The organism is Pseudoalteromonas sp. CnMc7-15 (genome assembly GCF_022347925.1).
Lineage (GTDB): Bacteria > Pseudomonadota > Gammaproteobacteria > Enterobacterales > Alteromonadaceae > Pseudoalteromonas > Pseudoalteromonas ruthenica.
The window spans coordinates 286,766-402,108 of the sequence record NZ_JAKRFT010000005.1 but is presented as its reverse complement, the minus strand read 5'-3'; the positions used below and the strand labels follow the sequence as shown (position 1 = coordinate 402,108).

Sequence of the window (115,343 nt, the reverse complement as noted above, 5' to 3'; positions counted from 1 at the left end):
TAAAAACCAGATGCGGGAAAACGTGGTAAACGCGTGAAGTCGTTGTCTGGGCCTACGGCCCCTGAATGTTGTCCTATGCCAACATAACCCATGTCTTGCACCAGTTTTTGTAAGGCTCGGTCAAATTCGCCATAAGGGTAAGCTAAATACTTTAAGCTGTAACCCAACTCTTCCTCTATACGTTTTTCTGAATACTGTAAATCCGCGCGGATACGCTCTTGCCATTGGGCGTCACTCTCGCCATCTAAGCGGTGGTGCAGATAGTCATGCTGAGCGCTATGATTAGCGATAAGGGCACCTTGCTGACTGAGTGTCTTGAGCTGCTCCCAGGTCATGACATGGCTGCGCTGCTCATCAATAAGTTTGGGGTTAACAAATATGGTATAGGGGTAGCCGAACTCGTTAAGAATAGGCGCTGCTTGCTCAATATTGTTGTCGTAACCATCATCAAAGGTAATGGCCACGGTTTTATCATTATAGCTTTCGCCCTGTTTGAGTCCTTCAATCAGAGTGTCTAACGCAATGACTTCAAAATCATTTTTTTTAAGGTACTGCATATGAGCACGAAATGTACTGGCATCAACACTGGTGACCTTAGGCAAGGTTTTACTTACGTGATGATACTGTAGAATAACGGCAGCTTGAGCCGATGCGCACGCCAGTGCAAAGAAAGAGAAAATTACTACATGGGACACTTTTTTAAACATAATACCCACCATAAAAGCTTATTGATGCTTGCTGGGCCTATGATTCTATCGAATATCACCGTGCCATTACTAGGCTTGGTTGATACGGCGGTCATAGGTCACCTCGGGAGTGCCCATTATTTAGCAGGTATAGCCCTAGGTGCAACGGTTATTTCCATGTTGTTTTGGCTGGCGGGCTTTTTGCGCATGAGTACCACCGGGCTTATTGCTACGGCTTATGGCGAACAGAACAAGCGCCAGCTTGTGGCCTCGCTACAGAAAAGTATCATGTTAGCGCTGCTGGTGGCGCTACTACTCATTGTTTGCCAGCATCCTTTAGCCTGGTTAATGGCACAACTCTCCGATGCCTCGGCGCAAACAATTGAGCAAGCCAATCATTACTTTTATATTCGTATTTACAGTGCCCCCGCAGCACTGAGTAACTTGGTGTTGTTGGGTTGGATGCTCGGTGTACAGTATGGTCGTGGCCCTTTCCTGCTGGTGTTATTAACCAATGTGGTCAATATAGCACTCGATCTTTACTTCGTATTGGGCCTCGAAATGGGAGTCAAAGGTGCGGCCTTAGCATCCGTGATGGCTGATTACTGTGCTCTCGGGTTTGCACTGTGGTTAGTGAGCCGTTTATTTAAACGCCATCAGTTGCAATGGCACTGGTATTTATCCCCTAAACTACTACAATTAGGCGCCTTGCTGCGTCTCAATGGCGATATTTTCTTTCGTTCGCTGATGCTGCAGCTGTGCTTTAGCTTTATGACTTTTTACGGGGCGCGTCTTGGTGATGTGGTGTTGGCGGCGAACGCGGTGTTAATGAATTTCTTACTGCTAATCAGTTTTGCTATGGATGGTATTGCTTATGCAGCGGAGGCCAAAGTGGGGCAGGCTAAAGGAGCCAAAGATGAGCAACGTGTGCGTATGTGGGTGCGTATCAGTATGCAATGGGGCTTAGTTTTTGCGTTGCTATATGCACTTATCTTCCTACTCGGTGGTGCGCAAATTATTCGTCTGCTGACCGATGTGCCCGCAGTTAACGACATGGCAATTACTTATTTACCTTGGCTTATCGCCATGCCACTTATCGCTATGGGCTGTTTTCTATTCGATGGTGTTTTTGTGGGGCTAATGCGGGCCAAGGATATGCGCAATACCATGATCTTCTCAGCAGCTGTGGGCTTCTTTGGTGTTTTTGCCCTGACTCAAGGTCTAGGTAATCACGCGCTGTGGGCGGCGATGACGGCCTTTATGGGCTTGCGCGGGATTACTTTGGCGCTACGTTATCATCGTCTGGCCAAGTCACATCAGTTGCTGATATAACCTGCGAAAAGCGATTAGCAAAAATTCCCAGATAGCCCCAAAAGGCAAAAAATAGGGCAACGGCGAGTAGAATAAGGCCAGGGACTTGTAACAGTGGTACATAAAAGTAGCCTGCCGCAATGAGGCCCATGGCGATGGCAAATAAGCCTAAACCGATAAAAAATCGCCTGAGGCTTAGCTTGGGCTCGCTGCCCAAGCTATATACTAGGCGTTTAAACTTAGTAGTATGAGTGTTCGCCACGGCTATGCTCGGTGATATCACGCACGCCAGAGATTTCGCTAAATTTAGCGACCATTTCCTTCTCGATACCCTCTTTGAGGGTCACATCAATCATTGAACAACCATTACAGCCGCCGCCGAATTGTAAAATGGCAATGCCATCAGCGGTAATTTCTACTAGCTGTACTTGACCGCCGTGATTCGCAAGCTGTGGGTTCACATCAGTTTGCAACATGTGCTCTACACGCTCCTCTAATGAGGCATCGTCAGACAACTTACGTGCTTTAGCATTAGGTGCTTTGAGAGTGAGTTGTGTGCCCATTTGGTCGGTAACAAAGTCGATTTCGGCATCTTCCAAAAAGGGTGCACTCTCACTGTCGACAACAGCATCGAAGCCATTGAAGTTCAGACGAATGTCACCTTCCTCAACGGCATCGGCAGGGCAGTAAGACACCCCGCACTCAGCTTGTGATGTGCCAGGATTGACAACAAATACACGGATGTTGGTGCCTTCGGCTTGCTCACTAAGCAATTTGGCAAAGTGGCTTTGAGCAGATTCTGAAATTGTGATCATAGTAACAACGCTATACTTGACTATTTTACTCGGTTACTGCGTATCATACTCTGCTCATCGCGTTGTCGCCAGTGTTGACCGTAAAAAGTTGGCTTAATTTTAATCGGGTGGTAGCGTGAGGACTATGGTCCTCTAACAGCAATAAATTCCATGCGTCGAATACTTTTTCTAGTGGTGCTTTTATTTGCATCTTCACTGAGTGCTAAGCCGCTCGACTACTACTTTAACAATGATATTCAGTTCGATCCTAATGTCCCTACACCTCAGTCGGTGCTCGGGTATGAAGTCGGTGAATGGCATGTACGCCACGATCAACTGGTTTACTATATGCGTGCTTTGGCCGATGCCAGCGAACGTGTCAATATTGAAACCATCGGTTACACCCATGAGCAGCGACCATTGCTGATGTTAACGTTTGCTGCACCACAACGCCTAGCCGATATCGAGCAAGTTCGCGCACAACACTTAGCGCGCTTAGAGGGTGAGCCAAGCACGAACGATGACCCAGCTGTGGTTTACATGGGTTATAGTGTTCATGGTAATGAATCTTCAGGCAGTAATGCGGCGTTATTAGTGGCGTATTACTTGGCCGCAGCACAAGATCAGCGTGTTGAGAAGCTACTCAATGACACTGTGGTGCTGTTGGACCCGTCGCTGAACCCAGATGGCTTGGCACGTTTTGCAAACTGGGCAAACTCAAACCGAGCCATGACACCCAGTGCCGACCCTCACACACGCGAACACGATGAAAACTGGCCGAGCAGTCGCACTAACCATTATTGGTTTGACTTAAATCGCGACTGGTTACTACTGCAACACCCTGAGTCTCGGGCACGTATTGCTCAGTTCCATAAGTGGCAGCCCAATGTGCTGACCGACTTTCATGAGATGGGGCCAAACAGCACTTATTTCTTTCAGCCAGGCATACCATCACGGAAAAACCCGCTAACACCCAATGGTAATGTTGATCTAACCAAAGCCATCGCGAAACATCATGCTCGCATCCTTGATAGTGAAGAGCGCTTATATTTTACTGAAGAAGCATTTGATGATTTTTATGTTGGTAAAGGTTCCACTTACCCAGATGTGAATGGCAGCATCGGTATTCTCTTTGAGCAGGCGAGTAGCCGAGGCCATGTCCAAGACACTGTTAATGGTCAAATGGACTTTGCTTTCACCATAAAAAACCAGCTCCTCACTAGCTTCTCTACTTTTGACGCGGTGCTTGAAAACCGTCAGCAGCTACTTGATTATCAGCAGGACTTTTACCAACAAGTAGGTAAGCTTGCAGATAAAGACAAGCTGAAAGGTTATGTGGTGAGTGCACCTAAGGATGCTACCCGTTTAGATTATTTCTTAGAGTTACTCGCGCAGCATCAAATTAAGGCTTATGCACTCGAAGAACAAACCACTGTTGATAAGCACACTTTTGCTGCGGCTAATAGCTACTTTGTGCCGCTGGCGCAACGCCAATACCGACTGATTAAGTCAATTTTCTCTGAGCAGCAAAGTTTTAACGACAATACCTTTTATGACGTATCTGCTTGGACACTTGCCCATGCCTTTAACCTTGAGTTTGCGCCATTAAGCAGTACTTGGGGGCTGGAGCTTGCAGAGCAGCCATGGCAGCAGGGTGCGCAGCCATCAGCGCAAGAACTAACAAGACACTACGCGTATGCCTTTGAGTGGTTCGACTATGATGCACCTAAATTATTAAGCTACTTGCTGCGTGAGGGAGTCAACGCTCGGGTTGCCTTAGCACCACTGAGTGCAAAAAGTGGTAACGCGACAAAACAGTTTGCGGCGGGATCTATTGTTATTCCAGCAGGCATACAACAACACGAACATTGGCTAGATATTTTAAATGAGGCGCAACAACGCTTTGCTATACCTATCGTTGCCTTGGATTCAGGATTAACCAGTAAAGGCGTTGATTTAGGTTCGCGGCAGCTTGCTCCTGTGCACTTACCAAAAGTCTTGCTGGTGGGCGGTAAGCAAACCAGCCAGTACGAGGTGGGCGAGCTGTGGTATTACTTAGATCGCCATGTGGGTATCACGCCAAGCATTATTGAGTTGGACAACCTAAGTGGTGTGAATCTAGATAATTACACCCACATCGTGCTCGCCAATGGTCGCTACTCGGCAATGAGTAAAGCGCAAAAAGTGGCACTACAAAAATGGGTTAAACGCGGTGGTGTTATCTGGGGCCAAAAAGGTGGAGCTAAGTTCTTGGTTGACCAACAAATACTAAAAGCCAGTTATGTATCGCGTAAAGATATGGCCGCAGTATTCGCAACCGAAGGTCTCAAATATGGTGACCAAGATATGCTTGCCGGTAAGCAGCGTATCGCCGGGGCTATTTTTAATACGGAAGTCGATTTAACGCACCCGCTGAGCTACTCGTTAACTCGTAAGCAGCTGCCAGTATTCAAAAACAGCACCTTTTTGCTGGAGCAATCCAGTGCTCCATTTGTTAACGTAGCGAAATACACCGAGAAGCCATTATTAGCTGGGTTTACCCATGATAATAACGTAACGCAAATCGCTAATGCAGGAGCCATTGTTGCGCACTCATATGGGCAAGGTACGGTGGTCGCGATGACAGACAATCCGGTTTTCCGAGGTTTCTGGTATGGCACTAGCCGTATCTTTAGTAATGCCTTATTCTTCGGTGAGCATATTCACGCTCGCGGTGAATAATCCAAAGAGCCGGCTTTAGCCGGCTCTTTTTACTTTGCGGTTAGGCACACAACCCAGGCCGATACCTCTTTTGCCCCAGCCTCTTTTAACTTACGAGCAGCATTGTCTACGGTAGCGCCTGTGGTCATGACATCATCAACGATGGCAATGTGCATACCCTGAACACGCATTCTAACGTTAAAGGCGTTAGCTAAGTTTTTGCGTCGCGAACGCGCTCCCAGCTTAGCTTGTTGCTTTGTGCTCAATGGTCTGGCAAGAGCATTGGCGACAAATAAACCTTGTGGCACCGCCTGCTGCCAAAGCAGCACACATTGATTGAAGCCGCGCCAAACAAGCCGGGGATGAGCTAAAGGGATAGGCACGATACTATCAGGCCATTGCCAATTATCAGCATGGCTAAGAGTATATAAATGCTGCTGTAAAAGCTGTGACACGGCGACCTGGTAGTGCAGCTGATGGGCGTACTTGTATTGCTTTAGCCAAGTACTCACGGGTGGCCGATACCACTGCAAAGCCACTAAGTGATCAACATAGCGCAATGGAAACAGTCGTTGAATATCGGCACGAACTAATAAGTCGGGCTCAGAGAAGGTGCTAAATGTCGCGCAACAGTGTTGACATAACTGTGCACCTATCGGCAGAGACTGTGAACAAAGCTTGCAGTACTGCGGAAATAGCCAACTGCGCAGGTGTGATAGAGCATCCATTGCATAACCTTTAAATCCCGTTATTATTGCTACATTGCATGCTTGGGCTCTCTGCCCAGGCAATCCGTTTTAATAGTGGGTGTGGTCGTTAGAAAATGCAAAAACAATTGGTGTTACTGCACGGTTGGGGAATGAATAATAAGGTATGGGAGCTTATTCGCCCAGAACTCAACTTTTTATTTGATGGCGAGGTACGTGCGTTGGACTTGCCAGGATATGGTGAGAGTCAGCAGTTACACACTTATGATTTACCGACCATGAGTGCGGTGCTTGCAGATCAACTGCAGGACAACAGCGTTATCGTGGGGTGGTCTTTAGGTGGGTTGGTGGCGCTTTACCTTGCCTATTTTTACCCGCATAAGGTCAGCAAAGTTATCCTTGTGGCATCCACTCCATTTTTTGCCCAACAAGCCGACTGGCCGGGTATAAAAGCACAGGTTCTAGAAGATTTTAGCTCGCAACTGCTGAACAACAGCGCAAAAACCATCGAACGCTTTTTGGCTATTCAAGCAATGGGTAGTGATACCGCCCGTGCCGATACAAAGCAATTAAAAGCGTTACTTAAGCAAGCACCACCGCCTCAGGCTGAGGCATTGCGCCAAGGCCTGGATATTTTACAACACCATGACTTACGCCACGAGTTTGCTCATATTAAGCAACCAGTGGGTGCTATTTTTGGTCGTTTGGATGCCTTGGTTCCCTACAAAACTATTGCACAAATGCAGGCGTTGCGTAGCGATTTAGATATCGCCGTGCTTGATAAGGCCTCTCATGCGCCTTTCATATCACATAAAGATGAATTTTTAGCTACTTTAAAATCAATGCTTTGACCTAAAACCAGCGAGACATAGCCGAAACACCTTTATTTCGTCTACTTTTTGCGCAATAATAACTATAAGTGTAATTGTAATGTAGGTGGGAAAGTTATGCCTGTAGGAGCTATTTTTAATGCTGGTGTAGAAGGCTTTAATCGCGCTCAACAAGATGTTGAGCAAGCGACCGCTAACATTAATCGCGCCACTATTGAGCGCCAAGACCAACAGCAAACTCAACAGGGTCGTCAACTTCAAGGTGCCAATGCTGATGAAGCGGTAACGGCTCCGGTGTCACAGGCTCCGCGCGTGGATGAGGAGCTGGTGAATCTTAAAGTAGCTGAATTCAACGCTAAAGCTAACACTGAGTCAATTCGTACTGCCGATGAAGTGTTAGGAACAATTATCGATATTCGTGCATAGACATGAACATAGTCACGCCAACGCCAACTATTAATTTTAATACCGCAAACGTTTACACCGAGAGTGTAAGGCGTGACAACCAGCTGCGCGAAGTGATCCCCGAGCCTAAGCAGCCAGCACAGAGTGCAACCGATAATAAAGCTGCATCAGACGCAGACAAGGCACGTAACCCCGGTCAGAGTAAAGACGCGCAAAGCAGCGAAAAAGAAACAGTTGCCCAGCAGAAAACGATTAACGAGCGCGACAGTGAGGGGTCTGAGGAGCAATCTAGCGAGCAGCAGCAACAGCAGCGCGAGCAGGAACAGCAACAAATCCAAGAGCTTGCAGAACGTGACCGTGAAGTTCGAACCCACGAACAAGCCCATGCATCGGTAGGAGGTCAATATGCCGGCTCACCGAGCTATGACTATCAACGTGGTCCAGATGGCAAAAATTACGCGGTGGGTGGGGAAGTACAAATAGATGTGGGTGAAGTACCGGGCGACCCACAAGCAACCATCGAGAAGATGCAGCAGGTACGCTCAGCGGCGTTGGCGCCAGCAGAGCCCTCCGGTGCTGATCGAGCCATAGCGAATGAAGCAACGCAAAAGCTGGCCCGGGCTCAGGCTGAGTTGGCTGGGCAACAGCTCAACACCTCTGAAGAGGACGAAACGCCAACACCGCCAGCATTCGCAACCAACGAGCCTACTCGTCGTTTTGAGCGTGACCAAGAGGTTGAGTCAAGAGCCCTGCGTATTGCCGATTTTTATCAGCAAGTCAGTGCGCCGCAAGAGCGCAAGCAATCGGCTTTTATGGCGCAGGTTTAGCGCTACTTTTCCCCTTACTCTTCACCCCTATACTAAACACATTTCCTATTTCTGCCTGAAATGGTTTATTTAAAAGCAACGGCACCATCATAGCGACTGCTGATGCGTTAGTGAGGGCAAAAAAAACGCAGCGGTTGCTGCGTTTTCTATCTTAAAAAAGCTTACTTCTTAAGTTTGGCAAAGGCCTCAGCGAATGCATTGCCCATAGCGGCGTTATTCGCTTCTTTAGGTTTGCGCGGTGCGCCTTTACCTTTGTTTGTAGCGCCTTGAGGCTTTCTCGTTTGTTTGCGCTCCGCTTTCGCCGCACCAGCAGCCGGTAGCTCATCGTTTAAGCGCATGGTGAAGCTGATGCGCTTACGCGACACATCCACTTCCATTACTTTTACTTTAACAATATCACCGGCTTTGACCACTTCGCGTGGATCGCTAATAAACTTGTCGGTTAACGCAGAAATATGAACTAAACCATCTTGATGGACGCCAACATCAACAAAGGCGCCAAAGTTGGCGACATTGGAAACGACTCCCTCAAGCACCATGCCCGGCTTTAAATCGGCTATGGTATCAACACCGGCTTTAAAGGCCGCAGTCTTAAACTCAGGGCGTGGGTCGCGGCCCGGTTTGTGTAGTTCTGCAATAATATCGGTGACCGTAGGCAGGCCAAACTTATCATCGATATATTCTTGTGGATTGACGTCCTTCAATGCTTCTGCATTGGCTATCAGGGCATCAATGGGCTTACCCGTTTTTGCGCAAATGGCCTTTACGACAGGGTAGGCTTCTGGGTGCACAGCTGAAGCGTCCAGAGCATCTTTACCACCGACAATACGCAAGAATCCGGCACTTTGTTCGAAGGCTTTAGGACCTAGGCGCTCTACTTTTTTCAGCTCAGAGCGACTTGCAAAGGCACCATGCTGATCACGGTATTGAACGATGTTCTGCGCCAAGGTTTTATTCAGTCCGGAAACTCTAGTTAATAGAGGCGCAGATGCGGTATTTACGTCAACACCCACGGCATTTACACAGTCTTCTACAACTGAAGTCAGGGTTTGCCCAAGCTGACTTTGTGATACATCGTGCTGGTATTGGCCAACACCGATAGATTTTGGTTCAATTTTTACCAGCTCTGCTAGCGGGTCTTGCAAGCGGCGGGCAATAGAAACCGCGCCACGTAATGAGACATCTAAATCCGGAAACTCTTGGGCTGCAAACTCAGACGCAGAATACACCGAGGCGCCCGCTTCACTGACCATCACTTTATTCAGTTTGAGCTCTGGTTGTGCCTTGATCAGTTCGGCGATGAGTTTATCGCTCTCGCGGCTGGCAGTGCCATTACCAATAGCAATTAACTCGACTTTATGTTGACGACACAGTTGCTCAATCGTGCGTAGCGATTTATCCCATTGATTTTGTGGGGCATGTGGGAAGATGGTGGCGGTCGCTAATACTTTGCCGGTACTATCGACAACGGCCATTTTACATCCGGTACGCAAGCCAGGATCAAGGCCTAAAGTGACTTTCGCACCTGCTGGCGCAGCCATTAATAAGTCTTTTAGGTTCTTGGCAAACACATCTATGGCACCGGTTTCTGCATGCTCACGCATCGCCGCTAAAAACTCATTCTCTAGATGCAGTGATAGCTTCACTTTCCATGTCCACTGCGCCACTTGGGCGAGCCAGGTACTGGCTGCTTTGCCTTCCAGCGGCAAATTGAAGTGCTCGGCTATCATCGACACACATAAAGCATGGCCATCAGCGCTCTCGGCGTCTGGGTTAATGCTCAGTGCCAGCACGCCCTCGTTGCGCGCACGAAGCATGGCTAAAGCGCGATGAGAGGGAACACTCGCCACGCCTTCACTGTGTTCAAAGTAATCTTGGTATTTAGTTCCTGACTGCTCTTGGCCAGCAATAACCTTACTTTCAATATGACCATGTTGCTTAATATGTGCACGCAACTTGGCAAGCAGCTTGGCATCTTCGGCAAAGCGCTCCATCAGAATAGCGCGGGCACCATCTAATGCTGCCTTATTATCTGCGACTCCTTTATCGGCATCGACATATTCTGAAGCTTGGCTTTGTGGGTCAAGATCAGGGTTCTCGAATAAGGCATCGGCCAAGGGCGCCAGACCCGCTTCGATAGCAATTTGCCCTTTTGTGCGGCGCTTGGGCTTGTAGGGAAGGTAGAGGTCTTCAAGCTCTGTTTTAGTCGTTGCTGCGGCGATGTCAGCTTGCAGTTCGCCAGTGAGCTTATCTTGCTCTGCAATGGTTTTAGTAATGAATTGACGGCGCTCTTCGAGCTCACGCAGGTAACCTAATCGCTGCTCTAGGGTGCGTAATTGAGTATCGTCTAATCCACCAGTAACTTCTTTTCGGTAACGCGCGATAAACGGTACTGTTGCCCCTTCATCAAGCAACTTGGTTGCTGCGATCACCTGTTGCTCTTGCGCTTGCAACTCTTGCGCAAGCAAAGTTGTGAGATTGCCCATTGAAAACCTTTACACTTGTCGCCCTAATACGGGCACATTAATCATAATTGCATTGGATAATATCACAGCCAACAGTGAACAGAAGGGCAAATTTCGCCGTCCCTGGCGAGGTGTTTCACTTTGCAAAACTTTGTTAATGCGGATGCTCGACGCTGGCTACAACCTCTTGAAAAGATTGTGCGACAGGAGTGATATCTAATGCGATACCTAACTTTCTGGCAATAGCACGGGCGCAGAAAACTCCAGTTACTTGCTCTTTGTCAGTCACTAATAAATAAAAACTGCCACGGTGTTCCATAGTGCTGAGTACATTACCCAAGGTGGTATTACGTGCGGCAAGCATACTGATACAGGGCAGGGTATGCAGCGAACGCATCATGTCATGAACCAGCAGCTCACTGGGGTTGATGCCCATTTGTGCGGCTTGGGTCGTGACTCGCGCGCTCTGTAATTCGACGCTAGAAGTAACGCCTAGCACGTTATTCTGTTCATCGACCACTAACAGTGCGTTGGTGGGAGTAGCGCTGGCAAGTTTTCGTGCAGCGTTCAAAGGGGTGTTAGCCAAAATGCGAACAGGCGCTTGGGCTGTAAAATCTTGCAGTAATGTCATGGCATTACTGTTGGTGTTTAACGCCTCTGGTACAACTTGGGGAGCAGTAAATTGGCTCGCACTTGTTACATAATGAGTACGTAAGGTTTTAAAATCAGTCATGATCTTCTCCAAATAATTGTTAATAAAAAACAGCTTATTTAAAGAAAATGGGAGGCGCTCGTTGTTGTGGGCGTAAGTTACATAGTGCACCTTTACCTAGCTCGGCGTGAGCCGCTCTAAGTGCTAAGGATTGGTATGTATTTGCTGAAAGTGAAGCAGCGGTAAAGTCAAAATCTTTCTCGCTGTCTTTATCTTGAGCTGGGCTTGAGGTAGCTTCTAACTCGAGGGCGACACTCGGCTGATCAGTAACGCTACAAAATTGCGTGTGAGCATTGGCAACTCCCCAGCTGTTAAGCACAAGTAGGCTGAGTACCAATAATATTATGTGTTTTACACTGTATTTGTGCATCACTATACTCGCCTAAAAATACCGCTACATTTAACTATGTAATGCAGACTGTGAATTAAAACTGAACAAAAAGCAATGAAAACGAAATTAATTACACGCCGTGGATACCAGCAGTTGCAACGAGAGTTAGACCGCTTATGGCGCACCGAGCGCCCAGAAGTAACGAAGAAAGTCGCTTGGGCGGCGAGCTTAGGTGATCGCTCGGAAAATGCCGATTATCAGTATAATAAAAAGCGTCTGAGGGAAATAGACAGGCGCGTGCGCTATTTGCGTAAGCGCTTAGAAGACCTTCAAGTTGTTGATTACAGCCCTCAGCAAGAAGGAAAAGTATTTTTTGGCGCCTATGTCGAAGTGGAAGATGAACAAGGCGAAGTGTTACGCTTTCAAATTGTCGGTCCAGATGAAATTTACGATAGCAAAACTGTCATCTCAATTGATGCACCAATGGCGCGAGCGTTGTTAAAAAAGCAGGTTGATGATGAGGCCTGGGTATCTACCCCTACAGGGCGCAAACTTTGGTACATCAATGACATTCACTATCGCAGTGACGATAGTTAGGCCGACAACAAATGTAACAATCTAATTGGTGTTGTACATTTCCCCTGCCCGCTATTTCGAATATAGTTAATGGAGGAAAAACAACGAAAAGAAAAATAATGGGACAGGAAACAACAAAAATCCTCGTTGTCGATGATGACATGCGCTTACGCAGCCTTTTGGAGCGCTATCTAGTTGAGCAAGGGTTTATCGTACGCAGCGCCGCCAATGCCGAACAAATGGATAAGCTTTTAGAACGAGAAAACTTTCATTTGATGGTTTTAGATTTAATGTTGCCCGGCGAAGATGGCCTTTCAATTTGTCGTCGTTTGCGACAAAAAGAAAATGAAATTCCTATCGTGATGTTGACCGCTAAGGGTGACGAGGTTGATCGTATTATTGGCCTCGAATTAGGTGCTGACGATTACATTCCTAAACCGTTTAACCCACGCGAACTATTGGCTCGAGTGAAGGCTATTTTGCGTCGTCGCGCTAAAGAAGTGCCGGGTGCGCCTTCATCAGAAGAAAACTTAGTTAAGTTTGGTGACTTTGCGCTAAATCTGGCAACGCGAGAAATGACTCAAGGGGATGAGGTTATTTCACTGACCAGTGGTGAGTTCGCGGTGCTGAAAGCCCTCGTTTCACACCCACGTGAACCACTGAGCCGCGATAAGCTTATGAACTTGGCCAGGGGCCGTGATTATAGCGCTTTGGAGCGCAGTATCGATGTGCAAGTATCACGTCTAAGACGGATGATTGAAGCCGATGCCGCGAACCCTCGTTATATCCAAACAGTATGGGGACTGGGCTATGTATTTGTGCCCGACGGCAACAAGTAAATGAGCTTATTTCCCAAAAGCGCATTTGGGCAAACGGTATTTTTAGTTGGTGCTTTGCTACTTATAAACCAAGTGGTGTCCTATGTTGCGGTGAGCTTCTATGTGGTCAAGCCGACCATCGAGCAAGTGAATATCATGCTCGCAAAGCAGGTGAAAACTGTATTCATTGGTGTCGATGATGGCGTCGAAGTCAGTGATGAAGTGTCGAAACGCTTCTTAGAAGAAACAGGAATCGAGTTACTCACCCAGCGCGAGGCTTACATTAACGGGCTAGGGCAAGCTCGTGAATATTCAATGCTCTCCAACATTATGTCGGAACAGCTTAATGGCTCGGCCCGTGTGCGTATTAGTCAAACTAATCCATTGGTGTATTGGATAGAACCGCCGCAGGCTCCAGGATACTGGGTGCGGGTGCCATTATCTGGCTTCACCGAAGCCAATATTGAGTTTTTAACCTTTTACCTAACCAGTATAGGCTTTCTCAGTGTGCTGGGAGGGTGGTTATTTGCGCGGCACCTAAACCGCCCACTCAAAGCACTCCAAGAAGCGGCGATGAAGGTGAGTAAAGGCGACTTTAGCACCGTTGTTGATGAGCAAGGTTCGACTGAAATGGTTGAGGTAACGCGAGCCTTCAATCAGATGTCGCGTAGCATTGCTGCGCTAGAGCAAGATCGGCGCTTGTTAATGGCTGGGGTATCACATGACTTGCGAACGCCGTTGACCCGTATTCGCCTAGCCACTGAAATGATGTCTGATGATGAGGACTATCTGCGCGAAGGTATTATTCACGATATAGAAGATATGAACGCAATCATTGATCAGTTCATTGAATATCTACGCCACCATGACAAAGGGGATAACCAACCTGAAGATCTCAACGCTTTGGTTGAAGAGGTGGTCCATGCTGAGCAACAGCATGGCCGAGATATCACACTCACTTTGAACCCCAGCCTTCCCAATGTGCCGATAAGTTGTGTGGCAATCAAGCGTGTACTCACCAATATGATAGAGAATGCCTTGCGCTATTCTGATGACAGCATAGAGGTGAATACTCACTTTTGTGCGCGCAAGAAATACGTCTGTGTCAGTGTGTTAGACAAAGGGCCTGGCATCCCTGAATCTGAGCTGGAGAAGGTGTTCGCGCCTTTTACCCAAGGTGATCAGGCACGAGGCAGTGAAGGCAGCGGTTTAGGGCTGGCGATTATTAAGCGTATCGTTACTATGCACAATGGCAAGGTTGAGCTCAAGAACCGTGAACAGGGCGGCTTGTGTGCAACTATATACTTACCAATAAAAACGCCAGCGTAATGCTGGCGTGGGATTGAATTCTCAGCGCAATGGCTAAGTATAAACAGCAGCCCTTAGCTTTGCGGGCCGGCTTGTTTAATCGCATCAGAAACATCGTATTTAGCGAAGTTCTGATTAAAGTCGTCTGCGAGTTTCTTCGCGTATTCGTTGTATTTGTCTTTATCAGCCCAGGTGTTGATAGGGTTCAGTACCTCAGTATCGACACCAGGTACAGCCACCGGCACGTCTAGGTTTAATACATCGATATGTTGGGTCTCTACATCGGCTAAGTTGCCTGACACAATCGCATCAACTACAGCACGCGTGGTTGGGATATCAAAACGCTTACCAATACCGTAAGGACCGCCTGTCCAACCAGTGTTAACCAAGTATACTTTAGCGCCGAACTCACGCACGCGCTTCATTAATAGTTCCGCATAAACACCCGCTGGGCGAGGGAAGAATGGCGCGCCGAAACAGGTTGAGAAAGTAGATTCAATATCAGACGTTGAGCCAATTTCTGTTGAGCCCACTTTAGCGGTGTAGCCGCTTAAAAAGTGGTATGCTGCAGCTTCTTCACTTAATACTGATACTGGTGGTAACACACCGCTCACATCACAGGTTAGAAACACTACGGCTTTTGGTTCGCCGGCGCGATTTTCTTCTTTGCGCTTGGCAATGTGCTCTAGTGGGTAAGCTGCACGGGTATTTTGCGTCAAGCTAGCATCGCTGTAATCAGGCGTACGGGTGTCGTCTAGTACCACGTTCTCTAAAATAGTACCAAAGCGAATAGCATCCCAAATAACCGGTTCGTTCTTTTGCGATAAGTCGATACATTTGGCGTAACAACCGCCTTCAATATTGAAGACGCTACCAGGAGCCCAACCGTGCTCATCATCGCCAATCAAGAAACGACTAGGGTCTGCAGACAGGGTGGTTTTACCCGTGCCTGAAAGGCCAAAGAACAAGGCGGTATCGCCATTCTCACCCACGTTTGCAGAGCAGTGCATAGGTAAAACACCTTTCCCTGGCAGTAAGAAGTTCTGTACTGAGAACATCGACTTCTTCATTTCACCAGCATAGTGCATACCAGCAAGTAACACTTTTCGCTCGGCAAAGTTAATGATCACAGTGCCATCACTATTAGTGCCATCGCGCTCTGGGTCGCATACGAATGAAGGTACATTCAAAATCTGCCATTGCGGTAAATTCGCAGCATTGAACTGCTTTGGCTCAATGAACATATTTTTCGCGAACACGTGGTGCCATGCAGTTTCTGTAGTGACAACAATAGGTAAATAATGCTCTGGATCGGCGCCTACTTCTAAGTGAGAGACAAAGTGATCGTTTTCAGCAACGTGGTTTTCCACACGTTCCCACAACGCATTAAATTTATCGGCATCGAATGGGCGGTTAACATTGCCCCACTGAATATCATTTTCAGTGCTTGCTTCTTTTACGATAAAGCGATCTTGAGGAGAGCGACCAGTGCGACGGCCTGTTTTAGCAACAAATGCACCGTTAGCGGCTAGAGTACCTTCGCCGCGACGAACTGCCTGCTCGATCAGTTCTGCGGTTGTAAGATCAACAAAACGAGTAGCGCTTGAAGTCATTTTTTTACCTAAAATTGTGAGAGGTTGAACGGGTTAATCTAAAGCTGTGTGAGAGTGCTTTATGGATTTTATAGTAACAGAAGGTTTGCTTGTATACGAGCGGTGAAAGCCCTAAAAATGGCGGTTTTATATGAAAAAACATGAATAATTTCAGTGATACCGGTGTCATAAAAAAGCAAAATTTAATGATACCGGTGTCATTATTTTGAACAAAAAAGCTCGAGTTTTTCGTACTCGAGCTTTTTAAATGAATGAATGCTTAATTAATTGAAGATTGCTTTAATTTGCTCTTCGTTAAAGCGGTATTCACTGAGGCAATAATGGCAGTTAATTACAATTTCGCCATTCGCCTGTACGTCGGCAAGTAATTCATCTTTGCCGACATTAACGAGTGCATCAATGGTTTTCTCGCGACTACAGGTACATTTAAACTGCACTGGCTGTGGCTCGAACAGTTTAGGGTTGTCTTCATGGTACAAGCGAGTCAATACGGTGTGTGCATCTAAATTTAATAACTCGTCTTCGGTTACCGTATCGCTGAGCGTCTCTAAATGACCAAAATCAGCAGTCGCCTTGTCTTGGTTGACGGGAAGCACTTGCAGGAAAAGGCCCGCTGCACGTTCTTGACCAGGGCTTATATCCGTGGCGAACCACATCCGTGTTTTTAGTTGCTCAGATTGAGCAAAATATTGTTCTACGCACTTAGCTAAGCTGTCATGCTCTAGCGGCACAATCCCTTGATAGCGTTCGCCTTTGACTGGGGTGATAGTAATAATCATATGACCCTTACCCATCAGCGCCAGTAACCCATCTCCTTTTACTTCACCTTGCATGCGAGCGACACCGCGTAGGTTTTGCTCATGATCGCCGTTGATGGCTGCAAACTTTACTGGTCCATCACCTTGGATTTGCACATTAATATGGCCTTGAAACTTGAGTGTCGCAGTCAACAACGAAGTGGTTACGAATAGCTCGCCCAAGAGCTTTTTTACGGCGTCAGGGTAGTCGCGGTCTTTGATCACTTGCGCGAAAGCATCGCTTACTTGAACGAGCTCACCACGAACATCGTGTTGCTCAAAAATATAACGGTGTAATAAATCGTTTTGCATGAGTTTCTCTATTTGGCTTTCATCTTAATCAGTTCACGGCGCTGCTTTTTGTCCGGTTTCTGATTAGGGTGTGGCGCAAAGAAGGCATTGTTTTTACGCGCAATGGCATTTTCTTCGCGTTTTAACTTACTTTGCTCGGTTTCTTCGTAGCAGGTCAGAGCAATGGGGGCACCCACACGCTTTTCAAGTAGTTTAAGCACTTTAATATGTTTTTCATCGAAGCCTTGAGCAAGGCGGATACTCGCTCCCACTTCGACCTGACGACTAGGCTTGCAACGTTGACCGTTATAGTGGACCTTGCCCCCTTGCACCATTTCTCGTGCTATGGCGCGAGTTTTGTAGAGGCGCACGGCCCATAACCATTTGTCTAAGCGCACAGATTCGCTGTGTTCGTTCGCTGCTGACTTGCTCACTTTACCTCGGTAGTATTTTCTCTAAGTTAAGGGCGAAATTTAGCACAACACAACGACCAAAAAAAGCACAGAACGCTGTCATATTGCTGTCTTGCGCGGAGGTTATACTAGGCTACATGTTTTTACATTAATGCTACATGGTGTGCTTGTTGTCACTCAGTGATAGATGTACTATGTGACGTTAACGACTACAATAATAATAGTATAGAGTTTTGGATTCAGCCCAACTACAACAATGGCTTAAGCAGCTCCCACAGAAAAAAATCGTGGCCACTATCGTGCTGGTTGCGGTGTTGTATTGTGGTTATCTAGCCGCTGGGTTGCTTTGGCTGGTATGGCCACAACCGCAAGCAAGCACGGTGATGCCACCTGTGAGCCAAGCAAACAAAGGTGCAGAGCGAGCAAATATTGCCGCCATCCGTTCAGTTAATTTGTTCGGTGATGCCGCCGCTGTCGAGCAAGCTGAACCTAAACAGGAAGTTATCAGCGACGCCCCTGAAACACGTCTAAGCATAAACCTAACCGGCGTGGTAGCAGCTACCAACGACAAAACCGCCGGGCTCGCCATTATTGAATCCCAAGGGCGCCAAGAGACCTACGGTATTGATGATGTTATCAAAGGAACACGCGCTAAACTGGCAAAAGTACTTCCTGACCGAGCTATTTTGGATGTCGGTGGGCGCTTTGAAACACTGATGCTTGACGGCTTGAGCTTCACTAAAACCGTATCTATGCCTGTGCCAGCAAGTCGGCCACAAGCTGATAACGCTCCCAAAGCGAGTGCCGGTAAGGCGAAAACCATCAATGCCACAGCCAGTGCCGAGGCCAAGCAAGCTCTACAGCAAACACGCAAACAAATTCTTGCCGACCCAGGAAAGTTATCGGAGTATCTACGTATCACTCCGGCACGTAACCAAGGTCGTCTACAAGGGTATAAATTAAGCCCTGGAAAAGATCCGGCCCTATTTAAACAAATGGGCCTTGAAAATAATGACATCGCCATTGCTATAAATGGTTATCAGCTAACCGATATGAAACAAGCCATGGCAGCATTGCAAGAGCTGCGCAATAGCACCGACGCATCTATTACCGTGAACCGCAACGGGCAACTGTTCGATGTGCAATTTAGCCTGCAATAATCACACGTTTGGAGTAAGAACAATGGGCGCGAAATTTCGCACAAAAATAATAAAAGGGCTTGCCAAGTATGGCGCGCTACTTTTCGCCGCTGGGGTAAGTTTAAATCTATACGCAGTCGAATATGCGGCAAACTTTAAGGGCACAGATATCAACGAGTTTATCAATATCGTTGGTAAAAACCTTAACAAGACGGTGATCATTGACCCCAATGTACGTGGCAAAATTAATGTGCGTAGCTACGAGCTCATGGATGAACAGCTGTACTATCAATTCTTCCTCAACGTTCTCGAAGTACATGGCTATGCTGCTGTCGAAATGCCAAGTGGTATTATTAAAGTAGAGAAAAGCTCAGACGCGAAAAAGTCTAATGTGCCAGTCATCGGTGAAGATGACGGCATGGGCGGTGATATGCTGGTAACTCGGGTTGTGCGAGTGAAAAATGTAACCGTCCAAGAGTTGGGTCCACTGATCCGTCAGTTTAGTGACCAAAAAGATGGCGGCCATGTTACCAACTTTAACCCTTCTAACGTCATGATGCTGACCGGTCATGCCGAGTCGGTAAACCGCCTAGTGGAAATTATTCGCTTGGTTGACCAAGCCGGTGATAAACGTGTTGATATTGTGCGTCTGAAACATGCCACGGCCTCTGATGTGGTGTCTGTTGTCGATAATATTTTTAAAGACAATGGCAAAGGCAGCGTCCCCGACTTTTTGATCCCTCGGGTCGTTGCAGATGAGCGTACCAACAGTGTGATTGTCAGTGGTGAAGGGCAGGCTCGCACGCGCGCCATTGAATTAGTCAAGCGCTTAGATAACGAGCTAGAGACAACCGGGAATACCAAAGTATTTTACCTTAATTACGCTAAATCAGATGAGCTGGTTAAGGTATTACAGGGGGTTAGTAAGTCTTTAAAAGAAGAGCAGCAAGGCAATGGTAATGCTGCGCGTACCACACGTCGCGGCAGTGATGACATCAGCATTGAAGCGCACGAAGCGTCAAACTCATTGGTGATTACCGCCCAACCCGACATGATGCGCTCACTTGAAAAAGTGATTGAACGACTAGATATTCGCCGTGCGCAAGTCTTGGTAGAAGCCATTATTGTTGAGGTTTCTGAAGGCGATGGCGTTAACTTTGGTTTGCAGTGGATCTCCGAACAAGGAGGCATGTTGCAGTTTAACAACGGCACCACGGTGCCCGTTGGCTCACTGGCAGTGGCAGCAGAGCAAGCTCGTGATAAAACCATTACTGACAATGTTGTTGGCTCAGAAAGTGGTGTGGTAACTCCGATTAGCCGTACCGAAGAAGGCGACCTTGGTCCTCTCGCTAGTTTACTAGGTGGAATCAATGGCTTAGCCATGGGTATCGTTAAGAATGACTGGGGCGCGATAGTCCAAGCCGTTTCTAACGACACGAATTCGAATATCTTGGCGACTCCTTCGATTACTACGATGGATAATGAAGAAGCGTCGATGATTGTTGGTCAAGAAGTACCCATTATTACCGGCTCGTCGACCGGCAGTAACAATGAAAATCCATTCCAGACTGTTGATCGTCAGGAAGTGGGTGTGAAGCTTAAAGTAACACCGCAAATAAACGATGGCTCGGCAGTGCAGCTAACCATTGAACAAGAAGTATCGAATGTCGCGGGTTCAACGGCGGTGGATATTTCCATTAACAAACGTGCCATTACCACCACAGTGCTAGCCGACGATGGTGGTATGGTTGTGCTCGGCGGCCTTATCGACGAAGACGTCCAAGAAAGTGTCTCTAAAGTACCGTTACTTGGTGATATTCCTGTGCTCGGCCACTTATTTAAATCCACCAGTACGTCAAAGCGTAAACGCAATCTTATCGTCTTTATTCGCCCCACAATTTTACGCGATATTGAGAGCATGAACCGTCTGAGCCACAGTAAATATAAATTTATCCGTGGTGAGCAGCTCAAACAAAGCGATGACGGTATCGACTTGATGCCAACCGAGCAAGTGCCATTACTCCCTGAGTGGAATGACGCGCTTGTATTGCCACCTACCTATGAAGAGTATCTGAAAGAGCAAAATAAGGCTGAGCGAGACAATGACTGAGCAAATCGCCGCCCAAAGCAGCGCCGAGGTGCCCGTCACTGACGAAGCGCTGATGGAGGTATCTGAAACCGTTGCCACAGCGCCACTGCGACTGCCATTTGCCTTTGCGCGCCGCTTTCAAGTGCTATTGGTAGAGCATGATGAGACGTTACTGCTTTACCATAGCCATGATTTAGAGCCTCAGGTTATGTTGGAGGTGCGCCGCTTCGCAGGCCGAGGGTTTAGCGTAGAGCGGTTGCCGGAAGACAAATTCGAACTCGTCCTTGAGGCGGCCTATCAACGCGATAGTTCGGAAACCCAGCAGCTAATGGAAGATATCGGCAATGAGGCCGATTTATTCTCTCTCGCTGAGGAGCTGCCGCAAACCGAAGACTTGCTCGCTGCTGACGATGATGCGCCGATTATCAAGCTGATTAACGCCATGTTGGGCGAGGCTATCAAAGAGGGCGCATCGGATATCCATATCGAAACCTTCGAGCAAGAGCTTGTGATTCGTTTTCGCGTCGATGGCGTGCTCAAAGAAGTGCTCAAGCCTAATCGCAAGCTAGCTTCGCTGCTCGTGTCGCGTATTAAAGTTATGGCTAAACTGGATATTGCTGAAAAGCGTGTTCCTCAAGATGGTCGTATCAGCCTACGCATTGCTGGGCGCGCGGTTGACGTGCGGGTGTCAACAATGCCATCAAGTTTTGGTGAGCGGGTGGTGCTGCGTCTACTTGATAAAAACAATGCCCGCCTTGATTTACAAGACCTGGGAATGACGCGACGCAACCAAGAACTGTTTGCGGAGCTCATTCGTAAACCCCATGGCATTATTCTCGTAACCGGCCCAACAGGTTCGGGTAAAAGTACCACCCTGTATGCCGGAATGACGGCTATTAATAGCCGAGATCGCAATATCCTCACCGTTGAAGACCCTGTTGAGTACGAGATCCCCGGTATCGGCCAAACTCAGGTCAATCCGAAAGTGGATATGACGTTTGCGCGTGGTCTGCGAGCTATTTTGCGTCAAGATCCAGATGTGGTGATGGTAGGTGAAATTCGTGATTTAGAAACCGCGCAAATTGGTGTTCAGGCGTCACTGACCGGCCACTTGGTACTGTCAACTTTGCACACCAACACCGCAGCCGGGGCGATCACCCGTATGGAAGATATGGGGGTAGAACCTTTCTTATTGTCCTCGTCGCTGTTAGGAGTCTTGTCTCAACGTTTAGTGCGCACCTTGTGTAATAATTGCAAGCAGGCCCATGAAGCTGATGAAAGTGAATGCCAGCTATTGGGTGTGCCCGCTGAAAACCCACCCACTATCTATCGCGCCCAAGGCTGTGAAGAATGTAACTATAACGGTTATAAAGGGCGTACCGGTATTCATGAGTTATTAGTGGTGGACGACCATATTCGTGAGCTGATTCATAACGGCCATGGTGAGCAAATGGTTGAGAAATATGTGCGTCAGCACAGCCCAAGTATTCGCCAAGATGGCTGCTCTAGAGTTCTTGCTGGGAAAACGACTTTGGAAGAAGTGTTACGGGTTACCCGTGAGGAGCAATAGTGGCAGCATTTGAATATCGCGCGTTAGATGGGCGAGGCAAAGAAAAAAAAGGGCTTTTAGAGGCCGATACGGCAAAGCAAATACGTCAGCAATTGCGTGACAAAGGACTGATGCCTGTTGCCGTGGAATTAGCTGCTTCTCAAGAAAAGGCCAATGCTGCCAATAAAGGCTTATTAGGCAACGTATTTAAAGCGAAAATATCGACATCAGATCTTGCCCTTATTACCCGTCAGCTTGCCACCCTTATTCAATCCGCTTTGCCAGTTGAAGCTGCGGTCATGGCCGTGGCCGAGCAATGCGAGAAGCCGCGCTTGAAGAAAATGTTGATGGCGGTACGCTCGAAAGTGGTTGAGGGTTACACCCTAGCCGATGGCCTCGCGGAGTTTCCTCACGTGTTTGATAATCTGTATCGGGCGATGGTCTCAGCAGGTGAAAAATCAGGGCATCTAGACCAGGTTTTAAACCGCTTAGCTGATTACACCGAGCAACGTCAACACATGCGCTCACAGATTACCCAGGCCATGGTATACCCTATCATTTTGGTGATTTTTGCCGTGGCCATTGTTTCTATTCTTCTTGGAACTGTGGTGCCTAAAATATTGAAAACATTTGAAAAGTCAAAGCAAGCATTACCTTGGACCACCGAGTGGGTGATGGCTGCCAGCCACTTCGTGCAAAACTATTGGTTTGTGTGCATCGCAGTATTTGTGTTGCTCACAGTCGGTATTAAGCAAGCGCTGAAAAAGCCCAATATTCGCTTTTGGTATGACAGCAAGCTGCTGACCTTACCCGGTATCGGCAAAGTGAGTCGGGGCTTAAATACTGCGCGTTTTGCTCGTACCCTAAGCATTCTTTCTTCCAGTGCTGTGCCGCTGCTTGAGGGTATGAAAATTTCAGGTCATGTGCTTGCCAACGAGAAGATTAAAGCGGCCGTTGCCGAGGCGGCTACTCGAGTCAGTGAAGGGGCTAGCCTTAGAGCGGCGCTTGAGCAAACTAAGCTTTTCCCGCCGATGATGCTACATATGATAGCCAGTGGTGAGAAGTCAGGCGAGTTAGAGCAAATGTTAGAGCGCGCCGCCGACAACCAAGATCGTGAGTTTGAGACCATGGTCAATGTGTCACTTAAACTTTTGGAACCCGCGATGATAGCAACCATGGCTATTATCGTGTTATTTATCGTAATGGCCATATTGCAACCGATTATGGCGATGAACAAGGCCATTGGCTTATAAGCTAAGGCGCAGATGGATTTAAGCAATTAGAGGTAATGACAGTGAGAAAGCAATCTGGTTTTTCATTATTAGAAGTGATGGTAGTTCTGGTCATTATTGGCATGATCATGTCAATTGTGGCACCCAACATTATGGGGCAACAGGAAGAGGCCGCATTAGACAAAGCAAAGCTAGATATTCAACAGCTTGAAGATGCATTGAGCCTGTATAAATTAAAAAATAAGACCTACCCAACCACGGAGCAAGGTCTTGAAGCTTTGGTGACTAAAACAAGTATTGAACCGGTGCCAAAACGTTTCCCTGATGGTGGTTTCATAGAGAACTTACCAGAAGATCCATGGGGTAATCCGTACCAGCTTATTTACCCAGGAGAAGTCGGTAAGATTGACGTATTTTCAATGGGTCCGGACGGTGAAGCGGGTACTGAGGACGATATCGGTAACTGGGACGAAGAAGAGCGTTAATTTGTATGGCAGTTGCTCGTCATCGTGGCTTTAGTTTAATCGAGATTTTAGTGGTTTTAGCGATCATCGCTTTTACCGCTAACCTCGTGGTATACAGCATCGATGACTCACATGAGGATGAGCTCGAGCAACACGCTCTCGCGCTGCAAACCAGTATTAATTATGCCTCTGAGTACGCCATTTTAAATCAGCGTCAATTAGGGTTGTATGTTGCCGATAATGGCTATGAGTTTTTAACCTATGCTGAGCAGGAATGGCGGCCATTGGAAGATGCCGAAGGGATACTGAAAGGCAAGCAATTCGAACCGCCTTTTGAGTTGACCTTGAATCAAGAAGATTTGCCATGGGCGCAAGATAGCCTGCTCGATGCCGTCGACTGGCAGCAGCTTTTAGGGGTCGATGAAGAGGACTTCCTTGAGCTGGAAAAAATGAAAATCCCGCAAGTGATGATCCTTTCCTCTGGAGAGGTCAGCCCGTTTGAGCTGGCGTTGGCCGTGGATAGCCGTGAAGAAGAGCTTATGCCCTACACTATTACCGGTGAGTTTATGGCTCCTGTTGCACTTGATAGAGAGCAGTGGCCATGAATCGAGGCAGAGGTTGGCGGTATCAGGGCTTTACGTTGTTGGAAGTTATGGTGGCCTTAAGTATATGCGCCATGGCTGGCATCGCGGCGATGCAAATCAGCGGCGAGCATATTAATCACTTAAGTACCATCGAAGAGCAAACCTATGCGTCTTGGGTGGCAGAAAACCAGTTAGTTGAAATTCGTGCTCAAGGTGACAAGTGGGCTGCTAAAAATAACCATAAAGGCAAAGTCGAGTTGGCTGGACAAACCTGGTATTGGCAGCAAAAAGTCACGCGCACGGCGGATAGTAGCTTTGTAAAAGTGGATATCGAGGTGTACACCGATGAGCAATACGAGCAGTTTGCTTACACCCTGTCCACCTATATCGATAAAGAGGCCAAAAGCAATGGCCGGCGCTAATGGCTGTCACAATGCGGGCGAAGGCGGTTTTACCTTAGTCGAGGTGTTGGTCGCGTTGGCTGTGATGGTGTTTATTATCGGCGCAACCCATCAGATTTTGGATGTAACCACACGCACCAAGGAAGCGTCAGAGCAAACCTTGGATGAGCTCTCACGGCTACAAAACGTATTTCGTATGCTAGAGCAAGACTTTAGCCAGATCACTAAACGCAAAGTGCGCAACGAGGCGGGTGATACGCAAGAGCAATTCCTGATGCACGAACGTTATTTATTCGATAGCGAGTTTGATGGTATCGGCTTTGTACGCAGCGGCTGGACGAACCCCGGCTACCTATTGCCGCGTAGTGAATTGCAAGCTGTGGCATACCGGGTACAAGAGGAGCGGCTAGAGCGGCTATATCGACTCTATGTCGATCAGTTAGATAGTACAGAGCCACGTGTGCAAGTGCTGTTGGAGGGAGTGCAAGAGCTCACTTTTGAATTTTATGACAGTAAAGGAGAGCAGCCATGGCAACCACAGTGGCAACAAGAGGGATTACCCAAAGCGGTATCTATTGAGCTGACGCTAAAAGACCGGGAGCCAATTAAACGTTTGTTTTTACTTGCAGGGCAAGGCAAGGAGGCAAAAAGTGGCGAAAAGTAAACAGTCAGCTCGTGGTGCAGCGCTGGTTATCGTGTTGTTTATTGTCGCCTTGGCGACGACTATAGCGGCGCAAATGAGCATCAATTTAATGGTGCAAGTGCAAAAGTCTACGAATTTAGACGATTTCCGCCAGGCGAAATGGTATGCCTATGCAGCGGAAGCGCTGGCACAAAAAGTGTTGCGGGAAAGTATTGAAAAAGAGCCCGATAAAATGCATTTACAACAACCTTGGGCACTCGCCGCTGACACTCCTTATCCGGTGGAAAACGGCACCATTAGTGGTGCGATAAGGGACTTACAAACGTGCTTAAACTTAAATGCCTTGCGCGCTGAGCCCAGTGCTGCTGAAGGCGGCTTTGTAAAATCAAATCCCGCGCACAAGGCGCTGCTAGCCTTGCTCAAAGAAGTTGAGGAGTTGCCTGCGCAAGAGTCGGAAGAGGCCATGGCTGACAGTGTCTTTGATTGGCTTGATGAAGACAGTATTACCATGCGTTCAGGCGCTGAAGAAGATGAGTATTTGTCACGTGATGTGCCTTACTTAACCGCCAATAACTTCTTCGCCGATATTTCAGAGCTGCGTTTAGTGAAGGGCTTTAACCCCTTAGTCATGCAGAAAATAGCCCCCTATGTGTGCGTTATTCCTGATGACGAGCTGTTTTCTATTAACGTCAATACCATTACTGAAGATCAGGCGCTGTTATTGGCAGCAATGGTCAATGGTCTCAGTGAGTCAGGTGCGCAGGCGGTGATTGCCGCTCGTCCCGACGAAGGATTCGATGAGCTCAATGAGTTCACCACAGAAGTAAAAAAACAAGGCGGACAGGATGTGAAGGCAGATGATGAGCGTTTTGTGTTGAAAAGTGAGTACTTTCAATTACAAACCACCGCTACCTTCGTTGATTTCGAGTTTACTATGACGTCATTACTACAAGCAGATAAAAACAACGTAACTATTTTGGCGCGAAAATTTGGAGGCGTGCAGTGAGAGAGTCCTTACTGATCCACGTGGGCGAGCGCCCCGATCAGCCCATACATTGGCTGGTCTATAACCGCAGTGAAAATGAAATTATTGGCAGTGGTCAACTACATGATGCCAATGAATTAGAGCAGTTAGCAACGAAAGCACATAACCGTGAGTGCACCTTAGTGTTACCCAGCGCTCAGGTGCAATGTCACCGCGTGCAATTGCCGACTAAGTGGAGCCGCAAGCTAGAGCAAGCGCTTCCTTATATGATTGAGGAGCAGGTTGCCGTTGATGTCGACAGCTTGTTTATCGCTCACGGCCTGGCGCACAGTGATGGCGAGCAGCACTTCATTCAGGTTGCTTTGGTGAACCGTCAATGGTTGCAAAATTGGCTATCAGTATTGAGCGATGCGCAATTGCTTGTCGAGCATATTCACAGTGATGCTCTGTTATTACCGGAGCCTCAGCCACAGCGAGCTACCGCGATGGCTGTCAATGAGCATAGCTTTTTGGTGCGCTATGGAGCGTGGCATGGTGCACAGCTAGAGCCACAGTGGGCTGAAGCCTTTTTAAGTGCCGTTGGCGTACAAACCTTAGACTTGTATAGCCCGTTGCCTGGTTATCACAGTGAGCAGATAGCCACCGAAGTACATGAAGAGAAGTTTGAGTTACCTTTGGCTATGTTCGCCACCGCCTCGTCGCCAATCGATCTTCGCCAAGGCGAATTTGCTTATAAAAAGCAAAGCTATGGCTGGTTAAAAACTTGGCGCCCGGCGATGGTGGCGGCAGCGGTGACTTTGGTCTTTATGCTTGGGGTTAAAGGCGCGCAGCTTTATCACTATAGCAGCCAAGCTGAAGCAACCAAGGCTCAGGTGATCAGCACTTATGAACGTGCTTTCCCAGGCACTAAAGTGCGTCCTCATTTATTACGGAGCCAGATTAACGGTGCTTTGAAAGAAAGTGGCCAAGGGCCGAGCGCCCAATTTTTATTATTACTACAAGATTTTGCCGATGTGGTGCAACAAAGCAAACAGTTTGTGCCGCAAACATTACGTTTTGACCAACGTCGCAATGAACTGCGCGTAGGGGCTCGAGGACAAGATTTCCAAAGTTTTGGGCAGGTAAAAGCCAAACTCGAGCAGCGCGGTTTAGATGTTGAGCAAGGCTCACTCAATAACGATGGTGAAAGTGTCATCGGCGAGTTAAGAATAAGGGGAGCACAATGAGCGCACTCACTAATTATTGGCAGTCCTTAAAGCCGCAAGAGCAGCGCTTACTCTTAATTGCTGGTGCGGTATTTGTGGTGTTCTTCTTTGTCATGGTGGTGTATCGGCCGTTGAATAATGCCATTGAAGACGCCAAGCAAGACCAGCTAAAACAACAAGAGTTGCTGCAATTTGTGCAGCAAAGTGTGGTCAAGCTCAAAGCAAAAGGCGCCGTTGCCAACACCGGTGGCAAAAATGTGACGCAAATCGTCAACCGCACCCGGGGCCGATATCAAATTGCGATCAGCCGTATGCAGCCAAGCGGTGATGGCTTACGGGTAAACATTGATAGTGTACCGTTCAACCAGTTGTTAGCTTGGCTTGACGAGTTGGTGAACAATCACGGCGTTAGCATCGCCAATATTGAACTGTCGCAAGACCAAAAGCCTGGGCATGTGCGCGTTAGCCGCATTGTATTGGAGTAACTATGTCTGTGAAGAAAGCATTCGCTCTGGGAAGCTTATTTTTACTATCTTTTATCATCTTTGCTGTGGCTTTATTTCCCGCCTCTATCGCGCTTAATTTGGCGGCTAAGCAATTGCCGCCAGGATTACAGCTAGGCCCAGCAAGCGGTACCATCTGGCAAGGACAAATAAATGGTGTGCGCTATCAAGGTCAATACCTGAGCAAAGCGCAGTGGCAAGTGAATGCCTGGGCTTTACTAACAGGTAAAGCGCAAGTGGATGTCACCTTAGGGAATAAACGTAACCCTGAAGAGCTCTCTGCGGGTGGGGTGATTAATTATGGGCTGTTTGAGAAGGACTTAACGGTTACTGACGCTAATGCCCGTATTCGTATAGAGCAGGCATTGGCACAAGTACAACTGCCTATTCCCACCCAAGCGCGGGGGCGAATTTTTGTCGATATTGCCCACTATCAATTGGGTCAGCCGCACTGCCAAGTTCTCGCTGGCGAAATTAGCTCACCAGATATCACCGTGAAAGGGCGTAATGGCTGGTTCAGTATTGGTGAATTAGAAGGGCAGTTAGCCTGTAAAAACGGCGGCATTAGCGTGAAAGTTGATAAAGAGAATCGCCTTGGGCTGCAAGTTGATGCGGGCCTTAACGAGCGTAGTCAACTTACAGCAAGTGGTTTTGTAAAGCCGGATGCGAGTCTACCTAAGGATGTGCATGATGCTGTACAGTTCCTTGGCAACCAAACCAGTGATGGGCGTTATAGGATCAACTTCTAATGAGCGACAGTGTGCAGCAACAACTGCAAAAATACTTGGATGAACATGACCACGCAATGGACTTTGTACAGCTGCAAGGCTACTTGTTCGCCCTTGTGTGCGCCCCTCAGCCTATCGAGCCAGAGCAATGGTTGGTCGATGTGTTGGGCGAGCAAGCCGCGAAGAGCGATGAGAGCGTATTATTTGCGTTAATGAATGCGCAGCAACAGGTGAGCGATCAAGTTTATAGTGAGGGGTTCAACCTGCGTAAGGTTGTGCAATTGCGTCAGCCTTGGCAGCATAACTTTGCCAATGATGCACCTATACTTCTGTGGAGCCAAGGGTTTGCGATTGGTGTTAGCTATTATATTGAGCCGTTGCTAACGGCGCAGGCGGTGGATGATGACAGTCGCGAGATGTTGCTACAAGCGGTGACCGTACTGAGTTTGTTCAGTGAACAACAAGCATTTTGCGCACAAGCGGCACAAAGTGGGCAGAGCGAGCAACAGTTTGCCGAAGTCTTGTTTGATATGATGGCCGACTTTAGCCTCGGCTTTGCTGAGCTGATTGAGCTTGTCGCAGTGCAAAGTGGCTTATTTGATGATGAGCAAGAATGGGACGGCTAGGATAGCTGTAATAGCACGTCGGTACAGCCCTTTTCGCACCGTGCGCTCGCATAGCCCGGCTCAACTAGAGCCAGGATGACTTTTCCATGGCAGTGCTCGCAGCGCACCTCTTGACCTTTAGACAGTCGCTGTAGCAATTTTTTTTGCTGCACAAACGACTGGCTTTGCTTTTTGGTCAGTGACGAGAAATCCATAACTTAGTGGGTGCTGGCGATGACCGAGCAGCTTTGGCGCAAAGCATCACCAAACAGATATTCATTAAGCTCGCGATTTAAACAGTATTTACGCTCCCATGCGTACATGCCATTGACGGTATTCAAAGCAGAGGCTAGGTGTTGATCCTGTTTGTCTGTCAAGCGTACCTGTTGGCGAATTTGCTCTAGGGCTCGTTTGGCTTTGACTTCTTTATTCACTTTACTGGCCGCGCTCAAATCGGACATGGTCTGATTAAACAGCTTGTCGCGGGGGCCTTTTACTATCGGGTGGTCTATGGTGAAAAAAGCCAACACCAAAAAAATAATAACCAATAACTTCTTCATAACTAAACCTTGATCTAGGTAACTGCGAGCGCAGCCCTAGTTTAGTAAACTCTGTGTTTTAAAAGCAAGCAAAAGCCATGATATATGCCTGCGAAGGCATCATTTTTGTCGCTAAATTGATATACTTGCACTCTAAGCAGTTAAACTAACTGTCCCCTTCCTAAAAACGTGGCGTTGAGGAAAGACAATGGATAAAGAGCAGCGGATCAAGGTAAAAAATATCCCTACTGACGTGAAGATCGAAAAGCCCAGTGCGGCGCAAAGCGATCGATTTAATCCCCGTAACCGCATTTACGTTCGCGCTGTAACAGGCCTCCATCAATTGTTACGTCAACGTATTGGTCTGGTAGGAATGTTGGCCTTTATGTTACTTCCTTGGGTTAATTACAATGGCCAGCAAGCAGTGTTATTCGATTTAATGAACCAGCACTTCACCATTTTTGGGCTGACGTTTTTACCGCAAGACCTCACCATTCTCGCGTTTATTTTTATGATTGCTGCCTTTGCGCTGTTTTTGGTGACTACCTTTTACGGCCGAGTATGGTGTGGTTATACCTGCCCGCAAACCGTGTGGACGTTTATTTTTATTTGGTTCGAAGAGAAGATAGAGGGCACTGCAAACCAGCGTAAAAAGTTGGATCAACGCCCCATGGACTTTGATAAGTTTTGGCGTAAAACAGCCAAGCATGGTAGCTGGCTGCTTTTCTCTCTCTATACCGCTATTACCTTCGTTGGCTACTTCACTCCGATTCGTGAGTTGTTGCCCGACTTTTTTACCTTTTCAGCCGGTGGTTATGCGGTATTAAGTATTGCTGTCTTTACGCTATGTACCTACGGTAATGCTGGGTGGATGCGCGAAATCATGTGTTTGCATATTTGTCCTTACTCACGTTTCCAATCAGCCATGTTTGATAAAGATACCTTCACAGTCAGTTACGATGCTAAGCGCGGTGAGAAACGTGGTCCACGTGGGCGCAAACAAGATCCAAAGGAACTGGGTTTAGGCGATTGCATCGACTGTAACTTGTGTGTGCAAGTGTGCCCGACCGGCATTGATATTCGTAACGGCCTACAATATGAGTGTATAAACTGCGGCGCCTGTATTGATGCCTGCGATGGCGTGATGGATAAAATGAATTATCCACGTGGGCTCATCTCCTACACCACCGAGCGCAATCTTGAAGCGTCGGCAGAGAAAACCAAACCCGTTCGTGGCAAGCTGATTGGCTATTCAGTCATTCTATTTATTCTTATTGGTGCGCTGGCGGCCAATATTATGATGCGCGTGCCGATGGACTTAGACATTATCCGCGATCGTAATCAGCTGTACCGGGTCAATATGGAAGGCTTGGTAGAGAATACCTATACCTTAAAAATTCTTAATAAAGCCCAGCAGGAACAGCGTTTTAGAGTCGAAGTGCAGGGGCTGGAGCATTATCAAGTAATTGGTGAGCAGGAGTTCACCGTGCAGCCGGGGCGCTCCCATAATGCACCGTTGTCGGTGATCATTGACCCTTATGACTTACGTAAGCCAATGACCGAATTTGAGTTTGTGCTTTACCCAGTGGATAGCCCTGACACTCAGCTTAAGCAATCCAGCAACTTCTTTAAAGGGCGCTAATGTGAGCGAGTTTAGTTTTGCATCTTTGACACCTGACACCATTTTAGATGCCCTTGATTCGGTTGAGGTGTATGCCGAGTCGGGGTTATTAGCACTCAACAGCTATGAGAATCGGGTGTATCAATTTTTGGCAGAGGATAAGCGCCGCTATGTTGTAAAGTTCTATCGCCCAGAGCGTTGGAGCGATGTACAAATTTTGGAAGAGCACCGCTTCACCCAAGAATTGATGGATGCTGAGGTGCCAGTGGTGGCACCTTTGACAATCAACGGCAAAACCCTGTTTAAGCATCAAGGTTATCGTTTTACTCTGTTCCCAAGTGTGGGGGGGCGGCAGTTTGAAATGGACAATCTGGATCAGTTGGAGCAACTCGGGCGTTTAATCGGGCGGATGCATCAAACAGCTAAAGCGTCTGCTTTTGAGCAGCGACCAACGCTTGGGTGCGACGAGTATTTGCATCAAGCTAAGGTTCATTTGCAGCAAAGTAACTTGGTGAGCACAGCCATGTCGCTGCCATTTTATACGGTACTGCAACAGGTTATCGATAAAACGGTACAACTTTATGATTGTTCGCAGAGTATTCGCTTGCATGGTGACTGTCACGCTGGCAACATTCTATGGTCTGCGGACAACACCCTGACATTCGTTGACCTTGATGACAGCCGACAAGGCCCTGCGATTCAAGATTTATGGATGATGCTCAGTGGTGACAGGCAAAATCAGTTACTGCAGCTTGATACCTTGGTTCTGGCATATGAAGAGTTTGCCGACTTCGACCATTCTCAGTTGCGATTGATTGAGCCATTGCGAGCCATGCGCATGGTGCATTATATGGGCTGGATAGCAAAACGTTGGTCAGATCCGGCGTTTGAACGGAACTTTTCTTGGTTTGCTGAAGACAAATACTGGGAACAGCAAACTCTGGCTTTAAAAGAGCAGTTGGCGGCGTTAGATGAGCCACCATTAAAACTTTTACCTTAAGCACCTGCTTTTGATGTTTAATGTATACATTGAGATGACTATGATAAAAACTTTAAAATATTCACTACTACTACTTTGCCTACCTGTTGCCGCTTGGGCAGCTGACTTTAAAGCGGGCGAGCACTATCAAGTGCTTGAAGCTGAAGCGTCTGAAGCTGATAAAGTAACCGAATTTTTCTCTTTCTACTGCCCTCATTGCTTCAAGCTTGAGCCCATTGTTGGGGCACTTGAAGAGTCACTGCCTGAAGGTGTGCCTTTAGTTAAGAGCCATGTAAACTTCTTACGTATTGATAAAGATGCGCAAAACCGCCTAACTCGGGCTTACCTCGTTGCCAAAGAAGAAGGTAAAGATGCCGAAGTAGCGCAGGCGATTTTTGATAGCATTCACCGTCAACGCGAGCCATTACAAACGCAAGAGTCTGTGGAAGCATTGCTCGCAGAGCAAGGCATTGATGCCCAACGTTTCGCTATGCTTGCTGCGAGCGAGCCTGTTGTAAATGGCGAGAAAGAAGCCGTGGATGACCAAACAACTTACTCAAAGCTAGGTGCTTTGACCGGTGTGCCAACACTCATCGTTAACGATAAGTACAAAGTGCATGTGCATAAAGTGGCATCGCAACAAGAGCTAAACGAGCTCGTAAACTATTTATTAGAAAAATAATCGGAGTACTCGATGAAGAAGTTCATTGCTTTAGCCATGATGGCATTGGCGCTGCCCATCAGTGCGATTGCGGCACAGTTTGAAGAAGGCACGCACTATGAAGTGGTTTCGGACAGAGCTAGTCGTAAGCCGGAAGTGAAAGAGTTTTTCTCTTTCTATTGCCCCGCATGTAACGCCTATGAAGGCTTGCTTATGGATGTAAAACCTAAGCTCAGCAAAGATGTTGATTTTAAGAAAAGCCACGTTAACTTCATGGGCGGCCGCAGCACCGAGAATCAAGATATGCTGTCACAAGCACTCGCGACTGCTGAAGTGCTGCCGCAAAAAGACAAGTTGATTGCAGCCATGTTTAGTCATATCCACACTAAGCGCGCTAAGTTTAACGAAGTCGCTGATGTGAAAGATATTTTTGTTGCCAACGGCGTAGATGGCGACAAGTTTGACAAGCTATTCAAAGGCTTTGCTATTCGCACCAAAGCCTCGAAGATGCAGCGCGATCAAGAATACTTTAAAGAAAAAGGGGCCCTACGCGGTGTTCCTACCTTTATTGTTAATGGTAAATATCGCCTACTACTAGGTCGTGAGTCAGGCGTTACCGACCCAGAAGATATTGCCGCACTGATTAACTTTCTTGCGAAAAAATAAGTTAAGAAAGACACAAAAAAACCGCATTTAATGATGCGGTTTTTTTATTCTGCAAATAATGTCAGCTACTTGCGAGTGAGAAATACACCGGATTCAATATGATGGGTGTAAGGGAACTGATCAAAAATCGCGAATCGCGTTACCTTATGAGTACTTGCTAGCCTATCTAAGTCGCGCTCTAATGTGTCTGGGTTACAGGAGATGTAGACAATATTGTCATACTCACTCACCAACTTACAGGTTAGCTCATCCATGCCAGCACGCGGTGGATCAACCAAGATGGTCTGGCAGTTATACTCTTGTAAGTCGATGTCTTTTAAGCGGCTAAAGCTACGTTCTTGACGCATAGCTTGGGTAAACTCCTCGCTACTCATACGAATAATATCAAGGTTAGTCACCTTATTAGCTGCGATATTGTATTGTGCCGATTTAACCGATGACTTCGAAATTTCTGTGGCCAATACGCGATTGAAAGACCCTGCTAAGGCGACTGAGAAGTTACCATTACCGCAATAAAGCTCGAGCAAATCATTATTCAAAGGGGCGCACACATCTTGAGCCCAGCCCAGCATTAGCTCGTTCACCTTGGCATTGGGTTGGGTAAAGCTGTTTTCTACTTGCTGATAAACGTACTGCTGGCCATTTACCTGCAAGCGCTCGATAACATAGTCATTTCCTAACACTTCTTTTTGTTTGCGAGCACGGCCAATGAGTTCAACATTAAAGCGTTGTTGTAATCTTGCTTGTAATTCCTTGGCACCAGCTAGCCATTGCTCGTTGAGTGGCTTGTGGTAAAGCAAGCTCACCAACGCCTCACCGCTTAGCGTCGTGAGGTAATCGATTTGAAACAGTTTACGGCGCATCAACTCATCATCTTTGAGCTCGTTGATAAGCGCGCTCATAAGGTCATTGATTAACGGCGCACCCGGGTCAAACTGATCAACGCGGATCTTCTCTTTGCTCACGGGGTCAAACATAATGTGGTAGAGCTCGTCCTGATCATGCCATACTCTAAACTCAGCACGTTGACGGTAATGCTTCGGCGGCGAAGCAAACACTTCAAGCTGTTGCACACCAAAGCGCGAAAACTGTGTCGTGATTCGTTGTTGTTTTTCTGTTAGCTGCGCGTCATAGGTGCTGGTATCGATATCAATTACTGGCATGCAAACCTCTCGTTATTAAGTGCGCCGCTATTGTAGGCAGTTGCCACGGTTTGTCCAGTATCGGCCATTATAAAGTGCACAAAATTTCTACAGTTTCTGTGCGTGCTGCCGATAACAGCAATAGTAGTATATTAATTGACTCATGAATGTGTGCTGCCAAGGCTTGGCAACCACTGCAGAGGAGGGCCTTAGCTCATGAAAATTAGCGATTTAAATCATATCTTTAACCAAAGCAATCGTTCTGGTTTAAAAAATAAAGGTGATGCGCCGGCACAGCCCGCGATTAACTCTCCGAGGTTTGATAGTTACTCATCGGGTTATGGCCAAGTGGGTGCCAAGGTATTGAATGACAAATTGGCGCAAGCGTTAGGTCTCGAACAACCAAAACAGCAAAGCAAGCCGTTATTTGACTTCGAAGAGGTAGTGAAAAATGTGCTGCAGTTTGTCACTGGTGCGGTGAAAAAAGCGAAAGCCGATGGCGCCAATGACGACAAGTTACAAGAAATGCTGGCGCAAGCGCGCGAAGGCGTGCAAACCGGTATTGATGATGCCTACGGTGAGCTTGAAGATGCTGGGCTACTCAACGACGAAATTAAAACCGGCATTGAGCAGTCACAAAAAGGCATTGAGGAAGGACTCAATGAGTTTGAGCAATCGCTTTTTGGCGAGCAAAGTATTGGTAATGGCGTAGCGGTAAGCCAAGCCCAGTATATGCAGCTACAAAATAATGCCGAGTATCGTTTTACTACCGCTGAAGGCGATGAAGTGGTCGTTAGTTTAGCGCAAAACTACCAAGCTGGTGCGGCAGCCAGTTTATTTGCCCCCGGCGAAAAGCAAGGGGCTGGCTATGCATCTGAACAGTTTGAGAAGCAGGAATTAAACTTCACGTTATCGGTTAATGGCGAATTAAATGAAGATGAGCAGCAAGCTGTAAATGATTTCATGGCACAACTACAAGGCGTAAGTGAAGACTTCTTTAGCGGCCAATATGATGATGCGTTCAATAAAGCCAGTGAGTTGCAGCTAGATAATCCAGAGCTAGTCGCCTTCTCTATGGATCTGACACAAACTAAAACTCGTGCTGCAATAAGAGAGTATGAGCGCACGGCACCAGGTAAAGAAGTTGCCAAAGAGCTGCAACCTTTCAATGAGTCGCTGAAAGAGGCATACAAGCAGGCCGGTGACTTAGGGCTGCAAAATGAGCTATCGGGGTTGATGCTTTGGCTCAATCAAGATAAAGAGCAAGAGAAAGTGCAAGAGTTTATTGACTACAGCAAAGCGATGTTCTCGCAGCTGGAGCAGCTGTTAAAAGACTCACCATCGACCCCCAGCGATGACAGCGAGTAATAAACAAAAAGCACCATTTGGTGCTTTTTTAATGCCTTGGTTACATTCAGTTCATAGTACTTTAATATGATGCTCAGCAGCTATTCAGCAAACCTGTGTTTAAATTTAAAGTACAAAGTGGGGCTAAGCTTTTGTTTTTGCTTCACTGCGGTCTACACTTTGGGTGTGGAAATGAACTGTTGGCTTGGACCACGACGTAGAGCACATTGATTAATGTGGCTACGATAAGAGCAAGAAATGCCAGCTAATAAAGTCAATAACAATCGAACGAGCTCAGATTTATGAAGCAGTATTAGCCGCTTTTTCAATCTGGTGTGTGACGCACAAATGCTAAGCGCGTGCTCGATAATCGTTAACATGGGATGGATACAATGAAAATCAAATCACTCTCTGCAGCTATTGTACTGGCTTTCGCAACTCAAGGCGTTATGGCTGACGAACAAACAAACCCGCAAGAAGGCCTCCATATTGGTGTTTTTGGGGATTATTTCTGGGCCGATTGGGATCGCATCGATGGTGCGCCTGTAGGCACTGAAATTGGCGAATCTTTTGGCTCAGGTGTTGAAGTGGGTTATCGCTTTAACGAATATTGGACTGCACGCCTAGAGTTCGCTGCACTCGAGCTTGATATTGAAAATACTGACAATCATAAAACCGGCGAGCGTTATGGTGCGGACGTACTATACCACTTTAACGATACCGTTTATGGTGTGTTGGGTGCTAAGAAGTTTGATGTTTATAACGACTTCAATGCGGCAAATCTAGGTGTGGGTTTTCGCCATCACCTAACTTATAACTGGGCTGCATATGGTGAAGCAAATTACTACGAAGGCTTGAACCAAAATCACTCAGACTTCGGCCTTAAACTCGGTCTTAGCTATCACTTTGGTGATAAGCCGCAGCCGAAAAAAGTAGAGCCGGCGCCAGAGCCTGTTGTTGCTCCAGTAGTGAAAGAAGAGCCGAAAGACAGCGATAAAGACGGTGTTATTGACGCGCGAGATAATTGCGCAAATACACCTATGACCGATGCGGTGGATGAGAACGGCTGTACTCGTTACATGGAAAAAGGCGATAAAGTGAGCTTGTTAGTGCGCTTCCCGCATGATAACTCAGACGTAAACCAGCGTTACTTTGATGATATTCAAGAAGTGGCTGACTTTATGAAAGAGTACCCAAAAACCACTGTGCTATTGGAAGGTCACGCCTCTGCAGTGGGTGATGCCGCTTATAACAAAACGCTCTCTAAAAAGCGTGCCGATCACGTAGCGAACCAGCTTATCGACGACGGCATTGCCGAGTCGCGCATCAATACGGTGGGCTTCGGTGAAGAGCGCTTGTTAAACGATGCAAACACTGCACAAGCACATGCGCAAAACCGTCGCGTTGAAGCACATATCTCTGTAACTGAACGCGTAAAAGTAAATCGCAACTAAGTATCAACTGATGAAAAAGCCCAGCGCGATGCTGGGCTTTTTTGTTGCAAATAATTATTACTCAATATTCACCACTTTATATCTTCTCTTAATTGATATTCATCAAATTTATAGTGACTATTTCCTTACTGGGCAATGGCAGCAATTTTCTTCTATCTTTAAAGCCTTTATAATTGTATTCGTGTCAAAATTTTATAAATAGTACGTAAGCGCTTTGGCGATACGCGCTGTTTTCACGTCACCAAGAGGGCAAAATTGTGCTTCAAGAATATCGTAAACATGTTGAAGAGCGTGCAGCCCAAGGTATTGTGCCTGCACCACTAGATGCTCAGCAAACAGCTGACTTAATCGAACTTATTAAGAACCCACCAGCCGGTGAAGAAGAATTCATTTTAGACTTACTTGTAAACCGTGTACCACCTGGTGTGGATGACGCGGCTTACGTAAAAGCAGGTTTCCTTGCTGCAGTTGCTAAAGGCGAAACGCAAACGCCACTTATTGATAAAGAAAAAGCAGCAGAGCTACTAGGTACTATGCTTGGCGGTTACAATATTGCGCCAATGGTAGACCTTCTTGATGACGACGCTTTAGCACCGATTGCCGTAAAGGGCTTGTCACACACTTTACTTATGTTCGACGCGTTTTATGACGTGGAAGAAAAAGCTAAAGCAGGTAATAAGTACGCGCAGCAAGTTATCGAATCATGGGCAAATGCTGAGTGGTTTGAGAAAAAGCCAGCAGTACCAGAGAAAATCTCTGTTACCGTGTTCAAGGTAACCGGTGAGACTAACACCGATGACCTTTCTCCAGCCCCTGATGCGTGGTCACGTCCTGATATTCCACTGCATGCTTTGGCAATGCTGAAAAATGAGCGTGATGGCATTAACCCTGATAAAAACGGTGAAGTAGGTCCTATTTCACAGCTAGAAGAGCTAAAAACAAAAGGCTTACCACTTGCCTATGTAGGTGATGTTGTCGGTACTGGTTCTTCACGTAAATCAGCGACTAATTCAGTACTTTGGTTTATGGGTGAAGACATTCCTCACGTACCGAATAAGCGTGTTGGTGGTGTTTGTCTTGGCGGTAAAATTGCTCCTATTTTCTTCAACACCATGGAAGATTCGGGCGCACTACCAATCGAGTTAAATGTTGATGACATGAATATGGGCGATCAAATTGATATCTACCCATATGAAGGTGTGGTGAAGCGCCACGGCACCGATGACGTGATCAGCACTTTTGAACTTAAATCAGACGTGATTCTTGACGAAGTGCGTGCTGGCGGTCGTATCCCATTGATTGTGGGTCGTGGCCTTACCGATAAAGCGCGTGCCTCATTGGGTATGGAACCGGAAGATATTTTCCGTAAGCCGAAGATCATCACCGACTCAGGTAAGGGCTTTACCCTAGCGCAAAAGATGGTTGGTCGTGCTTGTAACATGCCAGGTGTTCGCCCAGGGCAATACTGCGAGCCGAAGATGACTACCGTGGGTTCACAAGACACCACTGGTCCAATGACGCGTGATGAGCTTAAAGACTTAGCTTGCCTTGGTTTCTCTGCTGATTTAACCATGCAGTCTTTCTGCCACACTTCAGCCTACCCGAAACCAATCGATGTGAAAACGCACCACACGCTGCCTGATTTCATCATGAACCGTGGCGGTGTATCACTGCGCCCAGGCGATGGTGTTATTCACTCTTGGCTTAACCGTATGCTACTTCCAGATACAGTAGGTACGGGTGGTGACTCACACACCCGTTTCCCTCTAGGTATTTCATTCCCAGCGGGTTCTGGTGCGGTTGCGTTTGCAGCGGCGACTGGGGTTATGCCACTGGATATGCCTGAGTCTGTATTGGTGCGCTTTAAAGGTGAAATGCAGCCAGGTATCACGCTACGTGACCTCGTCCATGCTATTCCTTATTACGGCATCAAAGAGGGTCTGCTTACCGTTGAGAAGAAAGGTAAGATCAACGAATTCTCTGGCCGCATTCTTGAAATTGAAGGTGTTGAGCACCTTACTGTTGAGCAAGCATTCGAGCTCTCTGATGCATCAGCGGAGCGTAGTGCCGCTGGTTGTACCGTGAAGCTTAGCCGTGAATCAATCGCTGAATACCTAGAGTCAAACATTGTCATGTTGAAGTGGATGATCTCTGAAGGTTACGGCGATGTACGTACTATCGAGCGTCGTATAAAAGCGATGGAAGAGTGGCTTGCCAACCCAGAGCTAATGGAAGCGGACAAAGACGCAGACTACAAGCACGTGATTGAAATTGATCTTGCAGAGATCAAAGAGCCAATCCTGTGTGCGCCAAACGATCCAGATGATGCACGTTTACTTTCTGACGTAACCGGTGAGAAAATCGACGAAGTATTCATCGGTTCATGTATGACTAACATCGGTCACTTCCGTGCCGCTGGTAAGCTTCTTGATAACTACGGCGGTCGTTTGCCAACTCAACTTTGGGTTGCGCCACCAACGAAAATGGACCGTGACCAGCTAACAGACGAAGGTTACTACGGTATCTTTGGTCGTGTCGGCGCTCGTATTGAAACACCAGGGTGTTCATTGTGTATGGGTAACCAAGCACGTGTTGCTGATAAAGCGACTGTGGTGTCTACCTCAACGCGTAACTTCCCGAACCGTTTAGGTACAGGTGCTAATGTATTCTTGGCTTCTGCTGAGCTTGCAGCGGTTGCAGCGATTTTGGGTAAACTACCTACGCCTCAGGAATACCAAGAGTATGCCGAGAAGATCAATGCGACAGCGGCTGATACGTATCGCTACTTGAACTTCCATAAAATGCCTCAGTACACCAAAAAAGCGGATGAGGTCATCATCCAGCAAGCGGTGTAATGCAGCGTTAAATAAAAAAGCCCACGCAAGTGGGCTTTTTTATGCTCAAAACAAAGTTGATTAGGTGTTTATTTTTTCACTATATAAAAATGTTAGATTATTTACCTGTTATATTTTTATGTGTGCATTTTTGATGCAAAAACACATAAACTAACTGGGTAAATAAAATCAAACCACCACCGAAAATAGCTTAAGATCCCCGCAAATTTGCATAAAAGGCAGGATCTTTATGACAACGTTAAATAATCAGAACCTTCTCCAGCTTCGTTTTATCGACCAAGCTCATATCGACGCAGTAAAGCCTTCGTTTGATAATCTTCCCGACAACCCGTATGCCGATGGTGCATTTCGTAAGCGTCGCTACTCAGTGGTTAAAATGCAGCAAGGCGAGCTTACGCTACAGCCGACTAAAGCCTTTGTTCAGGATGACTCCATCAATAACTTCCAAGGCAATATTGAGCGTACCTACGAGAATCTAGAACAGTCGCTGTTGGCCAGTGCAGGCATGAAGCGCATTGTGGAAGAGTTTCGCACCATGACCGGCATCAGTGATGACCGTGATATTGAAATTCATCAGTTCCGCATGTTGGCAATTGAAAGTGATACGCCGCCGGCACCTGAAGGCGTGCATCAAGACGGCTTTGACCATGTCTGTGTATGTGGCGTATCGCACGAAAACCTAGAAGGCGGAGAGCTGCTGGTGTATGAGCATAAAGAAGCGAAACCGTGTTTTAAAATGGAGATCAAAGACGGCATGTTTGCGCTAATTGATGATCGCCAAGTTTGGCACAACGCCACGCCGATGAATAAAATTGATGATAGCAAGCCAGGTTACTTGGACTGCTTCGTGCTGACAGCTTAAGGGACAGCCATGAACTTAACCGAATTACGCCAGCAGTTTCCGGCGTTAATGCAGCAGGTGGATGGTCAATCTCCGATCTTTTTCGATGGTCCAGGTGGGGCGCAGGTTCCGCAGTCTGTTTTAGACGCGATGAGCAGCTACCTTGGCCACTACAATGCTAATTTGGGCGGCGCGTTTTTCTCCAGTGATAAAACCGTGGCGGTGATGAGCGCAGCGCGTCAAGCAGTGGCTGATTTACTTAATAGCCCAAGCCCTGAGCAAATTGTCTTTGGCGCCAACATGACCAGCCTGACATTCAGTTTCAGCCGCGCTTTGGCTAGAGACTGGCAAGCGAGCGATGAGATCATTGTCACCAATGCCGATCATTATTCAAATGTATCATCTTGGGTGCAGGCCGCTGAAGACAAGGGGGCGCGAGTGCATGCACTACGCGTCAACGAGCAGGATTGCACCTTGGATATGGCTCATTTCGAGCAGCTTCTTAATGACAATACTAAGCTGGTGGCAGTGACCTATGCTTCCAATACCACAGGCTCTATCAATGATATTAAGCGCATTATTGAGCTTGCTCACCAGCACGGTGCGTTAGTCTATGTGGATGCCGTGCACTATGCACCACATGAGCTTATCGATGTACAAGCCTTAGACTGTGACTTCCTTGCTTGCTCAGCTTATAAGTTCTTTGGTCCGCACGTGGGCATCGTTTACGGTAAGCGCGCTCATTTAGAGCACTTTACTCCTTACAAGGTCGCGCCGGCGAAAGATGTGGTTCCGGGACGTTGGGAAACGGGCACACAAAGCTTCGAGGGGTTGGCCGGTGTCACCGCCGCAATAGAATATATCGCCAGTTTAAGCGGTCTTGATGCCAGCACGCCACGTCGTCAGCGTTTGCAAGTCGCCTTTGCCAATAGCAAAGAGCATGAAATGGCGCTCAGTCGCCACTTCTTAACGCGTTTGGCGGAGTTTCCACAGATCACTCTGTATGGCATTAGCGATGTTGAACGAGTGCAACAGCGTACACCCACCTTTGCACTGACCATTGCCGGCTTCGAACCACGCCAAATTTCGGAGTTTTTAGGCCAGCACCACCTCTGTGTATGGGATGGTAACTTTTATGCGCAAGGCCTGTGTGAGCAGCTCGGCGTGATGGATAAAGGCGGAGTCGTGCGTATCGGTTGCATGCACTATAACAGCATCGCCGAAATAGACCGCTTATTCGAGCTCTTGGCAACGCTCATTAACAACGCGTAATGATGTAGGTTAAAAGGCGGCGTAACAGCCGCCTTTTTTGTAACTGTCCTAGCTTAGAAGTTCCCACAAAGGGGGAAAGCCAAATTATTAAAAATTAGTTTCGGATCTTTGCAAAAGCCTCCGCCTTGTGGTTAAGCGTATATTGATATTCACAATGAAAATGCATCGCTAGTTGTACCTGTAGCAGCTAGTTACTATAATGAAGTTGTGAAATTACTTTCAAGGAGGAAAAATGGAAAAGTTAAACTCGGTTCATGAGCTTTATAAACTACCTTCCACACCGGAAGAGCAAGTTAAAGTCCTATCAACAATTCTAGACATTCCACTTCATCTATCGCGGGGCTATGAAAGTGCATCAGTAGATGCCATGTGTGCTACGATACTTTATAGACATTTAGGCCGTGCAGATAGGATGGCAGCTATGAGAGTTATCAGAGCTACCGGAAATCCAGTACTATCGGAGCGCTTAGCACAAAGAGCTTTTGATACGATCATAAACCCACAGTGGCATATCTGGTCTTTAACTAATGATGAGTTAAAAAAAGACTTAGCTTTTCATAAAAAATTTGATGATATCGCTGCCAAAATTGGTTTCTCTGCCTCAGCTATAGGTGCGAAAGACTTGGCAAAAGCTGCACTGAACCAAAAACGCTTGGGTAAAAAAGGTTGGAGCACAATAGTTATTTGGGCGACAGTTTACTTTAATAGTTCTGAGTTAAGTAAGGCGCAGGGGGAGTTGAAAAATAGAACTTCATTAAATGAAGGTTCAAAGTACCATTGATTAACCGTTTTATATCAATACTTTTTCTGATTTTCATGTTTTCAGTGATGGCATCCACGTGGGATCGCATGGGAGCTGAAGATCAGAAGTTTATATTTTTCACAGTACTTGTGACTTATATCGTTCACTACTTTTTTCTTTGTAGAAAAATAAAGAAGTTAGAGGAGAAGGATGAAAAGTAAGAGTATTCTGTTCTTCACTTTCTTTAACCTCATGCCTTTAGTTACTGCAACTGCAGAGGAAGTAACTCCTATTCCAATAAAAGATTGTGAGTTAGGGATTGAGTTTGTGGCGCAGCCAGCTTCATCATGGGTCGGTGGTACAACTTATGAATACATAAGCGAAGACTACAAGCAAAGTTATTCATTAAGCATACTTATCCCATATGAAAATGAATTTCTTCTAGATTCAGACGGAGATCTTTTATCGGAAAAAGAGCTATTGGGGTTTTATGTGCAAGAAGCTCTTTCCCCTTATAATAAGCACGATATTTCAGAGTTTAACTCCATATCAAAGAAAGACACTCAAAAGTTCTTCCAAGTTAGTAGCGGCAATATCGAGACCAATTATGGTATATCAACATTTGTTGTAGACGACAAGTTAGTGCTTATTCGTGCATACCATATCATGAATAAAAGCACATCCTTGGCTCATAGTATGGTGTCTTTGCAAAGGCTCCGTACTAATTTAGATGATATTGAAAGCAATTGTATCTATTGATAAAAAGAAATTAGCTACTAGGCTGTCCGTAAATTTGCTCGGCACGGTTAAACAGCACCCAGGAAGTGAGAATGTATTTGTCATTGGATATTGGCTTATTGCCTCGGTGGGTGTGGGTGAAGTAACCCGGAGCGACCACCATGGTGCCACGTTTGGGTGCTATTTTACGGTTCTGATAATAAAACTCGGTTTCTCCCCCTTCGCTGACATCATTGAGATAAAACATAAACAGCAATACCCGATGCAGCGCTTCGTTGTGGCCTTGCTGGGGGTATACTTCGCTGTGCCAATAGGGGTAGCCGCCCTTATTCACTTCATACTTTTGTGCTTGGATATTCCCCAAACGAAACAGTTGCTGTAGTAAGGTGCCCATCTGCGGCTTTGCCACTTCATCAAAGTTTTCCACCGTAACATCAACTGGCTGCCCGGTTTTGGGGTGATAAACTTTAAGGCCAAAGGCGCCAATCATCATAAAAAAGTGCTCTTGTACGTAGTCCATCACGTGTCGCGCTGTTACTTGCTGGATATGTTGTAGCGCTTGAGCATACTCTGGGTGGGCATTGAGGTATAAATCGCGGCTATCTTTTTTCGCTAAATCAATACCGCCTGAGGTGCGCCCTGGCTGGGTATGCGGGCTTTGCTCAAAAAGGTCGATAAACTGACTACAAAACTCGTCACTAAGCGCGTTATCATAAACGCCAATAAAGTCTGACATGACTCAACCTTACCTTTTGGAATTATTATGCTTATTGAGAAGGTTCAGCCCCGTTTTAGCGAAACTGATGTCCTTGGACACATTAACAATACCGTACTCCCTGTATGGTTTGAAGCCGCCCGTACCCCTATTTTTAAAATCTTTACCCCCGATCTCAATCCCCACCAATGGCGGTTAATCGTCGCTAAAGTGGAAGTGACTTTTATGGGAGAGCTATTTTACGGCCAAGAGGTCGAGGTTAAGACCATGATAGAGCGTATCGGGTCAAGCTCCTTCGTCATTAAACAGCAAGCTTGGCAGCATGGTGAATGTTGCGCCGAGGGAAAAACGGTGATGGTGCGCTACAATTTCAGTGATAAGACCTCTCAGCCCCTGAGCGATGATGAGCGCACTGCGCTCAGTGAGTATCTATCAGACTAACTACGCAGGCCGACATAAAGGGCCGCAGAGGCGGCGGCTGATACGATGGCAATGGCCTCTTGATGGTTTTAGTTAGCGTGCCATTGCTTATGCTTCAGCGCTCGCCCCTGCGGTCGCCCCTGCAGTCGCCCCTGCAGTCGTCCCAATATTTAGTCGATGGATTGTGGTTGCTGCTGAGGGGTGGTCGCGACCACGTAATTATAAGCATTGGCACTGTCCTGCTCGTGCCACCATGACAATTGCAACTGCTTACTATGGCGCTGTACCAGCGCGCTGCTCTCTCGCAATTGTTGCCAGTCAATGCTGCTCAATTGTGCCAACGCCAAAGTGCCAAAGAGCAACAGATAAGGAAGTGCTTGCTTGGTTGTTTTGGTCATCTTTCTTTTTGCTCCAATTGCTGCTCAATACGTGCTCTCAGCGCGCGTTCTAATGCTTTGTCATCAACCTCAATCACTAAACCCTGCTTTAAGCGGCGCTGCATCTTGCGCTCAAGTGTAGCCAGCGAGCGCTGCTGTTGTGTATGCGCTGGGTTTTCAGTCACCGCCGTAGCTGTGTTAAGGCTCATAAGTACTTGAGCACCGCCGGCATGCGCCGAGCTCAATATCAGCGCTAATAGGGGGACGGATAAACTGCTGGCTCTCATCACCGTGCTCCTTAGTTGCCTTGCTGCTCGATAATGCGTTTGGCGACATCTTGGTTAATACGGCCAATAGACTCATGTAGCTGCATATCAAGTTGTTGTTCTAATTTATTGTTTAATTGCGTCAAACTGGTACTTGGCAGAGTCGCTTTGGGCTGTGTATTAACTTGCGGTTCGCCAGCCTGTGTTGCTGTCGCGAGAAGAGTGCTTATTAGTAATACTGCTTGTAGTGGCTTGTTCATAATTTAATCCTCGTTATGGGTGTTGTTTGCAAAGCCGCTTGGCTGTGCCGTTTTGTTGTTATCCATATTAGGTCGAGGTTTTCGCCGCGTCGCTTATCTACATCTTACGGATTTTTCATAACTTCATATTATTTAAAATAAATATTTAAAATCATAAAGATACCCTCAATTATTATATTTAAATATAACCTTTTATAAGGTTTTGATTCACTTTTTGTTCACCTGTGTTAGCATTGCGTTGGCTTTAATCAAGGGGCTTTTTTCGAGTGCAGTACAGAGTTGGACCATGGACATTACTTGAGCAGCGAGGAGTGTTGCTTAGCGGGGATATTGAGCGAGAATTAGACCCGCTGCTGATTAAGCTGATCACTTTTTTTCTCCAACGGCCGCAGCAGATTGTTACCCGTGAACAATTAATTGAGCATGTTTGGCAGCAAGGCTATGTTGATAATAATGCCATAAATCGCGCCATTTCTGAGTTGCGGAAAAAGTTAAAACACCCTGACGATCCAGCCATTTTTATAAAAACCCACTACCGCCAAGGCTATAGTTTGGTCCGTGAAGTGGCGACATTGGATAACGCTGCCAGTGCAGCTGCGCCACAAACTGCGGCGCCAGAGCTGCTTGCGCACACTCAAGTTAACACCCACGAGGACAAGCAGCCGATAACACCGACGCGCTCAAAGCCCAGTTATGCTTGGTGGAAGTATGTGGCTGCGGTGGTGTTTATCGCTGTGCTTGCTAGTGCCGCTTACACGCTGAACGGGTCTGCGTTTTTTACACCGTCACAAACAACCGCTGTTATCGCTGAGCAAAAGCCAATGAGTCGCCACAAAGTGACCTGGAAAGTGGGCAGTGAATATGTGCCTCTTATCAACGATAGCGGACGCTTACTGGCTTACAGCAATGAAAAAGACGCATCAGGGAAAGAAGGCGCCTTTGTTCTCGATGTGATCACTCGGGACGAAGTCGCCATAACCTATAAAGATGCTGAAGTGGCCGCCCTGTCTTGGCAACATAATAGTGATACCTTGGTGATACGCGCCAGAAACGCGACTGATAGCAGTTGCCAATATCTAGCCATAGATTTCACCAACTTCCCTGAATTAGGCGAACCTAAGCCGCTCATGGAGTGTGATCATCGTTTTGATTACAGTGGCCAGTTAAGTAATGATGGTCGCTATTTCTATTTTATCCGTGGCGAGCTGTACTCGCATTATATTGGTCTATTTAGGTACGATGTATACTCGGGCACGACTTCTCAGCTGATTGCGCCTATGGCGAACAAGGTCGGTCCAGGGTCCTTGTCGTTATCTCCAGATGGAAAGCACATCGCCTATTTACAGCTAGATCTCGACTTTCAGGTAGAGGTTTATGTATACAGCTTGGACACCGGTGAAATAAAACGCATGAACTCACCGCCCGCTAGTTTTTACAGAAACTCGGCATTGGATTGGTATAACAATGAGACCTTACTCTATGGCGACGAAAAAGGGCGGCTATTATTTATAGACATTCACAGTGCTGAAATCGCCGAGGCCTATGCCTTACCTGATGATATCAAGATGTCAGATATCAGCTATTACGACAACTCGGTGTATTACTCACCGCTTAGTGCCATAACCTATCAAGTGGTCGCTTTGGAAAGTTTTACCGAGGCGGCTCAATATCAGCAGCTTTATGCCTCCGATAGCAGTGAATATGGGTTAGTCGCTCATAGCACCGGGCACTACTTTATTTCACTACGCTCTGGCCGTCCTCAGGTATGGCACGCCAGTGACGGGCAGGTTAAGCAGATATCATTTTTAGACCACCCAGACCATGCTCTTTTGGACAACTTAAGGGTATCGCCTAGTGGCGAAAACATCGTGCTGACAGAGCAGAAAAAACCTTTCTTACTCGATGTTGAAAGCGCAAAGGCAACGGCTATTAGTGAGCTTGCACACATTCCGATAATGGATTGGGCGTGGCATGAAAATGGCCAATCGTTGTATGTGTTAAGCAAATCATCGTCACCACGGACTCTTTATCAGTTTGATTTTATCACTCGGGAGCTTAACAAGGTGCGCGAGACGGATGCCTTACAGCTAGTCACCGGTGCTAACGGCGAGGTCTTTTTGTTCAAAGATAAGACCTTAATATCATTAAAGGATAATGCCCAGTACAGTGTGCCCTGTGAGCTATCAATGTCTTCTCATGTGCCTATCCATGTGCGCGATGGCTACGCCTATTCCATGGACTATACATACAACGTGTATCGTTGGGCTTTGACTGGAGAGCGGTGTGAGCAGGTGCAGCTACCATTTGAGATACTAAGCGCGGTGCCCGATGCTGATGGGCGGATCATTATCACTCGCAAAATGAGTGAAGATAGCTCAATCAACCGCCTTATGTGGGAATAATAAGGCCTGAGTTTAAACGATTAAACTCAGGCCCGAGAGTGGGTGCTACTTGAGCATAGGTTTTAAGTATTTACCGGTATGCGAGCGCTGGCACTCGGCTACCTGTTCTGGCGTGCCAGCAACGAGAATTTCGCCCCCGCCGCTGCCTCCTTCAGGGCCTAAATCAACGATCCAGTCTGCGGTTTTGATGACATCCAGGTTATGCTCAATCACCACGATGGTATTACCGTGGTCGCGCAAACGGTGTAATACCGCCAGCAGCTGCTGAATATCATGGAAGTGCAGACCAGTCGTTGGCTCATCAAGAATGTACAAGGTTTTGCCGGTATCGCGCTTGGATAATTCACGGGCGAGTTTTACCCGTTGCGCCTCACCACCGGAGAGGGTGGTTGCGGCTTGGCCAAGTCGAATATAGGACAAGCCGACATCCATCAGCGTTTGCAGCTTGCGTTTTATCGCGGGGATGGCATCAAAGAACTGTCGCGCATCTTCTACCGTCATCTCTAACACTTGGTGAATATTCATGCCCTTGTAAAGCACTTCCAGGGTTTCGCGGTTATAGCGTTTGCCCTGGCAGACGTCACACGGCACGTATACATCAGGTAAAAAGTGCATTTCTACTTTAATTACGCCATCGCCTTGGCATGCCTCACACCGGCCGCCTTTAACATTGAAGCTAAAGCGGCCCACTTTGTAACCCCGTGAACGCGCTTCTTGCGTGCCTGCAAACAGCTCGCGAATGGCGGTAAAAATACCGGTGTAAGTGGCGGGGTTGGAGCGTGGCGTTCGCCCGATTGGGCTTTGATCAATATCGATAACCTTATCGAAATGATCTAAACCCTGAATATCCTTGTACGGCGCAGGTTCAACGGCGGTTGCGCCGTTCAGTTCGGTGTGCGCCACCTTAAACAAGGTATCGTTAATAAGGGTCGATTTTCCGGAACCGGAGACCCCGGTGATACAGGTCATCAAGCCAAAAGGTATACGTATATCGACGGCTTTAAGGTTATTGCCGGTGGCACCGAATAGCTCCAGCCACTTATCAGAGGCGGCATGGCGCTCTTTGGGCACGGCGATTTCTTTACTGCCACTGAGATACTGCCCGGTTAATGAATCAGGGTTAGCCATGATTTCATCTCGGGTGCCTTCAGCAACCACATAACCACCATGTACCCCAGCGCCGGGGCCAATATCAATAACATAGTCGGCGGCGCGAATAGCATCTTCATCGTGTTCCACCACGAGAACAGTGTTGCCTAAGTCGCGCAGACGAGTCAGCGTTTGTAGCAGGCGATCGTTATCGCGTTGATGCAGGCCAATCGAGGGCTCATCAAGCACATACATCACCCCCACCAATCCCGCACCTATCTGGCTGGCGAGACGAATACGCTGCGCTTCCCCCCCGGAGAGGGTATCGGCGCTGCGCTCAAGCGACAGATAATTTAGACCCACATTGACGAGAAAAGACAAGCGGTCGCGAATTTCTTTGAGGATCTTATCGGCAATTTGCGCTTTTTGGCCGCTAAAATCGAGCTGCTCAAAATAGTCATAGGCTTGACCGATACTCATCAGGGTGACGGCAGGTAAGTTGGTGTCACCGATAAATACATTACGGGCCTCTTGGCGCAGTCGTGAGCCATGACAGCTCGGACAGGCTTGCGAGGTTTGATACTTAGCCAGCTCTTCACGTACCGAGTTTGACTCGGTCTCATGATAGCGGCGCTGCATATTGTTAAGAACGCCTTCAAACTCATGATTGCGGGTAATTAAATCGCCACGGTCATTGCGGTAGCTAAAGGCTATTTTCTCTCCTCCTGAACCTTCAAGAACCACTTTTTGTGCTTGTTCATCAAGGTCTTGGAAAGGGGTGTTAAGATCAAATTGATAGTGCTCTGCGACCGATTGCAGCATTTGGAAATAGTAGAAGCTGCGCTTATCCCAGCCTTTGATAGCGCCGCCAGCAAGGCTGAGCTCACTGTTGTGAACAACGCGGTTGGGATCAAAGTACTGGCGTACCCCTAAGCCATCACAGCTTTGACAAGCCCCAGCGGGGTTGTTGAAGGAAAATAACCGTGGCTCCAGCTCGCTCATGGCATAGCCACAGGTCGGGCAAGCAAAATTGGCGGAAAACACCATCTCTTCCTGTAAGGAGTCGTCCATAGCGGCAACCTGAGCAACGCCCCCTGAAAGCTCAAGGGCGGTTTCAAAGGATTCGGCTAAGCGCTGTTGCTGACCCTCTTTCACCTTAAGGCGATCGACAACCACTTCAATGGTGTGCTTTTTATGTAATTCAAGCGGCGGTGGATCGGACAAGTCACAGACCTCGCCATCAATACGGGCACGGATGTAGCCTTGGGCGGCGAGTTGCTCGAGCAGCTTTACATGCTCCCCTTTACGGTTTTTGACCACCGGGGCGAGCAGCATCAACTTACTGCCCTCAGGTAACGCCAAGACCTGATCCACCATTTGGCTAATGGTTTGCGCCGCTAAGGGTAAATTGTGGGTTGGGCAACGTGGTTCACCGACACGGGCAAACAGCAATCGCAGGTAGTCGTATATTTCGGTGATGGTGCCCACCGTCGAGCGCGGGTTGTGTGATGTCGACTTTTGCTCAATGGAAATGGCGGGGGAGAGGCCCTCAATATGATCGACATCGGGCTTTTCCATAAGTGATAAAAACTGTCTGGCGTATGCGGAAAGCGACTCAACATAACGGCGCTGACCCTCGGCATATAATGTATCAAAAGCGAGGGAGGATTTGCCGGAGCCTGATAAGCCGGTGATGACAATCAGCTTATCGCGAGGGATTGTGAGGTTGATGTCTTTGAGGTTGTGGGTGCGTGCACCGCGAACTTCGATATTTTCCATTCTTCGCCTTTTACCCGTGCAATTTAATAGCCCGTAAGTATCGCATATTTGTACAGGATTTAGCGATGCCTTATTGACCTAAAGAGTGAATACTGTAACAACGAAAAACTCAGTACGAAGCACAGCAGGGCAGGCGATCAGTGTAATATTAATGCTGCTGGGCATGTCATATTGGCGCGTGGATATGCTATCATCGCCGGCCAATAAATTTAATTTGCTTTATGGCTGCTTAGTACTTCGTCATGTCCGCATCTCAACTTAATACTGTCGAAAAACGTGCAGCGGTATCGCTAGCCAGTGTCTTTGCATTTCGAATGCTTGGGCTGTTTATGCTGATGCCGGTGTTGGCTGTCTATGGACAAAGCCTCAGTGGCTTTTCTCCGTTATGGATCGGCCTCGCGATTGGCGCTTATGGCCTTACCCAAGCGTTGTTGCAAATTCCTATGGGGTGGTTATCTGACCGCATTGGTCGCAAGCGGGTGATCATCGGTGGGTTGGTATTGTTTACCTTAGGCTCGGTGGTCGCCGCGAGTGCCGAATCCATGTATACCCTGACATTAGGGCGGGCGCTACAAGGCATGGGGGCGATTGCCAGTGCACTGCTGGCGCTTGCTGCCGATCTCAGTCGTGATGAGCAGCGGCCTAAGGTGATGGCCGTGATCGGCATGTGCATCGGCATGAGCTTTGCCGTCGCCATGTTGCTAGGGCCCATGGTTGCCGCGAGCTTCGGTGTTTCCGGGATTTTCTGGCTGACCGCTGCGCTGGCGGTGTTAGGCATGGCCATTGTTACTTGGATGGTACCTACGGCGGTTAATCGTGCGCCCAAGGGCGAAACCAGTGTTACCCTTGCTGATGTGGGTAAGTTAGTGCGTCACCCAGACTTAGCTCGCTTAGATTTAGGGGTGCTGTTTTTACACCTGTCACTGACGACCGTATTCGTGTCACTACCGACGCAACTAATTGCCGATGGGCTTGAAGCCGCCAAACACTGGCAATTATATATCCCCGTATTTGTGCTTTCTTTTGTGCTTATGGTGCCGATGATGATCGTCGCCGTTGCCAAGCAAAAAGAAAAACCCTTGTTTTTAGTCGCTATCGTGATGCTCATTGTGAGTATGCTTGGGCTGGTTGCCGGGGCACATTCAGTGTATGTCATCGCGGCATGTATGATGCTGTACTTCGTGGCTTTTAACTTTCTTGAAGCCACTATGCCGGCCTTGGTATCGCGACTGTCTCCGGCGAATCAAAAAGGCTCAGCGATGGGCGTTTTTTCCTCATCGCAATTCTTGGGCGCGTTTTTAGGAGGCATTTTAGGCGGTTATGTGGCCCAAACCGGCAGCCCTGAGATGGTGTTTGCGGCGGCTGCTGTGGTTGGGGTAATATGGCTTGTCATAGCCGCGAAAATGCGAGTGCCGCCGCGTAGCAAAATTATTAGTTTGCTTAGTGCTGTTGATTCAGAGCAGGATGCACAGCAGTTGGCGGGTCGTTTAGTGGCATTACCTGGGGTGTTAGAGGCCACGGTGGTGTGTGATGAAAATCGCAGCTATCTTAAAGTAGACGACAAAAAATTTGATTTAGAGGCGGCGCAAAGACTCGTCGCCGCAGTGTAATTTATAGGAGTAAAAATCCATGGCGCGCGGTGTTAATAAAGTAATTTTGGTGGGTAATCTGGGTCAAGATCCAGAAGTTCGCTATATGCCAAACGGCAATGGCGTAGCAAATATCAGCATTGCTACCACAGATAGCTGGAAAGATAAAAATACTGGGCAAATGCAAGAGCGCACAGAGTGGCACCGCGTGGTGCTATTTGGCAAGCTGGCAGAAGTGGCGGGTGAATACCTGCGTAAGGGCTCACAGGTTTATATCGAAGGTCGCCTACAGACCCGTAAATGGACCGACCAAAGCGGTCAAGATAAATACACCACTGAGATTGTTGTCGATATGGGCGGGCAAATGCAAATGCTTGGTGGTCGTGGCGATAACCAGGGTGCTGCCTCAGGCGGTTATCAAGGTGCTCAGCAACAAGGCGGTTTTGGTGGCAATAACCAAGCACAAAGTAACCCACAGCAGGGAGCTCCTCAACAGGGTGCTGCGCAGCAAGGTGGTTACGGGCAGCAACAAAGCAATAACTATGGCCAGCAACAAAGCAACCAAGGTATGCAGCAAGGCAATCAACAGCAAGGTGGCTTTGGCTCTCAGCAGAATCATCAGAGCAATCAGCATGGTGGCGGCCAGCAAGGTGGTGGCTTTGCTCCTAAACCACAAAATGCTCCCCAGGGTGGTGCTTCAAACCCTATGGAACCCCCCATTGATTTTGACGACGATATCCCGTTCTAACAACTAAAAAGTTGTGCGAAAAGCTTATTGATATCTCGCTATTTTATTCCACAAGCCCCATTCTATGGGGCTTTTTTATGGGTTCTTGCTTGAGCTTCCCCCTTTCATGGACAACACTTTAGGCATGAGAATGATTATTCGTCGGCCTGTATTTTGTCTTTATTTCGTCCATACCGTACATGGATCACTGTTGGTTTAGCGGCTATTACACTCGCTATATTGTGCAATGCTGTACTTGCGTATGCCTTGCATATGCAGCGCCAAGCCGATATCCATCAGCTATCACATCAGCTAGATCGGGTTACTGATGTAGATGATGCGTTATTAACGACCTTACTCGAACCTTATGGCTTTTTCCTTGAGCCTCCTCAGCATGCTTATGTTGACCCTGTGTCTGTGGTGATCTCCACCGGGAATGAACATCAGGAGATATTTGGCTCGCCATTGTGGTTGTCGAAAAGTCACTGGTTTATCATCGGTAATGCGCTGCTGGCGTACATGTGTTGGCAGGTGGTCAACCTTCTTAGGCGAAAGCGTGTATCGCAAAAGAGCAAAGTACCATCGTTAGAAAAAACAGAACAAGCACCGATGAGTGCGAGTATTTTAGGCTTAAATCACTTGTATCAGAGTGTGTTCGCAATCGCTCATTGCACTAAACTGAGTATTGCTGCAAGCGGGGTCGCGAGTTTGCTCGAGGCTTTGTTGCAAGAAAGCTTAAGCTACCAGCAACAGCTGTCGGTGAAGGTGCTTAACACCGGCAGCTTTGCTATTACCATCCATGATATTCATTATCAACATCTCGACAAGCAACTTGAGGCACTCAGTGACACCATTTTACAAAGCTGCCGAGCTTTACTCCCTGAATTGCGGGCTGCAGAGGTCAAGGTGGGCATTTGTAACTACCGAAGCGGTGCTGACCAAGCCATTGTGTATCAATTAACGCAATCGGCGTTGGCATTGGCAAAGCAAAGTAAAGACAAACATTGCTACCGTATCCCCTTTAGCCATAACCACTCTATGTTGTTGGCAGCGAAGTCCTGCTCGCTGAGTGAAAGTGTGCAAAAAGATCATTTTATTTGCTTTTTCCAGCCCGTATTTGATTTGCATAGCGAGCAAATACTGCATCACGAAACCTTGCTACGTGTTCGCCACCAGCAGTTGGGCCTGATTTCACCAGAGTACCTCGAAGAGCCGCAAACACGTAAAGCAGAAAGCAGTGTGGATAGCGCCGTTTTAGCCCGATTGGATAAAATGCTTGCCACCGAGGTGCAACAAGGTGATGTCAGCATCAACTTGCAACAATCAAGCTGGTTCGATGGTGAATTTTGGCAACGTCTTAAGCTCTTTCTCGAGCAGCATCGCAATGTTCTTATCGAATGTAAGGCTGAACTTTTAGAGCAGCATCAATATATCGTGCGTAGGCGGGTGCGCCGAACGAAGGCATGCCAACGCGGAATTATTATTGACCAATTACGAACATGGCCGAATGTGGATCTCGATAAATTGGCGGTGCCTGTACAAGCGATAAAACTGGCCCCCGAACTTATTGCCCACATTGAAGTGGATAAAAATGTGCAAAAGCGTGTGTTGGCTTACGTTGCAAAGGCCCAACAGCACAGTATTCCAATAATTGCTGTAGGCGTTGAAAGGCAACAACAAGTTTTGGTGTTACAGCAGCTCGGGGTTAGGGCTGCACAAGGTGCATACTTCTCTGGTGCACTGCAACTGTCAACCTTCAAGTCGCTTTGAGTAGGCCGCGATAACGCAAGCCATTGAGCCCTTGCAAGCCCCCGGTATGTACGGCAATGATGCGACTGCCGGAAGGAAAATACCCTTGTGCAATCAGTTGCCACAGGGCGTACATCATTTTCCCCGTGTAAATAGGCTCCAGTGGCACTTGATAGGTGGCTCTGAAATCTTGGCAAAAGCGCCATTGTTTGTCACTAAAGCGGCCATAACCGCCATCATGAAAGTGCTGCATTAATTGCCAGTCACAGTGGTGTGCGGAGGTTAGTTGGCTTATTTCATGATTCAGGTAATCTGCATTTTTGAGCACGGCAATACCAAGTACTTTTCGCTGCGTATGGCCTGCGCATAACCCTGCTAAGGTACCGCCACTTCCTGTAGCGCACACTAGATAATCGTGTTTTGGTAAAGTTTGGGCTAGCTCCGCTACACCGCGTAGCGCCGCGTGGTTGGTTCCGCCTTCAGGGAGAATGTAGACATTACCAAAGCGTTGCTTAAGCTCATTGAGGTAATCTTTTTGCTGGCGCAAGCGGTAGTCTTTACGTGTTACCGCCACTAACTTCATACCGCAGGCCTGGGCAAAGCGCAGTGTGGGGTTGTGCATATCAAGTTCAGGGCCGCGCACGATGCCAATGGTGCTTAGACCAAATAGTTTTCCAGCGGCGGCTGTTGCATATAAATGATTGGAGAAAGGACCGCCAAAAGTGAGCAACTGCCTACATTCAGAAGCCTGAAAAGCCGCTAAGTTGTACTTTAATTTTCGCCATTTATTACCTTGGATCAGAGGGTGATACAAATCGTCGCGTTTGATGCTTAGTTGCACGTTGTGATGCCGCAGCAGCGGATGGTGAATTTGCTGCATTGGCGACTCTTTGATGGATGTAATGATTGAGCTCATAGTTTTGCCCTAGTTTTACCCCTAATTAACTTGCTAAATTCCGCAAATTATTGATACTTTGTATATTCTTATAGGTGATACTGCAGACTATATGGCATCTAAACTCTTGGCCCGTGTTCCTTGGCTAAATACAAAGAAAAAGTCCGAAGCAATAGTGGGCGTTGCCTTGTACGCAGACGTGTTACGCGCGGTGCAGTTAAAGCAAAAAAAGCAACAATGGTTTGTCAGTGACACCGAAGAGCTGCCGCTCAACGATTCAGCTAACTATTCGAAAGCATTACTTAAATTGCTACGCAAGATCTCTTCTGACGCTTGCGACTTGTATGTGGTGTTACCACAATCCTATTATCAGATAGTACAGGCCGAGAAGCCAGAGCTGAGCGAGCAAGAAATCACTCAGTCACTGCCGTGGACATTAAAGGACTTGGTGAGCATAAGCGCCGAGAATATCATTGCTGATTATATCGATTACCCGATTCAAAGCACCGGTCAAAAGGCCAAGATTAATGTGTTTGCCACCGATAAGCAGCAATTGCGGCCGCTGGTCTCTGAGCTCGATAAGCTCAATGACTGCCACCTTCAGCAGCTATCGGTGAAAGAAACCACCCTCGCGGCGATGACCGCCAAAGATAACTATGCCCGCTTGGTGGTGTATCAGGAGCCTGGAGATGAACCCAGTGTGTTAATCATTCGCGATCAACAATTGCTGCTTAATCGCAGGCTACGAGGGTTCAGCGCGTTACAGCAACAGCCCGATGAAACCACTTTGTCGCACTTAAGTGATTCGTTAGGGCTTGAGATTCAGCGCTCCATGGACTTTTATGAGAGCCAGCTCAAACAGCCACCAATAAAGGAAATTCTTATTCAAGGCATCGATGATGCTCAGGCGGTTATCTCGCGTTTGCAAGCGTTTCAAACCACCCCTATCGTGGAGTTTAAACCGGTTATGGATTTGGCTGATGTGATTGATCCTAAATTCCATATGGCTTTGGCAGGCGCCTATTTTCCGATGTTGGAGCAGGCATGAAAAGCAGCATAAATTTTTACCAAGAAAGCTTGCAGCCGCGTCATGATCCGCTGCCGCTGGCTCTAGTCGTAAAAATATTCATCGCTGCATTTGTCGTGTTGGCTGTGGTTATCGCACTGCAAGTATGGCGTAACAATCATCAGCAACAGCAGCTGCAGGAGCTTACACAGCAACATAGCCACCTAAAAGCTGAAGTGGCAGAGCTTAATAAGCAATTAGCGCAGCGGCGCGATACCAAGAACTTGCAGCAGCAACTAGAACAGCAACAGCGCGCAGAGCAGCATCGCCTTAGTTTACTCGCATATTTACAAGGGAAGGGCAGCGGTGCACCGCTTACTTACAGCGCCTTGATGAATGATTTAGCGCGCTATCACAACCCACAAGTGTGGCTGACAGAAATTAATATTAGTCAGCGTCATGTGCAGTTACAGGGCAAAACGGCGGTACCCAGTGAAATAGCTCCGTGGCTTAAACAATTAAGAAATTCCAACTACTTTTTAGGTAAAGAGTTTTCGGTTTTGGAGTTCGATCAAAGTGATGAGCTAAGACAGTTTAATGTGTCTACTCGCATTGATGGGGAGCAGCCATGAAGCGTTGGCAACATATAAGTAACCAGTTTAGCCAGCTGCAACAGCGGGAAAAGATGCTGGTGCTGACAGTGGGGCTGTTCTGTATTCTGTACTTAGGTGGGTGGTTTATAAGCATGCCATTGATGGAAAATCACGACCAAGCAGCCACGCAAATTGCCGGTTACCAAAGTGAGAATGCATCACTGCGCACACAGCGACAGGCACTCACTCAAGCTTTGGCTATTGATTATAAAGCTAATCTCAAGTTGCAGCTTCAAGAGCTGCACCAGCGTAACCGCGATTTAGACCAACAATTACAACAGCTCAGTGATGGTTTTGTGTCCGGCGACCGTATGCCTGATGTTCTCGGCGATTTACTAGCTCAGCAACAAGGGGTGCAGTTACTGGGTTTTAAAGTGATGGGTGTGGAAGCGGTGCAAACAGGCGAGCAAAGTGAGTCATCGTCACCACAATTACAGTTTTATCAGCACAATATGCAGATGACCTTGCAAGGTAATTACTTTGCTTTGCGAGATTATATGGCACGAATTGAGCAAGCAGCCACTCGGGTACTCATTACAGGCTTTCATTATAAGGTGCAGGAGCATCCGAGAGCGCAACTCACCTTGAACTTAGTAACGGTAAGTAACAATGAAACATTTATTAGCCTGTAGCCTGTTCATGGTCATAAGTGTGCCAGTAGCGGCACAAGTTTTACAAGACCCAACACGCCCCGCCGTGCAGGCGCAGACCTCACGTAGTAATGAGTCGGTACAGCAGCAATGGGTATTGGAGTCGGTAGTGAGTAAAAAAGGTCAACATAAGGCCATTATTTCTGGGCAGTTATACGCTCAGGGGGATAAGTTAGCCGATTACACTGTCACCAATATTAGCGCCCATGCTGTGCTCCTTGTTCAAGGTGCAAAGCAATTGAAGTTAGAGTTATATAGCAATGAAATTAAACAATAAGTTATTAGTCCGCTGGTTTATAGTTGGTACCTCTTCGTTGCTGGTTAGCGCCTGTGCGACCTTCGGCACCGGAGAACGAGTACAACCTCATATTGTCAAGGAACTAGAACCCGCAAAGCAGTCGCAGGTTAGTGAGGCGCCGCAACCCCCGAAAGATTTTGAGCAAGAATTGCTGAGCTCGGTATCAGCACACACTAAGGTGCAGCCGAGCACGGCTATTGAGCGCTTCGATGTGGTCGCCAATGAAGTTGCACTGCGGCCATTTTTCAACGCCCTGGTAGACGATACCCCCTTCAGTGTCGCTATTCATCCTGAGGTGTCCGGCGCTATTAGTTTGAACCTTAAGCAGGTCAGCATGGATGAAGTGCTTAAGATCATCACCCGCATGTATCCACTTGATGTGTTTCTTGAAGGGCAGGTAGTGCAAGTCTTACCAGCAAAAATGCGCACCGAGTCTATAGCGGTAAACTATCTGATGATGCGTCGCTTTGGTGTATCGAATGTCAGCGTCATCTCTGGCGGCGTGAGCGATTACGATCAGAATAACAACGGCAACAGTGGCAACGGAAATAACAACTTTAGTGGCAATAACGGCGGTAATAACAACGCCATTAATAACAATAATGGCAACAACAGTGGCTCTGGTAATATTCAACAGCTTAATGGCTCAAATATTCAAACCAGTAGCGAGAGTGATTTTTGGGCCGACTTGAAAGAGGCGTTGCAGTCACTGGTGGGCACACATGGTGGTCGTTATGTCATTGTTAGTCCACAAGCAAGCTTGGTAACAGTGCATGCACTACCGAGTGAAATTGCTGCCATGAAAGAATTCTTGCGCCACAGTGAGGAAAGCTTGCAGCGGCAAGTGATTTTAGAGGCGCGCATCATCGAGGTGACACTCAAAGATGAATATCAGCAGGGAGTCAATTGGTCTGAAATAGCGGCAAATATTGGCAGTACATCACTGTCATTCTCCTCGACAGCAGCGCAGCTCGGTAATCAAATTTCTGCGGAATTAGGGGGGGCTGCTAGTTTGGTCTTCTCTAATCCTGATTTTGCTGGGGTGATCAATTTATTGCAAACCCAAGGTGATGTGCAAATGCTCTCAAACCCTCGAGTGACTGCAACTAACAACCAAAAAGCAGTGATTAAAGTAGGGGAGGATGAATACTTTGTAACCGATGTGTCTAGCAGCGAAGACATCGGCAATGTCACCCAACAAAATAACAATGACATTGAGCTTACGCCGTTTTTCTCTGGTATAGCCTTGGATGTAACGCCTCAAATAGACAAATATGGCTCGGTTATTTTGCACGTACACCCGTCAGTGACGCAAACCGAGGAGCAAACCAAGTCAATTAAATTAGGGAGCGAAAGTATCGAGCTGCCTTTGGCCCAAAGCAATATTCGTGAGTCTGATACGGTAATCAGGGCATCGAGCGGTGAAATCGTGGTTATCGGAGGCCTAATGCAAACCATTACCTCTGACGAGGTTTCGAAAACCCCGGTGTTAGGCGATATTCCTCTTGTTGGTAACCTGTTTAAAAGTATTCGTAAGAAGCAGAATAAAAAAGAGTTGGTCATCTTACTGCGCCCGACCGTGGTTATGCCAGACACATGGAAGAAACAACAACAACGCTCACGTAAATTGTTAGAGACCTGGTACCGCAATTAATGTATCTCAGCTTTTTTAACCTAACGGAAATGCCGTTTTCGCTCACCCCGAACACGCAGTTCTACTGTGCTCTTGAGCCTCATAACGAAGCGCTGAAAGTGCTGCTCAGTGCACTGAGTATGTCCGAGGGGTTTATAAAAGTCACAGGGGAGGTAGGTACAGGCAAAACGCTGATTTGTAGAAAGTTGATAAACCACCTCGAGGATAATTATGTGGTTGTCTATTTGCCCAACCCTTATTTGACCCCAGATGAATTGCGATGGGCGGTGGCAGCTGAGCTGGGGCTGGAACTTGCGCCCGAGCAAGATCAACAAACATTGAGCCAATCCATAGAGAAGCGCCTGTTAACCCTGAGTCAAGAAGGGAAAAAGGTGGTTATGATTGTTGATGAGGCACAATGTTTTAGTTGGGAAGCGCTGGAGGCGTTGCGGTTATTAACCAACTTAGAAACGGAGCAAAAAAAACTGCTCCAAGTAGTCCTCTTTGGACAACCAGAACTAGATACTAAGCTGGCCAATCCGCAAGTAAGGCAATTGCGCCAACGTATCGGTTTTTCCTATCAGCTGAGGCCGATGACAGCTGCGGAGGTGGACTACTACATTAATCATCGCCTTCGCCGCGCAGGCGCGCAGTCACCCCTCTTTTCACCGCGTCTGAACCACCATATAGCACGGGCTTGTCGCGGTATTCCTCGGTTAGTAAATACGGTATGCCACAAAGCGCTATTATTGGCTTATGGGGAAGGGCAAACAGCACTCAATAAGCGCTATATTCGTGCGGCAATTGCCGATACCGAGGATTGCTACGCGCCAACATCTATGCGGCGCTGGTGGTTGTTTGCAGTGCTCAGTGCGACAGTGTTAGGCGTGGCGGGTATTTGGTTGTGGAGACAAGTACTGTGAGTCTACTAAACAAGGCCCTCAAAGATATTGAGCAGCGCGATGGCGAACATGAACTGGCGTTAGAGCCGACCGTGCAACTGCCGCAGGCGCGGCCTTGGCGAAATGTCATCACCATTGTTGCGGTGTTAGTGAGCGCCATGGTCGTCATCGCCCTTGCTTATTTACTGATCCCCGCAGCTCCTAAAAGCACAAGTGACAGCTTTGAAGAAGCGACAGTCGCTGATCCCTCGCACCAGGCAAAACCGCCAACGCTCGTTAGCGAAGAGACTGCATCGCAGCCCAAGCAAACGACCAGTGTGGCTTTAACGGCACCTAAAGATGATAACAGTCAGCCTGTGTCAGCCATCAATGCCGAGCTCAACAGCCCGCAGCATGCCAACGTGGTAGAGGACAAACAAACTGAGCCCCCGACATCATCACAGCAGCTACCTAGCAGCACCAAGCCGGTCGAGGCAGCGCAAGCAATGGTGGCCTCTACCACTGAGGACGAGCCAAGTGATAAGCCAATAGCAACGCAGCCAAAAGCACCTCAAGTTGAGCCACCAACGAGAGCGGTTAACGCCTCGCAGCCAGTGGCGTCATCCAGTGATACCGCTGTGAAGGTGGTCAAGGCGCTAAGTGTTCAGCAGCGCGCGCAGCGCTGGTTTGAGCAAGGACAACAGTCGCTGCGCTTTGCCATGACGAACGAGGCTATAAAGCAGTTTGAACAAGCCGTTATTCTTGTACCCGAACATGAACAAGCCCGGTCATCACTCGCTGCGACCTTATATGGACAACAGCGCTTAGAAGAAGCATACAGTGTGCTTATTAATGGCTTAAAAGTGGCGCCAGAAACCCTTTCATGGCGTGTCATGATTGCCAAAATGGCCATTGAACAACAGCAATATCAGCGCGTGCTTGAGGTGTTAGGAGATGACCAGGATGCGCGCGCAACGCAACTGGGTAACAACGACTATTGGATTTTAAAAGGATCGGCAGCGCGCCAGCTAAAGCAGCACGATATTGCCAAGGTATGCTTTACTGAATTAGTAAGGCGTCAACCCAATGTAGCTAAATGGTGGTTGGCGTTGGCCACATCAGAAGACGCACTAGGCCAATACCATAGTGCCAGAGGGCATTATGCTACCGCTTTACAATTAGGTGGCTTATCAGGGCCGTCACAACAATACGCTCGGGCTCGCTATGATAGTTTACAGGACACGCCATGATTAGACCTCGCTTAAAAATGCGCTTAGGGGACCTCTTAGTCCACGAGCAGATAATTACCGAAGAGCAGCTTGAGCAAGCGCTGGCGGCGCAAAAAAGCTCAGGGCGGAAACTTGGCGCGACCCTAGTTGATTTAGGCGTGATTGCCGAGCCACAGTTACTGCGCTTTTTGGCTCAGCAACTGAATGTTCCTTTTTTAGATATTTCGCAACGTCGCATTGCGCCAGAAACCGCCACCCTCTTACCTGAGGTTTATGCGCGCCGTTACCGTGCGCTAGTTATTGAGGATAACGGCGACAGCGTGTTATTGGGTATGAGTGACCCTGCTGATTTAAGTGGTCTCGACCAGTTAGGGCCTATTCTGGGTTCGAAGCGTATTGACCTTGCGGTGGTGCAAGAGTCGCAAATGTTAGAGGCGTTCGATACCGTATACCGACGCACCCAAGATATTGCTAACTTTGCTGAACAACTTGATGAGGAATATCAAGAAGGGGAGGAGTTCGAGCTCAATGCCCTCGATGACAGCACCTCAGACGCAACGGTTGTTAAGCTACTGCAATCCATTTTTGAGGATGCGGTACAGGTTCGTGCCTCGGATATCCATATTGAGCCCGATGAAAAGATGCTGCGCATTCGTCAGCGGGTGGATGGTGTGTTACAAGAGAATATCTTAGATCACGTTAAGATTGCCTCAGCCTTAGTGCTACGCCTTAAGTTAATGTCTGGCTTGGATATATCAGAAAAGCGCATTCCCCAAGACGGGCGCTTTAATATCAAAGTAAAAGGCCACAGCATAGATGTGCGGCTCTCGACCATGCCGGTGCAAAATGGTGAATCGGTGGTGATGCGTTTGCTGGATCAATCCGCCGGGCTGCTCACCTTAGATCAAACCGGTATGCCAGCACCTTTGCTACGTAAGTTACGGGAAACGCTGAAGCGTCCGCACGGCATGATCCTTGTTACCGGCCCCACCGGCTCGGGTAAAACGACGACCCTGTATGGGGCCTTGAGCGAACTTAATCAGGCTCAGAATAAAATAATCACTGTGGAAGATCCTGTTGAATACCGTATCAGCCGTATAAATCAGGTCCAGGTGAACAGTAAAATAGGCTTGAGCTTTGCGAATGTGTTACGTACAACCTTGCGCCAAGACCCTGATATTATCATGGTCGGCGAGATGCGAGACCAGGAAACCGTGGAAATAGGGCTGCGAGGTGCACTAACGGGACACTTGGTATTGAGTACTTTGCACACCAATGATGCCATCACCAGCGCCATGCGTCTTATCGATATGGGCGCGCCACCTTATTTGGTTGCCAGCTCCTTGCGAGCGATTATCGCTCAGCGCTTAGTGCGTCGTATTTGTCAAAACTGTCAGCAACCCTATGAAGCCGACGAGCAAGAACGTGCCTGGGTACGTTATTTACAGCCTCACCTAGCGGATGCGCAATTCTACCAAGGGCGAGGCTGCAACAGCTGCAATCACACCGGTTATAAAGGCCGTATCGGGGTGTTTGAGCTACTAGAAATGAACGAAGATATGATGGATGCGCTGCGCCAAAGTGATACCCAAGCCTTTGCACAAGCAGCGAAGAATAACCCAGATTTCTCACCTTTATCACATATGGCAATGGACTACGCTCAGCAAGGGATCACCACTTTGGATGAAGTATTCAAAGTAGCTGAATATGTACCTGAGGTGGTAAACAGCTAGTGGCGCATTTTCGTTATCAGGCCAAAGATAGCCAGGGCAAACTAATTAAAGGCGTGGTTGAAGCTAATAACGCACAAGCGGCTGCGGATCAGTTATTGGCGCGTCAAAGTGTGCCAATTAAGATAGATGAAACTCAGGTGGTAAAAAGTGCCGATAACAAGCCGCTTATGGCCTGGCTTCAGCCCAAGGTTGGCCTTGATGAGATGATTATCTTTTCACGGCAAATGTATTCACTACTTAAAGCGGGGATCCCGATTATCCGCGCTATTAACGGCCTGGCTGAAACCACCACAAATCCGCGTTTTCGCGAGGTATTAAAAGAAATTACCACTCAGCTTGAGCAGGGGCGCAATTTATCCGCTGCTATGGCGAGCCACAAGGAAGTTTTTCATCGTTTAATGATCTCTATCGTGGTGGTGGGTGAAAACACCGGTAAGCTTGAGGATGCCTTTTTACAGTTGGCTGAATATTTTGAACGCGAGCAAGAAACGCGAAAACGAATAAAAGCGGCATTGCGCTATCCTACGTTTGTGATCATCGCTCTCATCGCGGCCATGTTTATCTTAAATATTTTTGTGATCCCCGTGTTCGCGCAAATGTTCTCTAAATTCGATGCTGAGTTGCCGCTGATGACGCGCATTCTCATTGGCACGTCTAATTTCTTTGTTCATTACTGGTGGTTGTTGCTAGCACTGATGGCGGCAAGCTATTACGGGATACGGCGTTACTTAGGTACCGAGCTAGGACGATTGAAATGGGATCGCGTGAAATTACGTTTACCCATTATTGGCAGCATCATTGAACGCTCTTTGTTATCTCGATACAGCCGCAGTTTTGCCATGGTGTTACGTTCTGGTGTACCAATGACCACCGGGTTATCCCTTACGGCTGATGCCGTTGATAATGCCCATATGCATCAGCGTATTGTTGAGATGCGACGCGGTATAGAAAAAGGCGACAGCCTGTTGCGGGTTTCACGACAGAGTGAGCTCTTCTCGCAATTGGTGTTACAAATGGTTGCAGTCGGAGAGGAAACCGGTCGCGTTGATGAACTGTTGCAAGAAAGTGCCGACTACTATGAACGCGAAGTGGATTTTGATTTAAAGAGCCTGACCGCGAAGATAGAGCCCATTTTAATTGCTTTGGTGGCAGTAATGGTGCTAATACTGGCATTGGGTATTTTTACTCCTATGTGGAACCTGATGTCTGCGATTAAAGGGGGCTAAAGTGCGTAATCAGCAGCAGGTGAGCCGGCGTTTGAGCCGGGTTTATCAACTGCTTATTAGTGGGTTGCTGATTTGTGTGTTTATTGGCTTTTTTATTTACTATATCAGCCAGTTATTTAATACTGTCAATGACGTGAATTTGCATAAAGCGGTGGCGGAGTTCCATCACAGTGCCGTTGCTATTCATGGTAAGTGGCTAGCCCATAAACAAGATACCATTACCTTAGAGCAGGTGAGCGCGCAAATGCAGGTAGTGGGTCAACAACAGTTTGTGGTTAATCGCTTTGGCTGGCCGACAGGTCTTGAGGGCGATGGGGCTCCCTGTCAGGGCTTATTTGCCCGCATGCAAGGGCAGGGCAACCTGGCTGGGGTCAGTGTTAAGCCGATATGGGCAGGGCAAGCCTTAGTCGGGTGTGAGTTTCTTTTTAATGAGCGAACCTGGTTTCGCTTTGATGTACACACGGGTCAGGTGGCTGTTACACTCAAATAAACAAAATATAATGATTTTTGAGTAATTTAGCCTTTGGTCTAGAATGAATTTAGGTACTTAACTCTGTTGGAGTAGGCAATGAAACGCAAACAACAAAGTGGCTTTACACTCATAGAGCTTATTATAGTAATCATTATTTTAGGGCTTTTGGCTGCAACCGCATTGCCGCGCTTTATCGATGTTACCGATGATGCTCGCGAAGCATCGGTTGAAGGCGTGGCTGGTGGATTTGCAGCGGCGATAGGATTAGTGCGCTCACAATGGGAAGTTGACGGTCGCGTAGTCGATAACGGTGGTGCTGATATTACCACTGTGGTGTACGACCAAGTTACCTTAGGTGTTGATGGCGATATTGGCTACCCCACCAACGATGGCGGCTCCGACACCACCGTTGGCGCTATGGCGCGCCAAGATTGCAAAGATGTGTTTGATCTTATTTTACAATCAGCCCCTATTAATACTATTGACCCAAATCAGGCCGCGCAAAGCCGTTATTACGTACAATTTAACGCGGCCAACTCGCAGTGTATTTACTATCTTTCAGATTCGCTCGATACCACCAATGTCGCGAATCTGCCTGACGACTCTGTGCCGGACGGTACAGCCACTGATGGTTTTTCTTACTTTCCCGCAACGGGGCAGGTAACCGTATTTTAAGTTTGCTATAACGAGGTACAGACGATGAAAGCAACAAAACAACAAGGTTTCACTTTAATCGAATTGATTATTGTGATTGTTATTCTAGGGATTCTTGCAGTCACAGCAGCGCCACGCTTTTTAAACTTGCAGGGTGATGCCAATGCGGCAACGGTACAAGGTGTTAGAGGCGCGATGAACTCTGCCAAAGATATCGTTTACGGAAAGGCTATTATTGAAGGTATTCAGGGCGATGCAGGTGATGGCACCATAGGGGTTGACTTAGGCACTGATGGAACCGTTGATGTAACGACTTCCTTTGGCTACCCACAAGCCGCAGCTACTGGTATTGCCGCAGCGATGGATATTGATTTAACCAATGACTTTGCAAGCAATGTGATTGCCGCTGCAGGCGGGACACCCGCTATCTTTGTGGTAAGAGCTACAGGTAGTGCAGCACCGACTGCGGTAGTGGCAGGCAATGGCACCGGCGGTGAAGCTAATGATGGCTGCTATGTGGCCTACACCGAAGCAGCCGATGCTAATACACCGCCAGTGATCACATTAAATCTTGACGACTGTCAGTAAGCAATGAACAACCGTGGTTTTACGCTCGTTGAGCTCATAATCACGATTATCCTTATTGGGGTATTGGCGGTGACTGCCATACCCCGATTTCTTGGCTCCAATAATGAAGATGCCTACACTTTAAGAGACCGCACGCTGGCGATGATCCGCAGTATCCAGTTGCAGGCGATGCACAACCTTAATAGTAATAATTGCGTTAAAATTACCACCACGTTAATCGCGCCCCCCGCTAATCAAAATTGCGCAAATACCATTTCTACAGCCTATGACGACTATCTCGTTGTTGATAGCACCGGCACTGATATCACTTTTACCACCACCGATAACAACGGTGGCAGCTTTAGTTCCTTGTCTTTTAACCATCTAGGGCAACCAGATATTAATTGCGCCAATACCTGCCGTGTACAAGTGGGGAATCAAGCTGTGTGTATTAGCGGCGAAGGGGCTGTATATGGCTGCTAAGCGCCCGCGAGCGAGAGGCTTTACGCTAGTCGAATTGATTCTTGGCATTGTGATTTTTGCCATCGCGATGGTCATTGTATTCACCTTGATTGCTCCGCAAGCAAGGCAAAGCGCTGAACCGCTGGTGCAAGTAAAAGCAGCCAAGCTCGGGCAGTCATTGATGAATGAAATTCTGGGTAAAGCCTATGACGAAAACAGCGATCGTAGTCCGCCCTTTCAGCGCTGCGATGAAAAACCAGTTGGTTGTAGCACCACCATGGGCCCAGAGGAGGGCAGTCGTGATCTGTATGATGATGTTGATGACTACAATGGGTTAAGTATTACTGATGTCGGCGGCACTTATTCTGGATTTGCGGCCTCAGTGTTGGTCGCGATTGACGGTGATTACGACCAATCCAGCAATGATAACATTGAACAGGCAAAGCGCATCGAGGTAACCATCACCGCCCCCAATGGTGAGCGCTACCGCTTTGATGCCTATCGAGGCAATTATTGATGCGTGGATTTCGTCGCAATCAGGGCTTTACCTTAATAGAGCTGATCATAGTGATTGTTATCCTAGGGATACTTGCAGTCGGGGTGACCCAGTTTATTCGCTTTGCTATGCAAATTTACAGTGGGGGTAATCAACGTTCAGGGCTGGTGGCGCAATCGCGATTTGTCATTTTGCGATTAGAAAAAGAGTTACGTAATAGTGTTCCTAACTCCATCGCGGTTAATGGCACAAACGGATGTTTAAGCTTTTACCCCATCAAGAGCAGTGGCTCTTATCTGGGGGAGGCAGACCAAGCTCCTTTGCCAGTGGTTGACTTTGACGGCAGTGCTGTTGAAAACGTTGATAAGATTGTTATTTTTCCCACCAGTGTGAATGATATTGAAAATAACGCGTTGACTATTACTGATATTGACGATCAGGGTAATAACGACAATATTTATGGTTGGCAGCTTAGCGCCCAGCCACAGCGCAGTTCACCCGGTAAGCGCTTTTATGTGATTGGCTTCCAAGTTGAACTATGCGCCGAAGTGGTCGATGGCCGGGCATCTTTGGTACGCAAGCAAAATGCAGCGACCAACCTATTGGCTGTGGGAGTCAGTGACTGGCAACCACGCTATGAACCGGGCACATTGGAGCGTAATGCCCTGGTTACCCTTGATTTAACTTTTAGGTCTGAGCGAGGTGAACAGCTTAGGCTAACGCATGAGGTACATATTCCTAATGTTCCCTAGCAGCTCTTTTCGTCAGCAGCGTGGCTCAATGTTGGTTGTGGCGGTCGTAGTGGCGGTGCTGCTATTGGCGCTTGGCCTCGCGCTCTCTCGCGTGATTAACGCGGGTATCAATCAAAGCGCCCTAGAATATTATGGGGCGCGCAGTTACATGGCTGCGCAAAGTGGCATAGAGCGCAGCCTGCAACGGTTGATTACTGACAGCACCCCCAGTTGTGCGCTCATAGCTGGGGCGAATTATAGCTTTGCTAGCCGTGCCTTGGAGAATTGCACCGTGGCAATGAGCTGTGCCAGTGAAGAAGATGTTCCTGAGCCGACAGTGGCCAGTGGCGCAGTTAATTTTTATCAAATAACCAGTGCTGCGCAATGTAGCACTGGCAGTATTGATGTACAGCGCAGTATCGCTGTGGAAGTGAGGCTCGAAGGGTGAAGCAGTTATATCAGCAAAAACTCACAATGACAGTAAATGTGCTTCGAGTCGCTTGCGTGTGTATTTTCGCATTGTTGTTTGCGCCTATCGCTTACAGTGCACCAAATTGTGAGGACATATTTACAGGTGCCATCAATGACAACTTACTAACCTCGGGTAATGGCCTCGATCCGGGAGACTTAGCTAATGTGCCTTGGCAAAGTAACCCTTGGCCTGCCAGCGGCAGTACTTTAAGGGGTGGGAGTTATTATTTTGGTAGCCTTAATGTCAACAGTGGCCAAGGATATCGTTTAAATATTGCTGCCAATGAACAGGTAACCATTTATGTAAACGACTCTATTAATGTGAACAACCGCTTAGAGCTTAACCCGCTTGGCGATGCTTCACAGCTTACGCTAGTCGTCCGTAGCAGTGTGATGATCAATAACCTCGCTACCATAAATGGGCTTATATTCGCAGCAGGTAGCATCTCTATTAATGCTAATAACGTTGTGGTCGGGGGGCTGGCAGCGAACGGTGCTATTGCTGTAGGGGGTAATACCAACGTCATATACGACCCTGAAGCAGCCGAAAATTTAGAGCTCCCGGGGTTGTGTATTTCTACACCAAGTACGCAGCTTTTAGCTAATTACCCGCTTGATCTGTGTACTGACTTAGACTCGGGCATATTGGAAGATTTAACCGGCAACTACCCAGCGAATGGGTATTTGCTTCGCGCTGAGCCGGGGCAGGTTAATAATGGTGCGGGTTTAAACCGCAGTGGCAATTATTATATTGCCTTACCAGCGGCGCTTCTCAATGGCCGAAATGACTTTTCTTTATCCCTGTGGGCGCAAGTTGATGATACTGGGCGCTTTAATGAGTTGCTCTCCGCCAGTAACAATCAAACCAATACTGAGATTGAGTTATATGTGCGCCCAGGGGGCGAGGTGCGAGTTGGCTTTAAAGGGCAATATTATGCCTTCTCTAATCCCACGCCTTTAATTACCAGCGGCACATGGAACCACATTGCTTTGACGCGCTCGGGGCGTGATCTCTGTTTATATATTAACGGGGTTAGCTTTGGTTGCCGTCAGGGAACGTCAGGGAGTCTTAACGTGCTGCGCACGGCATTGGGAGTATGGTGGCGAAGTAATGGCTCATTTGCCGACGAGCTCAATGGTGTGCTGGATGAAGTGCTTGTCTATGAAGGGGCGCTATCCACTGAGCAAATAACCACTATTTATACTAACCAGCTTGCAGGGCTGACCAAAGATGGCAATGTGCGTCCAGACACCTGCTTAAGTTGTATCAGCGATGACTTCAGTGGCGCATCGCTCAGTGAGCAATGGATCCCGTTTCGTAGTCGCGGTAACTTTACCCCACAACCAGTGAATGGTCGCCTACGCCTTACCGAAGCGCGTACCAACCAGGCCACCTCGGTGAATTTTCAGCGCTTGTTTCCGGCAGAGAATAACTTAGTTCAGGTTGAATTTGATTACTTTGCTTATGGTGGCAGTGGTGCCGATGGGGCTGCGTTGGTTTTTTCTGATGCCTCTGTCACTCCGCAGCCTGGCTCTTTCGGTGGTCCTCTTGGCTATGGTTATAAACCTGGGGTGCCTGGTTTTGCTGGCGGCTGGCTAGGGATTGGCTTGGATGAATACGGTAACTTTTCTAACGAAGGTGGACAGGGTTCTATCGGTCGGCGGCGACAATCAGTTGTGGTGCGCGGCTCTGGTGATGGTCAATCGGGATACCGCTATTTACGCGGCACCTGTAACAATGGCACCACAAACACCAACGGCGATTGTTTATCACCGGGAGTGGATGAGGCAACCTCCTCGCAACCCCATCGTTATCGCATTACTATCGACTCGAGAATCGCTAATCAGAGCATTGTAAAAGTAGAGCGTAATACAGGTAGCGGTTTTGAAGTGCTCATTGATAGCTTTAATGCGCTAGATAGCGGTTTTGGTCAGGCGCCGGTACCGGAAAACTTTTTATTATCTTTTACCGGCTCGACGGGCGGCTCTACTAATATCCATGAGCTCGATAACATCGAAATTTGTGCATTGCGCTCTGAGCCTGTTGGTGTCACCGTCGATCATTTTCGCTTATCGCATCCGCAGCAAACCGTGCGCTGTTATAGTGCAGACATACAGGTGCAGGCCTGTGCCGATGAAGACTGTACAGCGTTAGTTGAGCAAGATGTTGAAGTACAAATGAGTAGCACCGCTGGGACATTTGTCGGTGGTAACCCGTTTACATTGACGAATGGCGTTGGCACGACGAAGTTACAGCTACCACAAGGAGGCAGTGCGCAAATTGGTGTGGCAAGCTCCACACCGCCAGCTAAACCATTTAGCCAAGATCGCTGCTTTATTGGCGGTACATTATCGAATTGCACCATCGACTTCGTCGATGCAGGACTGGCATTTTTTGCCAGTGACGGCGTGTCTGCACCGCCAACCCTACGTGCAGGAGAATCTAATAACCTGATATTAAAAGCGGTTGCCGCCAATGCCGTAACCGGAGCTTGTGAAGCACGGGTGGCAGGCGAACAGCAGGTGCAGTTAGGCCTTTCTTGTGAAAACCCGAGGGTATGCCAAAGTGGCCAGCAAGCTCAAATCAACGGCACAGCCATTGGCCTCAACAACCAAGGGCAACAAGCGAATAAACAGAGCGTCGCGCTAACCTTTAATAACCAAGGTGCGGCGCCGTTAGAGTTCAACTACAGCGATGTAGGTCAGCTGCAATTACATGGGGCAATGACCGTAGCGGCCACCCCCACCGAGCCAGAATTCACCCTGCAGGGTAGTAGCGCCGCTTTTGTGAGCCAACCTTACCAGCTGGAGGTCATAGCGGTAGCTGCCAGTGATGGCCGCATAAATCCAGCAACTCAAGGCTCAGGGGCTGGGTTTGTGGCCGCAGGCGAGGCGTTCCAAGTGCAAGTGGCAAGCGTGAATAAGCAGGGAAATGTGACCCCCAACTTTGGTTTAGAGTCACCTTCGCAGCGCGCTCAAGTGACCTTATTCGACCGTGTCTATCCACAGCCTGGATTTGGTGATGGCAGCCTATTAAGCTCTGGGTCGTTCGCACTGACGAATACCTCAGGTGTACAACAAAGCCAACAAGTGATGTGGGATGAAGCAGGAAGTATTCGCTTAGACGCAGCCCCGGTGAATGAGCAGTATTTAGCGACCTCATACTTAGGTGAGCAAGTGGCCAGTGCCGTGATTGGTCGTTTTTACCCCGAGCATTTTGCCATGAACTCCTCACAGCTACTTGATAGCTGCACTGACTTTACCTATATGGATCAGCCGCAGATTAGTCTGAGTTGGCAGGCACACGCTTTAAGCGCCACCGGCAGAGTATTGCAAAACTATGGTGAACATTACCAAGGCCGCGCCGAGTTTAATTACGTAGCACGTAGTTTAGAGCCACAGCAGGCAAGTTTGGCGTCGCGCTTTAGTGCCGCTGTGGGCGTATGGCAGCAAGGAGTCTACAGCGTAAATGTCAGCAATGGCATGTTTGCACGCTTGGCAAATGCGCAGCCTGATGGCCCCTTTAATCGATTGCAGCTAGGGGCTGAAATCTCGAGCGAAATTGACAATCGCCCATGGCGCAGCGCCGATATGGTAGGAGACTCGGTGGCCAGTTGCAGTAACTGTACCGCCAAAGCCTTTAGTGGTTTGCTGGATATGCGCTACGGTAGATTGCGTTTAGAAAACAACTTTGGCAGTGAGTTCGAACCACTGTTGGTGCCAATGCAAGCTCAGTACTGGCAAGGGCAGCGTTGGGCGGTGAATGGCAAAGATCATTGCAGCGCGTATACGCATAACGATTTAATCGACAGCAGTGGTGAGCTAAGCACAACGGGTAGCGGAGCGTTGGTCTCGGGTGATTACGTGGTTGACCAAGGGATTTTTGCCGACTCTGAGGAAAACCCTGGTACCTATCCGGTGAGCTACCCTGCGCCTGATTGGTTGCTCTGGGATTGGAGCGGTGATGGTGCGGCTGATGAAAACCCCAGTGCGACACTCAAGTTTGGTACTTTCCGTGGTAATGACCGTATTATTTATTGGCGCGAGCAGCTCAACTAACTGACCTTTTTTTAGGTAATGTGCTGGTTTTTATTCATTTTCTAGTAGAAATGGTTTTTTATACTACCCTTAACAAAACAAGATGATGCTTATTTGTTAGGAAGGAAACCATGCGACTAGCTCTGTCATCACTACTACTATGCGCCCTTGCAGTATTCAGTATGGCGACTAACGCACAAGATACCTCAAAAGTAGCGGAAATCGCCGCGCAACTCAGTCAGAATCAACAGCAATTCGAGCGCGATCAGTTGCAAATAAAAGCACACCAAGATGAGCTTACTTTATTGCACACTCAGTTGCAGCGTATGCAAGCGCAGGTCAAGCAGGCTGAACGTCAACAACAGCTCGCCAAGCAGGAGTTAGATGAGGGGTATCAGGCTTTTCTGAAAGACCCAAACACGCCTTTGAATAGCTTACAAAAAGACTATCAACAGGCCACTCAAACTCTGCATGATAAGCAAGCGCAAATTCACGCTCAACAAGCGGCAATCAATGGTCAGCGTGAAAGTATTAGCGCACTGAATACTGCTGTGGCGCAAAACCGAAAAAGTAAACTGGCATTGCAGCAATCGCTTGACCAAGCTCGCGTTGAACGTTTACGCACCGAATTTGCCCGCAAAGGAACCTTGGAAGTGGTGCATACTATCAACTGCCAGCGTGATGAAACCTTAGGGCAATGCGAGCGCCGTGGGCAGCAACAAGGGCTTAGCAAAGCGACCTCTCGCTTTTTAGATCAAGTGTACAACAATTTATCCGAGTACCGTTTAGTCAGTGCCAAGCGTGATTTGGCCAACGCTCGGGTCAAAGTGGTATCCAGCCATGTAGTTGACAGCGCCTTTAGCGGCCAAGGTAATTTTAATGTCAATTTGAGTGTGGCCATGGCTGGCGAAATTGATAATTCGCAATTGTGTTCGTTGCTCGAAGTTGACCCAGGTTATTGCCAAAGTCGCACAATCACCGTGAACCGATTACAAAATCACAACATCAATAATAAGGTGAGTCAGGGGCAGTTAAGTGAGCAAAGCGATAATACCGGCTCGGCAATCGAGGTTGGTCGCATAGCCGCTTTAGGAGACTTTCAAGAACACGCTAAAGACGCTAATCCGGTAACGTTAACGGTACGCTCTAACGTTGTTGATGACACCGTATTTATCAATGGTGAACCATACGGGCAAACTAAATTGGATGTCACATTGCCACTGGGTGAGTATCAAGTGGAAGTGCGCAAACCGGGGTACAAGAGTTACCAAGTAAAGGTGGTGCTCGAAAAGCCCCAAGTGGTGTATGCTCAACTCAGCAAAAGCGCTGTAAAATTAGCCAGTAAATAAGCGTTATTGTGGCCGTTTGTTAAACAGTTTTGCCCTTGGCGCTGTTTTTTCGTGCTAGCGCAAGCTTTATGTTGCCGCGAGGGGGATGCATTGGTAAAGTGTCTCAAGCTTTCAGATAATAAGAATTTTTCAAAGGTCAACCAGTTCCATGTTTAAGAAACTCCGTGGTCTCTTCTCCAACGATCTTTCGATCGATTTGGGTACTGCCAATACCCTAATTTATGTAAAAGAAGAAGGTATCGTGCTTAACGAGCCTTCGGTTGTAGCTATTCGACAAGAACGTGCTGGTGGACCAAAGAGTGTGGCCTCGGTAGGTACAGAAGCAAAGCAAATGCTGGGCCGTACGCCAGGAAATATAAAAGCGATTCGGCCGATGAAGGACGGCGTAATTGCTGATTTCTATGTTACCGAAAAAATGCTGCAGCACTTCATTAAGCAAGTCCATAACAACAATTTCTTACGCCCGAGTCCGCGCGTGTTGATTTGTGTTCCTTGTGGAGCAACTCAAGTTGAGAAGCGTGCTATTCGTGAGTCAGCAATGGGTGCGGGAGCTCGCGAAGTGTACCTTATTGAAGAGCCTATGGCGGCCGCAATTGGTGCCGGCTTACCCGTGTCTGAAGCAACGGGTTCAATGGTTGTTGATATTGGTGGCGGTACCACTGAAGTGGCCATCATTTCACTTAACGGAGTCGTATACTCTTCTTCTGTACGTATTGGTGGTGATAAGTTCGATGAAGCCATTATTAACTATGTACGCCGTAACTTCGGTAGCTTGATTGGTGAAGCCACGGCTGAGCAAATTAAACATGAAATCGGCTCGGCATTTAAAACCGATGATGCAAAAGAAATTGAGGTCCGTGGTCGTAACCTAGCTGAAGGGGTGCCGCGCTCGTTCACTCTAAACTCACATGAAATTTTAGAGGCGCTGCAAGAGCCACTTATGGGTATTGTTAGCGCAGTCATGGTCGCTCTAGAGCAATCTCCTCCCGAGTTAGCCTCTGATATCTCTGCTCACGGTATGGTATTAACCGGTGGCGGAGCACTATTAAAAGATTTAGACCGCTTGTTGATGGAAGAAACGGGTATCCCCGTCGTGGTTGCTGATGACCCGTTAACTTGTGTTGCTCGAGGCGGCGGTAAAGCCTTAGAAATGATAGACATGCACGGCGGTGATGTATTTAGCTACGACTAATGAAGCTATTATTTGGTCGTACTGTCTCAATGCAACTGCGGTTGACCATCGCAGTTGTGCTGAGTGTTATCTTGATTGTTGGCGATCGCTACACCAGCGGTGGCACTGCTGTTCGTACTTCGCTTAATACGCTAGTAAGCCCTTTACTTTATCTAGCAAACCTTCCTTATGAGCTGATTTCCACCAGTGCCAAAAACCTCACCTCTCGAGAGCAATTACTGCGAGAGAACCAAGCGCTGAAGACCAAGCAACTATTGCAAAGTGAACAGCTGCAGCAATTTGAATTCTTAGCTCGTGAGAATGACAAGTTACGAGCGTTATTGGGCTCGGACCCGAGGCAACAGAATAACAAGCTAGTTGCGCAAGTGCTGTCGGTGCACTCTAACCCCTATAGCCACCAAGTGGTTATCAATAAGGGCACCTCCGACGGTCTAAAAGAAGGCCTGGCGGTAATTGATGAGCTCGGCGTGGTGGGGCAAGTGGTGCAGGTGGGCGCGAATACCAGTCGTGTCTTGTTGATCACAGACACAACTCATGCCACCCCCGTGCGCGTATTGCGCAACGATGTGCGAACTGTGGTTGAAGGCATCGGTAAAATTACCCGAGTTAAACTCTCGCATGTGCCACACAGTTTAGATATTCGTATTGGCGATGTGCTGTTAAGTTCAGGTTTAGGGGAGCGCTTTCCAGAGGGTTACCCGGTAGCGGTAGTTACGGAAATTAACCGTGATGAAGGACGACCGTTCGCGCAGATTTATGCGGAGCCCGTAGCGCAACTTGATCGCATTCGCTTGTTAGTGGTCTTGAACAGTGCAGCGGCGACGCCTGAGGTAAATAATGATTAATCGTCAATTTTGGCTCATTATCGTTACCATCTTTTTTGCATTGGTGCTGGCGCTGATGCCATTGCCTATCTCTTTTGAACCCTTTCGCCCTGACTGGGTGTTACTGGTACTTATGTATTGGTCCCTTGCGGTCCCTCATCGTCTTAATATTGGCAGTGCATGGTTAACAGGGCTGGTAATAGACCTCGCAACGGGCTCACCTCTGGGGGTGCATTCGTTGACTTATGCCATTACTATTTACATCACCGCGAGTAATTACCAAAAGCTGCGTAATTTCTCTATTTGGCAACAAGGGTTGCTTGTGGCGGTGTTTTTGGCTCTGCATCATTTATTGCAATTCTGGCTGCACCACTTCTTGCTTGAAGTCTATTTTGCACCGCAATTTTTATGGCCGGCAGCGACCGGTGCTATTTGTTGGCCATGGCTATTTTTATTATTACGTAAATATCGCCGCCATTTTCGGATCCGTTAGTTATGTCTGCTATATATCTTGCTTCGCAATCGCCGCGTCGGCGTGAGCTATTGCAGCAATTGGGCATTGAATTTGAGCAATTTGCTGTTGATGCCGATGAAACTCCACTCGCACAGGAAACACCAAGACAGTTGGTAGAACGTCTTGCACGCTTAAAGGCTGAATCAGCCGTGGCTATGGGCTATACCGACCGCCCTGTTTTAGGTAGCGATACGGTGGTGGTATACGACCACCAAGCTTTAGGTAAACCTAAAGACTATGACGATTTTGTCGCTACTATGAACAAACTCAGTGGCCGCACGCATCAAGTGATGACAGCAGTCGCTTTGGCAAATGAGACTAAAACTAGCTCCTTAGTCGTCACCACTGACGTACAGTTTAAAACCTTGACCGCGTCAGAAATCGAGGCGTATTGGCTCACCGGTGAGCCACTCGATAAAGCCGGCGGCTACGGAATTCAAGGACGCGCTGGTGCCTTTGTCACCCACCTCAGCGGTAGCTATTTCGCCGTGATGGGGTTACCTTTGTATGAAACACAGAAACTAATAGCTGAATTTTAGCCATGAGCTCAGAATTACTTATTAATGTAACGCCCAGTGAAAGCCGTGTAGCACTGATTGAAAACGGCGTATTGCAAGAGGTGCAGGTTGAGCGCATAGGCAACCTAGGCATCGTCGGCAATATTTATTTAGGCAAAGTAAGCCGGGTATTACCGGGTATGCAGGCCGCTTTTGTTGATATTGGCCTAGAGAAGGCAGCGTTTCTACATGCCTCAGACATCGTCAATAGTGCGTCTTTTGAAGAAGGGGTGGACGACCAGCATATCAAAAAAGTGCAGGATATACGTGAATTGGTGCGCCAAGGTCAGCACATTATGGTGCAGGTGGTCAAAGATCCCATCGGCACTAAAGGAGCGCGCTTAACCACGGATATTACGATTCCATCACGTTATTTGGTGTTTATGCCAGATGCCACTCATGTAGGGGTTAGTCAGCGTATAGAAGGCGACGAAGAGCGTCAGCGCCTGAAGGATATTGTTGCCCAGTACAACGACGAAAACGGCGGCTTTATAGTTCGCACCGCAGCGGAAGGAGCCAGCGAGCATGAACTTAAACATGATGCAGAATTTCTTAAGAAACTGTGGTTGAAAATAGTCGACAGGCGGAAGAAAACCCGTAAAGAAAACATCCTCCACGAGGATTTAAAGCTTGCTTTTCGTACTTTGCGTGACTATGTAGGCGAAGACATGGAACGCATTCGTGTGGATTCAAAGCTTACCTATCAAGAGCTGACAACCTTTACAGAAGAATTCGTACCACACCTTGCGAAGGTATTAGAGTACTACCCGGGCGAGCGCCCTATTTTTGATTTATTCGATGTAGAGAACGAAATACAAAAAGCACTGCATCGTAAAGTAGAGCTCAAATCCGGCGGCTATTTGATCATCGATCAAACCGAGGCCATGACCACGGTGGATGTTAATACCGGCGCCTTTGTTGGCCACCGTAATCTAGAAGAGACAATTTTTAATACCAATATTGAAGCCACCAGTGCCATCGCCCGGCAACTAAGACTGCGTAATTTAGGCGGTATTATCATTATCGACTTTATCGATATGGTGTCTGAAGAACATAAACGCCGAGTATTGCACTCTTTGGAACAAGCGTTGTCCAAAGACAGAGCGAAAGCGAATATTAATAGCCTTTCTGCACTCGGGCTTGTGGAAATGACGCGCAAGCGTACCCGGGAGAGTTTAGAGCATATTCTCTGCGGGGTGTGTCCGTCTTGTGCAGGTCGTGGCTCGTTGAAAACGGTCGAGACCGTGTGTTACGAGATTCTGCGAGAAATTGTTCGAGTTAATCGAGCCTATGATGCAGATAAATTTATGGTGTATGCTTCTGCAGCGGTTAGCGAAGCGCTAATTAATGATGAATATCATAACCTTGCAGAGCTAGAGCTTTTTATTGGTAAACAGGTCATGATTCAAACAGAAAACCTATATAGCCAAGAGCAGTTCGATGTGGTGATGATGTAGTGAACGCCAAGTCGGTTTGCTTTTTTTGTTTGCGGAAAATTTGGCAAATCAGCGCAGTTACCCTAGTGTTGCTTGCTGTGCTGGTGTCGCTGGTCAAATACAGCTTACCTTATGCCAATGATTATCGTGCTGAGGTCGAGCAGTTCCTTGGTGAGCAGTTAAATGCCGATATCTCCATTGGCTCGTTAAGTGCAAACTGGCAGGGCAATGGCCCAGCGCTTGTCATAAACCAAGTAGGGTTTGCCGACAATGCCAAGGCTCCTATTAGCGTCAGCATTGAACAAACCCGGTTGCATATTAATTTATGGCAATCATTACTGGATAGGCAGCTGCACTCCAATTACTTTGTACTGCAAGGGTTTGACGCTGAAATCGACGCTCGCGCCCTACTTAGCAGTGAGTCAAAAACCAGCAGCTCGCAGCAGCAAGCCTTAATCGAAAGCCTGTTTTTGGGTGAGCAAGGGCATTTTGCTATCGAAGATAGCGAACTGAACATCATTAGCCTCGATAACCGCCATCACCGTATTTTTTTAGAAAACTTGGTGTGGCAAAACCGTGCTAAAGATCATTTTGCCGAAGGTCAGGTGAGTCTCCCAGGCATCGAGCAAAACACTCTTGAAGCTCGCCTTAAACTCTCCGGCGCGCGCTTAAATAATATTTATGGCGATTTATATCTGCAGGCACAGAGTTTGAACATCTCTGGTTGGTTACAAGAGTTTGTTCGCCCGGAATTAAGCCAATTACAATCCAACCTCAATTTTGAATCTTGGCTGCACTTTGCTGAGGGCCGCTTAACCGATGTGCAATTGGCGATACAACCGAGCCAACTCAATTGGCAATACCAGCAACAACCTCAATACCTCGAGTTGCAGCAGGGGATGGTGCGTATTCATCCTCAAGCAAAAGGCTGGCGAGTGCGTACATCTGGGCTGCAGTTTAGCGATGAAAAATACCAGTGGGCACCGATAATTTTTGATGCACTCATCAGCGAACAGCAACAAGTGTGGGTGCAAGACTTAGATATTTCCATGTTCTCCACCTTTGCCCGGTTAGGTAAGTCGCAGTTATTACAAGAGTTGCTGACGGTGCAACCGCAAGGGTTTATCAACGAGGGCTATTTTCACTGGCAAGGCGATAAGCAATGGCGAGTATGGTTTGAAGCCGAACACTTAGGGTGGTCGGGATTTCATGGTATTCCTGGTGCGCAAGACCTCAGTGCCAGCGCGCATATTAACAACCGTAAAGGTTTACTTAGTATTGCTGGTAGCGACAACCACCTACTGACCGGCAAGACGTTTAGCGAGCCGCTCGCTTATCAACAACTTGCCGCAGAAGTTGCATTCTTTAATGATGGCGAGCATTGGTCCATCGAAAGTGATGAAGTTACTTTAAGCAATGATGATTTAGACTTAGTTGCCGAATTTGCGCTGACTCTGGATTCGCAGCCAGATATGAACCTATACGCAGAAATCAGCGGCGGCAGTGCAGCCAATGCCGGGCGTTACTTCCCTGAACCTTATATGCATAAAAACCTGATTGACTACCTCAATGGGGCAATAAAAAGTGGCGATATGCATTTTGCTCAGGTGTTGTTACAGGGACCGCTCGATCAGTTTCCCTTTACCGAACAGCAGGGGCGGTTCGCGGTCAATGCCCAAATAGAAGATACCGAGTTCGCTTTTGCCCCTGACTGGCCGACGATAAAAAATGCCATGGTTGACTTAGCGTTTAACAATCAGCGCATGGATATTTATAGCCGCAGTGGCGAATTACTCAATTTAGCGCTGGGTGACAGCGTCCATGTGTATTTGCGGGACTTGCTCAATGCTGACACTTTAGCCATTGATATTACAGCTAATATTGAAGCGCCTAAGCTACAGCCTTTTTTTGCGCAAACACCATTAGCGGAGCCGCTTGCTACCGTCTTTGATGTGATACAGGCACAAGACCGCCTAGATGGCGAGCTGCAGCTGCTTATCGACCTCAAAGACAGTGGAGTGCGTGCTTCAGGCGAGGTGTTATTCGCTGGCAATGCCGTTCACCTAGCGCAGCCCGGCATCGACTTAAGTGAACTGCGGGGCAGGTTGTCGTTTGTAAACGATCGTATTGAGATAAATGAAGCCCAGGCCTATTGGCAAGGGATGCCGCTCACTGTGAGCTTACTAGGTGAAAGCCAAGGCGAAAACTATCACGCTGACGTTAACATTGGTTTGCAAGCTGATGTGGCGCAGTTACAAAAGCGGCTGAATGGTTTGTTAGATGCGCAGTTGAGTGGTACCACTGCGCTCAATGCGCAGTTGGCTCTAAACTTTGATAACCAAGGGTTTAGTTACGAGGCGCATGTGCAAAGTGATATGCTCGGGGTAACCAGTACTCTGCCGACGCCGTATAACAAAGCCGCAGACGATGCGTGGCCGCTTAATGCCTTAATTCAGGGGGATGACATTTCTAACCTGATCATGGTCGAGTTGGACGAGCAATTATACTTTAACGGCATTCTCAACAACGGCGAGCAGCAAATGAGTAATGCTCACCTTATTGTCGGCAAGCAAAATTTAGGGCTTAACAAGCAAGGGTTTGAGGTGAGCGTTAATCTCCCAGAAGCTGATATCCTCGCTTGGCAGCCTGTACTTAATAACATTATTGATGTGGCTGCACGCAGCAGTGGAGAGCCTTCGGTAATGCCACCGTTAACCAAGGTGGTGGGGCAAGTACGCACAGCTTATGTTGATGTGGTGCCCTTTAATGAGCTGGAATTTACGTTAATTAATCAACCCGCAGCAATGGATTTAAAATTGCTAGCCAAAGAGCTGCGAGCCCGAGTAGACATTCCCACCGGTAGCCAAGCTCAGCGCCGCGATATTCGCGCCCATGCTGACTATCTACGCGTGAACATCCCCACTAATGATAGTGACGGTGATGACGTTAGACACAGCAGCGAAACAGATTTAAATTGGTTAACGCAGCTACCGAGTGTAGCGTTTACCTGCGGTGATTGTCGCATTAACCATTATCAACTTGATCAGGTCGAGCTTCATTTTGCGGGTGCTGGCGAGCAACTGACTATTAGTGAGTTGGTGGTCGATAAACGCGAACATGTGCTGCGTGCCGATGGCTATTGGCGTGATGGGCAAACCCATGTCAAAGGCCAATTTAATAGTGATGATATTGGTTCGCTGTTTGATGAGTTTGACATCACTTCAACGGTTCAAGACTCTGAAGCAAATATGGATTTTGCGCTGCATTGGCAGGCAGCCCCTTACGATATTGATATCGCCAGCTTGGGCGGTGAAATTAGTTGGCAACTCGGTGAAGGGCACTTAAGTGAAATTAGCGATGGCGGAGCGCGTGTCTTCTCGTTACTGAGCCTGGACTCTCTGGTGCGCAAGCTCAAGCTGGATTTTCGCGATGTGTTTGCGAAAGGTTTTTTCTACAACAGTATGCAAGGCAGTATGCAGTTGGCCCAAGGGATTGCTTACACTAAAGATACGAAAATGGATGGCGTGCCTGCTGATCTTACTATCAAGGGTTATGCCGATTTAAATACGCAAACCATTAACTATGATTTAGCCGTGGCACCACAGGTTACTTCTAGCTTACCCGTGATTGTTGCTTGGATGGTCAACCCAGTAACAGGGTTAGCTGCACTGGCCTTGGATAAGGTCATCCACTCAGCGCGCGTTATTTCTGAGATTAAATTTAAGGTCAGTGGGGCAATGGATAACCCTGAGGTGGTTGAACTCGATCGTAGCAGTCGAGAAGTCACCTTGCCGCAAGCCGCGCAAAACCAGCCGCCCGCGTCGCAACCTGAGCAGCCACTGGAGAAACCATTACTATGATGCTGTATGCGTTACAGTTTTGTGCCCAGCAAGACAGTGAATATAACTTTCAGCGGCTGGAGCAATTTTTAGCTCAATTACAGCCGCAACGACCCTGCCTCGTGTGCTTACCAGAGAGCTGGCTGTGCTTTGCAAAAAGCAGTGAGCAGGTATTGGCTGTGGCCGAAAAACACTTATATTGGCGCCAGCGTTTAGCTGCGCTGTGCACGCGTTACGGTATATGGATTGCGGCAGGGACTCTGCCGGTCGCCACCTCAGAAGGGCGTTACCTCGCGGCATCTTTTGTCTTTGATGAGCAAGGTCAAGAGCGAGCGCAATACAATAAAATTCACCTTTTTGATGTGACCGTAGCGGATGGCACAGGCACTTATCACGAGTCCAAACATACCGAAGCCGGTGAGCAGGTGGTGGTACTCGACTCGCCCTTTGGGCGGCTAGGGTTAAGTGTGTGTTATGATATGCGCTTTAGCGAACTCTATCGTCAGCAAGTGCAATTGGGGGCTGATATACTGCTTGTTCCTAGTGCTTTTACAGTACCCACCGGTCGAGCGCATTGGCATACCTTGTTGCGTGCACGAGCGATAGAAAGTCAATGTTATGTGGTCGCTGCCGGGCTGTACGGTCGTAATAATAGTGACTGCGCTCACAACAATGGCCGTGAGACCTATGGCCATAGCCTAATTGTTTCGCCATGGGGTGAAGTGCAAGCTGAGCTGAGCCATGGCGAGGGCTGGATAGCCCAGCCAGTAAACAGCGAAGAATTAAATCAACGCCGTGAGTCCATGCCCATGCATGCTCACCGCCAAGCGAGAAAAGTAAGTTTATGAGTCAAGTTGAGCACAACCTTTTAACGCAAAGCCGATTGGATCGCGATGATCTCGCCAACGCCTTGCAATACATCCATCAGCATAAGGTGGACTATGCGGACTTATACTTCCAATCGAGCTACAACGAGTCGTGGGTGTTAGAGGACGGTTTAGTCAAAGAAGGGAGCTATAACATTGAGCGCGGCGTCGGTGTGCGCGCGATCAGTGGCGAGAAAACCGGTTTTTCCTATTCTGATGCTATTAATCTCGAAGCGATTAATAATGCTGCGATGGCTGCACGCAGTATCGCTGATGCTGATCAACATGGTCAGGTTAAAATATTCAGTGAGCAAGATGTGAAACGTCAATTTGCGCCGCTGCAACCGATTCAGAGCATGAGCGATGACGATAAGGTGGCGCTTCTGCGTGAAGTTGAAGAGTATATCCGTCAATTGGCGCCTGAAGCTGAGCAGGTAGTAAGCTCTATATCCGCCGTCTATGAAGAAGTGCTCGTGGCGGCGAGTGATGGTACCTTTGCAACCGATATTCGCCCGCTAGTGCGATTGAACTGCTCAGTGCTGTTGAAAAAGGGTGATCGTCGCGAGCGTGGGGGTGCCGGTGGCGGAGCCAGACTCGATTTTAACTATTTCAAAGAATTAGTCGACGGTAAGCCGCGTTGGATGCACTACGCTGAGGACGCTGTACGTATGGCTAAGGTCAACTTAGAAGCTATTGACGCTCCAGCGGGAACCATGCCTGTGGTGCTGGGTGCGGGTTGGCCTGGGGTGTTGCTGCATGAGGCCGTAGGTCATGGCCTTGAGGGCGACTTTAATCGCAAAGGCGCTTCTGCGTTTAGTGGCAAAATTGGTCAGCAGGTGGCGTCAGAACTGTGTACTGTGGTTGATGATGGCACCATGGCGAACCGTCGTGGGTCATTAAATATCGATGATGAAGGCACACCGGGTGGTTATAACGTACTTATTGAACAGGGTGTCCTAAAGGGCTATATGCAAGATAAGCACAACGCTAAATTGATGGGAGTAGCGCCTACTGGAAACGGCCGTCGTGAGTCCTATGCACACTTGCCTATGCCACGTATGACTAATACCTATATGCTCGGTGGCGAGCATAGCCAAGAAGAGATCATCAGCTCAGTAGACAAAGGCATTTACGCGCCAAACTTTGGCGGTGGCCAAGTGGATATCACCTCTGGCAAATTTGTGTTCTCAGCCTCGGAAGCCTACTTAATTGAAAATGGCAAAATCACCACACCTATCAAAGGTGCCACGCTGATTGGTAATGGCCCAGAGGTAATGAAGCAAATATCTATGGTAGGCAATGATCTAGCGCTAGATAAAGGCGTGGGTATTTGTGGTAAGGATGGACAGAGTGTCCCGGTAGGAGTGGGGCAGCCCTCTTTGAAAATCGACCAACTCACCGTCGGTGGTACCGCTTAAACATCCTCAAAAGAAAAAACAGCGCAAGAGCGCTGTTTTTTTCCAACTTAAAGCTGGTAACCGAAACCCTGCTAAAGCATTAACTCTTTGAGGATTTGAAATAGCTCTTTGTGAGACTTTCCGGGTTTCTCTTGCTTTACCTCTTTGCTTGCTTGGCGAATAATTTGTCGCATGCGCTGGCGGTCAAGCTGCGGATATTGCTCAAGCAGAGGATTTAAGCGGCTATCACCTTCAGCGATTAGCTCATCTCGAATTTGCTCTATTTGGTTTATCACCACATCTTTTTGATTGTTCTTATTGGTGATAATGGCCATAGCTTGATGAATGTCTTCGACATTATCGGTGCCGCGCAAGGTTTTGGCGATGTAATTGAGATGGCGACGATAGGCGTCTTTTTTCTCTTTCAGGCGGTCGGCTAAGTTCATCGCCTCCACAAGCTCATTACTCAATGGTAGTTTTTCACGCGCTTTTTTTGAGAGGTTGGCGATTTCTACACCCAGCTCATGAAACTCCATGGCATCGCGTTTTAGCTCGCTTTTGGAAACGTAAATAATCTCTTCTTCAGGTTGTTTGCTCTTAGCCATAACATGCTCGATTAATGCTCTTTGCAGCCATTATATCACTAAAATGCGCAGATGCTTTGTGGTACGCTTAGATCAATATTCACCAACTGTGAAAGCCATTATGCAAGAAAATGAATCGGCAGCGATTTATAGCCAAATCGATGAAGTCAAAGAGGCCGTAAGCGAGGTGCTTGCCCAAGCTAAGAAGCTCGGTGCAACGGCTGCGGAAGCCGCTATGTCACGTACTTCTGGACTCTCTGTAGGCACTCGTCTCGGTGAGGTAGAAACCATCGAGTTTAACCAAGACGGTGGTTTGGGTGTGAGCATTTATGTAGGTAATAAAAAAGGCTCAGCATCAACCACAGATTTAAGCCCCAGTGCGCTGCGTTCGGTGGTGGAAAAAGCCATTGAAATCGCCAAGTACACTTCAGAAGACCCATGTAATGGCCTTGCTGATGCTGAGTTATTAGAGCAAAGCCCGCCGGATTTAGACTTGTACCACCCGTGGCAGGTGACCCCAGAGCAGGGCATTGAAATCTGCCAAGAGGCAGAGCAGGCGGCGTTAAACCTTGATGAACGCATCGTCAACTCTGATGGTGCCAGCTTTAGTAGCCACCAAGGGCTGCGTGTGTACGGTAACAGTCACGGTATGTTGGCAGGCTACCCCCGCACTCGCCATAGCATCAGCACTATGGTCATTGGCCAACAAGGTGAGCAGATGCAGCGCGATGCTGCCTATACCGTATCGCGTGAGCAAGCAGGCTTAAAAGCGGCGAAAGACGTCGGCCTGGAAGCGGCGCAAGAAACGCTTGCTCGGCTTAATAGCCAAAAACTAGGAACCATGAAGGTGCCGGTGATCTTTCGTGCCGATGTGGCTAATTCTCTGTTTGGGCATTTAGTGTCGGCCATTGGCGGCGGTGCGCTTTATCGTAAGTCGAGCTTCTTGCTCGATAGTCTTAATACCCAAGTTTTCAGTGATATTGTTAATATTAGTGAGCGTCCGCATCTAGCCAAAGGTTTTGCTTCTTCACCCTTTGATGCGGAGGGCGTTAAAACGCAAGATCGTGAGATTATTCACGGTGGCGAACTGCAGACCTATTTATTAGCCAGTTATGCCGCTCGCAAAATGGGTATGACCGCCACAGGCCACGCCGGCGGTATTCATAACTGGTTGGTACAGCAAACCCATGATGATTTGCACGCTTTGCTTAAACAAATGGGTAAAGGTCTGCTAGTGACCGAGTTGATGGGGCAAGGCGTCAATACTGTCACCGGCGATTACTCGCGCGGGGCGGCCGGATTTTGGGTTGAAAATGGTGAGATCCAATACCCAGTCAGTGAGATTACCATTGCTGGCAACCTTAGCTCGATGTTTAAAGGCGTTGCTGGCATTGGCGGTGATGTCGACCCTCGCGGCGGGGTGTTAACCGGTTCGGTGTTAATTGAACAAATGCAAGTTGCGGGGCAGTAGCTCAAGTAACACGATAAAGCCTAGAGCCCCTCTCTAGGCTTTTTTAAATAAATTCTAAAAAGTGCTTTACCTCAACTTAAGTTGAGGAAATACCTTAGTCCCTGAAATAATAAATCATCTTCGGGAGAACGTTATGTATTTAGAGCATGTAAACCTAGTCGTGAATGACATCAACCAAGCCCTCAACTTTTATCGTGCCGCTTTTCCACATTGGCGGGTGCGCAGTCAAGGCGAGGGGTTATGGTCGGGGAAGCCGCGTACTTGGGTGCATTTTGGCGATGATTACCACTACCTTGCTTTTAGTGACAATGGCATTGGTGACAACCGTGATCTCAGCGGCCATCAAGTTGGTTTAGCACACTTTGCTTATGTCACAGAAGATCTTGATGGCGTCATTCAACGACTCCAAGACGCGGGCTTCGAAGTTGATAAAGTGGGCCCTGAAAATCCTTATCGTCGCAACGTGTACTTTAAAGACCCAGCTGGTTTTGAAGTGGAGTTTGTTGAATACGGATCTGATATTCCAGCACAGAGAAATAACGATCTATAGACTTAAATGCTGCTAAAAGTTGCAAAATAAACACTAAATGAACGTAAATCTCTTGATTGTTCGCTTTTCGGAAATTTTTTCACTGAGGTGTGTAACTTAGGTAAGGTTGTACCTAAATGCTTGCTGAACACGTTATTTATACTCTTGATTTTATTGATAAAATAAAGTTGGCAAGGGATTCGCAACACTTAAAGCGTCACAAGCAATAGTAAGGAGACGACATTATGAAAACGTTCACTAAGACAATCGTAGCTGCAGCTGTACTTGGTTCTACTGCCTTCACTGCCCAAGCAAATGATTGGCAGAACGAGAGTAAAGATGCATGGATTGATGGTAAAGCTGAAACTGTGCTGCTACTGAATGGCAACCTGAACAACTTTGACATCAACACTGATGTGAAAAATGGCAAGGTTATGCTCACAGGTAAAGTAGACAGCGAGGTCGATAAAGAGTTGGCCGAAGAGCTGGTAGTTAGCCTAGATGGTGTAAACGATGTAGAAAACCAGCTAACGGTTATGAACAACGAAGAAGGTATGAGCCACAATGATGATGCAGGAGATACTGGCAGCGATTTAACCGACGCTAAGATCTCGACGGTAATCACTACCCGTCTACTGTTTGATTCAGAAGTTGCTGGCACTGACATTGATGTTGATACCGACCAAGGTGTCGTTACGCTTAAAGGCAACGTAGATAGCGAAGCCGAGCGTGACCTTGCGATTAAAATCGCTGAAAACACAGAAGATGTTCGTGAAGTAAACGATGAACTGCGAGTAATGGCTGAATAATTAGTTGTAAGTTCTCGGTAGAAGGCCCAGCGTTGCTGGGCTTTCCTTTATCTACAAGCAGGCTTAATTAGCGGAGCAATCATGGACATTATTAGAATCATTTTCTCAATTCTTATTCCCCCACTAGGTGTATTTTTGCAGGTGGGTTTAGGGATGCACTTTTGGCTTAATATTTTACTAACCCTACTAGGCTACTTCCCTGGCCTTATTCACGCTATCTACATTATTGGACGGCGTTAAATAAGGAACCAAGTCGCGGTTCCAAGGAATGCGAAGATACCTACGATGTCGGTAACTGTGGTCAGCACTACATTACCGGCGAGCGCCGGATCGATATTCATTCTCTTCAGAATTAGGGGAATAACCGCACCAGCAATACCCGCAGCGAGGAGATTCATAAACATCGCAAAGGCGATCACTAAACCGATTGTTAAATCCCATTTCCAAAGCGCGATGGCGCTACCGATAAGCAAAGCCCACAGTACCCCATTCAAGGCACCGATGGCGAGCTCTTTGGTCAGTATAAATTTCTGGTTGGTGGCGTTAATATGGCCAAGTGCGAGGCCTCGAATAACCAAGGTCAGCGTTTGTGATCCGGCCACGCCCCCCATTGACGGCACAATACCATTGAGCACGGCTAAAAATGGCAAGATACCTAAGGTGGTTTCGAAAAAGCTCGCCACAAATGCGGCCAGCATCGCGGTCAATAAATTTACTCCAAGCCAAACGGAGCGCCGCTGAGTACTTTTAAATACCGGTGCAAAGGTATCTTCTTCATCATCTAGACCGGCTAAGCTCAGTAAACTGTGTTCAGCGTCTTCACGGATAACATCGACGATATCATCAATGGTAATACGCCCAAGTAAGTGCGCCTGATCGTCGACCACAGGGGCCGAAATCCAGTTGTGACGCTCGAACAGCTGCGCCACTTCAGACTCATCCATGGTGATTGGAATAGATTCACACTCTTCATCCATGATGTCGCGCACGATGGCATCTGGCATGGTGGTTAGCAAAGAGCTCAATGGCATTGAGCCTAAAAAGCAGTTATTTTTATCGACTACGTAGAGCTCATCGGTGCCTTCAGGTAACTCGCCTTTGAGGCGTAAGTAGCGCAGCACCACATCAACAGAGACATCGGGACGGATAGTCACTGTATCGGTATTCATCAGCGCCCCAGCTGAGCGCTCCTGGTAAGACAGAGCCGTAGTTGCACGGTCTCTATCTTGGATATCCATCGCCTCAATAACGTCTTTATAAACGGGCTCTGGTAAGCTTCGTAATACTTCCCCTAAGTCATCATCGTCCATGTCCTCTGTCGCTGCGGCGATATGCTCAGGCTCCATGCGTGAGATAATGCTCAGGCGTACATCTTCAGAGAGCTCTTCAAGTACATCACCTTGGACATCAGGGTCGACGAGCGCCCATAGTTTAGAACGTGTCTTATGGGGCGATGATTCTAATAATAATGCGGTATCACAGGGCGCAGTTTTGGCGAGAAGCCTGCGTACATGAACAAACTGGCCGCTATTAAGAGCTTCGGTGACTTCTTGAAGTTGTTGCAGCGGGTAATCTTGTTCATAGGCTTCTGGCATAGGCATCCCTTAAATACAAAAAATGGGGTGGGAAATAGCGTGCAAGCAAGCGCTTACAAGCCGTTGATTAGTTTAACCTAACTAAATCAATGATAGCAAAAGTAAATGCCTAAGGGTTATTCTTGTTCGTGGAACTTTTCTGCAATGAGCGCCCCGATAGCTGCCAACGCGGCGTCGGCATCAGGGCCTTCACACTGCACGCGCACTTCCTTACCTTTGCCGCTCTCAAGGAGCAGTAAAGCCAAGACACTGTCGGCCTGTGCGCTCTTATCGCCTTGATATAGCATTATTTCGGCATCAAAATTCATCGCCAGTTGCGCCAATTGTGAGGCTGCACGAGCATGTAGGCCTAACTTGTTTTGAATAATAAAAGTACCTTCAACCATCACTATTTTTCCTGCTCTCGATGGCGAATTTTCACGTTCGGATAAGTATCTAAAAAGCGCTCTCCCAAAGTTTGGGCAAGGTACACTGAGCGGTGTTGACCCCCTGTACAGCCAATAGCAATGGTTAAATAACTACGGTTATTACGCTCTAGGTGGGGTAACCAAGTTTGAACAAAAGTTTGGATCTGCCAAGTGAACTTTTGCACGATTGAGTGACTGGCTAGATAATCTTGAACGGGTTGGTCTAACCCTGTGAGCGCCTTTAGTTCAGGTTCCCAATGGGGATTGGGGAGAAACCGCACATCAAACACATAATCAGCATTTTTTGGAATGCCATGTTTAAACCCAAAAGACTCAAAAGTGATCAGTAATTGCTTGTCTTTTTTACCCAGCACTTTTTCACGGATCATCTCCGCCAGCTGGTGAACACTGAGCTCAGTTGTATCAATAATAAAGTCGGCGTGGGAGATGAGTACATCAAGAAGCTGCTTCTCTTCACGAATAGCGACATCCAACGTCATATTTTGCATGGATAAGGGGTGTAGTCGACGAGTTTCAGAGAAACGCTTAATCAACGTTTGTTCGTCACTATCAAGGTAAAACAGCGAAGGCTTAGCAAACTCAGGCAGGTAAGCGAGAATGTCGTTAAATTCATGCTGTTCTTTGGGCAAATTGCGCACGTCGATACTGACGGCAATTTTGTCATAATTTGCCGAAACACTGCGCACCAAAGAGGGGAGTAAAATAACCGGGATGTTATCTACGCAGTAGTACCCAAGGTCTTCGAGCACCCGTAACGCGACTGATTTTCCAGAACCCGAGCGACCACTGACAATGATAAGTTCCATCCGACAACTCCTTGTTTTACCCCAAGACGCACATTTAAACCACACCATGAACTAATACGGCGCGCATTAGTCGGCGATCAATTGATAAAGCTCTTGATCGCTGCTGGCTGAGCGCAGTTGTTTACACAGTTGTTTGTCTTTTAGTTTATCAGCAATTGTCGCTAAGGTCTTCAGGTGTTGTTCAGTCTCATTAGCCGGCACTAAAAGTGCGACAAAGATATCCACTGGACGGTTATCAATGGCATCAAAGTTAATGGCTTCGCGATTGGTTACAACAATGGCAATCGTACTGTCGATACCATCGAGACGGCCATGTGGAATAGCAACGCCTTTGCCGATGCCAGTACTGCCCAGCTTTTCGCGGGTTAGCAAAGCATCAAGTACCGATTGCTCGCTGAGGTGAGGACTGTGCTGATGAGCCACCTGAGAGAGGTACTCCAGCATTCTTTTTTTGCTATTAAAAAGGACCGCAGCTTTGCTGCAGTCCTTGGTAAAGAGTGAATCTAGGTTCATGTTAGTGACGAGATAATTTCTCTTTATGTTTAATCACTTGACGGTCGAGCTTATCAATTAAGCCGTCGATCGCCGCATACATATCCTGGTGCTCTGCGGTTGCGAACAGTTCACCACCGTTAACGTGAAGAGTAGCTTCTGCTTTTTGTGTTAGTTTTTCAATATCAAGAATGACATGCACATTATTTATATGGTCAAAGTGACGCTCTAATTTTGCAAATTTGCTATTCACATAGTTGCGAAGAGAATCAGTGATTTCTACGTGACGACCGGTAAGATTTAATTGCATAAGCATTTTCCTTCTTGTCTAACGTCTATATCAAACTTTTACGCTGATTTGACGGTGGAATGGCTAGCGATTCACGATATTTAGCAATCGTGCGCCGAGCCACTTTAATTCCTTGCTCGGCTAGTACGTCGGCAATCTTGCTATCACTCAACGGTTTAGCAGGATTCTCCGCAGCTACTAGCTTTTTGATCAATGCTCGAATCGCTGTGGACGAGCATTCACCTCCGTTTTCGGTTGTAACATGGCTGGAGAAAAAGTACTTCAGCTCAAAAATACCCCGTGGTGTATGCATATACTTTTGGGTGGTCACACGGGAAATCGTTGACTCATGCATTTCCACCATTTCGGCAACGTCATTAAGCACCATTGGCTTCATTGCCTCTTCACCATGTTCAAAGAATGCCTGTTGTTGTTGAACAATGCAATTAGTTACTTTAAGTAGCGTATCATTGCGTTGTTCCAAGCTCTTTATAAACCATTTCGCTTCTTGTAAATGCGAGCGAATAAATTGACTATCACTTTGCGACTTACAGCTTCGCGACATTGATGCATAGTGATCGTTAACGCGGATCTTAGGCATACTATCTGGGTTTAATTCAACCACCCAGCGGCCTTTAACTTTCTTCACTGATACATCTGGAATCACATACTCTGACTGCTCTCGCACAATCGTGGCTGCAGGAGTCGGATTTAAACTGTGTATCAGTGTCATCACCTCTTTTAACTGCGCTTCTTTAAGCTTAGTCTTTTTCATCAAGGTGCGATAGTCACGACTACCAAGCAAATCAATATAGTTACAAACTACCTCTTTGGTCTCTTCAAGCCAAGGGGTTTGTGGGTCAAATTGCTTGAGCTGGATCAACAAGCACTCTTGTAAAGAACGCGCACCAATTCCTACTGGATCAAAGAGTTGGATACGCTTAAGAACGGCTTCAATTTCATCGAGCTCGATACCATCGTCTTGTTCATCATGATTCAAGCTTTCCAGCAGATCTTCACAACTGACTGTTAAAATGCCGTTGTCATTGATGGCTTCAATGATGGCTGTGGCGATGGCCTCGTCGGTGGCACTAAAAGGTGTTAATTGCAGCTGCCACATTAAATAATCGTGTAACGACTCGGTGGTTTCGCCTTGGTAGATAGACTCATCTTCTGGCATAGGCCCAGAGGAGGCAACGGGAGCCGCACTAATATACTCATCCCAAGACACATCCATGGGCAAGTCTTCACTGATGGACTCGTTGTTCATGGCATCAGCACTTTCAACTTCATCCTTACTGGCGCTGGCCGTCTCGGCGGTATCGTTATTTTGGTTGTCGGACGTCGACTCTTTTTGCTCTTGGTTGTCGTTATTGTCGGCGTAATTGTCTTCTTCAACTTCAAGTAATGGGTTGGCGTCCAACGCCTCTTGAATTTCTTGTTGGAGATCCAAAGTACTGAGCTGCAACAGGCGAATCGCTTGCTGCAATTGTGGGGTCATTGTTAATTGCTGGCCTAGGCGCAGCTGTAATGATTGCCTCATGTATCTCTAACAATCCTTTAATCGTTATAATCTAAACTGCTCACCCAAATAGACGTCGCGAACCGTTTGATCGGCAAGAACTTGCTCTGGAGTGCCAGAAGCAATGAGCTCGCCATGGGAAACAATGTATGCGGTTTCACATACGTCTAGGGTCTCTCGCACATTGTGGTCGGTGATTAATACACCAATGCCACGATTGCGCAGATGCTCTATGATTTTCTTTATATCTAACACTGAAATAGGGTCGACACCAGCAAAAGGTTCATCCAACAAGATAAACTTGGGGTTTGCCGCCAATGCTCGCGCTATTTCTACCCGGCGACGTTCGCCACCAGATAACGCCATTCCTTGTGAGTCTCGAATGTGCTGTATATTAAACTCATCAAGTAGGCCCTCAAGCTCGCTTTCACGCTCTGCTTTGCTTAAGCCCTTGCGGGTTTCTAGGATGGCCATCAAATTTTGAAAAACTGTCAGCTTTCGAAAAATAGATGATTCCTGCGGTAAATAACCAATACCTAAGCGCGCACGAGAGTGCATCGGCATCAAGGTGATATCCTCATCATCAATACTGATGGTGCCTTTATCACTGGGTACTAAGCCAACTATCATGTAAAAAGTAGTTGTCTTACCGGCTCCATTAGGGCCGAGCAAGCCGACGATACTACCTGCTTGTACTTCTAAGCCCACACTTTTGACGACCTCCCGGCCTTTATAGCTTTTCGCTAATTTTTGTGCTTTAAGAGTCGCCATTATTGCTCTTTCTCCGGCGTATCGTCACTTTGTGGTGTTAATGTTGTGCGCACTCGTGTGCTGGAGTTTTCATCTTTTTCGGCGGTGATCAGCTGTTTGGCAATATCATAGCTTATGGTTTCGGCAACGATATGCTGGTCGGCCATGGCAATCTTAGCATCACCTTGAATTTTAAGGGTCTCAGAGGCGACGTCATAACGAATTTCCAGCGCCTGTGCAGAAATCTCGGTGCCATCTTCCATCACTTCGGTGTACACAGCTGGTGAGCCGGTGGCTACGAGCAATTGCTTGTTATCACCCAATTCTGGACGACGGTGAGCCTCAAGGCGGTCAGCTTTTATTTCCCGTTTGCCGTGAACAATATGCACGTTCTTATCAAAAATAGTGATATTTTCTTTGATCAGTGCTTGTTGTTTGTCGGCATCAATTAACACTTCCTTGGCGGTGATTTGCTCAGCAGTAGCGCTGGCAGAGCACAAGCCAATTGCGATGGATGTAATTAATGCACTGATTTTATTGGTCATAATATATTGTTCGCGTATGTTCTGTTAATTCAACTATCTCTGTATTGAGGTCTGCTTTCAAGCCTTGCCCGGTGATCTTCATATTCGGGCCACTTAATACTACAGCCTGCTCGGACTCCATGCGCTGGCTATCTATATCAACTTGAATGGCCTCAGCGCTGACCTTCTCAATCATCGCCCCTTCTTTTAAGTTGGTGGCGGTGACGTTATTTTCCAAGATCAAAATGTTGTTGTTGTATAAAGTCGCTTCATCGGCGTTTACCTGCCAATTTTCTGTTTCACCATATAAGGTAAATACCGGCTTGGTGAAATGTGTAAACCCGAGCTCTTGATACAGCTCCATTTCCTCAGCATAAACGGTGTGGCTTAACTCACCCTGATCGTTATAACTAGTCTGACTTAGCCCAGTTGCGATATAGTCGGGTGTGGCAATATGGTCTTGCTGAGCGACACCATCATCTGTCGACTTCATAAAATAAGGGTACCAAAGCCACGCCATCGCGACGATAAATAGCAGTGATATGAGCGCTCTCGCTGCGTTCATGTGCTACTTCCCTGTGTTCCCAGGCTGTGTCCTTGGGCCAGCATCAGCAAATCTGTGAGCTCACGCACAGCACCAAAACCCCCTGGTAGCAAGGTACTGTAATGGGCTATTCGCTTAACCAGTGGGTGAGCGTCGTTAACCGCTACGGCGAACCCGACTTGCTCCATCACCGGTAAATCAGGGCCATCATCACCAATGTAGGCTATTTGCTCATCGCTTAGGTTTAATGTGCGTTTTAACTGTGCATAGGCTTCGAGCTTATTCTCTTTACCTTGATAAATGTGGGGGACACCCAGGCTTTGCATTCGCGTTTGTACTATCTGTGATTGTCGCCCGGTGATAACAGCAACTTCAACACCCGCATTGAGCAACGCTTTAATGCCGAACCCATCTTTGGTATTAAAGGCCTTTAATTCCTCGCCTTGATTGCCTAAATAAATACGGCCATCTGAAAACACGCCATCAATATCGCAAATTAACAATCGAGTGCGCTGTGCACGTTGCCATGCGCCTTCGTCTATGGCTTGGTATAATTCTGAAAACAACACTAAATCACCCCCGCGCGCAATAAGTCTTGCGTATTCAGCGCGCCAATGGGACGTTGCTCGTGATCGGTCACAATGAGTCCATTAATGCGTTTTTGCTCCATAATTTTCAGTGCTTCCGCCGCCAGCATATGAGCATCGGCTGTGGTGCAGTTTGGAGTCATTACTTCAATCAGCGCGGTGTTGTGAATATCCACTCGCTGCTCCAATACACGGCGTAAATCGCCATCGGTAAATAGCCCTACCAGTCGCTCATTATCATCGACAACAGCGGTCATTCCTAAGCCTTTGCTTGAGATTTCTAACAAGGCTTCTTTAATGCTTTGTGATTGGTGACTGCGTGGCACGTCATCGCCGCTATGCATAACATCATTCAAGGTCAGTAATAAACGTTTACCTAAGCTACCGCCGGGGTGGGAGAGGGCAAAGTCATCGGCGGTAAAGCCTTTGGCTTCTAATAAAGCAACAGCGAGTGCATCGCCCATTGCCAAGGTTGCGGTCGTGCTTGCGGTGGGGGCTAAACCCAGTGGGCAAGCTTCTTGCGATACTTTAATGCAAATATGGGCATCAGCTAAGGTCGCCATACTTGATTGAGGATTGCCGGTCATGGCAATCATGGGCGCGCCAATACGTTTAATTACCGGAATAATGCTCACAATTTCGTGCGTTTCGCCAGAGTTAGAAATGAGCATAACGATGTCATTTTCAGTGATCATGCCTAAATCACCATGGCTGGCCTCACCTGGGTGCACAAAAAACGCTGGAGTGCCGGTACTTGCTAGGGTCGCGGCAATTTTATTACCAACATGTCCTGATTTACCCATGCCAATAACGATGACTCGGCCGCTACAAGCCATGATCATCTCGCACGCTTGAATAAATTGTGCGTCTAAATACTGATGTAACTCCTGCAAAGCGGTTTGTTCTATTTCTAAAACCCGTTGTGCGGTGGCAATAAAGCTTTGGCTCATACTATTACTCTAGGCTAACTGACTAAAAATATATCCTTGGTAGGCAAAAAATGCGACTAGTAAAAAGCCGCCCTCGATTCTGTTGATACGCCGCGCGCCACGAAAGTTCAAACTCATGGCAATAAGCACCACCGTTGCCGCAATCATAATTAATGCATCACGGTTAGCGGCGGAGGGGTCGATAACCGATGGGTTTAAAATACCGGCGATGGATAGGACAGCGAGAATATTAAATAGATTCGAGCCGACAATGTTGCCCAGTGCTAAGTCGTCTTCATTTTTCAGCACCCCAGCCACACAAGCAGCAAGTTCCGGTAAACTAGTGCCAATGGCGATGATGGTAAGCCCAATGACTAAATCAGAAAGGCCAAAATACTGGGCTATATCCACTGCTGAGTCGACAATAAAATGCGAACTGATGGGCAGCATCGCCATCCCGATAATTAACCAAATCAGTGCGGACTTGGTGCTCACCCCACTGGGTATTTCATCACAGACTTCACTCACCAAGGGATCGTCATCATTACTTTTTTGATTGCGTGAAATAACAATCAAAAAAACGATAAAGGTGACAAAACCGCCCGCCAATAGCCATCCCTCAAGCTGAGAGAAATAATTATCGGTAAACATATACCATGCAATCAGTGACACCACGAGCACAATGGGCATTTCGCGCTTTAGTGTAATGGAGGACACTGAAAGTGGGCGTAGCAAAGCAGTAATACCTAACACCAAGAGAATATTGGTAATGTTTGAACCAACAGCGTTGCCGACAGCAGTATCGGTTTTATCTGCCAGTGCCGCAGAAGCTGATACCATCATCTCTGGTGCCGACGACCCCATTGCGACCACAGTCAAACCGATGATTAGGGCTGGCACCCCTAAGTTGCGTGCCAGCGCAGCTGCGCCATAAACAAAACGATCCGCACTCCATACTAGGGCGACAAAACCAGCAACTAGAATGGCGAAAGAGGTGAGCATGATTAATGAGCCATTGATGTAAGTGAAACCTTGGCGCTGATAGTAACAAACTGGGCTGTGTTTGTGTAAGAAAACCGTGTGTTTAGGTGTTCCACTGAGCAGGAATTTGAATGGGCTTACAAAAATTTACAGAATCTTTTTTCCCTCAGCGTAAAAAAACTTTAAAATGCGAGGTCTAATGATAGAAATGAGCGGGAGAGCGACTTGTCGCAACCAATAGTAGAAATCAAGGATGTTACCTTCTCGCGCGGAGAGCGTGTTATCTATCAAAATATGGACTTTACCATTCCGAAAGGGAAGATCACTGCTGTTATGGGCCCAAGTGGTATAGGCAAAACCACTTTGCTCAGGCTGATTGGCGGGCAATTAAAGCCCGATTCGGGCGATATTTTATTTCAAGGCAATAGCATTCCAAGCATGTCACGTTCGGCGCTTTATCAAGCGCGAACAAAAATGAGCATGTTGTTTCAAAGTGGTGCGCTGTTTACCGATATGTCGGTGTATGACAATATCGCCTTTCCTCTTAGAGAGCACACTGAACTCAGTGAGGAGTTAATTCGCTTGGTGGTGTTAATGAAACTACAAGCGGTTGGCTTACGTGGCGCAAAAGATTTAATGCCTGCTGAGTTGTCCGGGGGGATGGCACGCCGCGCTGCTTTGGCTCGCGCGATAGCCTTAGACCCTGAGTTTATCATGTATGATGAGCCTTTCGCCGGACAAGACCCCATCTCAATGGGCGTGTTAGTGCGGCTAATTAAATCACTCAACGAAGTGTTAGGGTTGTCTTCTTTGATTGTTACCCACGATGTGCAAGAGGTGTTGAGTATCGCCGACCACGTGATTATTCTCGCCGACAAAGGGGTGATTGGCAGTGGCAGCCCGGCACAAATGCGTGAACATGAATCGCCCTTAGTGCAGCAATTTTTGCAAGGGCTGTCTGATGGGCCAGTGCCTTTCCACTTTGATGCTGAGCCTTATGAACAGGAGTTGTTGTCATGATGCAGTCGCTGCTTAATTTGTGGCAACGCCTTGGACATAAAAGTCTAAGCCGTTTCGCGTCGATGGGGCGCGCTACACAGATGTTGCTGGGTGCCTTAATTAGTGTTCCTAATGTGCGCAAAGGCACGCCCTTATTAATTCGACAGCTGTATATGGTGGGTTTTCAGTCACTGATTATTATTTTGGTGTCAGGGCTGTTCATTGGCATGGTCTTAGCTCTGCAAGGCTATACCGTATTAGTTGATTACGGCGCTGAAGATAGCTTGGGGCCCCTGGTTGCTTTGAGCCTATTACGCGAACTAGGGCCGGTGGTGACGGCGCTGTTATTTGCTGGTCGCGCTGGCAGCGCGTTAACCGCCGAAATAGGCTTAATGAAAGCCACCGAGCAGTTAACGAGTTTAGAAATGATGGCTGTAGACCCGCTAAAGCGCGTCATTTCACCACGCTTTTGGGCCGGCATGATTAGTATGCCGCTGCTTGCGCTGATCTTCTCTGCTATTGCCATCATCGGCGCACATTTAGTGGGCGTAGATTGGCTTGGCGTAGATAGGGGCAGCTTCTGGTCTATTATGCAAGCGCAAGTGTCGTTCGAAAAAGACGTTCTCAACGGCCTGATTAAAAGCTTTGTCTTCGCCTTGTTGGTAACCTGGATAGCCCTATACAAAGGCTATGACTGTATCCCGACCTCTGAGGGGATCAGTAAAGCGACCACAGAAACCGTTGTGCATTCATCATTAGCCGTTCTTGGCTTCGATTTTATTTTGACCGCCGTAATGTTTGGCGGCTAAAGGATTAACACCATGAATTCGAGAAAAATTGAAATTTTAGTCGGCTTCTTTGTCACTCTTGGTGTGGCGGCGCTGGCAATTCTGGCTTTAAAGGTCGCCAATGCGGGATTAGCTGGTAGTAATGGCACTTATTCATTGCAGGCTAAGTTTGAAAATATAGGATCGTTGAAAACACGCGCTCCGATTAAAGTCGGTGGCGTTGTGGTTGGCCGTGTTGAGGGCATCCAAGTGCACCCCAGTGAATTTGTTCCTGTGGTTGAAATGGCCATCGACAACCAATATGAGTGTAAGTTTTCCGATGCCACATCGGTATCGATATTAACCTCGGGCATACTCGGCGAGCAGTATTTGGGTATTTCCCCGGTCATAGCGAGTGACTCGGCACAGCAAAGTTGTTTAGGCAATGAAGTGGCGCAGGCACAAAGCGAGGATGAGCTTTCGATAGATGCTGTATTTGGCGTACAAACGAAAGCGCTCAAGGATGGCGATATGATCACTGACACCAAATCAGCCTTGGTTTTAGAAGAGCTTATCGGCCAGTTTTTATTTAATCAAAGTAGCGAGTAATGATTATGCGTAAGCTGTTCATTGTTTTAACTGCCGTACTCTTGGCCGCCACTTCTAGCTTACAGGCACAAGAGGTGGATTTAAGTGAACCTTATAAAATGGTGCGTCAGGTTGCTGATAACACCTTTAAACGTGTTGAGCGCGATCAACAGAAAATTCAAGCCGATAAAGAATACCTAAAGGTTATTGTCGAAGAAGAGCTGTTGCCCTATATCGACTATAAGTATGCGTCTTATCGTATGCTCGCAAGCTATATTCAAAAAGCGCGCAGTATCGAAGACCCCGAAGAGAAGAAGCAGGCGATAGCCCATATAAAGCGCTTTATTTATGTCTTCAAAAACTATCTGGTAACTACCTATGCTGGGGTGTTTACGCAGTACACGAACCAAAAGGTTGAGTTTGCCGCGCCTCGCGATGTTGGTGATGCGAATGTGGTTGTGGTAAAGACAACCATTAAGGACCCAGGCAAACCAGACATTGATATTGGCTTCAAAGTGCGTAAGGATAACGACAACCAATGGCGTGCTTATGACATGATCGCCGAAGGCATCAGTTTGCTTGATGCCAAGCAAAGCGAAATACACGGTATTTTGCGCCAAGAAGGTATTGAGCACGTGATTGATTTACTAGATAAGAAAAGCCAGTTACCTGTGCAATTTCGAGGTGATGGTGTCGATGAGTAAGCTGTCGCTGCAACAAATTAAGCCACAGCACTTTGCCATTGCCGGTGAGCTAACTCGCTACAGCGTTGCCGATAAACGCTTAAGTGAGCAGCTTGTGCAAGGCCAAGAGCAAGTGGAAATCGATTTGAGCGAAGTGACGCGAGTCGATACTGCAGGCTTAGCGTGGCTTATTCAGGCATCGTCGCAACTGCAACGCCAAGGGCGCCAGTTACAACTAAACCATATACCTGAGCAGTTGCATAAACTTATGCAGTTGGGACAGGTCGAAAGTATTTTTGAGTGAGAGTGATGCAAAGCAGTCAAGTAGAAGCTTTATTAAAACAAGAGCTAGGTCTTGAAGAGATAATCGTAAAAGTAGAAGGGACCCATTACCAAGTAATTGCCGTGGGTGACTGCTTCGATGGGCTCACACCAGTGAAAAAGCAACAGCTTGTTTATAAACCACTGATGGAAAAAATCTCAGACGGCACTATTCATGCGGTTTCTATTCGCGCTTTTACGCCAGAGCAATGGCAACGCGAACGTAAGTTTATCCTTCCGCAGTAATTAGGAATCAGCATGGACCATTTTATTATTCAAGGCGGCACACCGCTCAGCGGTGAGCTCACTATTTCTGGTGCTAAAAATGCAGCATTGCCAATTTTATTCGCAGCGCTGCTGGCTGATTCACAAAGCACGTTTAGCAATGTTCCTAAGCTGCGGGATATCAATACCACCGAAGCGCTGTTGACAGAATTAGGCGCAGGAGTTCGTTGGCAAGACGAGCAATTACTGATCGATGGTGGTTCTGTCGATAAGGTACTGGCTCCTTACGACTTAGTAAAACAAATGCGCGCATCGGTGTTGGCCTTAGGCCCCTTACTTGCGCGCTTTGGCAAAGCTCAAGTTTCTCTGCCCGGTGGCTGTGCCATTGGGGCACGACCTGTGGATATTCATATTCAAGGTATGCGCCGTATGGGAGCAACCATTGAGGTTGAAAATGGGTACATTAACGCCCATGTCGAAGGTCGGCTGCAAGGTGCGGAAATCTTTATGGATACCGTCAGTGTGGGCGCCACCGAAAACCTGTTGATGGCGGCAACCTTAGCACAAGGTAAGACGGTACTCGAAAACGCGGCGCGTGAGCCGGAGATTAGTGATTTAGCCAAGTACTTGAATAACATGGGCGCTAAAATCAGCGGAGCAGGGACCAGTCGCATCGAAGTGCAAGGCGTAGAGCGTTTGCAAGGGTGTGAGCATGCGATTTTACCGGATCGTATAGAAACCGGAACATTCCTAGTTGCAGCGGCCATGGCAAAAGGCGACGTGTTATGCAAAAACACAGATTATCATAGCCTTGAGCCAGTTATTGAAAAACTGCGCGAGGCGAATGCGCTTGTTGAAGTGACCGACAACAGCATCTACTTAGATATGCGTGGTCGTGAGCTCAAAGCTGTGAATATTAAAACCGCACCTCACCCAGGGTTTCCTACGGATATGCAAGCGCAGTTTACGGCGCTAAATGTGGTCGCTAATGGCAGCGCCACAATCACCGAAACTATTTTTGAAAACCGGTTTATGCATGTACCTGAACTTCAGCGCATGGGAGCCAATATTCGCCTTGAAGGCAATACCGCAATCTGTGGCGACAGTCCTAAATTGACTGGCGCACGGGTTATGGCGACTGACTTGCGGGCCTCTGCAAGTTTGATCTTAACCGGAATCATTGCCAGTGGTGAAACCCGTGTTGACCGCATTTATCATGTTGATCGTGGTTATGAGCATATTGAAGACAAACTCAGCGCGCTTGGTGCCAATATTAAACGTGTGAGTGAGTAGTGTCGCTATTAACTTGGTAATAGAAAAAGGCCGCCGATAGCGGCCTTTTTAGATGGGAATGTGGGTGTGTTCGATTATAACCGGGTTTCTAGTTCAGCGACGGTGACCGTCAAGGTGTGCGGCTCACCATCACGGTAGAGTTCCACCTCAAGTTCAGTCCCCGGTTCGGTATTGGCAATGCGCTCCAGAGTCTGTTGGATATTACTCACCGAATGCCCGCCCATGCTGACGACAATATCGCCTTCTTTGATACCAGCTCGCCACGCCGGACCGAGTGGATCCATTTTATTAATACGCATACCGGCGATGGCCATATGGTTATTAGTGACTTCCCGACCTTGCTGATCGACAGCGGTTACATCCATGCCCATGTAGCCACGCACAACTCGACCATAGCGAATAAGCTTATCCATAACATCCTTAGCGAGAGAGTAGGGAACAGCAAAGAAGATCCCTTGAATATCGAGGTTCGCTCGGGTTTTAAACTGTGCTGAGGTAATGCCAACCAAGTCGCCATGAGAATTCACTAAGGCTCCGCCTGAGTTACCGACATTTATTGCGGCATCCATTTGTAGCAGGCTACTGTGGGAGCTGTCGGTTACTCGTTGCTTTCCGGTGGCACTAATAATCCCCTGAGTAATGGTTTGCCCTAAGTTAAGAGGGTTACCAATAGCTAGCACCACATCGCCAACCTGAGGTTTGAAATCATTATCAACCGGGATAGCTGGCAGATTCTCCCCCGCGACTTTCAATAATGCCAAATCAGTAACGGTATCGAACCCTACTAACTGCACCTCACTAAAACGGCGTCCGTCAGCAAGAATGACCTCGACTAAATCAGCATTATTAATGACATGGTAGTTAGTCAAAATGTAGCCGTCTGGACTCATTAGTACGCCTGAGCCGAGTTCAGATACGGTGTTCTGTCTTTGCATGTAACGTGGCTGAGTCGAGATGCGCTCTGAATACACTGTGACCACTGCGGGCGCGGCGCGACGTACCGCTTTGGCGTAGCTCATATGGGAGCCAGTAAAGCCATCGGCGGAGAGAATGGGGAGCAAAGCATCACGCAAAGACGGAGTGGCGAGCACAATAATAAAGGCGATACCCAGACCACTTAATAGCGGCAGCAAGGCGAACTTAATCTTTTTCAGCACGAGATAATAATTATTATTTATTTATAAGCTTAGGCAATGATGGCACATAAACGACAACAGCGGCAAGGGCGCCGCTGTTGAATGTTGTTAAAGCACAACAGGGGTTACTGTATAGGCGCGAAGAAGGTGCTATTGCCACGGCGTACTACCAGCACAATATTACCTTGAATATCTTTGATTAGATTAGCAAGTTCACGCACGGTTTCTACCCGCTCACGGTTGACCTGAGTAATAATGTCTCCCTCTTCCAAGCCTAGTCGGGCAGCAACGGAACGGGGGTCTACCGAATTGATAATAACCCCTTTGATACCGTTACGTTTGCCGGACTCAAGCTCAGCACCGGCTAAGGCGCGATGAATTTCGGCGGCTTCCTCTGTAACGTTGTCCGCTGCGGCTAAGGTCACGTCTAACTCGATTTCTTCATCATCACGGAAAATACCGATTTCCACTTCCTTGCCCTCACCTAGGGTAGCAATTTTGCCGGCTAATTCAGCAAAGCTCTTAATGTCGTCACCGTTGACGCTGATGATAACATCGCCAGCTTTGATGCCTGCTTTCTCGGCAGCCGAGTCTTCAACGACGCGCTCAACCATTGCACCTTGTTTAACATCGAGATCCAAGGCTTCGGCATAGCCTGCATCTAATGTGCGCCCGGCAACACCCAATGAACCACGGCGCACTTGTCCGTACTCAACAATCTGATCGACTAAGTTTTTCATCATATTAGAGGGGATGGCAAAGCCGATACCAACGTTACCACCGGAAGCACCTAAAATAGCGGTGTTAATACCGATTAGTTCACCTTTGAGGTTAACTAGCGCTCCCCCTGAGTTACCTTGGTTGATAGCCGCATCGGTTTGAATAAAGTCCTCATAGCCTTCGATATTAAGCCCACTACGCCCTAGGGCACTGACGATACCTGAGGTGACCGTGTGGCTTAAACCAAATGGGTTACCGATAGCGACAGAAAAGTCACCAACACGGAGCTTATCAGAGTCAGCGAGCTTGACTTCAGTAAGGTCTTCGCCATCGACTTGTAACAGCGCGATATCTGATTCTTTATCAGCGCCGACGAGCGTCGCTTCGAATTCACGACCATCTTCTAAGGTCACTACCATTTCCTCGGCATCGGCGATAACATGGTTATTCGTCACTACATAACCTTCATCGGCGTCGATGATGACACCGGAGCCTAGGCCACTAAATGGACGCTTTTGTGAACGAGGTTGAGGACGCCCAAAGAAGAAGTCAAACGGGTCGACACGGCGACGCACTTCTTTTGAGCCGGATACACGAATACTCACTACGCCAGGAGTGACGCGCTCGAGCATAGGTGCAAGCGTAGGTAACTGCTGTCCATCTACCGCGACGGGCAGCTTGGCATGAGAGATACTAGGTTGAGCAAGTAAAGTGGCCGATAAAATAGCGGCACTGATGATTGATAACTTCATTTTCATAGTCTGGGCAAACTCCACAATACAGGGGCTGCTATGCAGCCCGATACCTATAAAGCTATTTCCTATACAGACTATGGGGTCGTTAATTTAGTTCCTCAAGAGATAAATAACTGCCTATTTATCAGGCAGGTTGCTTATCGTTAGACTTTTGCTCACCACTAAATAACCCTGATTCGCCGCTGGCATAATCGGTTGGCTGACTGTCGTGCACGCTGCGAGTGGGTTGGCGCTCGGGACGCTGATTTAAAGACGCATGCAGTTGCTCAGTGGTTTCTTTTGAGAAGAAAGGCTGGCTTAAATCAACATCTTGCTTTGCAGTTAATAAGTGGTCGCTTTGCTGTACATGGTTAACTAACTGTTCGTAGTTTTCCTTGAGCTTAGCGATTAATTTATTAGTGTTATCTAAATGATCAGCGACATCTTGACGGTAACGCTCAAGATCATTTTGCGCTTGTTGTGCTTGCTCTTCTAATTCGCCCTGCTTGAAGCGGCGTTTAGTCATCCAGCTGCCAACAAAAAAGCTGCATGCAGCAACAATAATTACGATACCTAGCCAAGTAGTGGTATACATAAATTTCCCCTTTTGAAAACTTTACTGAGTCAAATATACGCTTTGTTGTCAGCCGTGTTAAGATAGCGCGAAAATTAATCCCTAGTATTGCTCCTATCACCATGACACCTTGGCAAAAATATCAACAAGATTTACAGCGCGATGACTTCCTCCATGATGAAGCACAAGAAAACGCGGTGCGCCACCTGCAACGCCTGTATGATGACATTGTTGCTCAGCCTGAAAAGCCGCGCGGTTTTTTCTCTAAGCTGTTTGCCAAGGATAGCACGAAGGCCATTAAAGGGCTTTACTTTTGGGGAGGAGTAGGGCGTGGTAAGACCTATCTGGTCGATACTTTTTACGAGGCCCTGCCGACAGAGCGTAAAATGCGGGTGCATTTTCACCGCTTTATGCACCGTGTGCATCAAGAACTAAAACAATTACAAGATGTTAAAAACCCGCTGTTGGTGGTGGCCGATAAACTCAAAGCCGAAACCGACATCATCTGCTTTGATGAGTTCTTTGTTCAGGATATCACTGACGCCATGCTATTAGGTGGCCTAATGGAAGCGCTGTTTGCGAGAGGGATTGTATTAGTTGCGACGTCTAATATTGTGCCTGATGAGCTGTATAAAAATGGCTTGCAGCGGGCACGTTTCCTGCCCGCAATTGAGCTGGTAAAGGCTAATACTGAGATAGTGAATGTCGATTCCGGCGTTGATTATCGCTTACGTACCCTTGAGCAAGCGGAAATATTTCACAGTCCGCTTGATGAGCAAGCGGATCAAAACCTATTTGCTTATTTCGAGCAACTATCCCCTGAGCCGGGTAGAGCAAACGAGGCCATTGAAATTGAAGGGCGGATGATTCAAACACGCATGGTTAGTGACTGCATTGTGATGTTTGATTTTGCCGAACTGTGTGAAAGTGCGCGCTCGCAAGTGGATTATATGGAAATCTCCCGCCTTTATAACACCGTGCTACTGGCCAATGTGAAACAGATGGGGCAACACAATGATGACGCTGCGCGTCGTTTTATTGCGTTAGTCGATGAGTTTTATGAGCGTAATGTGACGCTGATTATCTCCGCACAAGCGCCCATTGAAGCGCTCTATACTCAAGGGAACTTAAACTTTGAGTTCAAACGCTGTGTCAGCCGATTGCAAGAGATGCAATCACGCGAATATCTGGAGCGCCCTCATTTAGCTTAGCCGGTTCGTTTTTACAGCTCGTATCACTGCATAAAAAATCAGCGCGGCGGTAGCCAAGGGATTTTCAAACTGCTATACTCCCGCGCCTGCCACGTTGCGTTCTATCACTGTATTTAGCTTAGCCACTATTTACAGTTTCAAGTCTTAAACTCGAAGGGGTTAAAGCATTAGTAGAGCGGCAGTTAATAAACTGCCTGTGGTTTTAAAATTGAAAACATTGGATTTTTAGAATGAAAACGTTTGTTGCTAAACCAGAATCAGTAAAACGTGACTGGTACGTAGTTGACGCCGAAGGTAAAACTTTAGGTCGCATCGCTACTGAAATCGCTCGTCGTCTTCGCGGTAAGCATAAAGCAGAGTACACTCCACACGTTGACACTGGTGACTACATCATCGTAATCAACGCTGACAAAGTTACTGTAACTGGTAACAAAGCTCAGAACAAAATGTACTATGCGCACTCTGGTTACCCAGGTGGCCTGAAGTCTACTAACTTTGAGAAACTTCAAGCTAGCAAGCCTGAGATGATCATTGAAAAAGCGGTTAAAGGCATGTTGCCACGTGGTCCTCTAGGCCGTGCAATGTTCCGTAAGCTTAAAGTTTACGCAGGTACTGAGCACAATCACGCTGCACAGCAGCCTCAGGTTCTAGACATTTAAGGAGCACAGTCATGGCAAATCAATACTACGGTACAGGTCGTCGTAAAAGTTCAAGTGCTCGCGTATTCCTACGCCCAGGCACTGGCAACATCGTAATTAATCAACGTTCTATCGAAGAATACTTCAGTCGTGAAACGTCTCGCATGGTTGTTCGTCAGCCATTAGAGCTTGTTGAAATGACTGAAAAGTTTGACCTATACATCACTGTTGAAGGTGGTGGTTCTACAGGTCAAGCTGGTGCAATCCGTCACGGTATTACCCGTGCGCTTATGGAGTTCGACGAGTCACTTCGTTCAGACCTTCGTAAAGCTGGCTTTGTTACTCGCGATGCTCGTAAAGTTGAGCGTAAGAAAGTGGGTCTTAAGAAAGCACGTAAGAACACTCAATTCTCGAAGCGTTAATTTTTTACGTATCCAGAATTTCAAAACCCGGCTTTGCTTTGGCAAACCGGGTTTTTTACTTTAGGCAATGATAAAGTGCCATCTCCCCCGTTACTGCCTTAAAGTTTGATATTTTTCTATTATTTCCCTCATTTAATGCCCATCGCGCCACTATTTTTGATAAAATTTTGCTACAATTGCGTGGCAAATAAACCGATGAAGTGATTTTTAATACTTTGCTGAACCGATATTGATCTTTGTCACCGTCACCAGCAAGTAACCGCGATATGATCGTTCACGCTGATCTATGCCGTAAAAAGTTGCATGGCAATAATGGCGGTGTTTATTGGCGGTGAGACAATGAATAACCTTGTTTTAATCAAGGCTTTTATTTATGATCGCTTCTATTTTGTAACTTCAAAAATTAACCTGCTGTAACTGATGTTCTCAATATAGCAAGTGTTGAGAATCATAGTGGAGATAAGTGGATGAGCAATGCGCCTGTAGACAACAGCCGACGCCGCTTTTTAACCATAGCTACCTCTGTTGTAGGTGGTGTTGGTGCGGTTGGAGCTGCTGTTCCTTTTATCGCGTCTTGGAACCCAAGTGAGAGAGCTAAATCTGCGGGTGCTCCCGTAGAAGTTGATATCTCGAAGATTGAGCCAGGACAACTAATCCGTGTTGAGTGGCGAGGCAAACCTGTATGGGTTATCTCGCGTACGCCTGACATGTTAAAACAACTTAAAGAGCACGAAGATCAGCTGCGTGATCCTCAATCTGAGGAACCACAACAGCCTGAATTTGCTAAGAACCCAATGCGTTCTCGCAAAGACGATATCTTTGTCGCTGTGGGTATCTGTACTCACTTAGGTTGCTCTCCTAGCTTCTTACAAGGTGGCTTTGGCGAGAAAGTGGAAGGTACTGATGATGGTTTCTTCTGTCCATGTCACGGTTCTAAGTTTGATATGGCAGGTCGAGTATTCCAATCGGTTCCCGCTCCACTGAACCTTGAGATCCCTCCTTATTACTTCATTGATGACACCACGATTTTGGTCGGTGGTGAAAAAGGCGAAGGGGCAGCATAATGTTTGGTAATATTATCAATTGGATTGATGAACGTATTCCCATGACTCGCGTCTGGAATATGCACATCGCACAATATCCAGCACCGAAAAACTTTAACTTCTGGTACTTCTTTGGCTCATTGGCCATGCTCGTGCTAGTAAACCAAATCGTCACGGGCATTTGGTTGACCATGAACTTTGTACCTTCTGCTGAAGGTGCTTTTGCTTCCGTTGAATATATCATGCGTGATGTTGAATACGGCTGGCTACTGCGTTATCTCCACTCTACAGGGGCATCTGCCTTCTTCGTGGTGGTTTATTTGCACATGTTCCGTGGCATGATCTACGGTTCATATCAAAAACCGCGTGAGCTATTGTGGTTGTTTGGTATGTTTATCTTCCTAGCATTAATGGCTGAAGCCTTCATGGGCTACCTATTACCATGGGGTCAGATGTCATTCTGGGGTGCTCAGGTTATTATCTCACTGTTTGGTGCGATTCCGGTTATTGGTGATGATCTAACACTGTGGATCCGTGGTGACTATGTTATCTCTGGTGCCACTTTGAACCGTTTCTTTGCATTGCACGTTATCGCGCTGCCATTAGTGCTCGTTATTCTCGTGTTCTTACACATTGTTGCGCTGCACGAAGTGGGCTCAAACAACCCTGACGGTATCGATATTAAACGTAAAAAAGGTACTGTTGCGGAAGAAGACAAAGCGAAATTCAAATTCCACGAGTATTACACCGATAAGAAAGATATTGTCGATGCAATACCGTTCCACCCTTACTACACAGTGAAAGACATTGTTGGTGTGGTTGGCTTCTTGATTATTTTCTCTTACATCGTGTTCTTTACGCCAGAGATGGGCGGCTTCTTCTTGGAAGCACCAAACTTTGAAGCAGCGAACCCGCTGAAAACGCCTGAGCATATTTTCCCGGTATGGTACTTCACACCGTTCTACGCAATCCTGCGTGCAATTCCAGATAAGCTACTGGGTGTTGTGGCTATGGGCGCGTCTATTGTGGTGTTAGCTTTACTACCTTGGATTGACCGTGGTCGCGTACGCTCTATTCGCTATCGTTGTGGTTTCCACAAATTGAATATTGCACAGTTCGTTGTGACCTTTGTTATTCTTGGTTGGGTTGGTGCAACACCGCAAACTGATTTCAAAACAATTCTGTCGCAGATTTGTACGGTGACCTATTTCATGTTCTTTGTGTTACTGTTCTTCTACAGTAAAAACGAGAAAACCAAGCCATTGCCAGAGAGGTTGACGAAATGATGAAGAAACTAGTTATCGGTTTATTCGCATTGCTGCCTACTTTGTCGATGGCAGCAGGTCCTTCAATGCCGCTGCAAGACGCGAACATTGACCTAAAGGACCAGGCATCATTACAGCGTGGTGCCAAGTTGTTCATGAACTACTGCCTTGGTTGTCACCAAATGCAGTATCAGCGCTACCAGCGTACCTTCCGCGATATCGGTATTCCTACTGAAATCGGCGAAGAGACGCTTATTTTTGATGGTTCAAAAGTAGGTAGCCATATTAAAAATGCGATGGGTGAAGAAGATGCAGCGAAATGGTTTGGTGCGGCTCCGCCGGATTTAACCTTAATCGCACGTGTTAAGTCACCTGACTACATCTATACGTACTTAAAGTCGTTTTATAAAGATGAGTCGCGTCCTTTTGGTGTGAATAATGTAGTGTTCCCATCAGTAGGTATGCCGCATGTGTTGCAAGAGTTGCAAGGTCTACCAACGCCAATTTACGAAGAAGTTGAGCAAAATGGTAAAACAGTACAAAAAGTAGTGGGTACTGAGACTGATGGGACCGGGGAAATGAGTGTCGATGAATACGACCAAGCTGCCCGCGACCTAGCAAACTTCATGGCGTATGTAGGTGAGCCTTCGCGCTTAGATTCAGAGGCGCTGGGTATTAAGGTCATCGGCTTTTTGGTGATTCTGTTTATCCTCGCTTTCTTTTTGAAGAAAGAATACTGGCGAGATGTTCATTAATTAGAATATTCAACCAGTTAACTCAATAGGGGCAACATGCCCCTATTGCCGTTTAAAGTCATTGCTCAAATTTTGGGCCATGACGCAAAAGTATTTTGTACTTTGTGATTTTTTGATGGAGGTAGGCATGGCCGTTGCTGCCAATAAACGCCCTGTAATGACGCTGTTTTCCGGTGCTAATTGTATGTACAGCCACCAAGTTCGTATTGTCTTGGCGGAAAAAGGAGTTAGCGTGGATATCCACTTGGCGGAGAAGGATAACTTGCCAGAAGCGTTACACGAGATTAACCCATATGGCACTGTACCCACTCTGATTGATCGTGAACTTGGTTTATACCAAGCGAACATCATTATGGAATATCTGGATGAGCGTTTTCCACATCCTCCATTAATGCCTGTTTACCCAGTCATGCGTGGTCGTAGTCGCTTGATGATGCACCGTATCGAAACAGACTGGTACTCACTGGCAGCGAAAATTTATGCCGGTGGCAGTGATGCTGAACAAGCGCGTAAAGAATTGACCGAAGCATTACTTGCTGTGGCTCCTATCTTTAACGAAGCGCCTTATTTTATGAGCGAAGAGTTTAGTCTTGTTGATTGTTACCTTGCGCCACTATTATGGCGTTTACCTGAACTAGGCATTAGCTTAGAAGGTGCTGGTAGCAAAGAGCTAAAAGAATACATGATTCGTTTGTTTGAGCGTGAGTCATTCCAAGCATCACTAACCGAAGCCGAACGTGAGATTCGTCTATAATGACGCCTAACAGACCTTATCTGCTACGCGCCTTTTACGATTGGGTTGTTGACAACCAGTGCACACCGCACTTGGTTGTTAACGCCGATTTTCCCAACGTGCAAGTGCCTACTCAGTTTGTTCAAGATGGACAAATTGTGTTGAATATAAGCCCAAGCGCGGTTACTCAGTTCTCAATGGACAACGCTCTGCTGACATTTAATGCTCGATTCGGCGGTCAGCCGATGCAGGTCTATGTGCCAATGGGCGCTGTGTTAGCGATATATGCACGGGAAAACGGTGAAGGGACGGTGTTTACTCAGGATGAAACCTACGAAGAGCAAGAACGCTCAGGTGTAACGCCTTCACAGCCACAGTCTGAAGAGTTGCCTGAACCGCAGCCTGGACTGGAGGCCATTGACAATCCAAACCCACAAGCTAGCCGTGAAACCAGTCAGGAAGACAAGAGTAAGGGCAAAAAAGGCAGTCACTTAAAAGTGATCAAATAGCCTAGCTACACCTTTGGCTAAAACAGCTCACTCTCGGTGAAGGTCATCTACACTACTTCCCGAGGGCTGTTTCCGTGACCGACCGCCTACTGTAATTATTTACTGTATTATGCTTGAAAACAGGCATAAATTACTGAGATAATCTCCCCCTTGATTTTGGGGCCAGTCGCGAGGCGGGGTTTTTAATTCAAATTTTAGAGTTCGTTTGTACTAAAAAATATGGCTGAGAAACGTAATATATTTCTAGTAGGCCCAATGGGGGCCGGCAAGAGCACAATTGGTCGTCACATCGCAGATCAACTACACCTTGAGTTTTATGACTCAGATAACGAAATTGAGCGCCGCACTGGTGCTGATATTGCGTGGGTGTTCGATATTGAGGGCGAAGAAGGTTTTCGTCGTCGCGAAGAGACTGTGATCACTGATTTAACCGAGCTTCAAGGTATTGTACTTGCAACGGGTGGTGGCTCTGTAGTCAGTAAAGAAGTACGCAACAAACTGTCTGCACGTGGTATCGTGGTATACCTAGAAACCCCAATCGAAAAGCAAGTGGCTCGCACCCAGCGCGACAAACGTCGTCCGCTACTGCAAACTAAAGAAGATCCACAAGACGTTTTGGAGCGTCTAGCTGAGGAGCGTAACCCGCTCTATCAAGAAGTGGCTGACTTCACGGTTCGCACCGACGAGCAAAGCGCCAAAGTGGTCGCTAACCAAATCATTGAGAAGCTTGATTTCTAAATAAACCAGGGAGAATTGCGCATGCTGGAACTTAATGTTGAACTAGGTGAGCGCAGTTACCCCATTTTCATTGGTGATAATTTACTGCGTGATTCTGAGCGCCTAGGGTCTTTCTTAGGTCAAAATCGACCAGTTATTGTCACCAATGAAACCATCGCCCCGCTGTATCTAGATATCCTCATAAATACCTTGCATGAACACCAACCATTAGTGTTTGTGATGCCTGATGGTGAGCAATTTAAAACGCTGCAATGGTTCGAGCGCTTAAATGCGTTTTTGCTTGAGCATAATTGTGGACGTGACACTTGCCTGCTAGCGCTAGGCGGAGGTGTCATTGGCGACCTTACCGGCTTTGTTGCGGCGTGTTATCAGCGCGGCATCGACTTTATACAAATTCCAACGACTCTGTTATCGCAAGTTGACTCGTCTGTCGGCGGTAAAACAGCCGTTAATCACCCCCTTGGGAAAAATATGATTGGCGCTTTTTACCAGCCGCAAGCGGTATTTATTGATAATCGTGTGCTCAACACTTTGCCGAGCAAGGAATTTGCTGCAGGAATGGCGGAAGTGGTCAAATATGGGCTAATTTATGATGCCGATTTATTTGCACAACTAGAACAGCACAGTGATGAAATCAAGGCACAGCACCCGCAGTTGTTACCGCGAGTTATCCATCGTTGCTGTGAAATTAAAGCACAAATTGTTGCCCAAGATGAGAAAGAAGCGGGCCTGCGTGCTCTGCTCAATCTCGGTCATACCTTTGGCCATGCTATCGAGGCACACATGGGCTATGGCCAGTGGTTACATGGTGAGGCCGTAGCCGCCGGGATGGTATTAGCCGCGAAGTTAGCCGTGATGCGTGGTTGGCTTAGTGAACAAGAATTAACGCGCATTGTGACTTTATTAGCGAATTATGATTTACCAACCAGCGCGCCAGAGCAAATGAGCTGCCAAGACTTTATCGCGCATATGAGAAAAGATAAAAAGAATAAGGCGGGCCGCATACGCTTTATCCTTCCTACGGCTTTTGGTCGCTGTGAACTTATCGATGATGTATCAGAGGCCGAGTTAGATACTTTGTTTTCACGCTAATGCAATCGCAAATACTTCCCTCGCGAGCAGCCTTAGCCAAGCGCATC

General features: G+C 47.5%; 119 protein-coding genes (2 of these 119 running past the window's edge). 85 read left to right on the top strand and 34 right to left on the bottom strand.

Going from position 1 to position 115,343, the window contains the following annotated elements:
• A protein-coding gene (locus tag MHM95_RS14525) for a polysaccharide deacetylase family protein (RefSeq protein WP_239385633.1) crosses the window boundary here: on the bottom strand, positions 1-707 show its 5' portion. It extends 337 nt beyond the left edge of the window; only the first 707 of its 1,044 coding nucleotides appear in the window; its start codon is at positions 705-707; its stop codon lies beyond the left edge, outside the window.
• 39 nt (positions 708-746) lie between these two features.
• On the opposite strand from MHM95_RS14525, the gene dinF reads away from it, so the two are divergent.
• Entirely contained in the window at positions 747-2,018 is a 1,272-nt protein-coding gene (gene dinF, locus MHM95_RS14520; protein WP_239385632.1) for an MATE family efflux transporter DinF, read from the top strand.
• On the opposite strand, the gene MHM95_RS14515 is transcribed toward dinF, so the two are convergent.
• Both MHM95_RS14515 and nfuA read right to left on the bottom strand, forming a co-directional pair.
• Positions 1,963-2,259, bottom strand: coding sequence for a hypothetical protein (locus MHM95_RS14515; RefSeq protein WP_239385631.1), 297 nt, complete (start codon positions 2,257-2,259; stop codon positions 1,963-1,965). The genes dinF and MHM95_RS14515 overlap by 56 nt on opposite strands.
• Complete coding sequence (gene nfuA / locus MHM95_RS14510; protein ID WP_022943718.1) at positions 2,237-2,812, bottom strand: Fe-S biogenesis protein NfuA; 576 nt, start codon at positions 2,810-2,812, stop codon at positions 2,237-2,239. Before nfuA ends, MHM95_RS14515 begins: the two co-directional genes overlap by 23 nt.
• A 150-nt stretch (positions 2,813-2,962) precedes the next feature.
• Here nfuA and MHM95_RS14505 point away from each other — a divergent pair, with 150 nt between their 5' ends.
• A complete protein-coding gene (locus MHM95_RS14505) occupies positions 2,963-5,512 on the top strand; it encodes a M14 metallopeptidase family protein (RefSeq protein WP_239385630.1) in 2,550 nt (849 codons plus the stop codon).
• 29 nt (positions 5,513-5,541) lie between these two features.
• Here MHM95_RS14505 and MHM95_RS14500 read toward each other — a convergent pair whose 3' ends face one another.
• Positions 5,542-6,219, bottom strand: coding sequence for a ComF family protein (locus tag MHM95_RS14500; protein ID WP_239385629.1), 678 nt, complete (start codon positions 6,217-6,219; stop codon positions 5,542-5,544).
• Positions 6,220-6,314: 95 nt separating this feature from the next.
• Here MHM95_RS14500 and bioH point away from each other — a divergent pair, with 95 nt between their 5' ends.
• The 3 genes from bioH to MHM95_RS14485 all read left to right on the top strand — a co-directional run bounded on the left by bioH (position 6,315) and on the right by MHM95_RS14485 (position 8,260).
• Positions 6,315-7,049: a pimeloyl-ACP methyl ester esterase BioH gene (gene bioH, locus MHM95_RS14495; protein ID WP_239385628.1), complete on the top strand. Its 735-nt coding sequence runs from the start codon at positions 6,315-6,317 to the stop codon at positions 7,047-7,049.
• Between the two features lie 96 nt (positions 7,050-7,145).
• Complete coding sequence (locus MHM95_RS14490) at positions 7,146-7,454, top strand: hypothetical protein (RefSeq protein WP_022943722.1); 309 nt, start codon at positions 7,146-7,148, stop codon at positions 7,452-7,454.
• Positions 7,455-7,456: 2 nt separating this feature from the next.
• Positions 7,457-8,260 (top strand): putative metalloprotease CJM1_0395 family protein, encoded by an 804-nt coding sequence (locus MHM95_RS14485; protein WP_045979092.1) that lies wholly within the window; start codon positions 7,457-7,459, stop codon positions 8,258-8,260.
• A gap of 161 nt (positions 8,261-8,421) precedes the next feature.
• Here MHM95_RS14485 and MHM95_RS14480 read toward each other — a convergent pair whose 3' ends face one another.
• From MHM95_RS14480 to MHM95_RS14470, 3 genes are all read right to left on the bottom strand, one after another.
• On the bottom strand, positions 8,422-10,746 hold the full coding sequence (locus tag MHM95_RS14480; protein ID WP_239385627.1) for a Tex family protein: 2,325 nt from the start codon (positions 10,744-10,746) through the stop codon (positions 8,422-8,424).
• 133 nt (positions 10,747-10,879) lie between these two features.
• Positions 10,880-11,458: a hypothetical protein gene (locus MHM95_RS14475; protein ID WP_045979094.1), complete on the bottom strand. Its 579-nt coding sequence runs from the start codon at positions 11,456-11,458 to the stop codon at positions 10,880-10,882.
• Between the two features lie 34 nt (positions 11,459-11,492).
• Positions 11,493-11,807: a hypothetical protein gene (locus MHM95_RS14470; protein WP_053909919.1), complete on the bottom strand. Its 315-nt coding sequence runs from the start codon at positions 11,805-11,807 to the stop codon at positions 11,493-11,495.
• A 75-nt stretch (positions 11,808-11,882) separates the two neighbouring features.
• On the opposite strand from MHM95_RS14470, the gene greB reads away from it, so the two are divergent.
• The 3 genes from greB (at position 11,883) to envZ (ending at position 14,491) form a co-directional block, all read left to right on the top strand.
• Positions 11,883-12,365, top strand: a complete 483-nt coding sequence (gene greB / locus MHM95_RS14465; RefSeq protein ID WP_239385626.1) for a transcription elongation factor GreB — start codon at positions 11,883-11,885, stop codon at positions 12,363-12,365.
• Positions 12,366-12,463: 98 nt separating this feature from the next.
• Positions 12,464-13,183 (top strand): two-component system response regulator OmpR, encoded by a 720-nt coding sequence (gene ompR / locus MHM95_RS14460; RefSeq protein ID WP_022943728.1) that lies wholly within the window; start codon positions 12,464-12,466, stop codon positions 13,181-13,183.
• Entirely contained in the window at positions 13,184-14,491 is a 1,308-nt protein-coding gene (gene envZ / locus MHM95_RS14455; protein ID WP_022943729.1) for a two-component system sensor histidine kinase EnvZ, read from the top strand.
• Between the two features lie 53 nt (positions 14,492-14,544).
• Here envZ and MHM95_RS14450 read toward each other — a convergent pair whose 3' ends face one another.
• The 3 genes from MHM95_RS14450 to hslR all read right to left on the bottom strand — a co-directional run bounded on the left by MHM95_RS14450 (position 14,545) and on the right by hslR (position 17,605).
• Positions 14,545-16,083, bottom strand: a complete 1,539-nt coding sequence (locus tag MHM95_RS14450) for a phosphoenolpyruvate carboxykinase (protein WP_022943730.1) — start codon at positions 16,081-16,083, stop codon at positions 14,545-14,547.
• Between the two features lie 263 nt (positions 16,084-16,346).
• Positions 16,347-17,192: an Hsp33 family molecular chaperone HslO gene (gene hslO, locus MHM95_RS14445; RefSeq protein WP_239385625.1), complete on the bottom strand. Its 846-nt coding sequence runs from the start codon at positions 17,190-17,192 to the stop codon at positions 16,347-16,349.
• 8 nt (positions 17,193-17,200) lie between these two features.
• Positions 17,201-17,605, bottom strand: a complete 405-nt coding sequence (gene hslR / locus MHM95_RS14440; RefSeq protein WP_022943732.1) for a ribosome-associated heat shock protein Hsp15 — start codon at positions 17,603-17,605, stop codon at positions 17,201-17,203.
• Positions 17,606-17,817: 212 nt separating this feature from the next.
• Between hslR and gspC the strand changes: the two genes are divergently transcribed.
• Genes gspC through MHM95_RS14375 form a run of 13 tightly spaced genes read left to right on the top strand, consistent with a single transcriptional unit; the run spans position 17,818 to position 29,732 of the window.
• Entirely contained in the window at positions 17,818-18,744 is a 927-nt protein-coding gene (gene gspC, locus MHM95_RS14435; protein WP_022943733.1) for a type II secretion system protein GspC, read from the top strand.
• Between the two features lie 22 nt (positions 18,745-18,766).
• Positions 18,767-20,833: a type II secretion system secretin GspD gene (gene gspD / locus MHM95_RS14430; protein WP_022943734.1), complete on the top strand. Its 2,067-nt coding sequence runs from the start codon at positions 18,767-18,769 to the stop codon at positions 20,831-20,833.
• A gap of 52 nt (positions 20,834-20,885) precedes the next feature.
• On the top strand, positions 20,886-22,382 hold the full coding sequence (gspE, locus tag MHM95_RS14425) for a type II secretion system ATPase GspE (RefSeq protein ID WP_231658024.1): 1,497 nt from the start codon (positions 20,886-20,888) through the stop codon (positions 22,380-22,382).
• Positions 22,382-23,614, top strand: coding sequence for a type II secretion system inner membrane protein GspF (gene gspF, locus MHM95_RS14420; protein ID WP_022943736.1), 1,233 nt, complete (start codon positions 22,382-22,384; stop codon positions 23,612-23,614). The genes gspE and gspF overlap by 1 nt, the downstream gene beginning before the upstream one ends.
• Before the next feature lie 41 nt (positions 23,615-23,655).
• Positions 23,656-24,078, top strand: coding sequence for a type II secretion system major pseudopilin GspG (gene gspG, locus MHM95_RS14415; protein ID WP_026110940.1), 423 nt, complete (start codon positions 23,656-23,658; stop codon positions 24,076-24,078).
• 5 nt (positions 24,079-24,083) lie between these two features.
• Entirely contained in the window at positions 24,084-24,662 is a 579-nt protein-coding gene (gspH, locus tag MHM95_RS14410) for a type II secretion system minor pseudopilin GspH (RefSeq protein ID WP_239385624.1), read from the top strand.
• Positions 24,659-25,063, top strand: a complete 405-nt coding sequence (gspI, locus tag MHM95_RS14405) for a type II secretion system minor pseudopilin GspI (protein WP_022943739.1) — start codon at positions 24,659-24,661, stop codon at positions 25,061-25,063. Before gspH ends, gspI begins: the two co-directional genes overlap by 4 nt.
• Positions 25,050-25,706, top strand: coding sequence for a type II secretion system minor pseudopilin GspJ (gene gspJ, locus MHM95_RS14400; protein WP_138587347.1), 657 nt, complete (start codon positions 25,050-25,052; stop codon positions 25,704-25,706). The genes gspI and gspJ overlap by 14 nt, the downstream gene beginning before the upstream one ends.
• Positions 25,693-26,691 (top strand): type II secretion system minor pseudopilin GspK, encoded by a 999-nt coding sequence (gspK, locus tag MHM95_RS14395; protein WP_022943741.1) that lies wholly within the window; start codon positions 25,693-25,695, stop codon positions 26,689-26,691. Before gspJ ends, gspK begins: the two co-directional genes overlap by 14 nt.
• A complete protein-coding gene (gspL, locus tag MHM95_RS14390) occupies positions 26,688-27,896 on the top strand; it encodes a type II secretion system protein GspL (protein WP_239385623.1) in 1,209 nt (402 codons plus the stop codon). The genes gspK and gspL overlap by 4 nt, the downstream gene beginning before the upstream one ends.
• Positions 27,893-28,360 carry a type II secretion system protein M gene (locus MHM95_RS14385; protein ID WP_045979103.1) on the top strand — a complete coding sequence of 156 codons (468 nt, stop codon included), beginning with the start codon at positions 27,893-27,895 and terminating at the stop codon, positions 28,358-28,360. The genes gspL and MHM95_RS14385 overlap by 4 nt, the downstream gene beginning before the upstream one ends.
• Before the next feature lie 2 nt (positions 28,361-28,362).
• Positions 28,363-29,127, top strand: coding sequence for a type II secretion system protein N (locus MHM95_RS14380; RefSeq protein ID WP_235419467.1), 765 nt, complete (start codon positions 28,363-28,365; stop codon positions 29,125-29,127).
• A complete protein-coding gene (locus MHM95_RS14375) occupies positions 29,127-29,732 on the top strand; it encodes a UPF0149 family protein (RefSeq protein ID WP_239385622.1) in 606 nt (201 codons plus the stop codon). Before MHM95_RS14380 ends, MHM95_RS14375 begins: the two co-directional genes overlap by 1 nt.
• Before the next feature lie 197 nt (positions 29,733-29,929).
• On the opposite strand, the gene MHM95_RS14370 is transcribed toward MHM95_RS14375, so the two are convergent.
• Positions 29,930-30,271 carry a hypothetical protein gene (locus MHM95_RS14370; protein ID WP_022943747.1) on the bottom strand — a complete coding sequence of 114 codons (342 nt, stop codon included), beginning with the start codon at positions 30,269-30,271 and terminating at the stop codon, positions 29,930-29,932.
• 187 nt (positions 30,272-30,458) lie between these two features.
• Here MHM95_RS14370 and ccoG point away from each other — a divergent pair, with 187 nt between their 5' ends.
• The 4 genes from ccoG to MHM95_RS14350 are packed head-to-tail and all read left to right on the top strand — an operon-like array spanning position 30,459 to position 34,177.
• Entirely contained in the window at positions 30,459-31,892 is a 1,434-nt protein-coding gene (gene ccoG, locus MHM95_RS14365; RefSeq protein ID WP_239385621.1) for a cytochrome c oxidase accessory protein CcoG, read from the top strand.
• Between the two features lies 1 nt (position 31,893).
• Positions 31,894-32,871: a serine/threonine protein kinase gene (locus tag MHM95_RS14360; RefSeq protein ID WP_239385620.1), complete on the top strand. Its 978-nt coding sequence runs from the start codon at positions 31,894-31,896 to the stop codon at positions 32,869-32,871.
• 40 nt (positions 32,872-32,911) lie between these two features.
• Complete coding sequence (locus MHM95_RS14355; RefSeq protein ID WP_026110942.1) at positions 32,912-33,532, top strand: thiol:disulfide interchange protein DsbA/DsbL; 621 nt, start codon at positions 32,912-32,914, stop codon at positions 33,530-33,532.
• Positions 33,533-33,544: 12 nt separating this feature from the next.
• The gene (locus MHM95_RS14350) at positions 33,545-34,177 is read left to right on the top strand and encodes a thiol:disulfide interchange protein DsbA/DsbL (RefSeq protein ID WP_022943751.1); all 633 of its coding nucleotides are present in this window, start codon (positions 33,545-33,547) and stop codon (positions 34,175-34,177) included.
• Between the two features lie 65 nt (positions 34,178-34,242).
• Here the strand turns inward: MHM95_RS14350 and trmA are convergent, their stop codons facing one another.
• Complete coding sequence (gene trmA, locus MHM95_RS14345) at positions 34,243-35,340, bottom strand: tRNA (uridine(54)-C5)-methyltransferase TrmA (protein ID WP_239385619.1); 1,098 nt, start codon at positions 35,338-35,340, stop codon at positions 34,243-34,245.
• 195 nt (positions 35,341-35,535) lie between these two features.
• Between trmA and MHM95_RS14340 the strand changes: the two genes are divergently transcribed.
• The 7 genes from MHM95_RS14340 (at position 35,536) to MHM95_RS14310 (ending at position 44,589) form a co-directional block, all read left to right on the top strand.
• Positions 35,536-36,687 (top strand): DUF5610 domain-containing protein, encoded by a 1,152-nt coding sequence (locus tag MHM95_RS14340; protein ID WP_239385618.1) that lies wholly within the window; start codon positions 35,536-35,538, stop codon positions 36,685-36,687.
• 371 nt (positions 36,688-37,058) lie between these two features.
• Positions 37,059-38,120 carry an OmpA family protein gene (locus MHM95_RS14335; RefSeq protein ID WP_045979110.1) on the top strand — a complete coding sequence of 354 codons (1,062 nt, stop codon included), beginning with the start codon at positions 37,059-37,061 and terminating at the stop codon, positions 38,118-38,120.
• 257 nt (positions 38,121-38,377) lie between these two features.
• Positions 38,378-40,975: a bifunctional aconitate hydratase 2/2-methylisocitrate dehydratase gene (gene acnB, locus MHM95_RS14330; protein WP_022945501.1), complete on the top strand. Its 2,598-nt coding sequence runs from the start codon at positions 38,378-38,380 to the stop codon at positions 40,973-40,975.
• A 229-nt stretch (positions 40,976-41,204) separates the two neighbouring features.
• Positions 41,205-41,837 (top strand): 2OG-Fe dioxygenase family protein, encoded by a 633-nt coding sequence (locus MHM95_RS14325; RefSeq protein WP_022945502.1) that lies wholly within the window; start codon positions 41,205-41,207, stop codon positions 41,835-41,837.
• 9 nt (positions 41,838-41,846) lie between these two features.
• On the top strand, positions 41,847-43,088 hold the full coding sequence (locus MHM95_RS14320) for a cysteine desulfurase-like protein (protein ID WP_045979112.1): 1,242 nt from the start codon (positions 41,847-41,849) through the stop codon (positions 43,086-43,088).
• Positions 43,089-43,320: 232 nt separating this feature from the next.
• Positions 43,321-43,869: a hypothetical protein gene (locus MHM95_RS14315; protein WP_239385617.1), complete on the top strand. Its 549-nt coding sequence runs from the start codon at positions 43,321-43,323 to the stop codon at positions 43,867-43,869.
• Positions 43,870-44,040: 171 nt separating this feature from the next.
• Positions 44,041-44,589, top strand: coding sequence for a hypothetical protein (locus MHM95_RS14310; protein WP_239385616.1), 549 nt, complete (start codon positions 44,041-44,043; stop codon positions 44,587-44,589).
• Between the two features lie 10 nt (positions 44,590-44,599).
• On the opposite strand, the gene MHM95_RS14305 is transcribed toward MHM95_RS14310, so the two are convergent.
• Complete coding sequence (locus MHM95_RS14305; protein ID WP_022945504.1) at positions 44,600-45,304, bottom strand: 2OG-Fe(II) oxygenase; 705 nt, start codon at positions 45,302-45,304, stop codon at positions 44,600-44,602.
• Positions 45,305-45,331: 27 nt separating this feature from the next.
• On the opposite strand from MHM95_RS14305, the gene MHM95_RS14300 reads away from it, so the two are divergent.
• On the top strand, positions 45,332-45,724 hold the full coding sequence (locus tag MHM95_RS14300; RefSeq protein ID WP_022945505.1) for a thioesterase family protein: 393 nt from the start codon (positions 45,332-45,334) through the stop codon (positions 45,722-45,724).
• 149 nt (positions 45,725-45,873) lie between these two features.
• Here the strand turns inward: MHM95_RS14300 and MHM95_RS14295 are convergent, their stop codons facing one another.
• From MHM95_RS14295 to MHM95_RS14285, 3 genes are read right to left on the bottom strand one after another with little or no spacing between them, the layout of a single operon-like run.
• Positions 45,874-46,101: a hypothetical protein gene (locus MHM95_RS14295; RefSeq protein WP_151173531.1), complete on the bottom strand. Its 228-nt coding sequence runs from the start codon at positions 46,099-46,101 to the stop codon at positions 45,874-45,876.
• Complete coding sequence (locus MHM95_RS14290; RefSeq protein ID WP_239385615.1) at positions 46,098-46,367, bottom strand: hypothetical protein; 270 nt, start codon at positions 46,365-46,367, stop codon at positions 46,098-46,100. Before MHM95_RS14290 ends, MHM95_RS14295 begins: the two co-directional genes overlap by 4 nt.
• Positions 46,368-46,378: 11 nt before the next feature.
• Entirely contained in the window at positions 46,379-46,606 is a 228-nt protein-coding gene (locus MHM95_RS14285) for a hypothetical protein (protein WP_022945508.1), read from the bottom strand.
• Positions 46,607-46,872: 266 nt separating this feature from the next.
• On the opposite strand from MHM95_RS14285, the gene MHM95_RS14280 reads away from it, so the two are divergent.
• On the top strand, positions 46,873-49,008 hold the full coding sequence (locus tag MHM95_RS14280) for a winged helix-turn-helix domain-containing protein (RefSeq protein ID WP_239385614.1): 2,136 nt from the start codon (positions 46,873-46,875) through the stop codon (positions 49,006-49,008).
• 45 nt (positions 49,009-49,053) lie between these two features.
• On the opposite strand, the gene uvrA is transcribed toward MHM95_RS14280, so the two are convergent.
• Positions 49,054-51,876 carry an excinuclease ABC subunit UvrA gene (gene uvrA, locus MHM95_RS14275; RefSeq protein WP_239385613.1) on the bottom strand — a complete coding sequence of 941 codons (2,823 nt, stop codon included), beginning with the start codon at positions 51,874-51,876 and terminating at the stop codon, positions 49,054-49,056.
• Between the two features lie 242 nt (positions 51,877-52,118).
• On the opposite strand from uvrA, the gene MHM95_RS14270 reads away from it, so the two are divergent.
• The 3 genes from MHM95_RS14270 (at position 52,119) to MHM95_RS14260 (ending at position 55,962) form a co-directional block, all read left to right on the top strand.
• Positions 52,119-53,486 (top strand): MFS transporter, encoded by a 1,368-nt coding sequence (locus MHM95_RS14270; RefSeq protein ID WP_239385612.1) that lies wholly within the window; start codon positions 52,119-52,121, stop codon positions 53,484-53,486.
• Positions 53,487-53,505: 19 nt separating this feature from the next.
• Positions 53,506-54,213 carry a single-stranded DNA-binding protein gene (gene ssb / locus MHM95_RS14265; protein WP_022945512.1) on the top strand — a complete coding sequence of 236 codons (708 nt, stop codon included), beginning with the start codon at positions 53,506-53,508 and terminating at the stop codon, positions 54,211-54,213.
• A 153-nt stretch (positions 54,214-54,366) separates the two neighbouring features.
• Complete coding sequence (locus tag MHM95_RS14260; RefSeq protein ID WP_239385611.1) at positions 54,367-55,962, top strand: EAL domain-containing protein; 1,596 nt, start codon at positions 54,367-54,369, stop codon at positions 55,960-55,962.
• On the opposite strand, the gene MHM95_RS14255 is transcribed toward MHM95_RS14260, so the two are convergent.
• Positions 55,949-56,857 (bottom strand): pyridoxal-phosphate dependent enzyme, encoded by a 909-nt coding sequence (locus tag MHM95_RS14255; protein WP_239385610.1) that lies wholly within the window; start codon positions 56,855-56,857, stop codon positions 55,949-55,951. The two genes, MHM95_RS14260 and MHM95_RS14255, sit on opposite strands and share 14 nt — an antisense overlap.
• A gap of 91 nt (positions 56,858-56,948) precedes the next feature.
• Here MHM95_RS14255 and MHM95_RS14250 point away from each other — a divergent pair, with 91 nt between their 5' ends.
• From MHM95_RS14250 to tldD, 26 genes are all read left to right on the top strand, one after another.
• A complete protein-coding gene (locus MHM95_RS14250) occupies positions 56,949-57,884 on the top strand; it encodes a hypothetical protein (protein WP_022945515.1) in 936 nt (311 codons plus the stop codon).
• On the top strand, positions 57,881-58,474 hold the full coding sequence (locus MHM95_RS14245) for a PilN domain-containing protein (RefSeq protein ID WP_239385609.1): 594 nt from the start codon (positions 57,881-57,883) through the stop codon (positions 58,472-58,474). The genes MHM95_RS14250 and MHM95_RS14245 overlap by 4 nt, the downstream gene beginning before the upstream one ends.
• Positions 58,471-59,127: an agglutinin biogenesis protein MshJ gene (locus MHM95_RS14240; protein WP_239385608.1), complete on the top strand. Its 657-nt coding sequence runs from the start codon at positions 58,471-58,473 to the stop codon at positions 59,125-59,127. Before MHM95_RS14245 ends, MHM95_RS14240 begins: the two co-directional genes overlap by 4 nt.
• Positions 59,105-59,422 (top strand): hypothetical protein, encoded by a 318-nt coding sequence (locus MHM95_RS14235; RefSeq protein WP_239385607.1) that lies wholly within the window; start codon positions 59,105-59,107, stop codon positions 59,420-59,422. Before MHM95_RS14240 ends, MHM95_RS14235 begins: the two co-directional genes overlap by 23 nt.
• Entirely contained in the window at positions 59,406-61,097 is a 1,692-nt protein-coding gene (mshL, locus tag MHM95_RS14230; protein WP_239385606.1) for a pilus (MSHA type) biogenesis protein MshL, read from the top strand. Before MHM95_RS14235 ends, mshL begins: the two co-directional genes overlap by 17 nt.
• The gene (locus MHM95_RS14225) at positions 61,097-61,999 is read left to right on the top strand and encodes an AAA family ATPase (RefSeq protein ID WP_130147124.1); all 903 of its coding nucleotides are present in this window, start codon (positions 61,097-61,099) and stop codon (positions 61,997-61,999) included. The genes mshL and MHM95_RS14225 overlap by 1 nt, the downstream gene beginning before the upstream one ends.
• The gene (locus MHM95_RS14220; protein WP_239385605.1) at positions 61,996-63,207 is read left to right on the top strand and encodes a tetratricopeptide repeat protein; all 1,212 of its coding nucleotides are present in this window, start codon (positions 61,996-61,998) and stop codon (positions 63,205-63,207) included. The genes MHM95_RS14225 and MHM95_RS14220 overlap by 4 nt, the downstream gene beginning before the upstream one ends.
• Positions 63,207-64,919, top strand: coding sequence for an ATPase, T2SS/T4P/T4SS family (locus MHM95_RS14215; RefSeq protein ID WP_328283339.1), 1,713 nt, complete (start codon positions 63,207-63,209; stop codon positions 64,917-64,919). The genes MHM95_RS14220 and MHM95_RS14215 overlap by 1 nt, the downstream gene beginning before the upstream one ends.
• Positions 64,919-66,145, top strand: a complete 1,227-nt coding sequence (locus MHM95_RS14210; protein ID WP_022945523.1) for a type II secretion system F family protein — start codon at positions 64,919-64,921, stop codon at positions 66,143-66,145. Before MHM95_RS14215 ends, MHM95_RS14210 begins: the two co-directional genes overlap by 1 nt.
• A gap of 1 nt (position 66,146) precedes the next feature.
• A complete protein-coding gene (locus MHM95_RS14205; protein WP_239385604.1) occupies positions 66,147-66,635 on the top strand; it encodes a hypothetical protein in 489 nt (162 codons plus the stop codon).
• A gap of 78 nt (positions 66,636-66,713) precedes the next feature.
• Complete coding sequence (locus tag MHM95_RS14200) at positions 66,714-67,292, top strand: prepilin-type N-terminal cleavage/methylation domain-containing protein (protein WP_239385603.1); 579 nt, start codon at positions 66,714-66,716, stop codon at positions 67,290-67,292.
• 24 nt (positions 67,293-67,316) lie between these two features.
• Complete coding sequence (locus MHM95_RS18830; protein ID WP_275439941.1) at positions 67,317-67,859, top strand: prepilin-type N-terminal cleavage/methylation domain-containing protein; 543 nt, start codon at positions 67,317-67,319, stop codon at positions 67,857-67,859.
• Between the two features lie 3 nt (positions 67,860-67,862).
• The gene (locus MHM95_RS14190) at positions 67,863-68,321 is read left to right on the top strand and encodes a type II secretion system protein (protein WP_239385602.1); all 459 of its coding nucleotides are present in this window, start codon (positions 67,863-67,865) and stop codon (positions 68,319-68,321) included.
• Positions 68,311-68,817: a prepilin-type N-terminal cleavage/methylation domain-containing protein gene (locus MHM95_RS14185; RefSeq protein WP_151173518.1), complete on the top strand. Its 507-nt coding sequence runs from the start codon at positions 68,311-68,313 to the stop codon at positions 68,815-68,817. Before MHM95_RS14190 ends, MHM95_RS14185 begins: the two co-directional genes overlap by 11 nt.
• Positions 68,817-69,548, top strand: a complete 732-nt coding sequence (locus MHM95_RS14180) for a prepilin-type N-terminal cleavage/methylation domain-containing protein (protein ID WP_239385601.1) — start codon at positions 68,817-68,819, stop codon at positions 69,546-69,548. The genes MHM95_RS14185 and MHM95_RS14180 overlap by 1 nt, the downstream gene beginning before the upstream one ends.
• On the top strand, positions 69,520-69,975 hold the full coding sequence (locus tag MHM95_RS14175; RefSeq protein ID WP_239385600.1) for an agglutinin biogenesis protein MshP: 456 nt from the start codon (positions 69,520-69,522) through the stop codon (positions 69,973-69,975). Before MHM95_RS14180 ends, MHM95_RS14175 begins: the two co-directional genes overlap by 29 nt.
• On the top strand, positions 69,972-74,057 hold the full coding sequence (locus tag MHM95_RS14170) for a DUF6701 domain-containing protein (RefSeq protein ID WP_239385599.1): 4,086 nt from the start codon (positions 69,972-69,974) through the stop codon (positions 74,055-74,057). Before MHM95_RS14175 ends, MHM95_RS14170 begins: the two co-directional genes overlap by 4 nt.
• A gap of 110 nt (positions 74,058-74,167) precedes the next feature.
• Positions 74,168-75,385, top strand: a complete 1,218-nt coding sequence (locus MHM95_RS14165) for a PEGA domain-containing protein (protein ID WP_239385598.1) — start codon at positions 74,168-74,170, stop codon at positions 75,383-75,385.
• Between the two features lie 148 nt (positions 75,386-75,533).
• The gene (locus MHM95_RS14160; RefSeq protein WP_022945533.1) at positions 75,534-76,577 is read left to right on the top strand and encodes a rod shape-determining protein; all 1,044 of its coding nucleotides are present in this window, start codon (positions 75,534-75,536) and stop codon (positions 76,575-76,577) included.
• Complete coding sequence (gene mreC / locus MHM95_RS14155) at positions 76,577-77,422, top strand: rod shape-determining protein MreC (RefSeq protein WP_022945534.1); 846 nt, start codon at positions 76,577-76,579, stop codon at positions 77,420-77,422. The genes MHM95_RS14160 and mreC overlap by 1 nt, the downstream gene beginning before the upstream one ends.
• Positions 77,415-77,894: a rod shape-determining protein MreD gene (mreD, locus tag MHM95_RS14150; protein WP_022945535.1), complete on the top strand. Its 480-nt coding sequence runs from the start codon at positions 77,415-77,417 to the stop codon at positions 77,892-77,894. The genes mreC and mreD overlap by 8 nt, the downstream gene beginning before the upstream one ends.
• A 2-nt stretch (positions 77,895-77,896) precedes the next feature.
• Positions 77,897-78,454 (top strand): Maf family protein, encoded by a 558-nt coding sequence (locus MHM95_RS14145; RefSeq protein ID WP_045979151.1) that lies wholly within the window; start codon positions 77,897-77,899, stop codon positions 78,452-78,454.
• Positions 78,455-78,456: 2 nt separating this feature from the next.
• Positions 78,457-79,929: a ribonuclease G gene (gene rng / locus MHM95_RS14140; RefSeq protein ID WP_022945537.1), complete on the top strand. Its 1,473-nt coding sequence runs from the start codon at positions 78,457-78,459 to the stop codon at positions 79,927-79,929.
• Positions 79,929-83,768, top strand: a complete 3,840-nt coding sequence (locus MHM95_RS14135) for a YhdP family protein (protein ID WP_239385597.1) — start codon at positions 79,929-79,931, stop codon at positions 83,766-83,768. The genes rng and MHM95_RS14135 overlap by 1 nt, the downstream gene beginning before the upstream one ends.
• Complete coding sequence (locus MHM95_RS14130) at positions 83,765-84,595, top strand: carbon-nitrogen hydrolase family protein (RefSeq protein WP_231658015.1); 831 nt, start codon at positions 83,765-83,767, stop codon at positions 84,593-84,595. The genes MHM95_RS14135 and MHM95_RS14130 overlap by 4 nt, the downstream gene beginning before the upstream one ends.
• The gene (gene tldD, locus MHM95_RS14125) at positions 84,592-86,031 is read left to right on the top strand and encodes a metalloprotease TldD (RefSeq protein WP_239385596.1); all 1,440 of its coding nucleotides are present in this window, start codon (positions 84,592-84,594) and stop codon (positions 86,029-86,031) included. Before MHM95_RS14130 ends, tldD begins: the two co-directional genes overlap by 4 nt.
• Positions 86,032-86,102: 71 nt before the next feature.
• Here the strand turns inward: tldD and yjgA are convergent, their stop codons facing one another.
• Complete coding sequence (yjgA, locus tag MHM95_RS14120; RefSeq protein WP_045979155.1) at positions 86,103-86,615, bottom strand: ribosome biogenesis factor YjgA; 513 nt, start codon at positions 86,613-86,615, stop codon at positions 86,103-86,105.
• A 100-nt stretch (positions 86,616-86,715) separates the two neighbouring features.
• Here yjgA and pmbA point away from each other — a divergent pair, with 100 nt between their 5' ends.
• From pmbA to MHM95_RS14100, 4 genes are all read left to right on the top strand, one after another.
• Positions 86,716-88,065, top strand: a complete 1,350-nt coding sequence (gene pmbA / locus MHM95_RS14115; protein WP_053909988.1) for a metalloprotease PmbA — start codon at positions 86,716-86,718, stop codon at positions 88,063-88,065.
• A 133-nt stretch (positions 88,066-88,198) separates the two neighbouring features.
• Positions 88,199-88,615 carry a VOC family protein gene (locus MHM95_RS14110; protein ID WP_022945543.1) on the top strand — a complete coding sequence of 139 codons (417 nt, stop codon included), beginning with the start codon at positions 88,199-88,201 and terminating at the stop codon, positions 88,613-88,615.
• Between the two features lie 224 nt (positions 88,616-88,839).
• On the top strand, positions 88,840-89,403 hold the full coding sequence (locus MHM95_RS14105; RefSeq protein WP_045979157.1) for a BON domain-containing protein: 564 nt from the start codon (positions 88,840-88,842) through the stop codon (positions 89,401-89,403).
• An 81-nt stretch (positions 89,404-89,484) separates the two neighbouring features.
• Positions 89,485-89,643 (top strand): YqaE/Pmp3 family membrane protein, encoded by a 159-nt coding sequence (locus MHM95_RS14100; protein WP_022945545.1) that lies wholly within the window; start codon positions 89,485-89,487, stop codon positions 89,641-89,643.
• Here the strand turns inward: MHM95_RS14100 and mgtE are convergent.
• The 12 genes from mgtE to MHM95_RS14040 form a co-directional block, all read right to left on the bottom strand.
• The gene (mgtE, locus tag MHM95_RS14095) at positions 89,640-90,998 is read right to left on the bottom strand and encodes a magnesium transporter (RefSeq protein ID WP_022945546.1); all 1,359 of its coding nucleotides are present in this window, start codon (positions 90,996-90,998) and stop codon (positions 89,640-89,642) included. The genes MHM95_RS14100 and mgtE overlap by 4 nt on opposite strands.
• A 116-nt stretch (positions 90,999-91,114) precedes the next feature.
• Positions 91,115-91,387, bottom strand: coding sequence for an HPr family phosphocarrier protein (locus MHM95_RS14090; RefSeq protein ID WP_053909878.1), 273 nt, complete (start codon positions 91,385-91,387; stop codon positions 91,115-91,117).
• Positions 91,387-92,232: an RNase adapter RapZ gene (gene rapZ, locus MHM95_RS14085; RefSeq protein WP_022945548.1), complete on the bottom strand. Its 846-nt coding sequence runs from the start codon at positions 92,230-92,232 to the stop codon at positions 91,387-91,389. The genes MHM95_RS14090 and rapZ overlap by 1 nt, the downstream gene beginning before the upstream one ends.
• Positions 92,233-92,298: 66 nt before the next feature.
• A complete protein-coding gene (ptsN, locus tag MHM95_RS14080) occupies positions 92,299-92,745 on the bottom strand; it encodes a PTS IIA-like nitrogen regulatory protein PtsN (protein WP_022945549.1) in 447 nt (148 codons plus the stop codon).
• 1 nt (position 92,746) lies between these two features.
• Positions 92,747-93,034 (bottom strand): ribosome hibernation promoting factor, encoded by a 288-nt coding sequence (hpf, locus tag MHM95_RS14075; protein ID WP_022945550.1) that lies wholly within the window; start codon positions 93,032-93,034, stop codon positions 92,747-92,749.
• 25 nt (positions 93,035-93,059) lie between these two features.
• Entirely contained in the window at positions 93,060-94,556 is a 1,497-nt protein-coding gene (locus tag MHM95_RS14070; protein WP_022945551.1) for an RNA polymerase factor sigma-54, read from the bottom strand.
• Positions 94,557-94,580: 24 nt separating this feature from the next.
• Positions 94,581-95,306: an LPS export ABC transporter ATP-binding protein gene (gene lptB, locus MHM95_RS14065; protein ID WP_022945552.1), complete on the bottom strand. Its 726-nt coding sequence runs from the start codon at positions 95,304-95,306 to the stop codon at positions 94,581-94,583.
• Positions 95,306-95,830 carry a lipopolysaccharide transport periplasmic protein LptA gene (gene lptA, locus MHM95_RS14060; protein WP_022945553.1) on the bottom strand — a complete coding sequence of 175 codons (525 nt, stop codon included), beginning with the start codon at positions 95,828-95,830 and terminating at the stop codon, positions 95,306-95,308. The genes lptB and lptA overlap by 1 nt, the downstream gene beginning before the upstream one ends.
• Positions 95,820-96,374, bottom strand: coding sequence for an LPS export ABC transporter periplasmic protein LptC (gene lptC, locus MHM95_RS14055; protein WP_022945554.1), 555 nt, complete (start codon positions 96,372-96,374; stop codon positions 95,820-95,822). Before lptC ends, lptA begins: the two co-directional genes overlap by 11 nt.
• Complete coding sequence (kdsC, locus tag MHM95_RS14050; protein WP_022945555.1) at positions 96,371-96,922, bottom strand: 3-deoxy-manno-octulosonate-8-phosphatase KdsC; 552 nt, start codon at positions 96,920-96,922, stop codon at positions 96,371-96,373. Before kdsC ends, lptC begins: the two co-directional genes overlap by 4 nt.
• The gene (locus MHM95_RS14045) at positions 96,922-97,890 is read right to left on the bottom strand and encodes a KpsF/GutQ family sugar-phosphate isomerase (RefSeq protein WP_022945556.1); all 969 of its coding nucleotides are present in this window, start codon (positions 97,888-97,890) and stop codon (positions 96,922-96,924) included. The genes kdsC and MHM95_RS14045 overlap by 1 nt, the downstream gene beginning before the upstream one ends.
• Positions 97,891-97,899: 9 nt before the next feature.
• Positions 97,900-98,871: a calcium/sodium antiporter gene (locus tag MHM95_RS14040; RefSeq protein ID WP_045979160.1), complete on the bottom strand. Its 972-nt coding sequence runs from the start codon at positions 98,869-98,871 to the stop codon at positions 97,900-97,902.
• Positions 98,872-99,075: 204 nt separating this feature from the next.
• Between MHM95_RS14040 and MHM95_RS14035 the strand changes: the two genes are divergently transcribed.
• Genes MHM95_RS14035 through murA form a run of 7 tightly spaced genes read left to right on the top strand, consistent with a single transcriptional unit; the run spans position 99,076 to position 103,726 of the window.
• A complete protein-coding gene (locus tag MHM95_RS14035; protein ID WP_081604435.1) occupies positions 99,076-99,870 on the top strand; it encodes an ATP-binding cassette domain-containing protein in 795 nt (264 codons plus the stop codon).
• An 8-nt stretch (positions 99,871-99,878) separates the two neighbouring features.
• Positions 99,879-100,658, top strand: coding sequence for a lipid asymmetry maintenance ABC transporter permease subunit MlaE (gene mlaE, locus MHM95_RS14030; RefSeq protein ID WP_026111194.1), 780 nt, complete (start codon positions 99,879-99,881; stop codon positions 100,656-100,658).
• Between the two features lie 12 nt (positions 100,659-100,670).
• Positions 100,671-101,225: an outer membrane lipid asymmetry maintenance protein MlaD gene (gene mlaD, locus MHM95_RS14025; protein ID WP_022945560.1), complete on the top strand. Its 555-nt coding sequence runs from the start codon at positions 100,671-100,673 to the stop codon at positions 101,223-101,225.
• 5 nt (positions 101,226-101,230) lie between these two features.
• Positions 101,231-101,908: an ABC transporter substrate-binding protein gene (locus MHM95_RS14020; protein ID WP_239385595.1), complete on the top strand. Its 678-nt coding sequence runs from the start codon at positions 101,231-101,233 to the stop codon at positions 101,906-101,908.
• A complete protein-coding gene (locus MHM95_RS14015; protein WP_022945562.1) occupies positions 101,901-102,191 on the top strand; it encodes an STAS domain-containing protein in 291 nt (96 codons plus the stop codon). Before MHM95_RS14020 ends, MHM95_RS14015 begins: the two co-directional genes overlap by 8 nt.
• Positions 102,192-102,196: 5 nt before the next feature.
• Positions 102,197-102,454, top strand: coding sequence for a BolA family protein (locus MHM95_RS14010; RefSeq protein WP_026111196.1), 258 nt, complete (start codon positions 102,197-102,199; stop codon positions 102,452-102,454).
• 12 nt (positions 102,455-102,466) lie between these two features.
• On the top strand, positions 102,467-103,726 hold the full coding sequence (gene murA / locus MHM95_RS14005; RefSeq protein ID WP_239385594.1) for a UDP-N-acetylglucosamine 1-carboxyvinyltransferase: 1,260 nt from the start codon (positions 102,467-102,469) through the stop codon (positions 103,724-103,726).
• 74 nt (positions 103,727-103,800) lie between these two features.
• On the opposite strand, the gene MHM95_RS14000 is transcribed toward murA, so the two are convergent.
• From MHM95_RS14000 to MHM95_RS13990, 3 genes are all read right to left on the bottom strand, one after another.
• Entirely contained in the window at positions 103,801-104,883 is a 1,083-nt protein-coding gene (locus MHM95_RS14000) for a trypsin-like peptidase domain-containing protein (RefSeq protein WP_022945565.1), read from the bottom strand.
• Positions 104,884-104,987: 104 nt separating this feature from the next.
• Positions 104,988-106,340: a DegQ family serine endoprotease gene (locus MHM95_RS13995; RefSeq protein ID WP_022945566.1), complete on the bottom strand. Its 1,353-nt coding sequence runs from the start codon at positions 106,338-106,340 to the stop codon at positions 104,988-104,990.
• A gap of 121 nt (positions 106,341-106,461) precedes the next feature.
• Positions 106,462-106,911, bottom strand: a complete 450-nt coding sequence (locus MHM95_RS13990) for a YhcB family protein (RefSeq protein WP_045979162.1) — start codon at positions 106,909-106,911, stop codon at positions 106,462-106,464.
• Positions 106,912-107,012: 101 nt separating this feature from the next.
• Here MHM95_RS13990 and zapE point away from each other — a divergent pair, with 101 nt between their 5' ends.
• The 11 genes from zapE to MHM95_RS13935 form a co-directional block, all read left to right on the top strand.
• On the top strand, positions 107,013-108,101 hold the full coding sequence (zapE, locus tag MHM95_RS13985; RefSeq protein ID WP_130147171.1) for a cell division protein ZapE: 1,089 nt from the start codon (positions 107,013-107,015) through the stop codon (positions 108,099-108,101).
• Positions 108,102-108,331: 230 nt separating this feature from the next.
• Complete coding sequence (gene rplM, locus MHM95_RS13980; RefSeq protein ID WP_138587811.1) at positions 108,332-108,760, top strand: 50S ribosomal protein L13; 429 nt, start codon at positions 108,332-108,334, stop codon at positions 108,758-108,760.
• 11 nt (positions 108,761-108,771) lie between these two features.
• Entirely contained in the window at positions 108,772-109,161 is a 390-nt protein-coding gene (gene rpsI / locus MHM95_RS13975) for a 30S ribosomal protein S9 (protein ID WP_022945570.1), read from the top strand.
• Between the two features lie 467 nt (positions 109,162-109,628).
• A complete protein-coding gene (petA, locus tag MHM95_RS13970; protein ID WP_022945572.1) occupies positions 109,629-110,225 on the top strand; it encodes a ubiquinol-cytochrome c reductase iron-sulfur subunit in 597 nt (198 codons plus the stop codon).
• Positions 110,225-111,490 (top strand): cytochrome b N-terminal domain-containing protein, encoded by a 1,266-nt coding sequence (locus MHM95_RS13965; protein ID WP_045979164.1) that lies wholly within the window; start codon positions 110,225-110,227, stop codon positions 111,488-111,490. Before petA ends, MHM95_RS13965 begins: the two co-directional genes overlap by 1 nt.
• Positions 111,487-112,224 carry a cytochrome c1 gene (locus tag MHM95_RS13960; RefSeq protein ID WP_022945574.1) on the top strand — a complete coding sequence of 246 codons (738 nt, stop codon included), beginning with the start codon at positions 111,487-111,489 and terminating at the stop codon, positions 112,222-112,224. The genes MHM95_RS13965 and MHM95_RS13960 overlap by 4 nt, the downstream gene beginning before the upstream one ends.
• Before the next feature lie 127 nt (positions 112,225-112,351).
• On the top strand, positions 112,352-112,978 hold the full coding sequence (gene sspA / locus MHM95_RS13955; RefSeq protein WP_022945575.1) for a stringent starvation protein SspA: 627 nt from the start codon (positions 112,352-112,354) through the stop codon (positions 112,976-112,978).
• On the top strand, positions 112,978-113,466 hold the full coding sequence (locus MHM95_RS13950) for a ClpXP protease specificity-enhancing factor (protein ID WP_239385593.1): 489 nt from the start codon (positions 112,978-112,980) through the stop codon (positions 113,464-113,466). The genes sspA and MHM95_RS13950 overlap by 1 nt, the downstream gene beginning before the upstream one ends.
• A gap of 219 nt (positions 113,467-113,685) precedes the next feature.
• On the top strand, positions 113,686-114,204 hold the full coding sequence (aroK, locus tag MHM95_RS13945) for a shikimate kinase AroK (RefSeq protein WP_022945577.1): 519 nt from the start codon (positions 113,686-113,688) through the stop codon (positions 114,202-114,204).
• Positions 114,205-114,225: 21 nt separating this feature from the next.
• Entirely contained in the window at positions 114,226-115,296 is a 1,071-nt protein-coding gene (gene aroB / locus MHM95_RS13940) for a 3-dehydroquinate synthase (protein WP_239385592.1), read from the top strand.
• Positions 115,296-115,343, top strand: partial view of an AAA family ATPase gene (locus MHM95_RS13935; RefSeq protein ID WP_239385590.1) — the 5' end (the start) only. The gene runs 1,254 nt beyond the window's last position; 48 of the gene's 1,302 nt are visible here — the first part of the coding sequence; it begins with the start codon at positions 115,296-115,298; its stop codon lies off the right edge, out of view. Before aroB ends, MHM95_RS13935 begins: the two co-directional genes overlap by 1 nt.

Coding starts and splice junctions, on each gene's coding strand:
- MHM95_RS14470 (WP_053909919.1), bottom strand. CDS start 11,807: ATGCACAAATACAGTGTAAAACACATAATATTATTGGTACTCAGCCTA.
- rplM (WP_138587811.1), top strand. CDS start 108,332: ATGAAAACGTTTGTTGCTAAACCAGAATCAGTAAAACGTGACTGGTAC.
- MHM95_RS13990 (WP_045979162.1), bottom strand. CDS start 106,911: ATGTATACCACTACTTGGCTAGGTATCGTAATTATTGTTGCTGCATGC.
- MHM95_RS13995 (WP_022945566.1), bottom strand. CDS start 106,340: ATGAAAATGAAGTTATCAATCATCAGTGCCGCTATTTTATCGGCCACT.
- MHM95_RS14020 (WP_239385595.1), top strand. CDS start 101,231: ATGCGTAAGCTGTTCATTGTTTTAACTGCCGTACTCTTGGCCGCCACT.
- MHM95_RS14180 (WP_239385601.1), top strand. CDS start 68,817: ATGCGTGGATTTCGTCGCAATCAGGGCTTTACCTTAATAGAGCTGATC.
- MHM95_RS14240 (WP_239385608.1), top strand. CDS start 58,471: ATGAAGCGTTGGCAACATATAAGTAACCAGTTTAGCCAGCTGCAACAG.
- gspH (WP_239385624.1), top strand. CDS start 24,084: ATGGCAGTTGCTCGTCATCGTGGCTTTAGTTTAATCGAGATTTTAGTG.
- MHM95_RS14370 (WP_022943747.1), bottom strand. CDS start 30,271: ATGAAGAAGTTATTGGTTATTATTTTTTTGGTGTTGGCTTTTTTCACC.
- lptC (WP_022945554.1), bottom strand. CDS start 96,374: ATGAACGCAGCGAGAGCGCTCATATCACTGCTATTTATCGTCGCGATG.
- rng (WP_022945537.1), top strand. CDS start 78,457: ATGAGCTCAGAATTACTTATTAATGTAACGCCCAGTGAAAGCCGTGTA.
- MHM95_RS14355 (WP_026110942.1), top strand. CDS start 32,912: ATGATAAAAACTTTAAAATATTCACTACTACTACTTTGCCTACCTGTT.
- MHM95_RS14130 (WP_231658015.1), top strand. CDS start 83,765: ATGATGCTGTATGCGTTACAGTTTTGTGCCCAGCAAGACAGTGAATAT.
- MHM95_RS14505 (WP_239385630.1), top strand. CDS start 2,963: ATGCGTCGAATACTTTTTCTAGTGGTGCTTTTATTTGCATCTTCACTG.
- MHM95_RS14270 (WP_239385612.1), top strand. CDS start 52,119: ATGTCCGCATCTCAACTTAATACTGTCGAAAAACGTGCAGCGGTATCG.
- dinF (WP_239385632.1), top strand. CDS start 747: ATGATTCTATCGAATATCACCGTGCCATTACTAGGCTTGGTTGATACG.
- MHM95_RS14490 (WP_022943722.1), top strand. CDS start 7,146: ATGCCTGTAGGAGCTATTTTTAATGCTGGTGTAGAAGGCTTTAATCGC.
- mlaD (WP_022945560.1), top strand. CDS start 100,671: ATGAATTCGAGAAAAATTGAAATTTTAGTCGGCTTCTTTGTCACTCTT.
- MHM95_RS14500 (WP_239385629.1), bottom strand. CDS start 6,219: ATGGATGCTCTATCACACCTGCGCAGTTGGCTATTTCCGCAGTACTGC.
- MHM95_RS14070 (WP_022945551.1), bottom strand. CDS start 94,556: ATGAGGCAATCATTACAGCTGCGCCTAGGCCAGCAATTAACAATGACC.
- mshL (WP_239385606.1), top strand. CDS start 59,406: ATGAAATTAAACAATAAGTTATTAGTCCGCTGGTTTATAGTTGGTACC.
- MHM95_RS14160 (WP_022945533.1), top strand. CDS start 75,534: ATGTTTAAGAAACTCCGTGGTCTCTTCTCCAACGATCTTTCGATCGAT.
- ompR (WP_022943728.1), top strand. CDS start 12,464: ATGGGACAGGAAACAACAAAAATCCTCGTTGTCGATGATGACATGCGC.
- MHM95_RS14475 (WP_045979094.1), bottom strand. CDS start 11,458: ATGACTGATTTTAAAACCTTACGTACTCATTATGTAACAAGTGCGAGC.
- greB (WP_239385626.1), top strand. CDS start 11,883: ATGAAAACGAAATTAATTACACGCCGTGGATACCAGCAGTTGCAACGA.
- murA (WP_239385594.1), top strand. CDS start 102,467: ATGGACCATTTTATTATTCAAGGCGGCACACCGCTCAGCGGTGAGCTC.
- MHM95_RS14320 (WP_045979112.1), top strand. CDS start 41,847: ATGAACTTAACCGAATTACGCCAGCAGTTTCCGGCGTTAATGCAGCAG.
- envZ (WP_022943729.1), top strand. CDS start 13,184: ATGAGCTTATTTCCCAAAAGCGCATTTGGGCAAACGGTATTTTTAGTT.
- gspI (WP_022943739.1), top strand. CDS start 24,659: ATGAATCGAGGCAGAGGTTGGCGGTATCAGGGCTTTACGTTGTTGGAA.
- gspJ (WP_138587347.1), top strand. CDS start 25,050: ATGGCCGGCGCTAATGGCTGTCACAATGCGGGCGAAGGCGGTTTTACC.
- MHM95_RS14335 (WP_045979110.1), top strand. CDS start 37,059: ATGAAAATCAAATCACTCTCTGCAGCTATTGTACTGGCTTTCGCAACT.
- lptB (WP_022945552.1), bottom strand. CDS start 95,306: ATGGCGACTCTTAAAGCACAAAAATTAGCGAAAAGCTATAAAGGCCGG.
- uvrA (WP_239385613.1), bottom strand. CDS start 51,876: ATGGAAAATATCGAAGTTCGCGGTGCACGCACCCACAACCTCAAAGAC.
- MHM95_RS14185 (WP_151173518.1), top strand. CDS start 68,311: ATGGCTGCTAAGCGCCCGCGAGCGAGAGGCTTTACGCTAGTCGAATTG.
- MHM95_RS14285 (WP_022945508.1), bottom strand. CDS start 46,606: ATGAACAAGCCACTACAAGCAGTATTACTAATAAGCACTCTTCTCGCG.
- MHM95_RS14340 (WP_239385618.1), top strand. CDS start 35,536: ATGAAAATTAGCGATTTAAATCATATCTTTAACCAAAGCAATCGTTCT.
- ccoG (WP_239385621.1), top strand. CDS start 30,459: ATGGATAAAGAGCAGCGGATCAAGGTAAAAAATATCCCTACTGACGTG.
- trmA (WP_239385619.1), bottom strand. CDS start 35,340: ATGCCAGTAATTGATATCGATACCAGCACCTATGACGCGCAGCTAACA.
- sspA (WP_022945575.1), top strand. CDS start 112,352: ATGGCCGTTGCTGCCAATAAACGCCCTGTAATGACGCTGTTTTCCGGT.
- MHM95_RS14105 (WP_045979157.1), top strand. CDS start 88,840: ATGAAAACGTTCACTAAGACAATCGTAGCTGCAGCTGTACTTGGTTCT.
- MHM95_RS14350 (WP_022943751.1), top strand. CDS start 33,545: ATGAAGAAGTTCATTGCTTTAGCCATGATGGCATTGGCGCTGCCCATC.
- mgtE (WP_022945546.1), bottom strand. CDS start 90,998: ATGCCAGAAGCCTATGAACAAGATTACCCGCTGCAACAACTTCAAGAA.
- MHM95_RS14250 (WP_022945515.1), top strand. CDS start 56,949: ATGGCATCTAAACTCTTGGCCCGTGTTCCTTGGCTAAATACAAAGAAA.
- MHM95_RS14300 (WP_022945505.1), top strand. CDS start 45,332: ATGCTTATTGAGAAGGTTCAGCCCCGTTTTAGCGAAACTGATGTCCTT.
- MHM95_RS14190 (WP_239385602.1), top strand. CDS start 67,863: ATGAACAACCGTGGTTTTACGCTCGTTGAGCTCATAATCACGATTATC.
- MHM95_RS14165 (WP_239385598.1), top strand. CDS start 74,168: ATGCGACTAGCTCTGTCATCACTACTACTATGCGCCCTTGCAGTATTC.
- mreD (WP_022945535.1), top strand. CDS start 77,415: ATGATTAATCGTCAATTTTGGCTCATTATCGTTACCATCTTTTTTGCA.
- rapZ (WP_022945548.1), bottom strand. CDS start 92,232: ATGGAACTTATCATTGTCAGTGGTCGCTCGGGTTCTGGAAAATCAGTC.
- MHM95_RS14100 (WP_022945545.1), top strand. CDS start 89,485: ATGGACATTATTAGAATCATTTTCTCAATTCTTATTCCCCCACTAGGT.
- yjgA (WP_045979155.1), bottom strand. CDS start 86,615: ATGGCTAAGAGCAAACAACCTGAAGAAGAGATTATTTACGTTTCCAAA.
- tldD (WP_239385596.1), top strand. CDS start 84,592: ATGAGTCAAGTTGAGCACAACCTTTTAACGCAAAGCCGATTGGATCGC.
- MHM95_RS14485 (WP_045979092.1), top strand. CDS start 7,457: ATGAACATAGTCACGCCAACGCCAACTATTAATTTTAATACCGCAAAC.
- ssb (WP_022945512.1), top strand. CDS start 53,506: ATGGCGCGCGGTGTTAATAAAGTAATTTTGGTGGGTAATCTGGGTCAA.
- MHM95_RS14315 (WP_239385617.1), top strand. CDS start 43,321: ATGGAAAAGTTAAACTCGGTTCATGAGCTTTATAAACTACCTTCCACA.
- zapE (WP_130147171.1), top strand. CDS start 107,013: ATGACACCTTGGCAAAAATATCAACAAGATTTACAGCGCGATGACTTC.
- MHM95_RS14225 (WP_130147124.1), top strand. CDS start 61,097: ATGTATCTCAGCTTTTTTAACCTAACGGAAATGCCGTTTTCGCTCACC.
- MHM95_RS14110 (WP_022945543.1), top strand. CDS start 88,199: ATGTATTTAGAGCATGTAAACCTAGTCGTGAATGACATCAACCAAGCC.
- hslO (WP_239385625.1), bottom strand. CDS start 17,192: ATGCAAAACGATTTATTACACCGTTATATTTTTGAGCAACACGATGTT.
- MHM95_RS14175 (WP_239385600.1), top strand. CDS start 69,520: ATGAGGTACATATTCCTAATGTTCCCTAGCAGCTCTTTTCGTCAGCAG.
- MHM95_RS14245 (WP_239385609.1), top strand. CDS start 57,881: ATGAAAAGCAGCATAAATTTTTACCAAGAAAGCTTGCAGCCGCGTCAT.
- MHM95_RS14375 (WP_239385622.1), top strand. CDS start 29,127: ATGAGCGACAGTGTGCAGCAACAACTGCAAAAATACTTGGATGAACAT.
- gspD (WP_022943734.1), top strand. CDS start 18,767: ATGGGCGCGAAATTTCGCACAAAAATAATAAAAGGGCTTGCCAAGTAT.
- MHM95_RS14010 (WP_026111196.1), top strand. CDS start 102,197: ATGCAAAGCAGTCAAGTAGAAGCTTTATTAAAACAAGAGCTAGGTCTT.
- aroB (WP_239385592.1), top strand. CDS start 114,226: ATGCTGGAACTTAATGTTGAACTAGGTGAGCGCAGTTACCCCATTTTC.
- lptA (WP_022945553.1), bottom strand. CDS start 95,830: ATGACCAATAAAATCAGTGCATTAATTACATCCATCGCAATTGGCTTG.
- MHM95_RS13950 (WP_239385593.1), top strand. CDS start 112,978: ATGACGCCTAACAGACCTTATCTGCTACGCGCCTTTTACGATTGGGTT.
- MHM95_RS13965 (WP_045979164.1), top strand. CDS start 110,225: ATGTTTGGTAATATTATCAATTGGATTGATGAACGTATTCCCATGACT.
- MHM95_RS14255 (WP_239385610.1), bottom strand. CDS start 56,857: ATGAGCTCAATCATTACATCCATCAAAGAGTCGCCAATGCAGCAAATT.
- MHM95_RS14290 (WP_239385615.1), bottom strand. CDS start 46,367: ATGAGAGCCAGCAGTTTATCCGTCCCCCTATTAGCGCTGATATTGAGC.
- MHM95_RS13960 (WP_022945574.1), top strand. CDS start 111,487: ATGATGAAGAAACTAGTTATCGGTTTATTCGCATTGCTGCCTACTTTG.
- petA (WP_022945572.1), top strand. CDS start 109,629: ATGAGCAATGCGCCTGTAGACAACAGCCGACGCCGCTTTTTAACCATA.
- gspE (WP_231658024.1), top strand. CDS start 20,886: ATGGAGGTATCTGAAACCGTTGCCACAGCGCCACTGCGACTGCCATTT.
- pmbA (WP_053909988.1), top strand. CDS start 86,716: ATGCAAGAAAATGAATCGGCAGCGATTTATAGCCAAATCGATGAAGTC.
- bioH (WP_239385628.1), top strand. CDS start 6,315: ATGCAAAAACAATTGGTGTTACTGCACGGTTGGGGAATGAATAATAAG.
- MHM95_RS14385 (WP_045979103.1), top strand. CDS start 27,893: ATGAGCGCACTCACTAATTATTGGCAGTCCTTAAAGCCGCAAGAGCAG.
- MHM95_RS14045 (WP_022945556.1), bottom strand. CDS start 97,890: ATGAGCCAAAGCTTTATTGCCACCGCACAACGGGTTTTAGAAATAGAA.
- ptsN (WP_022945549.1), bottom strand. CDS start 92,745: ATGAACCTAGATTCACTCTTTACCAAGGACTGCAGCAAAGCTGCGGTC.
- aroK (WP_022945577.1), top strand. CDS start 113,686: ATGGCTGAGAAACGTAATATATTTCTAGTAGGCCCAATGGGGGCCGGC.
- MHM95_RS14305 (WP_022945504.1), bottom strand. CDS start 45,304: ATGTCAGACTTTATTGGCGTTTATGATAACGCGCTTAGTGACGAGTTT.
- MHM95_RS14235 (WP_239385607.1), top strand. CDS start 59,105: ATGAAACATTTATTAGCCTGTAGCCTGTTCATGGTCATAAGTGTGCCA.
- MHM95_RS14295 (WP_151173531.1), bottom strand. CDS start 46,101: ATGACCAAAACAACCAAGCAAGCACTTCCTTATCTGTTGCTCTTTGGC.
- nfuA (WP_022943718.1), bottom strand. CDS start 2,812: ATGATCACAATTTCAGAATCTGCTCAAAGCCACTTTGCCAAATTGCTT.
- MHM95_RS14380 (WP_235419467.1), top strand. CDS start 28,363: ATGTCTGTGAAGAAAGCATTCGCTCTGGGAAGCTTATTTTTACTATCT.
- hpf (WP_022945550.1), bottom strand. CDS start 93,034: ATGCAATTAAATCTTACCGGTCGTCACGTAGAAATCACTGATTCTCTT.
- MHM95_RS14480 (WP_239385627.1), bottom strand. CDS start 10,746: ATGGGCAATCTCACAACTTTGCTTGCGCAAGAGTTGCAAGCGCAAGAG.
- MHM95_RS14040 (WP_045979160.1), bottom strand. CDS start 98,871: ATGCTCACCTCTTTCGCCATTCTAGTTGCTGGTTTTGTCGCCCTAGTA.
- rpsI (WP_022945570.1), top strand. CDS start 108,772: ATGGCAAATCAATACTACGGTACAGGTCGTCGTAAAAGTTCAAGTGCT.
- MHM95_RS14325 (WP_022945502.1), top strand. CDS start 41,205: ATGACAACGTTAAATAATCAGAACCTTCTCCAGCTTCGTTTTATCGAC.
- mreC (WP_022945534.1), top strand. CDS start 76,577: ATGAAGCTATTATTTGGTCGTACTGTCTCAATGCAACTGCGGTTGACC.
- MHM95_RS18830 (WP_275439941.1), top strand. CDS start 67,317: ATGAAAGCAACAAAACAACAAGGTTTCACTTTAATCGAATTGATTATT.
- MHM95_RS14015 (WP_022945562.1), top strand. CDS start 101,901: ATGAGTAAGCTGTCGCTGCAACAAATTAAGCCACAGCACTTTGCCATT.
- MHM95_RS14200 (WP_239385603.1), top strand. CDS start 66,714: ATGAAACGCAAACAACAAAGTGGCTTTACACTCATAGAGCTTATTATA.
- MHM95_RS14145 (WP_045979151.1), top strand. CDS start 77,897: ATGTCTGCTATATATCTTGCTTCGCAATCGCCGCGTCGGCGTGAGCTA.
- MHM95_RS14310 (WP_239385616.1), top strand. CDS start 44,041: ATGAAAAGTAAGAGTATTCTGTTCTTCACTTTCTTTAACCTCATGCCT.
- MHM95_RS14450 (WP_022943730.1), bottom strand. CDS start 16,083: ATGACTTCAAGCGCTACTCGTTTTGTTGATCTTACAACCGCAGAACTG.